Annotated in this window: 118 protein-coding genes (1 of these 118 running past the window's edge); 13 read left to right on the top strand and 105 right to left on the bottom strand. The window is 27.7% G+C overall.

Annotation, left to right across the window (positions count from 1 at the left end; all coding sequences use genetic code 11):
- A partial coding sequence (locus CHL78_RS07995; RefSeq protein ID WP_147295804.1) for a DUF2922 domain-containing protein occupies positions 1–188 on the top strand: 188 nt, incomplete at its 5' end.
- Positions 189–348: 160 nt separating this feature from the next.
- On the opposite strand, the gene CHL78_RS08000 is transcribed toward CHL78_RS07995, so the two are convergent.
- The 14 genes from CHL78_RS08000 to CHL78_RS08060 all read right to left on the bottom strand — a co-directional run bounded on the left by CHL78_RS08000 (position 349) and on the right by CHL78_RS08060 (position 14,612).
- Positions 349–1,290, bottom strand: a complete 942-nt coding sequence (locus CHL78_RS08000; protein ID WP_094367565.1) for an ABC transporter ATP-binding protein — start codon at positions 1,288–1,290, stop codon at positions 349–351.
- Entirely contained in the window at positions 1,277–2,266 is a 990-nt protein-coding gene (locus CHL78_RS08005; RefSeq protein WP_094367564.1) for an ABC transporter ATP-binding protein, read from the bottom strand. The genes CHL78_RS08000 and CHL78_RS08005 overlap by 14 nt, the downstream gene beginning before the upstream one ends.
- Before the next feature lie 32 nt (positions 2,267–2,298).
- Positions 2,299–3,132: a nickel transporter permease gene (gene nikC / locus CHL78_RS08010; protein ID WP_094367563.1), complete on the bottom strand. Its 834-nt coding sequence runs from the start codon at positions 3,130–3,132 to the stop codon at positions 2,299–2,301.
- Between the two features lie 4 nt (positions 3,133–3,136).
- Entirely contained in the window at positions 3,137–4,069 is a 933-nt protein-coding gene (nikB, locus tag CHL78_RS08015) for a nickel ABC transporter permease (protein WP_094367562.1), read from the bottom strand.
- A 106-nt stretch (positions 4,070–4,175) separates the two neighbouring features.
- Positions 4,176–5,780 carry a nickel ABC transporter substrate-binding protein gene (gene nikA / locus CHL78_RS08020; RefSeq protein WP_094367561.1) on the bottom strand — a complete coding sequence of 535 codons (1,605 nt, stop codon included), beginning with the start codon at positions 5,778–5,780 and terminating at the stop codon, positions 4,176–4,178.
- Between the two features lie 173 nt (positions 5,781–5,953).
- On the bottom strand, positions 5,954–6,583 hold the full coding sequence (locus CHL78_RS08025; RefSeq protein WP_094367560.1) for a type 1 glutamine amidotransferase family protein: 630 nt from the start codon (positions 6,581–6,583) through the stop codon (positions 5,954–5,956).
- A gap of 77 nt (positions 6,584–6,660) precedes the next feature.
- Complete coding sequence (locus CHL78_RS08030; RefSeq protein ID WP_094367559.1) at positions 6,661–7,623, bottom strand: helix-turn-helix transcriptional regulator; 963 nt, start codon at positions 7,621–7,623, stop codon at positions 6,661–6,663.
- A 120-nt stretch (positions 7,624–7,743) separates the two neighbouring features.
- A complete protein-coding gene (locus CHL78_RS08035; RefSeq protein WP_094367558.1) occupies positions 7,744–8,943 on the bottom strand; it encodes a cytochrome c biogenesis protein/redoxin in 1,200 nt (399 codons plus the stop codon).
- Between the two features lie 33 nt (positions 8,944–8,976).
- Entirely contained in the window at positions 8,977–10,374 is a 1,398-nt protein-coding gene (locus CHL78_RS08040) for a dihydrolipoyl dehydrogenase family protein (RefSeq protein WP_094367557.1), read from the bottom strand.
- A gap of 163 nt (positions 10,375–10,537) precedes the next feature.
- Positions 10,538–11,431, bottom strand: coding sequence for an NAD(P)/FAD-dependent oxidoreductase (locus tag CHL78_RS08045; RefSeq protein ID WP_094367556.1), 894 nt, complete (start codon positions 11,429–11,431; stop codon positions 10,538–10,540).
- Positions 11,432–11,461: 30 nt separating this feature from the next.
- Positions 11,462–12,352 (bottom strand): DUF2156 domain-containing protein, encoded by an 891-nt coding sequence (locus CHL78_RS08050; protein ID WP_243446397.1) that lies wholly within the window; start codon positions 12,350–12,352, stop codon positions 11,462–11,464.
- 286 nt (positions 12,353–12,638) lie between these two features.
- A complete protein-coding gene (gene trxA, locus CHL78_RS08055; protein WP_094367555.1) occupies positions 12,639–12,956 on the bottom strand; it encodes a thioredoxin in 318 nt (105 codons plus the stop codon).
- A gap of 21 nt (positions 12,957–12,977) precedes the next feature.
- On the bottom strand, positions 12,978–13,130 hold the full coding sequence (locus CHL78_RS20705; RefSeq protein WP_158540658.1) for a hypothetical protein: 153 nt from the start codon (positions 13,128–13,130) through the stop codon (positions 12,978–12,980).
- A gap of 150 nt (positions 13,131–13,280) precedes the next feature.
- On the bottom strand, positions 13,281–14,612 hold the full coding sequence (locus CHL78_RS08060; RefSeq protein WP_094367554.1) for an alpha/beta hydrolase: 1,332 nt from the start codon (positions 14,610–14,612) through the stop codon (positions 13,281–13,283).
- A gap of 1,141 nt (positions 14,613–15,753) precedes the next feature.
- Between CHL78_RS08060 and CHL78_RS08065 the strand changes: the two genes are divergently transcribed.
- The gene (locus CHL78_RS08065; RefSeq protein ID WP_158540659.1) at positions 15,754–17,481 is read left to right on the top strand and encodes a sensor histidine kinase; all 1,728 of its coding nucleotides are present in this window, start codon (positions 15,754–15,756) and stop codon (positions 17,479–17,481) included.
- A 193-nt stretch (positions 17,482–17,674) separates the two neighbouring features.
- On the opposite strand, the gene CHL78_RS08070 is transcribed toward CHL78_RS08065, so the two are convergent.
- The 15 genes from CHL78_RS08070 to lacG all read right to left on the bottom strand — a co-directional run bounded on the left by CHL78_RS08070 (position 17,675) and on the right by lacG (position 29,922).
- Complete coding sequence (locus CHL78_RS08070; RefSeq protein WP_094367552.1) at positions 17,675–18,532, bottom strand: AraC family transcriptional regulator; 858 nt, start codon at positions 18,530–18,532, stop codon at positions 17,675–17,677.
- An 85-nt stretch (positions 18,533–18,617) separates the two neighbouring features.
- Positions 18,618–19,490 (bottom strand): sensor histidine kinase, encoded by an 873-nt coding sequence (locus CHL78_RS08075; protein ID WP_094367551.1) that lies wholly within the window; start codon positions 19,488–19,490, stop codon positions 18,618–18,620.
- 24 nt (positions 19,491–19,514) lie between these two features.
- A complete protein-coding gene (locus CHL78_RS08080) occupies positions 19,515–20,201 on the bottom strand; it encodes an ABC transporter permease subunit (RefSeq protein ID WP_094367550.1) in 687 nt (228 codons plus the stop codon).
- Positions 20,194–21,117 (bottom strand): ABC transporter ATP-binding protein, encoded by a 924-nt coding sequence (locus CHL78_RS08085; protein WP_094367549.1) that lies wholly within the window; start codon positions 21,115–21,117, stop codon positions 20,194–20,196. Before CHL78_RS08085 ends, CHL78_RS08080 begins: the two co-directional genes overlap by 8 nt.
- A gap of 82 nt (positions 21,118–21,199) precedes the next feature.
- Positions 21,200–21,862 (bottom strand): response regulator transcription factor, encoded by a 663-nt coding sequence (locus CHL78_RS08090; protein ID WP_094367548.1) that lies wholly within the window; start codon positions 21,860–21,862, stop codon positions 21,200–21,202.
- 197 nt (positions 21,863–22,059) lie between these two features.
- Positions 22,060–22,569 carry a hypothetical protein gene (locus CHL78_RS08095; protein ID WP_094367547.1) on the bottom strand — a complete coding sequence of 170 codons (510 nt, stop codon included), beginning with the start codon at positions 22,567–22,569 and terminating at the stop codon, positions 22,060–22,062.
- 139 nt (positions 22,570–22,708) lie between these two features.
- Complete coding sequence (locus tag CHL78_RS08100) at positions 22,709–22,972, bottom strand: response regulator transcription factor (protein WP_330408599.1); 264 nt, start codon at positions 22,970–22,972, stop codon at positions 22,709–22,711.
- Positions 22,973–23,314: 342 nt separating this feature from the next.
- Positions 23,315–23,857 carry a hypothetical protein gene (locus tag CHL78_RS08105; RefSeq protein ID WP_094367545.1) on the bottom strand — a complete coding sequence of 181 codons (543 nt, stop codon included), beginning with the start codon at positions 23,855–23,857 and terminating at the stop codon, positions 23,315–23,317.
- A 1-nt stretch (position 23,858) separates the two neighbouring features.
- Entirely contained in the window at positions 23,859–24,074 is a 216-nt protein-coding gene (locus CHL78_RS21580) for an ATP-binding protein (RefSeq protein WP_094367581.1), read from the bottom strand.
- Positions 24,075–24,151: 77 nt separating this feature from the next.
- Positions 24,152–24,340, bottom strand: coding sequence for a hypothetical protein (locus CHL78_RS08115; RefSeq protein ID WP_116041371.1), 189 nt, complete (start codon positions 24,338–24,340; stop codon positions 24,152–24,154).
- Complete coding sequence (locus CHL78_RS20710) at positions 24,312–24,449, bottom strand: hypothetical protein (protein WP_158540660.1); 138 nt, start codon at positions 24,447–24,449, stop codon at positions 24,312–24,314. Before CHL78_RS20710 ends, CHL78_RS08115 begins: the two co-directional genes overlap by 29 nt.
- A 111-nt stretch (positions 24,450–24,560) precedes the next feature.
- Complete coding sequence (locus CHL78_RS08125) at positions 24,561–26,414, bottom strand: beta-galactosidase (protein WP_094367544.1); 1,854 nt, start codon at positions 26,412–26,414, stop codon at positions 24,561–24,563.
- Positions 26,415–26,441: 27 nt separating this feature from the next.
- Entirely contained in the window at positions 26,442–28,139 is a 1,698-nt protein-coding gene (locus tag CHL78_RS08130; RefSeq protein WP_094367543.1) for a lactose-specific PTS transporter subunit EIIC, read from the bottom strand.
- 27 nt (positions 28,140–28,166) lie between these two features.
- Positions 28,167–28,481 carry a PTS lactose/cellobiose transporter subunit IIA gene (locus CHL78_RS08135; protein ID WP_094367542.1) on the bottom strand — a complete coding sequence of 105 codons (315 nt, stop codon included), beginning with the start codon at positions 28,479–28,481 and terminating at the stop codon, positions 28,167–28,169.
- Between the two features lie 37 nt (positions 28,482–28,518).
- Complete coding sequence (lacG, locus tag CHL78_RS08140; protein ID WP_094367541.1) at positions 28,519–29,922, bottom strand: 6-phospho-beta-galactosidase; 1,404 nt, start codon at positions 29,920–29,922, stop codon at positions 28,519–28,521.
- Between the two features lie 333 nt (positions 29,923–30,255).
- Between lacG and CHL78_RS08145 the strand changes: the two genes are divergently transcribed.
- Both CHL78_RS08145 and CHL78_RS08150 read left to right on the top strand, forming a co-directional pair.
- On the top strand, positions 30,256–31,023 hold the full coding sequence (locus CHL78_RS08145) for a DeoR/GlpR family DNA-binding transcription regulator (RefSeq protein WP_094367540.1): 768 nt from the start codon (positions 30,256–30,258) through the stop codon (positions 31,021–31,023).
- 27 nt (positions 31,024–31,050) lie between these two features.
- Positions 31,051–31,746, top strand: a complete 696-nt coding sequence (locus tag CHL78_RS08150) for an HAD family hydrolase (RefSeq protein ID WP_094367539.1) — start codon at positions 31,051–31,053, stop codon at positions 31,744–31,746.
- Positions 31,747–31,915: 169 nt separating this feature from the next.
- Here CHL78_RS08150 and CHL78_RS08155 read toward each other — a convergent pair whose 3' ends face one another.
- The 12 genes from CHL78_RS08155 to CHL78_RS08210 all read right to left on the bottom strand — a co-directional run bounded on the left by CHL78_RS08155 (position 31,916) and on the right by CHL78_RS08210 (position 45,653).
- The gene (locus tag CHL78_RS08155; protein ID WP_094367538.1) at positions 31,916–32,929 is read right to left on the bottom strand and encodes an ABC transporter permease; all 1,014 of its coding nucleotides are present in this window, start codon (positions 32,927–32,929) and stop codon (positions 31,916–31,918) included.
- On the bottom strand, positions 32,929–33,675 hold the full coding sequence (locus CHL78_RS08160; protein WP_094367537.1) for an ABC transporter permease: 747 nt from the start codon (positions 33,673–33,675) through the stop codon (positions 32,929–32,931). The genes CHL78_RS08155 and CHL78_RS08160 overlap by 1 nt, the downstream gene beginning before the upstream one ends.
- Before the next feature lie 11 nt (positions 33,676–33,686).
- Positions 33,687–34,433, bottom strand: coding sequence for an ABC transporter ATP-binding protein (locus CHL78_RS08165; protein WP_094367536.1), 747 nt, complete (start codon positions 34,431–34,433; stop codon positions 33,687–33,689).
- An 85-nt stretch (positions 34,434–34,518) separates the two neighbouring features.
- Positions 34,519–35,235 carry a PadR family transcriptional regulator gene (locus CHL78_RS08170; RefSeq protein WP_094367535.1) on the bottom strand — a complete coding sequence of 239 codons (717 nt, stop codon included), beginning with the start codon at positions 35,233–35,235 and terminating at the stop codon, positions 34,519–34,521.
- 165 nt (positions 35,236–35,400) lie between these two features.
- Positions 35,401–36,627, bottom strand: a complete 1,227-nt coding sequence (locus CHL78_RS21420; protein ID WP_094367534.1) for an N-acetyltransferase — start codon at positions 36,625–36,627, stop codon at positions 35,401–35,403.
- A 147-nt stretch (positions 36,628–36,774) separates the two neighbouring features.
- Entirely contained in the window at positions 36,775–37,044 is a 270-nt protein-coding gene (locus CHL78_RS08180) for a CD3324 family protein (RefSeq protein ID WP_094367533.1), read from the bottom strand.
- A gap of 217 nt (positions 37,045–37,261) precedes the next feature.
- Complete coding sequence (locus CHL78_RS08185; RefSeq protein ID WP_094367532.1) at positions 37,262–38,116, bottom strand: phosphatase PAP2 family protein; 855 nt, start codon at positions 38,114–38,116, stop codon at positions 37,262–37,264.
- Positions 38,117–38,127: 11 nt separating this feature from the next.
- Positions 38,128–39,234, bottom strand: a complete 1,107-nt coding sequence (locus tag CHL78_RS08190; protein WP_094367531.1) for an alpha/beta hydrolase — start codon at positions 39,232–39,234, stop codon at positions 38,128–38,130.
- Between the two features lie 173 nt (positions 39,235–39,407).
- Positions 39,408–40,490, bottom strand: a complete 1,083-nt coding sequence (locus tag CHL78_RS08195; protein ID WP_094367530.1) for an alpha/beta hydrolase — start codon at positions 40,488–40,490, stop codon at positions 39,408–39,410.
- 64 nt (positions 40,491–40,554) lie between these two features.
- Positions 40,555–41,202 carry a beta-phosphoglucomutase gene (gene pgmB, locus CHL78_RS08200; protein ID WP_094367529.1) on the bottom strand — a complete coding sequence of 216 codons (648 nt, stop codon included), beginning with the start codon at positions 41,200–41,202 and terminating at the stop codon, positions 40,555–40,557.
- Positions 41,203–41,223: 21 nt separating this feature from the next.
- Positions 41,224–42,939 carry a glycoside hydrolase family 3 protein gene (locus tag CHL78_RS08205; RefSeq protein WP_094367528.1) on the bottom strand — a complete coding sequence of 572 codons (1,716 nt, stop codon included), beginning with the start codon at positions 42,937–42,939 and terminating at the stop codon, positions 41,224–41,226.
- A gap of 221 nt (positions 42,940–43,160) precedes the next feature.
- Positions 43,161–45,653, bottom strand: a complete 2,493-nt coding sequence (locus CHL78_RS08210) for a GH39 family glycosyl hydrolase (protein ID WP_094367527.1) — start codon at positions 45,651–45,653, stop codon at positions 43,161–43,163.
- A gap of 116 nt (positions 45,654–45,769) precedes the next feature.
- Here CHL78_RS08210 and CHL78_RS21480 point away from each other — a divergent pair, with 116 nt between their 5' ends.
- Positions 45,770–45,829, top strand: a complete 60-nt coding sequence (locus tag CHL78_RS21480; protein WP_334294185.1) for a YvrJ family protein — start codon at positions 45,770–45,772, stop codon at positions 45,827–45,829.
- Positions 45,830–45,854: 25 nt separating this feature from the next.
- On the opposite strand, the gene CHL78_RS08220 is transcribed toward CHL78_RS21480, so the two are convergent.
- The 15 genes from CHL78_RS08220 to CHL78_RS08290 all read right to left on the bottom strand — a co-directional run bounded on the left by CHL78_RS08220 (position 45,855) and on the right by CHL78_RS08290 (position 60,337).
- A complete protein-coding gene (locus tag CHL78_RS08220; RefSeq protein WP_094367526.1) occupies positions 45,855–47,174 on the bottom strand; it encodes an MATE family efflux transporter in 1,320 nt (439 codons plus the stop codon).
- A 307-nt stretch (positions 47,175–47,481) separates the two neighbouring features.
- The gene (locus CHL78_RS08225) at positions 47,482–48,762 is read right to left on the bottom strand and encodes a VanZ family protein (protein WP_094367525.1); all 1,281 of its coding nucleotides are present in this window, start codon (positions 48,760–48,762) and stop codon (positions 47,482–47,484) included.
- Between the two features lie 55 nt (positions 48,763–48,817).
- Entirely contained in the window at positions 48,818–49,972 is a 1,155-nt protein-coding gene (locus CHL78_RS08230; protein WP_094367524.1) for a M56 family metallopeptidase, read from the bottom strand.
- A 4-nt stretch (positions 49,973–49,976) separates the two neighbouring features.
- Positions 49,977–50,342, bottom strand: a complete 366-nt coding sequence (locus tag CHL78_RS08235) for a BlaI/MecI/CopY family transcriptional regulator (protein ID WP_094367523.1) — start codon at positions 50,340–50,342, stop codon at positions 49,977–49,979.
- Positions 50,343–50,561: 219 nt separating this feature from the next.
- Positions 50,562–51,263 (bottom strand): MBL fold metallo-hydrolase, encoded by a 702-nt coding sequence (locus CHL78_RS08240; protein WP_199534015.1) that lies wholly within the window; start codon positions 51,261–51,263, stop codon positions 50,562–50,564.
- A 220-nt stretch (positions 51,264–51,483) separates the two neighbouring features.
- Positions 51,484–52,353: an alpha/beta fold hydrolase gene (locus tag CHL78_RS08245; RefSeq protein ID WP_094367522.1), complete on the bottom strand. Its 870-nt coding sequence runs from the start codon at positions 52,351–52,353 to the stop codon at positions 51,484–51,486.
- Positions 52,354–52,368: 15 nt separating this feature from the next.
- Entirely contained in the window at positions 52,369–52,755 is a 387-nt protein-coding gene (locus CHL78_RS08250) for a DUF4180 domain-containing protein (protein WP_330408596.1), read from the bottom strand.
- On the bottom strand, positions 52,745–53,251 hold the full coding sequence (locus CHL78_RS08255) for a helix-turn-helix domain-containing protein (RefSeq protein WP_330408597.1): 507 nt from the start codon (positions 53,249–53,251) through the stop codon (positions 52,745–52,747). The genes CHL78_RS08250 and CHL78_RS08255 overlap by 11 nt, the downstream gene beginning before the upstream one ends.
- Before the next feature lie 287 nt (positions 53,252–53,538).
- Complete coding sequence (locus CHL78_RS08260; RefSeq protein ID WP_094367519.1) at positions 53,539–54,192, bottom strand: DUF3885 domain-containing protein; 654 nt, start codon at positions 54,190–54,192, stop codon at positions 53,539–53,541.
- A gap of 342 nt (positions 54,193–54,534) precedes the next feature.
- On the bottom strand, positions 54,535–55,353 hold the full coding sequence (locus CHL78_RS08265; RefSeq protein WP_094367518.1) for an alpha/beta fold hydrolase: 819 nt from the start codon (positions 55,351–55,353) through the stop codon (positions 54,535–54,537).
- 14 nt (positions 55,354–55,367) lie between these two features.
- The gene (locus tag CHL78_RS08270) at positions 55,368–55,994 is read right to left on the bottom strand and encodes a TetR/AcrR family transcriptional regulator (protein WP_158540661.1); all 627 of its coding nucleotides are present in this window, start codon (positions 55,992–55,994) and stop codon (positions 55,368–55,370) included.
- 149 nt (positions 55,995–56,143) lie between these two features.
- The gene (locus CHL78_RS08275) at positions 56,144–57,085 is read right to left on the bottom strand and encodes an alpha/beta hydrolase (RefSeq protein WP_116041375.1); all 942 of its coding nucleotides are present in this window, start codon (positions 57,083–57,085) and stop codon (positions 56,144–56,146) included.
- A gap of 23 nt (positions 57,086–57,108) precedes the next feature.
- Positions 57,109–57,699 (bottom strand): Crp/Fnr family transcriptional regulator, encoded by a 591-nt coding sequence (locus tag CHL78_RS08280; protein ID WP_158540662.1) that lies wholly within the window; start codon positions 57,697–57,699, stop codon positions 57,109–57,111.
- 257 nt (positions 57,700–57,956) lie between these two features.
- Complete coding sequence (locus CHL78_RS08285) at positions 57,957–58,601, bottom strand: hypothetical protein (protein WP_094367024.1); 645 nt, start codon at positions 58,599–58,601, stop codon at positions 57,957–57,959.
- 392 nt (positions 58,602–58,993) lie between these two features.
- On the bottom strand, positions 58,994–60,337 hold the full coding sequence (locus CHL78_RS08290) for an MATE family efflux transporter (protein ID WP_094367025.1): 1,344 nt from the start codon (positions 60,335–60,337) through the stop codon (positions 58,994–58,996).
- A gap of 81 nt (positions 60,338–60,418) precedes the next feature.
- Here CHL78_RS08290 and CHL78_RS08295 point away from each other — a divergent pair, with 81 nt between their 5' ends.
- The 3 genes from CHL78_RS08295 (at position 60,419) to CHL78_RS08305 (ending at position 62,371) form a co-directional block, all read left to right on the top strand.
- Positions 60,419–61,258: a MerR family transcriptional regulator gene (locus tag CHL78_RS08295; RefSeq protein WP_243446404.1), complete on the top strand. Its 840-nt coding sequence runs from the start codon at positions 60,419–60,421 to the stop codon at positions 61,256–61,258.
- A gap of 125 nt (positions 61,259–61,383) precedes the next feature.
- Positions 61,384–61,890, top strand: coding sequence for a hypothetical protein (locus CHL78_RS08300; protein ID WP_094367027.1), 507 nt, complete (start codon positions 61,384–61,386; stop codon positions 61,888–61,890).
- A gap of 67 nt (positions 61,891–61,957) precedes the next feature.
- Complete coding sequence (locus CHL78_RS08305; RefSeq protein ID WP_094367028.1) at positions 61,958–62,371, top strand: DUF5301 domain-containing protein; 414 nt, start codon at positions 61,958–61,960, stop codon at positions 62,369–62,371.
- Positions 62,372–62,530: 159 nt separating this feature from the next.
- On the opposite strand, the gene CHL78_RS08310 is transcribed toward CHL78_RS08305, so the two are convergent.
- Positions 62,531–63,034, bottom strand: coding sequence for an RrF2 family transcriptional regulator (locus CHL78_RS08310; protein ID WP_094367029.1), 504 nt, complete (start codon positions 63,032–63,034; stop codon positions 62,531–62,533).
- A gap of 257 nt (positions 63,035–63,291) precedes the next feature.
- Between CHL78_RS08310 and CHL78_RS08315 the strand changes: the two genes are divergently transcribed.
- Positions 63,292–63,663, top strand: a complete 372-nt coding sequence (locus tag CHL78_RS08315) for a pyridoxamine 5'-phosphate oxidase family protein (protein WP_094367030.1) — start codon at positions 63,292–63,294, stop codon at positions 63,661–63,663.
- A gap of 13 nt (positions 63,664–63,676) precedes the next feature.
- Positions 63,677–63,853 carry a 4Fe-4S binding protein gene (locus CHL78_RS08320; RefSeq protein WP_094367031.1) on the top strand — a complete coding sequence of 59 codons (177 nt, stop codon included), beginning with the start codon at positions 63,677–63,679 and terminating at the stop codon, positions 63,851–63,853.
- A 113-nt stretch (positions 63,854–63,966) separates the two neighbouring features.
- Here the strand turns inward: CHL78_RS08320 and CHL78_RS08325 are convergent, their stop codons facing one another.
- The 23 genes from CHL78_RS08325 to CHL78_RS08430 form a co-directional block, all read right to left on the bottom strand.
- Entirely contained in the window at positions 63,967–64,230 is a 264-nt protein-coding gene (locus CHL78_RS08325) for a hypothetical protein (RefSeq protein WP_094367032.1), read from the bottom strand.
- A gap of 63 nt (positions 64,231–64,293) precedes the next feature.
- Positions 64,294–64,422, bottom strand: a complete 129-nt coding sequence (locus tag CHL78_RS21315) for a hypothetical protein (RefSeq protein ID WP_274541844.1) — start codon at positions 64,420–64,422, stop codon at positions 64,294–64,296.
- Positions 64,423–64,485: 63 nt separating this feature from the next.
- Positions 64,486–65,607, bottom strand: a complete 1,122-nt coding sequence (locus tag CHL78_RS08330) for a sensor histidine kinase (protein ID WP_243446398.1) — start codon at positions 65,605–65,607, stop codon at positions 64,486–64,488.
- A complete protein-coding gene (locus CHL78_RS08335; protein ID WP_094367033.1) occupies positions 65,597–66,289 on the bottom strand; it encodes a response regulator transcription factor in 693 nt (230 codons plus the stop codon). The genes CHL78_RS08330 and CHL78_RS08335 overlap by 11 nt, the downstream gene beginning before the upstream one ends.
- A 13-nt stretch (positions 66,290–66,302) precedes the next feature.
- Entirely contained in the window at positions 66,303–67,016 is a 714-nt protein-coding gene (locus tag CHL78_RS08340; RefSeq protein ID WP_094367034.1) for a M15 family metallopeptidase, read from the bottom strand.
- A gap of 224 nt (positions 67,017–67,240) precedes the next feature.
- Positions 67,241–68,386: a serine racemase VanT catalytic subunit gene (gene vanT / locus CHL78_RS08345; protein ID WP_243446399.1), complete on the bottom strand. Its 1,146-nt coding sequence runs from the start codon at positions 68,384–68,386 to the stop codon at positions 67,241–67,243.
- A 14-nt stretch (positions 68,387–68,400) separates the two neighbouring features.
- Positions 68,401–69,432, bottom strand: a complete 1,032-nt coding sequence (locus CHL78_RS08350) for an acyltransferase family protein (protein ID WP_094367036.1) — start codon at positions 69,430–69,432, stop codon at positions 68,401–68,403.
- A 15-nt stretch (positions 69,433–69,447) separates the two neighbouring features.
- Positions 69,448–70,254: a D-alanyl-D-alanine carboxypeptidase family protein gene (locus CHL78_RS08355; RefSeq protein ID WP_094367037.1), complete on the bottom strand. Its 807-nt coding sequence runs from the start codon at positions 70,252–70,254 to the stop codon at positions 69,448–69,450.
- 2 nt (positions 70,255–70,256) lie between these two features.
- A complete protein-coding gene (gene vanG / locus CHL78_RS08360; protein ID WP_094367038.1) occupies positions 70,257–71,324 on the bottom strand; it encodes a D-alanine--D-serine ligase VanG in 1,068 nt (355 codons plus the stop codon).
- Positions 71,325–71,487: 163 nt separating this feature from the next.
- Positions 71,488–72,852, bottom strand: a complete 1,365-nt coding sequence (locus tag CHL78_RS08365) for an MATE family efflux transporter (protein ID WP_094367039.1) — start codon at positions 72,850–72,852, stop codon at positions 71,488–71,490.
- A 294-nt stretch (positions 72,853–73,146) separates the two neighbouring features.
- Positions 73,147–73,815 carry an ABC transporter ATP-binding protein gene (locus CHL78_RS08370; RefSeq protein ID WP_094367040.1) on the bottom strand — a complete coding sequence of 223 codons (669 nt, stop codon included), beginning with the start codon at positions 73,813–73,815 and terminating at the stop codon, positions 73,147–73,149.
- 67 nt (positions 73,816–73,882) lie between these two features.
- Positions 73,883–76,447, bottom strand: a complete 2,565-nt coding sequence (locus CHL78_RS08375; protein ID WP_094367041.1) for an ABC transporter permease — start codon at positions 76,445–76,447, stop codon at positions 73,883–73,885.
- Between the two features lie 23 nt (positions 76,448–76,470).
- On the bottom strand, positions 76,471–76,890 hold the full coding sequence (locus tag CHL78_RS08380; RefSeq protein WP_094367042.1) for a DUF3139 domain-containing protein: 420 nt from the start codon (positions 76,888–76,890) through the stop codon (positions 76,471–76,473).
- 10 nt (positions 76,891–76,900) lie between these two features.
- Positions 76,901–77,482: a hypothetical protein gene (locus tag CHL78_RS08385; protein WP_094367043.1), complete on the bottom strand. Its 582-nt coding sequence runs from the start codon at positions 77,480–77,482 to the stop codon at positions 76,901–76,903.
- 151 nt (positions 77,483–77,633) lie between these two features.
- A complete protein-coding gene (locus CHL78_RS08390; RefSeq protein WP_243446400.1) occupies positions 77,634–78,566 on the bottom strand; it encodes an ATP-binding protein in 933 nt (310 codons plus the stop codon).
- Positions 78,567–79,048: 482 nt separating this feature from the next.
- Complete coding sequence (locus CHL78_RS08395; protein ID WP_094367045.1) at positions 79,049–79,759, bottom strand: LytR/AlgR family response regulator transcription factor; 711 nt, start codon at positions 79,757–79,759, stop codon at positions 79,049–79,051.
- A gap of 271 nt (positions 79,760–80,030) precedes the next feature.
- The gene (locus CHL78_RS08400) at positions 80,031–80,819 is read right to left on the bottom strand and encodes a CPBP family intramembrane glutamic endopeptidase (RefSeq protein WP_094367046.1); all 789 of its coding nucleotides are present in this window, start codon (positions 80,817–80,819) and stop codon (positions 80,031–80,033) included.
- A 100-nt stretch (positions 80,820–80,919) separates the two neighbouring features.
- The gene (locus CHL78_RS08405) at positions 80,920–81,591 is read right to left on the bottom strand and encodes an ABC transporter ATP-binding protein (protein ID WP_094367072.1); all 672 of its coding nucleotides are present in this window, start codon (positions 81,589–81,591) and stop codon (positions 80,920–80,922) included.
- A gap of 13 nt (positions 81,592–81,604) precedes the next feature.
- Positions 81,605–84,178 (bottom strand): ABC transporter permease, encoded by a 2,574-nt coding sequence (locus CHL78_RS08410; protein ID WP_158540663.1) that lies wholly within the window; start codon positions 84,176–84,178, stop codon positions 81,605–81,607.
- Between the two features lie 188 nt (positions 84,179–84,366).
- The gene (locus CHL78_RS21080; RefSeq protein ID WP_243446401.1) at positions 84,367–85,164 is read right to left on the bottom strand and encodes a sensor histidine kinase; all 798 of its coding nucleotides are present in this window, start codon (positions 85,162–85,164) and stop codon (positions 84,367–84,369) included.
- Positions 85,165–85,694: 530 nt separating this feature from the next.
- The gene (locus CHL78_RS08420) at positions 85,695–86,405 is read right to left on the bottom strand and encodes a LytR/AlgR family response regulator transcription factor (RefSeq protein WP_094367049.1); all 711 of its coding nucleotides are present in this window, start codon (positions 86,403–86,405) and stop codon (positions 85,695–85,697) included.
- Positions 86,406–86,620: 215 nt separating this feature from the next.
- A complete protein-coding gene (gene pepI, locus CHL78_RS08425) occupies positions 86,621–87,502 on the bottom strand; it encodes a proline iminopeptidase (protein ID WP_094367050.1) in 882 nt (293 codons plus the stop codon).
- A 177-nt stretch (positions 87,503–87,679) separates the two neighbouring features.
- Positions 87,680–89,572, bottom strand: a complete 1,893-nt coding sequence (locus CHL78_RS08430; RefSeq protein ID WP_094367051.1) for a GGDEF domain-containing protein — start codon at positions 89,570–89,572, stop codon at positions 87,680–87,682.
- 619 nt (positions 89,573–90,191) lie between these two features.
- On the opposite strand from CHL78_RS08430, the gene CHL78_RS08435 reads away from it, so the two are divergent.
- The gene (locus CHL78_RS08435) at positions 90,192–91,178 is read left to right on the top strand and encodes an aromatic acid exporter family protein (protein WP_094367052.1); all 987 of its coding nucleotides are present in this window, start codon (positions 90,192–90,194) and stop codon (positions 91,176–91,178) included.
- Positions 91,179–91,229: 51 nt separating this feature from the next.
- Here the strand turns inward: CHL78_RS08435 and CHL78_RS08440 are convergent, their stop codons facing one another.
- The 19 genes from CHL78_RS08440 to CHL78_RS08530 all read right to left on the bottom strand — a co-directional run bounded on the left by CHL78_RS08440 (position 91,230) and on the right by CHL78_RS08530 (position 109,421).
- Positions 91,230–91,892 carry an ABC transporter ATP-binding protein gene (locus tag CHL78_RS08440; RefSeq protein WP_094367073.1) on the bottom strand — a complete coding sequence of 221 codons (663 nt, stop codon included), beginning with the start codon at positions 91,890–91,892 and terminating at the stop codon, positions 91,230–91,232.
- Between the two features lie 13 nt (positions 91,893–91,905).
- Positions 91,906–94,479, bottom strand: coding sequence for an ABC transporter permease (locus CHL78_RS08445; protein WP_094367053.1), 2,574 nt, complete (start codon positions 94,477–94,479; stop codon positions 91,906–91,908).
- Between the two features lie 146 nt (positions 94,480–94,625).
- The gene (locus tag CHL78_RS08450; RefSeq protein ID WP_094367054.1) at positions 94,626–96,044 is read right to left on the bottom strand and encodes a sensor histidine kinase; all 1,419 of its coding nucleotides are present in this window, start codon (positions 96,042–96,044) and stop codon (positions 94,626–94,628) included.
- Positions 96,038–96,751 (bottom strand): LytR/AlgR family response regulator transcription factor, encoded by a 714-nt coding sequence (locus CHL78_RS08455; RefSeq protein WP_094367055.1) that lies wholly within the window; start codon positions 96,749–96,751, stop codon positions 96,038–96,040. Before CHL78_RS08455 ends, CHL78_RS08450 begins: the two co-directional genes overlap by 7 nt.
- A 186-nt stretch (positions 96,752–96,937) precedes the next feature.
- On the bottom strand, positions 96,938–97,789 hold the full coding sequence (locus CHL78_RS08460; protein WP_094367056.1) for a cation diffusion facilitator family transporter: 852 nt from the start codon (positions 97,787–97,789) through the stop codon (positions 96,938–96,940).
- 12 nt (positions 97,790–97,801) lie between these two features.
- Positions 97,802–98,158, bottom strand: a complete 357-nt coding sequence (locus tag CHL78_RS08465) for an ArsR/SmtB family transcription factor (RefSeq protein WP_094367057.1) — start codon at positions 98,156–98,158, stop codon at positions 97,802–97,804.
- Positions 98,159–98,366: 208 nt separating this feature from the next.
- Positions 98,367–98,705: an SdpI family protein gene (locus CHL78_RS08470; protein WP_094367058.1), complete on the bottom strand. Its 339-nt coding sequence runs from the start codon at positions 98,703–98,705 to the stop codon at positions 98,367–98,369.
- A 73-nt stretch (positions 98,706–98,778) separates the two neighbouring features.
- A complete protein-coding gene (locus tag CHL78_RS08475) occupies positions 98,779–100,134 on the bottom strand; it encodes an MATE family efflux transporter (protein WP_094367059.1) in 1,356 nt (451 codons plus the stop codon).
- Between the two features lie 158 nt (positions 100,135–100,292).
- Positions 100,293–100,607: a DUF3784 domain-containing protein gene (locus CHL78_RS08480; RefSeq protein ID WP_094367060.1), complete on the bottom strand. Its 315-nt coding sequence runs from the start codon at positions 100,605–100,607 to the stop codon at positions 100,293–100,295.
- A 37-nt stretch (positions 100,608–100,644) separates the two neighbouring features.
- Positions 100,645–100,962, bottom strand: a complete 318-nt coding sequence (locus tag CHL78_RS08485; RefSeq protein WP_094367061.1) for a hypothetical protein — start codon at positions 100,960–100,962, stop codon at positions 100,645–100,647.
- A 96-nt stretch (positions 100,963–101,058) separates the two neighbouring features.
- A complete protein-coding gene (locus CHL78_RS08490; protein WP_094367062.1) occupies positions 101,059–101,514 on the bottom strand; it encodes an AraC family transcriptional regulator in 456 nt (151 codons plus the stop codon).
- Between the two features lie 188 nt (positions 101,515–101,702).
- A complete protein-coding gene (locus tag CHL78_RS08495) occupies positions 101,703–102,326 on the bottom strand; it encodes an ABC-2 transporter permease (protein ID WP_094367063.1) in 624 nt (207 codons plus the stop codon).
- Complete coding sequence (locus CHL78_RS08500) at positions 102,326–103,171, bottom strand: ABC transporter ATP-binding protein (protein ID WP_094367064.1); 846 nt, start codon at positions 103,169–103,171, stop codon at positions 102,326–102,328. Before CHL78_RS08500 ends, CHL78_RS08495 begins: the two co-directional genes overlap by 1 nt.
- Before the next feature lie 3 nt (positions 103,172–103,174).
- Entirely contained in the window at positions 103,175–103,549 is a 375-nt protein-coding gene (locus CHL78_RS08505; RefSeq protein WP_094367065.1) for a GntR family transcriptional regulator, read from the bottom strand.
- A 306-nt stretch (positions 103,550–103,855) separates the two neighbouring features.
- A complete protein-coding gene (locus CHL78_RS08510) occupies positions 103,856–104,662 on the bottom strand; it encodes an alpha/beta fold hydrolase (protein ID WP_094367066.1) in 807 nt (268 codons plus the stop codon).
- A 75-nt stretch (positions 104,663–104,737) separates the two neighbouring features.
- Positions 104,738–105,094 carry a hypothetical protein gene (locus tag CHL78_RS08515; RefSeq protein WP_094367067.1) on the bottom strand — a complete coding sequence of 119 codons (357 nt, stop codon included), beginning with the start codon at positions 105,092–105,094 and terminating at the stop codon, positions 104,738–104,740.
- Positions 105,081–106,355, bottom strand: a complete 1,275-nt coding sequence (locus CHL78_RS08520; protein WP_094367068.1) for an MFS transporter — start codon at positions 106,353–106,355, stop codon at positions 105,081–105,083. Before CHL78_RS08520 ends, CHL78_RS08515 begins: the two co-directional genes overlap by 14 nt.
- Positions 106,356–106,504: 149 nt before the next feature.
- A complete protein-coding gene (locus CHL78_RS08525) occupies positions 106,505–107,161 on the bottom strand; it encodes a TetR/AcrR family transcriptional regulator (protein WP_094367069.1) in 657 nt (218 codons plus the stop codon).
- Positions 107,162–107,564: 403 nt separating this feature from the next.
- The gene (locus CHL78_RS08530) at positions 107,565–109,421 is read right to left on the bottom strand and encodes a DNA primase family protein (RefSeq protein WP_094367070.1); all 1,857 of its coding nucleotides are present in this window, start codon (positions 109,419–109,421) and stop codon (positions 107,565–107,567) included.
- A 516-nt stretch (positions 109,422–109,937) separates the two neighbouring features.
- On the opposite strand from CHL78_RS08530, the gene CHL78_RS20715 reads away from it, so the two are divergent.
- Complete coding sequence (locus CHL78_RS20715) at positions 109,938–110,099, top strand: hypothetical protein (protein ID WP_158540664.1); 162 nt, start codon at positions 109,938–109,940, stop codon at positions 110,097–110,099.
- 190 nt (positions 110,100–110,289) lie between these two features.
- Here the strand turns inward: CHL78_RS20715 and CHL78_RS21425 are convergent, their stop codons facing one another.
- Positions 110,290–110,886 carry a (2Fe-2S)-binding protein gene (locus CHL78_RS21425; protein ID WP_330408598.1) on the bottom strand — a complete coding sequence of 199 codons (597 nt, stop codon included), beginning with the start codon at positions 110,884–110,886 and terminating at the stop codon, positions 110,290–110,292.
- Between the two features lie 133 nt (positions 110,887–111,019).
- A complete protein-coding gene (locus CHL78_RS20720; RefSeq protein ID WP_158540665.1) occupies positions 111,020–111,196 on the bottom strand; it encodes an NADPH-dependent FMN reductase family protein in 177 nt (58 codons plus the stop codon).
- Between the two features lie 142 nt (positions 111,197–111,338).
- Here CHL78_RS20720 and CHL78_RS08540 point away from each other — a divergent pair, with 142 nt between their 5' ends.
- Positions 111,339–111,812, top strand: coding sequence for a MarR family winged helix-turn-helix transcriptional regulator (locus tag CHL78_RS08540; RefSeq protein WP_094367578.1), 474 nt, complete (start codon positions 111,339–111,341; stop codon positions 111,810–111,812).
- 395 nt (positions 111,813–112,207) lie between these two features.
- Here the strand turns inward: CHL78_RS08540 and CHL78_RS08545 are convergent, their stop codons facing one another.
- The 4 genes in view from CHL78_RS08545 to CHL78_RS08560 are tightly spaced (at most 14 nt apart) and all read right to left on the bottom strand, a layout consistent with a single transcriptional unit that may run on beyond the window.
- Complete coding sequence (locus CHL78_RS08545; RefSeq protein ID WP_094367577.1) at positions 112,208–113,572, bottom strand: sensor histidine kinase; 1,365 nt, start codon at positions 113,570–113,572, stop codon at positions 112,208–112,210.
- On the bottom strand, positions 113,563–114,228 hold the full coding sequence (locus CHL78_RS08550; protein WP_094367576.1) for a response regulator transcription factor: 666 nt from the start codon (positions 114,226–114,228) through the stop codon (positions 113,563–113,565). Before CHL78_RS08550 ends, CHL78_RS08545 begins: the two co-directional genes overlap by 10 nt.
- Before the next feature lie 14 nt (positions 114,229–114,242).
- Positions 114,243–114,989, bottom strand: coding sequence for a lantibiotic immunity ABC transporter MutG family permease subunit (locus CHL78_RS08555; protein WP_094367575.1), 747 nt, complete (start codon positions 114,987–114,989; stop codon positions 114,243–114,245).
- A 2-nt stretch (positions 114,990–114,991) separates the two neighbouring features.
- On the bottom strand, positions 114,992–115,343 hold the 3' portion of the coding sequence (locus CHL78_RS08560) for a lantibiotic immunity ABC transporter MutE/EpiE family permease subunit (protein ID WP_094367574.1). Its footprint extends 371 nt past the window's final position; the window shows 352 of its 723 coding nt (coding positions 372–723); its start codon lies off the right edge, out of view; it ends in the stop codon at positions 114,992–114,994.

Here is a 115,343-nt window from a genome sequence, read left to right on the forward strand (position 1 = left end):
CTGCTGGAAATAAAGTATCTTTAACTGTTGCTGATCCTAGAAGTGATGTAACTGAGCAGGAAATAAAAGATGCTATGGAGGTTATTGTAACTAATAACGTATTTGCTCCAAATGGATCTGAGTTAGTTGAAGTTCTAGAAGCTAGAGTTGTTAAGACTGACACTACTGATTATGATTTAGAAGTATAGGAGTTATTTTTTTATATAATATGAAGACTTTGATTGCCAACGTTGGCTTTCTCATTCTAAGAAATAGCTTTATAGTCTAGATTTTAATTTAACCCCTTAGATTAGTAAATGGATAAGTTCCATGTTGTGCTAATCTAAGGGGTTATTTTATTGTGTCTTTTTAAGTGCTAACTGTTTCAACTAATTTACAATGACACGCAATTTTGTGCCCCTCAGATACTTCCACAAGTTTTGGAGAATTTTCTTTACAAATATCTCTAGCATCTATGCATCTACTAAAATAAGGACATCCATCTATAGTCTCACAGTTATTAACTTCTTCCATCACATCATCAACTTTACTTCTATATTGATATGATGATGCTAACAGCCTTCTAGTATAAGGATGCTTCATTTCATAAAAATCTTTTATATCTTCTATATGCTCCATAATCTTTCCCTTATACATAACTACTATTGAATCTGATAGATAATACACTGCTTCTAAATCATGAGATATCAAAATATAAGTTAAATCTAAATCTTTCTTAAGATCTGATAATAAATTTAGAATTTGTGCTTGTATTGAAATATCTAGACTGCTTAAAGGTTCATCAAGAACTAATAGACTAGGACTCGATGCCAGTGCCCTTGCTATACATATACGTTGTAACTGACCTCCACTAAACTGGTGTGGAAATTTATTTTTATCACTTCTATTCATTCCAACTTTTTCTAAAAGCTCTTCTACTCTTTTTATTGTATCTTCTTTTGATAATTTATAAAAATTACTTAGTGGTTCTCCTATAATCTCTAGTACTGTACTTCTTCTATTTACTGCTGCTAGACTATCTTGAAAAACCATTTGTAATTCTTTTCTAAGTAAATCTCTTCTTTTAATATCTCGTACTTCTTTACCCTTAAAAACTATACTCCCATCTGTAATATCTTCTATTCCTAATATCATCTTACCTAAAGTACTCTTTCCACATCCACTTTCTCCTACTAATCCTACACACTTACCTTTTTTAATATTTAAACTAACTCCATCAACTGCATATAATTTCTCTTTACTTTTTAGTTTATATACTTTTTTTACTTCATTTATATTAAGCAGTTCCACAACTATATGCCCCTTCCTCAAAATTAATACATCTTACCTCGTGATTTTGATTTACTTTAATAATAGAGATCATATTGTTTTTACATTTTTCATTTTTTCGATTACATCTATTATAAAATTCACATCCATCTCCTCTTTCAAATAAGTTTGGTGGTGTTCCCTCTAATATAGCTAATCTTTCTTTAGAAAAATTAGGTCTAGATAATATTAATCCTTTTGTGTATGGATGTTTTGGACTTATCATAATTTCATTTATGGGTGCTTTTTCTACTATACTTCCGCCATACATTACTAGTACTTCATCTGCTAATTCTGATACTACCCCTAAGTCGTGAGATACTAGAATTATTGAAGTACCTAAATCCTTTTGCATTTTAGAAAGTATTTTTATTATTTCGTATTGAACTGTTAAATCAAGAGCTGTAGTTGGCTCATCAGCAATTAATACCTCTGGCTCAAGTGCAATTGCTATTGCTATCATTATACGCTGTAGCATACCACCACTTAGCTCAAAAGAATAACTATCTAATACATTTTTAGGATTTTGAATTTTCATCTTATTGAGAATATGTATGGCTTTTTTTTCAATATCTTTTTTAGACATATTTTTATGAGTAGTAAGTGTTTCTATAAAATGATATCTTATAGTTCTAAGAGGATCAAAGGCGCTCATTGGATTTTGTGTTATTAGTGCAATATGCTTTCCCCTAAATTTATTCATATCTTTATTACTTCTATAAGGAATTGGTGTTTCTCCAAAGTAAATATCTCCATTTATAATCCATTTTTTGTCTTCTAAAAGTCCTAGTATTGCAGAGCATGTAATAGACTTACCACTACCACTTTCTCCTATAATTCCTATCGTCTTTCCCGGTTCTAAGTCAAAACTTACATCCTTTACTGCTATTAGCTTTTGATTTTTATGAATTAATTCAATTTTTAAATTATCAACTTTTAAAACTGAATTATCTCCCATGTTTAAAATCCCCCCTATAAAATTAATATTTACTAACTAACTACCTCTTCTAAAGTATCTCTTAATTTATCTCCTATTATATTTGTACTTAAAACTACAAGTAAAATCATAATTCCTGGCCAAAACATTAGCATTGGGTTACTATGCATAAATGAACGTCCATCATTTATCATCATCCCCCACTCTGGCAGAGGTGCCTTAACTCCAAGCCCTAAAAAAGAAAATCCTGATACGGCTAATATTGTGTGACCAAAATCAATTGTTATTATAGACAATACTTGCGGAAAAATATTTGGCAAAATAGATTTAATTAAAATTTTTAGGCTTGATGATCCAACTAATTTGCTACAAGCTACATAACTTAGCTCTCTCTCCCTTATTGTCAAATTTCTTGATACTCTTGCATACCAAATCCATTGTACAAAAATCATAGCTATAATAATATTTTTTATACCCGGTCCTAAGAAACTTACTATTACTAATGTTAAAACTAAACTTGGAAAAGAGTATAATACATCACATAATCTCATAATTATCATATCTATTTTCCCACCTTTAAATCCTGATAACATTCCTATAAATATTCCAAAAGTTGATGATACTGCACATGCAATTAAAGAAAATCCAATGGTTGGTCTAATACCATGAACTATTCTAGAAAATATACACCTACCCATATTATCAGTACCCATAGGATATTCTATGGATATAGGCATAAACTTTTTTGTAAGCTCCATTTCCAAAGGATCATGTGGTGCTATAATTGGTGCAAAAATTCCTGTTATTATTACTATAATTATAAAAATAAAACATAATAGTGTTAACTTGTGTTTTAATAGATTCTGTGTAATTTCTTTTATATTCATAAATCTATCCTTCCAATCTTATTCTTGAATCAATGCTTGCACATGCTAAATCAGCCAAAAGATTACTCAAAATAAATATTACTGCCATAAGTATTATGTATCCTTGAATCATAGGATAATCTCTTTGTGAAATTGACCCGACTATTACACGTCCAAGACCTGGCCATGAGAAAACATTCTCAACTATTACACTTCCTGATAACATTCCTCCAAAATTCATTCCTAGAGAAGTTATTATAGGTATCAAAGAATTTCTTAAAACATTATTAAATAATATCTTTCTTTCACTTATTCCTCTTGCCCTAGCATAAGTTACTGATGGTGACTTCATATTTTCTAGTAAGCTATTTCGTAATATTCTGGAGTAAGTTGGAACATATCCAAAAGCTAGTGTTATTGATGGTAATATAATATTTGATAATTTCTCAGCTCCAGCCACTGGTAATATTCCTAATCTTATTGAAAAGAATTGTACCAATAAAAATCCTAGCCAAAATGCAGGCATAGACGAACCGATAAATGCAAATATACGACTTAGATTATCTACTCTTTTACCTGGGTGAGTTGCTGAGTATATACCCAGTGGAATACTAATAACAAATATCCACAATAGTGATGCAGCCGCTAACATCATAGTATATTTTAGACCTGATAATAACTCTTGAGATACTAAGTTTTTAGATATATATGATGTTCCTAAATTAAATTGTATTACGTTTTTTATCCAATCAAGGTATTGAACTATTATTGGTTTGTCTAATCCTAGGTTTGCCATTGCTATTTGTATGTTTTTTTCAGTTACAGGAATATTTGCTGTAGTTAAATATGCTGTTGCTGCATCTCCTGGCATAATCCTAACTAAAAGAAATGCTACTACTGAGATTCCAATCAGTATGGGTACTAATGTAATCAGTCTTTTTAAAACATATTTCTTCATTATAAGTCCTCCTGTCTTATAATTACAATAAACTTAAACTCTAGTATTAATTTGCTATAACTAGAGCTTAAGTTTATTTATACTTTAATCTAACTATGTATTTATCTTATTTAGACTCTCTAGTAACTTCTTCAATTGGTATGTAGTAAAGTGTATTAAACTTTATTCCTTCTAAATCTTTATCACATGCAACCAGTCTTGTAGTCTTAGAAATTGGTAAGTATACTGCTTGATCATGTAATGTTGTTAATATATCAGTATATAGATCTTGTCTAATCTTTTCATCATTTTCAACTATAACTTTACCTATTTTTTCATCTAATTCTTTCTTCATAGGAAGTCCCTTTTGAGCTTGATAATCTGCATACCCCTCATTTTTCATAGAAGCTACTAATGTATGTGGATCATATGGATCTCCCCATGTTTCAGTTATAGTTATGTCAAAATCACCACTCTTAGTCTTATCAATTAAGGCTTGTCTTTCTTGAGATTCTAAGTTTATCTTTACACCCATCTTTTTATATTCACTTTGTAGTACTTCTCCTAAAGATTTGTATATAACATTATCCCCATCATAATAAAAACCTAGTTCTAGCTCTTTTCCATCTTTAGATCTATACTCTTTACCTTCTTCTAATTTCCAGCCCGCTTCATCAAGCATTTTTCCTGCTTCTTCTAGGTCATATTCATATTTTGCTAAATTGATATCACAATAAGGAACATTTTTATCAAATAATGTATCTGCCGGTTCTTGCAATCCATAAAATACATGCTCTGAAATAACTTCTTTATCTACTCCGTGTTGTAATGCTTTTCTCACTTTTAAATCTTTTGTAGCTCCATCAGTAGCATTTACGATTAAAGAAACTGTACTTAAAGGCTGTGAAACCTGAGTTTTAAATCCACTTGATTTCAATTCATTAAATGCATCTGGTGATAGCCTACTTTCAACGTCAAATATCATATTAACTTCTCCAGCTTTTAGAGCATTTACTGCAGTATCACCATCTGGAGTAACTACCATTTTAACTTCCTTAAACTTTGGTTTTTCTCCCCAATAATCTTCATTTCTCTCAAGAATAGCATACTCTCCTGCTTTATGCTCTTTTAGCTTCCACATACCTGTACCTATTGGCTCTTTTATTTTTTCAGATGTATCTCCATCATCTGGAAATGATGCCTCAGCCATTATACGAACTGGTCTAGATAAAGCAAGTTCTTGTAAAACTGGATAATATGACTCTTTATACTTTATTTTTACTGTATGATCATCTACTACCTCTACAGATTCCATTAAATTAACTGACTCCAAGAAAGAATGCGCATCTTTATTCTTTAAAAACGCATCAAAATTCTTCTTAACTACTTTAGCATTAAGTTGTGAACCATCAGTAAATTTTACATTTTTTCGTAAATAGAAAGTGTATTCTTTACCATCTTCTGAAACATCCCATTTTTCTGCTAATGCAGGCTTTACTTCCCCTTCTTCAAAAGTAGTTAAGCCCTCATACAAAAAGTTTTGACCATACATAGGACTATATCCATGTGCATTTAAGTCTCCAATGTCATTAGCCGTTGCTATTACTAGCATATCATTTTTTTTGCCTTCTTTATCTCCCTCACTAGTTGATGAACTGCATCCAATCATGCTCGCTGTCATTAAGCTTACTATTAAAAATAAACTAAGTTTCTTTCTAATACCCCTTATCATTATGTACCCCCTCAATATATTTTTGTATAACAAAAAATACCACAAAGATATCATTCTACTTCATGTAGAAATTTCTACCTTCATGGTATTTTCTGTATATTAACCTATTAATTTAAGTATATTGAATATTCTATAAAAAATCAAGACGTTACGTTAATAGTTTAATTTTAAAATTATTTATTACAATTCATTAGCTTGAAAAAATATTTTGAATCATGAGTTTTATAAAGATTTAACCACGAACTTAATGCTTGTTCTTCAAAAACATCTAGAGATCTTAAAACATCAACAGTAAATTCTAATGGCGCTATTCCTGATGCAGTAATCAAATTTTCATCTCTAACTGATGCTTCTGTTTTATAATATTTTTCTCCCAAATAACTTGGTACTACCATTTTTAGAAAATCTAGATCATTACTTGTATGCTTTCTATTATCTAGCAAACCTTCTTTAGCTAAAGCTAGTGTTGCTCCACATATAGCTGCAACTATACATCCTTCTTCTAAAGCTTCTTTAGCCTTTGATAATACTAATTCATTACCTTTGGATGTCCAAGTCTCCCCTCCTGGCAGAATTAATACATCTCTACTTTTAAGATTACACTCCTCTACTACAATATCAGGTAAAACTGTTAATCCGCCCATTGTAGTAATAGGATTTTTATCATTTCCTACTGTAACTATCTTTAGTGGTTCTATACCTTTTTTAAAGTATCTTCCTGTGTTTAATTCAGCAGTTAAGTACCCTACTTCCCAATCTGACATAGTATCAAATACGTACATATACACTTTTCTATTTTTCATAATTTTGCTCCTTATATGATTAATTAATATACCTAATTATAAAATAACTTAACTGACATATTCAGTCAGTTAAGTTATTAATTTTGATAATGATTAATTAATTCTAATAAAGTATCCACCATTTTTTTCTTAAGACTTAATGGTTCTATTACTTTTATTGACTTCCCATAAGGTAAAATCATATTCGGTATGTATGTACATATTACTTCTTCTTGAAGTGAAAAAACTGCTTTATTTGAACTTTTTTCTTTTAAGTAATTGCCTAAAAACCAATGTTTACATAGTCCATCCAATGCGCTTATGCTTCCTTCTATTACTAATGGAATCTTCTCCTTGCCATTTTTTATTTCAGTTACAATTCCGTTTATAAAGAATTCACTTGCCACAAATTCCTTTGGTCTATTAAATTTATTTGATGTTTGCACAATGCTACTAATTCTATCTACTCTAAAACTACGAATCTCATTTCTCATTTGGCAAAACGCAACTATGTACCAGTTGTTATTCCAATAGACAATACCATATGGGTCTATAGTTCTACATTTTGATTGTTCTTCCTTACCTGTTCGATAGTTGATTTGTACGGATATATTGTTTATTATTCCATAATCTAACTCTCTGAGCACCGATTCTACAGGTGCTTTTCCTATCGGCTTTATTACTTCAAAACCGATTAGATTTTTAGCTAAGTCCTCTTTCTGTTTTTGATTTGAATACATCTTTAATTTTGATGTTGCCTTATCTAATGATTCATCTAAAAAGTACCCTGCATCTTTAGCAAATATAGCTGCATGAAGTAAAGATTTTTGTTCATCAGTATCGAAAAAAAGAGGTGCTTTAGTAAAATTATTTAGAAGTGTGTATCCACCGTTATGGCCAGTGTCTGAAACTATCGGCACCCCACTAGCAGAAAGTGCATCTATATACCTGTAGACTGTTCTTATATTTATTTCTAGTTTTTCTGATATTTGTTGTGCTGTAATCTTCTGATCTGAATTTAACATCCATAATATAGACATCATGTTATCAATTTTAGCCATGTAGTTTCACCTCTTTATATAACTTATATGTATTTATTGTAATTTAACCCCTTAGATTAGTAAATGGATACATTCCATATAGTACTAATCTAAGGGGCTATTTCATTGTATCTTTATTCTTTATTTACCACTTTCTATAACATACTTCATAGTTTCTTTATTCATTGCTCCTGGTATATATTGAGTTATATACCCTTCTTTATCTATTATGAAAGTCGTTGGGAATGCGCTAATCCCATATTGATATACTAAGCTTCCGCCCTCATCAAACACTACAGGGAAGGTATGCCCTTCATCTTTTAAGAACTTTTCTATATGTCCTTGATCACCCTCGTTACCTAAATTAGGTGATGCTACTCCTAGAATTACTACATCATCATTATTTTTATTATATTCTTTATATAACTCCTCCATATGAGGCATTTCCTCTCTACATGGTGGACACCAAGTAGCCCAGAAATTTAAGAATATAGTTTTTCCTTTATAGTCACTTAGCTTGTGTTCTTTTCCGTACTGATCATATAAAGTAAAATCTATAGCTTCAATTTTTTCTCCATCTGCCTGTTCTTCTTCATTATTAGTTATACTTTGATTATTTTCTGTTTTGTTATTGTTATTATTTTGCATCTTAGAAAGCTCTACTCTATTTCCAATCCCATTAACTAACATAACTAAACCAGACACTATAAGAACTATTCCACCAATTTTTTTAATCTTATCCATATAAATTTTTATTTTATCTATACTTTTAATTAGCTTATTATAGAATAATGAAACTAATATAAACGGTAATATAAATCCTATAGTATATACTCCGATTAATAAATAAGATGTTGATGGATTATCTGCACTTGAAGACATAATCATTACAGATGCTAGTATTGGACCTATACATGGAGTCCATCCAAAACTAAATGTAAATCCTAATATAAAAGATGTTACCGGATTCATTGATTTTGATTTTGTTTGGAATCTCTTTTCTTGGTTTAAGATATTTGATTTTATAATACCCATATAGAATAATCCCATAAATATTATAATAATCCCACCTATTATCATTATTAAATCTTTATTAGTATTAAAGAATGAACTTAATACGTTTAATGATGAACCAAGTATAAAGAATGTTGTTGAAATACCTAATGTAAAGAATAGTGTATTTCTAAACAATGAACTTTTAGTAAAGCTACCATTATTTAAGTTTTCTATACTACTATTTGATAACATACTCAAATATATCGGTAGTATTGGCAATATACAAGGCGATAAAAATGATAGTAGACCTTCTATAAATACTACCACTAAGTTTAACTTCTCCATTAAATTATTCCCCTCTAATTAATTTTGGTTATTCTATACTTCTTTTATCATAGCTGGTGATAATACATCATTAAGAGCTTCTGTCATAGTTGGATGAGCATATATTCTATCTCTTAAGTAAGTATATTTTAACTCCATATCTACAGCTAATTGTATTAAATGTATCATTTCGCTAGAGTCTTCACATATCATAGTAGCACCTAGCACTTTCTCACTATCTTTATCTATAACTATTTTTATAAAACCATCAGTTTTTCCTATTTGCTTAGCTCTTGGAATAGCCTCTGTTGCCATTTTTGCAACTAAAACATTATATCCTTTTTCTTTAGCTTCTTTTATATTTAATCCTACTCTAGAAAATGCAGGATCTAAAAATAGTGAATTTACTACATTTTTTCTATCTGTTGTTTTTCTTGATTTGTCTTTAAATAATTGATTTATTACTATACGATAGTCATCTAGTGATATATAAGTAAATTGAGGTCCTCCATTTACATCTCCTAATGCCCATATATTTTTAGTTGTAGTTTCTAATACGTCATTTACTTTAATAAATCCTCTATTATCTAATTCTATATTAGCCTTCTCTAAACCTAATCCTTCAGTATTTGCTTTTCTACCTGTAGCAACTAAAACTATATCACTACTTAATTCTATTTGTTCCTCTTCACCATTTTTCTTATATATTAACTTGGCTGATTTATTTTCCTCTTTTATTTCAACTATTGATACATCATTTAAAAAGCTTACATTTCTCTTTTTAAGTATGTTTACTACTTCTTCAATATCATCATTATCTTCTTTTGGAAGTATAGTACTCTGAGTATTAATAACTGTTACCTCACTACCAAATGAAGCATATATTCCTGCAAATTCAAGACCTATATATCCAGCACCAATTATAGTTAATTTCTTAGGTAATTTTTTTAATTTCATTAAAGTTTCATTTGTATAAACTATGTTTGAGTTTTCTATACCTTTTATAGCTGGTATGTTAGGCTTTGCTCCTGTGTTTATAAATATTTTTTCGCCCTCTAATGTAATTGTTTCTCCATCTATAGTTTTCACTTCTACAGTATTTTCACTTACAAATGAACCTTGTCCTGTAAATATAGTTATATTTTCATTACTGTTTAGCTTATTGTAGTTTGCAGCTCTTAATTTTGTTATTAATCCATCTTTCTTATCTATTGATTCTTCATATTTTGTTGCTTTTTCATTAAATTCACTTATATTTTCTCTTCTTATCATACTTGATTGATTTTCTAATACTTTCGTTGGAATACACGCTTGATTTATACATGTTCCTCCATACATTTGTGAAGACTTTTCTATTAAAGCTACCTTTTGACCTCTATTAGCTAAATCACCAGCTAGTGTTTTTCCACCTTTTCCAAATCCTATTACTATTGCATCAAATTTATTTATCATATTATATACCTTCCTATTCATTTTATTCTATTTTATATCTATAGTATATGGATAATTTAAGATAATTGAAATTAGGCACTTTTTAGTAACCTGGTAATTTTTGAATAAATAAAAGCTGCTACACTATAAATTTTTACAGTATAACAGCTTTTGAGGTTAAAATTTATAAACTTTTTACTTCACTAGACATCATTTTTTCTCTTATTCTTTTCTTATCTAAGTAAGAAATTGCACTAGAAACTGCTATTTGACCTTGTCCTGCTGATTTTAAGTATTGATATGGCTTACCAGCACAATCTCCTGCTACATATAATCCTTCTATATTAGTGTTCATATCTTTATCGCATTTTATATGTGGTCCTTCTACTTCCACTCCTGGAACCATATACTTTGGTGAAACACTATCTTTTATAACGAATATACCTTCTACATATAGCTCTTGATTTTTTAATACTAATTTATTAGCTAATCTATCCCCTTTTATTTCCGTAGGTCTATCTTCAATTATAGTTATATCATCATTAAGCTGACTCTCTAATTTATACATAGGTATATAATAAACCTTACTTGCTATTTCACTTAGGAAGTTTGCTTCTTCTTCTGCTTCATGATTATATCCTATAATTGCAACAATTTTATTTCTATATAGCATAGCATCACATGTTGCACAGTATCCTACACCTTTACCTAAATACTCTTCTTCCCCTTTAAGCATCTTACCATACTCTACACCTGTTGCCATTACTACTGTAGTTGCTTCATACATATCATCACCACTAACGATTGTAAAGTGTTCTCCCATGCTATATACATTATTTACTCTTTTTTCTATGATTTTTATATCCATACTTTCAATATGCGATTTAAATTTATCCTTTAATTCTTTTCCACTTAAACTTTCAATTCCTAAATAGTTATCTATTGATGGTGCTTTTACTAATTTTGAACTCATATCACTACTTCCAAAAACTAGTATATTTTTATTTCTGATTCTAGCATTTATTGAAGCTGCTAATCCTGCTGGTCCACTTCCTATTATAGCTATATCATATCTCATTTTATATTGCCTCTTTCTTTTTATATTTTATTAAAGCTCTTCAACTATATATTTCTCTACAAACTTCACTGGATGATATGATAACTTAGCTTCTCTAAGTCCTTCTATACCCAAGTCATCTTCTCTATTTATAAACTCTACATCTTTAAACTCATTTACTAACAACTGTTGATTTATATATTGATATAGCCCTCTTATATTAAAATTAGCTTTTTCTATGTGTATTACCGCCATATTGTCAGTTAACATTTCACCGATAGAAAATGACTGTAATTTATCATCAACATAAATTCCACCAATTTTAATTTTACTTTTTAAGTGCTTATAATTTTTGAAAACCCTATCTATTGCCGTGTTTTCAACTTTTATATCTTCATCTATTTCTTTATTAGAAGTCCAACTATTCAATAAATCCCTGCATTCATCAAAACTGTCTTCTCCTAATGCCTTGTATCTAAATCTACCTTCATACTCTTTAAAGAAATAATTTAAGTGATTCCTTTTTTTACTATTTTTTCTTCCAGCTAAACTTCTTAAGATTTCACCTTCATATACATAGTCAAAGCTATCTCTATCTTCTATATATTTAAATTTGTCTATATATCTACCTTCTAAATAACTTTTAAATTCTTTTGTTATAGCTCTCATGTTAATTGATTGATTTATAGATTCAAAATAATTAAATATAAATTCCATAGCATAATCTATATTTAAAGTATCTGTTAGAGGTTGTATGAAGAAGTATTTGTCTTCATTTTTTCCTATAATTACAATAAATTTATCATCATGATAATATTTTAAGTTGTATAAATCCTTCCACATATATAAAGTTGTAAAGCTATATTCACAAGCTTCATAATCTACTAATCCTAAATATTCATCTATTAGCTTCTTTGAAGCTACATCTATATCTTTAAACATAATATTCACCTTTCTAAAATCGAAACTTTCCTTAATCTAGGTTGCTACTTGTACTGTTTAATATATCAATACTATGTTCTTAACTCAATTAGGCACTTTTTTGTAACCCTTATTATTTTTTCGTATTAATTTTATTAAAAGACTTAGCAACTACGATAGTAGATGTCATACTTCCATTAACATTAAACATTGTACGTCCCATATCTAATATAGCAAGAAAAAAAGTACCTCAATTAGGCACTTTTTTTGTAGCTTCTATCTACTTTTAACAATATTTAATATTATTTTATAAATATTGTTCTACTTTATCTTTTAAATTCTTCTTAGGTATGAACCCTACTAATCTATCCACTTCTTTTCCATCTTTAAATACGATAACAGTCGGAACTGTATTTACTGCAAACTTTTGAGCTAATTCCATACTTTGATCTATATCAACCTTTAAGAACTCTGTTTTTTCTTTCATCTCTTCGCCCAATGAATTATATACTGGTGATAACATTTTACAAGGTCCACACCATGTTGCAAAGAAATCTACTACAACCGTTCCTTGTTTATTTTCTACTTCACTTATAAATTCATTTGTGTTTACTATTCTTGACATATTTTTAGTCTCCCTTTTATTTTAGTAGTATAATTTTTCTTTACTTATATAGCAGTAATAGCTCTTTTCATTAGTTTCTATTGTTAATGATTCATCATTTATAATTATTTCATTTATACTTGCATCTTCAACTTCACATACTGTATATTCTTCTGAATTTAATATAACATGCATAATTTTCACTCTCAATTAGGCACTTTTTTGTAACCAGCTTAAATACATTTGTGTACAAAAAAAGAGTATAGGGGTTTATTAGATTAAACTCCTATACTCTCTATAAATAATCTTTATACTTATCCGTAAAACCCATTGTATTTTAAATGTTTATTTATTTATCCAACTTGAAATATCTAAAATTACAGCATCATCCACATTTCCTTTAATATCGTACTCTGTTGTATCTCTTTTTCCATTGCTTTTCATAAATAAATGATTTAATTTTGGATATAACTTAAATTCTGCATTATCTTTTCCAGTACACAATTCTTGCCACTGTTTATAGTCAACATCTGCATATACTTGGAAGTCGTCTTCACCTTGCAAGAATAACATTGGTATTGATAACTCTTTTAATATTTCAGAAGTATTTATATTATTTAGACTAATCCAATACTCACTATTCATACCAAGTATAACTTGAGATTTATCTTCTTCTTTTAAATTCTTAACTTTATCAACTTCAGCTTTAACTTGCTTCATAAGTTCTGCCTTTTGAGCATCACTTTTGTCAGTCATTGCATTTACCACGTCGTTATTTTGATCATATATAATATCTTCTAGTTTTCTAGGGCTACCTGCTAAAGATATTATTCCACTAACTTGTTTATTTTCTTTAGCTATCTCTGGAGCAAGCATTCCTCCTAGACTATGACCAAGTAAAAATATTTTTTCATTGTTTAAGCTTAAATTATTATAAGCTAATTCGATTGCTAAACTTGCATCATTTATAACTTCATCCTGAATAGTTGCATCTTTAGACGCTGTTTCTGGATATTGATAGTAACGCTTATTGTATCTTATGGATGCAATTCCATTTTCAGCTAAACCATGTGCTATATCTTTGAAAGGCTTATTAGCTACAGATCCAATAGTTTCATCCATATCACTTTGACCAGAACCTTGAACCATTATTACTACAGGTGGCTTTTCAGTACCCTTAGGTAGTGTTAATATTCCATCTAATTTATTATCACCATTACCTATATGTATCTCTTGTTCTTCGAGTTTTTCATTTGAAGATAATTCTCCTTTTATAGGTGAATAGTTTAATAATAAGCTTGACACATTATTATTTGAATCATACGATAGTGTAAGTTTTAATCCATTTAACTCATATTTAAGAATTACATCTATAGTAGCTATGTTATTTTGTTCATTATAAGATACATCACTAATGCCCTCATATTTACCTATATTTTTTATTACACTATCCCAAGTTTCCTTCATAGTATCTTCGTTAAGCTTCTTTTTAATATCGTTTGAAAAGTTTGAAACAATATTAGAAAATTCACCATTAGCCATTTCCTCTGCATACTGCTTACTTAAATTAGTTAACTTATCTTCATCAAAACTAACTTCAGTAGGTGAGCTACATCCAAACATGAATAAACTAGCCATAACACTCATCATTATAAAAATAAATCTTTTTCTTTTCACAATATCACCTCTTAAACCTCTTTAAATTTATGTACTTTATATGTTTAAAATATCATATTTTATTTTAAAATTCTTAGAGTTGGCATGTAATACAGATTTGATTACATAAGATACAGATTAAGTTTTTAATTTTGACCAGTAATGTATAAAACAAGTACGAGTAAAAGTTAAGAGTAATGCACTTTATATAAATAACTTGAGTCAATGCTATAATAAAATAATTCACCAATCCGTTATATATTAATATTATTTAACGGATATAATATATCAGATTTCTCGCAAAGAAAAAGCACTGATTTGATAGCCTATGCCTTCAAATTCAGTGCTTTTCCAAGGAGTAATGTTAATTACATCCTTATCCTCTTTTGACTTTTATTAAATATAGTTTGCGAGTTAGCTACAACTCTAACCTTTGGGTGTTAGACTAAGGCTAATCGCACTCTAGTAGAATGAGGGAATCTAGTAGATTCATTATATTTAATATGATATCTTTTCAAATATCTAGCCACCATCACTTCCAAAGATTCTACCAAAAGGTAAGATATTATCTAGCTTTTGTGTAGTAAGTGTGGCTTGATAGTTAACCTTGATTAACTATCTGATTATATATTAACCATCCTTATAGAATATATTCATATTTTTAAATTGGAAATATTTATCCATTCTCTACTATCTATTTTTTCATATCATTATTCATTTTATCACCTATGTATCATTTAGTACACACATTCTGAATGAGTCATAATCTTAATAAGCCCATAAATAATTAGAATCTCTTAATAATAAAAATTTAATTATATAAATCCTATTTTTTTACAAATTCCTACATATACAATCTGATATTATCATAAAGGGCTTTATTTTTACTAATTAGGAGGTCATTTTTATGCCACATGATTTTTGTATTTCTGATATGGATTTGATTAAAAAGAAAATAATTAAAATATATTTAAGCATATTTTGTTTTTTTACTATTTATTTTATATTTAAATTGCTAGTTTTTAATATGAACAGTGATTACTTAACTACATCTCTATCGTTTATACGGTCATTTAGTATAATACTATCTATATTAACCTATTTCTGTTGTATATCAATATACAATAAAACAAATAATAGTATAGTTTTTATAATTTCATTAATGTACTTAAGCTTCTCCATTGGTTTAATTCTATGTAATATAGATTATTTCACATTTATAGATGGACAATATAGCACTTCTAATTATATTGCTATATCACCATCTATATTAAGAGTACTTATACTATTTATAACTATAATGCCTAATAGTAAAGTTCATAAGTTTATATATAATCACAAGGTGCATTCTATAGTATTTGTTATTTTATATTCATTTATATTTGGGCTTTTAGAGTATTATGTTTTTGATTATAGAGAAGGGTATAGTATCTCAAGTTTGGCTATATACTATAATTTATTTCTTATTATAAGCTACTTAATAATATCTTTAAGATTAATGGTTGTGTCTATGAAAAAAAATTTAGTATTCCTGGCATTTTTTAGCACAAGCATATTCTTACTGGCAATAAAAGCAATTTATTCAATCTATGGTCTTACATTTGCTAATTTTAACTCAAGAATAACATCTATATTTATTACTTATCTATTTTTGCTTATAATTATAATTGCTATAGGTGTAGAGTTACATATTAGTGTTTTAAGATCGAAGCATTTAAATAAGGAATTAGTAAAGTATTTTAATTTTGTAGATAATAATTATTATAGCTATATGTTTATTTGTGATGAAAATTTGAATATATCTTATATAAATAATAAAATCAGAGATCATTATAATATAGGTGCAAATACTGATATTAATATATTTAAAAGGGAGTTACTTAAAAATAATGACTTAACTACTAATTTAACTAATATTATCAGTGACTTGAAGAAATTTAATAGTTGGAGAGGTATACTAAAAAGTAATGAAACTGGCAACACCTTGGATTGTTCCTTCCAAGTCCTAGGTTCTAATCATAGAGGTTCTGTAGAGATTTTAGTTAGTTATATAGATATATCTGAGCATATACAATTGGAAACTGAAATAGAAATTCAAAAACTAGACTCTATTATGAAAGATGAGTTTATATCTAATGTATCTCATGAACTTAAAACTCCATTAAATATGTTTTCTTCTACAGTACAATTACTTGATAGATTAAATTCAAGTAAGAAAACATCTTTTAACGAGGTATATGCCAGGCATAGTAATTCACTAAATCTAAATTGTAAAAGAATGCTTAGGTTAGTGAATAATCTAGTTGATACATCTAGATTGGATTTAGGTGCATTAAGGCCTGACTATGGAAACTATAATATTGTACAATTAATAGAAAATATATATACATCAATAAGTAAACTTACTAGTACAAAAAATATCCAAGTTTATTTTGATTCAAATGTAAATGAACATTATATAAAATGTGACTCTAGTATGATTGAAAGGGCGTTACTTAATTTAATATCTAATTCTATAAAATATTCAGCAAATAATTCCAACATATATATATCCTTGGTTGTAAAAGATATCAACACATTTATATCTATAAAAGATGAAGGTTTTGGTATCCCTTATAATATCCAAGATAAGATATTTGATAAGTTTATAAGAGGTGATTTATCATTTACTAGATTAAATGAAGGATGCGGCATAGGCTTAAACCTTGTAAAATCTATAGTTAATATGCATGTAGGAGAAATAACTTTAAAAAGTGTCCTAGGTGTAGGCACTACATTTGAGATACAGCTACCTAATGTCTTAGATAAAAAATTACCTCTATCTAATTATTCCTATAGTTCCTATAATACAGAATTAGAATTATCTGATATATATGAGATTGTATTCTAATTACTATATGTTAATAATTAAGTTTCTCTTGTACTTATTAAATTAAAAATAGGTATATACATCATATCAATGTATATGCCTATTTTTAACTTTTTCTAAATGATATAAATTTAAAACAAGTACTAGAAACAAAGAAAAAAAGTACTCATCCATCAAAGATTAGTACTTTTCATTCTTAAATTTATTAAAATAATTACTTTTTCTTCACAGGAATCCACATCTCACAATAGTAGTTTTCGTCTTGATTTCCATCTGGATAATCAGAAATATTGCTATACAACTCTATATTGTATCCTGCTGCTATTTCATAATCCCTGCAGTTTGGCAACCATTCAGAGAAAATTTTTGTGTTAACATCCTGCAATGACTTTGGCATTTTACCTTTGCAAGGAAAAACTGCCCATGTATGTTTTGGAATGATCTTTGTCTCAAAACCATCCGGTATTTCTTTCCAAGGTATATAGTTATCTGCAATAAGATATTCAAACTCATCACAACCCATACTTTCATCGATGCTTATACCATACATTCCGCAAACAACTTCTCCTTTTCCTGTTTGATAATGTTCACCCCAAAACTTAGGAATTTCTTTAAATGCAGAATTATACTTAAACGTTTTTAATGCACCCAAAACTGTAAATGCCTCTTTTTCAATAATTTTATAATCCATAATATAACCACCTTCCAATGTAAGTTTAATTTTAAGAGAAGCAAATGATTTTATTACTGCTCCATCTTTTCGTACTGCAGTAGGAGTTGCACCATGAAAACGAGTGAAAGCTCTAGTAAAACTATCAGGCGAATCATAACCGTATTTTAATGCAATATCAATTATTTTATTGTCTGTCGAAACTAGCTCACTCCCTGCAAGAGTAAGTCTACGTTGTCTAATATATTCACTAACTGAAAATCCACAAAGCATTGCAAATCCTTTTTGAAAATAAAATGGTGATACATATGCCTGTTTTGCAATATCCTCAATAGTTAATTCATTTAGGATATTGTTCTCTATATAACTTATAGCATCACTAATATATTCAATCCATCCCATAGTCATCGCCTCCTCTGTACTTTAAACTTTATCATTGTTTAGATAGTCATTCCCGACTTTTTATGTTTTGTTTTGTCCGAAGATATTATAAATATCTAAATAAAATACTTATACTTAATATATCATCATTTAGACTAACTTCATGCACTTCTCCATCAATCTTATCAAGTAGTACTTTTACAATAAATAATCCCAATCCACTTCCACTACGATTGCGAGATTTATCTACAGTGTAAAATCGGTCAAATAAATATTTTAAGTCATCTTGAGTTAAATCTAAAACACTATTTCTAATAGTAAATATTGCATACTTATCAAACTCTTCAAGTTCTATAGAAACATATCCCGTTGAGTACTTTATTGCATTAGATAGTAGATTTTGAATAATCCTAGCACAAACAGTTTCTTCACCTTGAACTTCTATTGACTTAGATATAAGTCTATTATCAATTTCAATTTCTTTATTTTTTATCAGAGCATAATTAGAAATAACAGTCTCCATTATTACCTCTACAATATCAATTGACTTCATATGTATTTCATAACTATCATTATCAAAAATAGAAAGTTCGTAAAAATTGTTAAGTAAATTACTCAGTTCTTCCGATTTTTTTGAAAGAATACTCGTATATGTATCTCTTTCTTCTTCCGTACAGTTTTCAAGAAGAGTTATATATCCTCTAATTGCTGTAAGTGGTGTCCTTAAATCATGTGATATATCAGAAATAGACTGTTTTAACTTTTCTTCCCTATTTTTTATATCTATCTCTAGTTGTTTTTGTTCTTGCAAAATAATATTAAAAGACTGTGCTATATCTTCTATTTCTTTATCATTTAATATTACATTTATTCTTTCTTTACTAGAAATTAGTTTATTAATTTTTCTTAATTGTTTTTTTACAGATACAAAATGGATTACGATATATGTAATTCCTAAAATTAATAAAATCTGTACCATATCACAATCCACCCTCTCATTCTGCTAAATATCTTTATTATTAAAACAATAGCTACAAGCTAAATATAATATGATCGTTACTAATAAAAATCCTATTATAAAAATTATAGGTAATATCCCCAAAGAAGTATCTTTACTTGCAATGCTATATGCAACAGTATCCCATGGCATCTGTGATAAGCTCAATATAAGACCAATAAAACCACAAGATAGAGCCATTGCTAAGCTAGATGTATTAACCAATATGCAAATAAAAAATGGTATAGATACAATACACAAATCAAAATATATACCAAGCATTATGTATGCAATCAAAAAATATAATTCTTCACTGTTAAACAATTGACCCCATCCATAAAATATACTATACAGTCCTCCCATAAGTATGTAATTCATAATCAAAATAATTGTAGATGCAATCAAAAAGCAACAATACTTGCTTAGTATTACCCTACCTCTAGATTGGCCTGACGTTAATGTATAGCTAATAGTCTTAGTAAGTGAATCTTTTCCAACATATGTAACTGCAAATAAAGTACATGCCATTAATCCAAACATTTCTCTACTTTGACTTGCCAATGTAGACTTTGCACCTTCTATATTTCCATAATAAATATTTATCGCACTTAATACAAATAATCCAACTAAACATATTAACAACTCTTTACTATACTTAAGCTTATATATCTCTGCCTTTAAAAGATTATACATGTGTAGCACCTCCTATTACTTTTGTAAAATAGGATTCTAAAGTATCACCTTTTATACTAATCTCTTCAACAAGTACATTATTTAACACTAGCTTAGAATTTATTTTAGAGCACTCATCAAGGTTACTATATATTTTAATAATCTTATCACTACAAACAATATAATCATATATTGCCAGTTCTTTTTCAAGTACAACAGTAGCAAGCTTACTATCTGAAACATTTAGAAATATATGTTTTTTACATCTATTATCTAATTCATCAGCTGATATTTCTTCTATCAATTTTCCCTTGTGCATAATACCATAACATGTTGATAGCTTATAGAGTTCACTAAGAATATGACTAGATAAAACTATTGTAATGCCTTTTTCTACGTTTAATCTTATTAATAGATGTCTTAACTCTAAGATACCAGTAGGATCAAGTCCATTTAACGGCTCATCTAAAATTAATAATTCTGGTTCATCTAATAATGCCATAGCTAATGCTAATCTTTGCTTCATTCCCATTGAGAAATTTTTTACTTTCTTTTTATCTCTAATATCTAGATTGACAAGTTTTAATACCCTATCAATATCATATGTACCAGGTATTCCTTTTTCCATGCGTATTACCTCAAGATTTTGCCTTGCTGTCATATCCATATAAAGTGCTGGATTTTCAATTGTATATCCAATATTTTTTTGTAGTTTGGACAATTTATTTTCATCTGTACATCCAAATAGTTTTATTTTTCCCTCTGTTGACTTTATTAGCTGAGCAATTATTTTGATTAATGTTGTCTTGCCTGCACCATTTTCTCCTATAAGACCATATATCTCTCCCCTTTTGATATTGACATTAACATTATCAAGTACTAGATTGTCTTTATATTTTTTCGTTAAGTTTATTGTTTGGCAAATAACCTCTGACATATTTATCATCTCCTTTGCCTTTAATAATACTATTTAGAATATAAGTTTTTCTAAACTCAATTCTAAAGAAATTCTAAAATAATTACTTTAATTTATACCCCATGCCCCAAACTGTTTCTATTAGTTCACAATCAATCTTCTTTCTTATATTACTTATATGAGTATTTATTGTATCGTTATCATATGTATACGAATCTCTCCAAACTGTTTCGTAAATATTTTTTTTGGAAAACACCTTATTAGGATACTTTAAAAATAAATATAAAATCTCAAATTCCTTAGATGTTAGTTTGATAATATTATTCTCAAAGAAAACTTCCTTTAGGTCATAGTTTAGTGTTATATTCTTGTATTTATAAAGTACTTGTTGACTTGTTAGTCTTGTATATCTCTTTAGATTCATCTCAATTCTTGCTAAAAGTTCAGACAAATCAAATGGTTTAACTACATAGTCATCCACTCCTATTTTAAATAAATCAACTTTAAACTGTACATTTTCTTTTGCAGATACAACTATTATAGGAATATCAGAAAACTCTCTGACTTCTCTTAAGACCTCATCACCACTCTTATATGGCAACATAATATCTAGGATAATTAAATCAGGTTTCTTTTCTATTACTTGTTTAACACCTGTTACTCCATCTTTAGCTATATAAGCTTCATATCCACTTTTTCTAAGATAATCTGCAATCATATTAGATATTTCATTATCGTCCTCTATAATTAATATTTGATTCTTCATACTTACTCTCCTATACAACATAAGTCTTATTCATAACTTTATTAACATTATCATTTTCATATAATACAAGGCTATTATAGCATATTTAATGTATTATTTTGTAAATGTATATATTATTAAATCTAGTATAAATATCATAATATTTTGCTCAAAAAAAGATACTGACTATATAGCCAATATCTTTTATTAGGTTTAATCTAAAATGCACATTCTATAAAATTAATATTTCTATATTCTACAGCCATTGGTACAAATCTAATTCTACCAGCTTCGCAAGCTATTCTAAATCCTTGAATACTTCTACGATCAGCTCTATCTACTACCATGAAGAAATTAGAAGGGTTAAAGCCTCTTCTCATTTCTATCCTAACTATTGCCATCCTTCTACAGTTATTTATAGTAAACTGCCCTCCACCAGGTGATATGAAAGGTGTCGGAGCTTGCCCACCACCAGGTGACATAGAAGGAGTAGGAATTTGCATAGCTCCAGGAAACATAAAAGGAGCAGGATCGTTATCTGCTTCTAAATAGCTATCCTCATAATTCTCGTAATCTTCAAAAGGCATAGAAGGCGCAAATAAGTTAGCAACTTCCACGTATTCATTTGTAACATCTGCATCAGGATATGCATCTTGTAACTCTCTAAGATATACAGCCATAAACTTGCAATAATTGTCCCAATATTCTTGCCAATAATTTCTTTCCATTGATGATTCCCCTTTTTATGATATAAATATTGTTCTATATATCATATGTAAATGTTAGGAGAAGGTTCTTACTTTATGTGAAGTAGTTTTCTTAGCTCTACTTTTTATATCTACTTGTGACCCTTTGCATTTAATAATATTACTGGGATATCTTTAGTTTTTTAATATATTTACATATGTCATATCCATTTTCATCAGACAAATTTATATCAAGTATTGCTAAATCATAGTCATTATTATTCATCTCATCTTTAGCATCTTCTACAGTAAGTACATGCTTAACAGCATATCCTTCTTCTACCAAAGAAAACTCTGTAGCCATTGCTAATACTTCATCATCTTCAACTAACAGTATTTTTTCATCTGCATCTCCTTTTTTGTATTTAATAAAAGGGAGTGCTATAAAATGATTAAATCATTAGTAGAGCATCTCCCTATCGTTACAATATCAAATATTATTTTATACCTTCTATATATGTTTTTAAATTTTCTAATGATGACATATAACTTAAAACTCCACTTGATTTCAAATAAATTAATACTGCTATCAACAAAATTATTATTAATAGATACAAACTTTTTTTACCTTTTTTTATTTTTAAAAAACCATATTGAATATTTCATCAATATGGTTTTTGTGGTTTTTAATGTTGAAGACGATTCCTAAGAATCATCCATACCATTAAATATTTATATTAAATTCTTTTCCAATTGAGTTATTTAAATCTAGTAATACTTTGTATAATTAACAGCTTAAATATCTAAATTCTACACTAGTTATAGCTACCGGACCCTCAAAGTCATTAGTAGCTGGAATACGAGCAATGCTCAATAATGCAAAATCTTCTTGTCTGATAATATCTTCTAATCTAAACTCTAAAACATAATGATTATATTGCTGATTACCTGGTGAGTTTTGAACTGGAATATTGGTTCTATTAACAGTATTTAAATCAGCTATATCTATTACCCCATTAGCTCTAGTAAATAATGATGAAAATCTAATTGAGAATCTATTTCCTATTGGTGTACTTGAATTATCGCTTATTAAATGAACAAATACTCTAGCATTTCTGCATCCTTTTTCAGCATCTTTTGGAACACTAAAAGTCAATGTATACTCATCTGTATCACCTTGAGGCATAAGCCATCCTAATATAAAAATCCCAGAACCTCCAAGTTGTTCAGTGTCAGATCCAGTGGTATTAGCATCATTCATGTTTCCAGCATTAAATATTAATGATTTAAATTTTGGTTCTTCATGATGACAATTGCAATCACATGACATATTAAGACACCTCCTTCCATAATATAATATATTCCGCATTTCTAATTACGTTACAGATTTTATCTAACTCATCCTTACTTAAAGTAACTCCAAAGTTTTCTATAGAGAATACATACTCATTTTTATATTCTACTAATTCTATTGATACATTTACCTGTCCACCATTTGGAGTGTATTTGATAGCATTAGTTAATAAATTAGTGACTACTTGATTTATTCTTTTTTATCTCCAATTACTATAACTTCATCAAAATCATCATAGTTTATCTCTATACATTTCTCTTTTATCATAGATCAAAGCTTATCTGTTTCTTTTAAAAATATACTTCCTAAATCAAATATTTCTTTCTTTAGTTGAAATGTTGGTGACTCAAGTTTTGATATCTCAAGCATTTCTTTTACAAGGTCATTCGTCTTATTAGTTTCCTCTAAAATATCCTCATACATATCAACGTCATACATTCCATTCCTTATCCATGCCATTAACTCTATCCATATTAACTATAAAATTTTCAGTACCAGCTATCATCGCAATGATAATAACAGGTATACAAACCGTTATAGATGGTTTTTCATGCTGTCCACACCACAAAAAAGAGCCAAGTAAAATTTTACTTAGCTCTTCCTCTTCTATTATCTTTTATAGCCTATCAATTAGAATATCCTGATTTACTTTATCTAGTAGTTGATTCCAGAATATCCTCTATAAATTCTTTTCAGCAGTAATATATACAACATCTAAACCAGTTGTATCAACTGTAAATTCAGCTTCCCCGTTTGCATTTTCAACATTAATATTCTTAACATCAACAGTACCGTCTGTCTTACCTAATGTTACTTTATAATTACCTGACTCTTTGGCAGAAAGTGTTACAGTCACTGTTCTCTTTGCGCTTCCCGCTGAGCCATTTCCGCTATTTGAGTTTCCAGGAAAATGAAGTACTCCAAGAGCATTCTTATCTTGTCCTTCAAGTACATCTAATTTAGGATTTCCTTGACTCTCCTGTCCATTACTTATTTCTTTAATTTCCATAAAAATATTTTTTGTCATATCCGCTGTTACAGGTAATCCTGAATGGATAAGCTCTTCGTTATCTTCAAGTACTTGAAGCATTGTTTTAACAGTTTCAAGTACTGGTTTTGGAGAACTTGTTCCATTATTTTCGAAGTCATTATATAATTCTCCATAACAATATATGCCTATTCCTTGACCACCTCTAGCTATTGTCTGAGCAGTAATCTGTTTTGCAACACTTCCATCATTCATAGTTCCACTTATTTCTGTTGGGAACAATATAGGAAGTCCTGTTGCGTAAGTATCCTTTATATTTCCCTTTTTATAAGTATTGTAGACAGTATCAAGATTTTCATATAATCTATGAGCTTCGCCATAGAACATACTTCCAATCATATCTACACTCTTATAAAGATCTAGAGTCATTCCATCAGGAGCATACTGACCATCTGTAACTCCCCATTTTTCTGTATTTCCAGATTGAGTATTTGTAGTAGTTGGTTTATAAGGATCTCCTTTGTGAAGAGCATTACTGAAACATTTCCATAAATTATTAATTGTTTCTGCACGGAACTTATTATCATCTTTACCTGCATTTTGGGGATCAGACTTATACATTTCTTTCAATTCTTTATAATACGGATTTTTGTCATTTCCATTATCAACATAGTAATTAAATCCTTCTTCATTTCCAATCTGATATCCTATAATATTAGGTGAATTCACAAAGTTTTTACCAAGTGCTTCTAATGCATTTGTAACTCCTTCAAACACTTCAGGATGCCAATATTCCAAGAAATTTTCAATTCCAGCACTAGCATTATTATGCTTATCTCTATGGGCTCTAATATCTGCTGATGATGTAAGACTATTTCCCCACTGCATAGTAAGTGCATACTCTTTACCATCTATAGTCTTACTATCAAATTTGTATCCCCAGAAATCATCCATTTCTCTTGGAATATTATCTGTCTGACTATGGAAGAAAATTATCAATTCTGTTTTTAATCCATTTGCAGCTGCAAGATCTGTTACATGATTTAAAAAAGTAAAATCATATTGTCCTTGTACAGGCTCCCAATCTCTCCAATATGTCATTAGCTGAACCGTGTTAAAACCAATATCTTTCATATCTGAAAAATATGAATTCCACTCTTCATCAGTGATATCTTTGAAGTTATCTCCTACATCATTTGAATTTGAATTTTCCTTACCGTTATCATCTACACGAGTGTCCCACCATCCTGTTTCTATAGCTAGTGGATAATATGGTTCACCATTAACATAATAGCCTACCTTCCCATTTTCCAACTTTACCATAGCAACTGGGAGATTTTTCGCTTTACCTTCAGGTACTATCTTAACATCATGCTTTGTAAGATTTTCATCGAATATTGTGTCATAAACCTTCTGTAATCCGTTCTTGTCAACATACTTGTCTAGCTTATCATATGGCAGCTCTGCAGCATCTACTTTATAAGGTTGTACCATAAGTACTGTAATACATACAAGCATCAGAAAAGATATTATTTTTCTTCCCATATACAATTCCTCTCCCCTTCATTTTTACTATCCTATTTGACTTATTACAAAATCCACGGCCTTTTTGGGAGCTCTTGTTAAATTGATATACTCTGCTCCTTTTGTAGCTACTAATTTAATTCCTAGACGATCAGTATCTTGCTTTATATCATCATAGTAAGAACCAACTTGTGGTGCTAGAATTATCATATCAAAATCTTTCATAATTTCATAATGTGACCCATACGCTCCTGCCGCTGAAGATATAGGTACATCACACTCTTTTGCACCTTCTTCTAAAGCATTTGCTAACATAGCACTAGTTCCTGCTCCTGCGCATAAAACTAATACATTCATACTTTTAGCTACTCTATCCACTAAATCTGAAGCAACTTCTATTTCGCCATCACTAGTGCTTAAAGCAACTTTAGGTTCTGTTAAGGTCTCTTTAGCTTCTTCTTTACTCTCTTCATTTGCTTTTTCTAATTCTACTTCTAATAAACGTGAATCGTAAGCTTTACAAAATGGTAAGTATATTATAAAATCTACAACAATTAAAACTGCTATTAATGCAAATGCCCATAAACTAAATCCTGTACCTAATATTAATCCTAATGGAGCTGGTGTTGCCCATGGTAATACATACATAAAACTATTCATTCCAATTACATCTACAAAGAATTTAAATATACAAACATTTACCATTGGTGTTAATAAAAATGGTACAAAGAAATATGGGTTTAGTATAATTGGAGCTGCGAAAAGTAAAGGTTCATTTACTGCAAAGCATACAGGTACTACTGATGCTTTACCTACTGCTTTTAACTGTTTAGACCTTGCACATAATAAGAATATAAAAGGTACAATTAAAGTAGCTCCTGTTCCTCCCATTGTTCCTACAAAGTTACCTAATCCAACTGTTAAAACATTTGATGCATGTTGTCCTGCATTGAATAATTCTAAATTAGTTGCAACATTTGCATATATAATAGCAGCTATTGCAGGCTCTACTATCGATGGACCGTGAACTCCTACAAACCAGAAAAATGCCATAGCTCCCCATATTATTGAAATTCCTAAATATCCATCTGCTGCTGTAAATAATGGTTGTAACATATTTATAATAGCTTCCGCAAAAGAAGTTCCTGTAATACTTCTAACAGCTAAATCAATACAAACCATTGCTAATACAGAAAATCCAAAAGGAAAAACATCCTTAAATGTTTGAGAAATTGTTCCTGGAACTTCTTTTGGCATTTTTATAGTTATGTCTTTTTTCACGCAAAACTTATAAATATTAACCGTAACAAACGCTGATACAAACGCAGCCATAAGCCCCTTTGTACCCATATAATCAGTAGAAAAACCACCTTCAATTTGATTAACACTTAAAAGTAAAAATCCTACTATCGCCGCTAACATAGTTGATACAGAGTTTATAACCTTATTCTTTGGCATAGTTCTATTCATTGACTCAGTCAAACATCTTGCTGTAGTACCAGCAACTAATAGTCCAACTACCCCCATTGAGTATCCATAAACCTTCCACAGCCAGTTAGAAATATTATCCGGCCAATAAAATCCAAATGAATTTGGAACTGCTGCAATTAATATAAATATACTTGAAAATAAAATAACCGGCATTGCTGTCAAAAATCCATCTCTAATAGCTGATAAATAAATATTTCTAGAAATCTTTTCGAAAAATGGTTTACCCTTTTCAATTTGCTTTATTATAAAATCCATTGAAACATCCCCCTATTAGATTCTTTTTTACTTTGTTTTTTTATAAAGTTCAATAAAATCTTGAACAAGTTCTCTTAATAAAAGAGTTGTCATTAAATGATCTTGACCATGAACAAATATTACACTCAAATCCATGCTTTTTCCTGAAGCTTCTTCTGCTAACATTTTAGTTTGTGCATTATGAGCTAGTGAAAGGTTTTCATCTGCATCTTTTAACTGCGCTTCAACATTATCAAAGTTACCGCTTCTAACTTCTTTTAATAATTTCATTAATGAGCTTCTTGCATCCCCTGCATAAGCAACTATCTCAAATCCAAGCATTTGTAATTCTTCTTTATTCATATCAATTTCCCCCTAATAAGTATTAAATGTAATATTTCTATATTATTGTTTTAGTTTCGCTAACACGCTTATACCAATATGCAGATTCTTTTGGATATCGTATTTGAGTTTCAAAATCTACATAGAATAAACCATAACGTTTGTTGTATCCATTTGTCCATGAGAATAAATCCATTAAAGACCAAAGGAAATATCCCTTTACTTCTACTCCATCAGCTATTGCATCACTGATTGCTTCTAAGTAAACTTTTATATAGTCTATACGCTGTTTATCCATTATTACTCCATTATCAAATTCATCCTTATATCCCATTCCATTTTCTGTTATATAAATTTTATTGTAATTAGGATAGTCACTTTTAATTCTCATAAGAATATCATACATACCTTCAGGATAAATTAGCCAATCCCAATCAGTTCTAGGTAAACCTTCTTTATATACACGTTCTCCTATACCTTTAACTCTATATACTGAACTTCCTTTGTCACCTGTCCCATTATGATGGATCATGCTTTCACCATCATATGCTTTAACAAAATGACATTGATAGTGGTTTATTCCTAGATAATCATTTCTATTAGATGCTTTTTTCATAACCTCAAAATCTTCATCTCTAAATTCATAAGTTGCATTATTATTTTTGCAAATATAATCAATCGCTTCCATAGTTTCCTCTGAATAATATCCAAGGTATGTAGCATCTAACAAGAATCTTATTGATAAAGCATCCTCTAGAAAACAAGCTCTTTTATCTTCTTTCGAATCACTATTTGGGTATTTAGTTTCTAAAGAATGGACAACTCCAATCTCTCCAGGATATTCATTATCCTTAAATAAATTAACTGTCATAGCATGAGCTAACATCATATTATGTAAGCATTGAATAATTTTAGTAAAATCAAATTTTATAGATGGAGGAAACACTCCTAGTAAGTATTGATTTGTAGCTACTGGATAAATTTCATTAAATGTAGCCCAGTATCTTACTTCACTAAACTCTTTAAAACAAAATTCTGCGTAATCTACAAAAGCACTTACAGTATCTCTATTAAGAAAATCCCCATTGTCAAATAGTGTTTTAGGAGTATCAAAGTGATGTAGAGTTACGAATGGAGTTACGTTTCTCTTTTTACACTCTTCAAATATTCTATGATAGTAGTCTACGCCCTCTGTATTTACTTCCCCAGTTCCAGTTGGAAAAATCCTAGTCCAAGCTATAGATATCCTTATACCATTTACACCAAACTTTTCGCATAATTCTATGTCATCTGCAAATTTATTATAAAAGTCACTTGCAGGATCTGGGCTAAATCTTCCTTGCTTTTCTAAGAATTCATCCCACGCAACAGCTCCTTTACCGCCTTCTTTTGTAGCCCCTTCAGCTTGATAAGCTGCTGTAGCACCACCAAATATAAAATCATTAGGTAATTTTTTGAACATAAATCTATCCCCCTATTTTTTAATTAACAACTTAAGAATTTTTCAGCACTGTTCTTTTTTGTTTGTTATGTTTCGTTTTTGTTATCTTTTGTTTTAATTCTAACTCTATATTTTTATTTAGTCAAGCGTTTTCTTGCATTTTATATTTTTATAATATAAGCCATTTTTCAGCTATATAGCTACATTCCTAAGTATTTAAAGTAAATTTAAGTTGTTTGTTTATTTTTTATTCTATTAGTTGTTTTTTGTTTGTTTTTATTGACTTAGTTTTGTTTGTATGATAAATTATGCTTAAAAGGAATGATAAATTATGTTTAAAGTGAGTGATAAATTATGCTAAAAAGAGAGCGATTAGTTAAAATATTAAACAAGATAAATAATCAAGGTATAGTGACAGTTAACGAAATAATAAATGATATAAATGTTTCTGATATGACTGTAAGAAGATATTTAGATGAATTAGATAAAGCAGGTAAAATAATTAGAATACATGGAGGAGCACAAAGCATTTCTTATGCTATAGACCAAGAACTCTCACACTCTGAAAAACTAAAGCTTCAGATGAATGAGAAAGAAGAAATTGCAAAAATTGCAGCTTCCAATATACACGATGGAGATACAGTATTTCTTGGACCTGGAACTACTATTGAATTATTAGCTCGTCATCTGATAAATAAACGTATTCGAATAATTACTAATAACTATCCTGTTTTCGATATATTGAAGCAATCTAATTCAGCTAATATAATACTAACAGGTGGTGACTTTAGAAAAAATACAGGTGCACTTGTAGGTCCTATTGCAAATTCTACATTAAAAAACCTAAACTTCACAAAAGCCTTTATAAGTTCAAATGGCATTCATAACGAAGATATTTCTACTTCTAATGTGGAAGAAGGAGAGGCTCAAAGAATAGCACTTAACAACTCAAGGACAAAATACTTAATTGCAGATAACAAAAAATTAAATAAAGATGATTTTTATGTTTTTTACAATCTACATGATATAGATTATCTAATAACAGATTATACAATCAATAAAGAAGTAAAACAGCACTATGAACAATATGTAGACATAATAGTAGCAGGTGAGCATAATTAAAATTTTAAAATACAAAGGGGAATAGTTATGAAGGGAATAATTTTTGATTTTAATGGTACAATGTTTCAGGATTCACATTTACATGAAGAGGCCTGGATTTACATGGTAAACAAATATGCTAGTGGCTCTATGACAGATGAAGATATTTTAATTAATTTACACGGTAGAACTAACAAAGAAATATTAAGTCACTTTATATCAAGTTCACTAACACCTGATGAAATAAAAAAACTATCTTTTGAGAAGGAAAGCTATTATCGTGAACTTTGCCTAAAACATCCAAAAGACCTTAAACTAACAAATGGTTTAATTAATGTTTTAAATGAACTAAAACATCGAGAAATGCTTATGACTATTGCCACTGCAACAGTTAAAGAAAATGTAGATTTTTACTTTGATGTATTTAATCTAGGAAATTGGTTTGATTTAGAAAAAGTTGTTTTTGACAATGGAAGCTTTCCAGGTAAACCAGAACCAGATATATTCTTAATAGCTTCAGAGAAGCTTAAATTAAAAGCTAAGGATTGTTTAGTTATTGAAGATGCATATTCAGGGCTTTTAGCTGCAAAAAAAGCTGGAATAGGAAAAGTAATAGCAATAGATCCATTTAATAAAAATGCTGGTTTATTCATTGAGAACCAAATGTGTAGAAATGGTATAATCAATGATTTTACAACATTCTTTAAAGTGCTTAATGAATCAAATGTAGATATATCTTGTTAGTAAACAAAGTACTTAACATATTGATAATTTTGATAATATTTTTCATTCTAAAAAGTAGTTTTTATAGTCTGAAATTTTAATTTAACCCCTTAGATTAGTAAATGGATAAATTCCATGTGGTACTAACCTAAGGGGTTATTCCATTGTCCTTTTAAAAAACTTTTTCAACTTATCTAAATTTCTTTTCTCCTACTTTTACAGATACAAATACTGTAATACTTGAAATAAACATTATAAATATAATTATACTTAAATTATTTCCATAACTAATACCATTTTTTATAGAAGAAGTAAGCTCTATAATCCATTTTGTAATTGAAATATTGCTTATAAATTTCAACATATCTGGCATTTTTTCTATTGGTAAAAAAGCTCCTCCAAAAAGTGCCATTACAAGAGCTATTGAAGATGCTAATAAACCTGATTGCAATTCACTATTTGATATTACTGTAACTAATATTGATATACTAGAAGCCACAATAGATATTACAATTCCTATAGTAACAAATTGACTTATGGATATTCCCATATCTATCTTTAGTAAATATATAAATACTGATGATACTAAAATTTGCATGATAGTATTTATAAGATTATAAATGTAAATTCCTAATATATACCCAGATAGCTTATTAGGTGTTGTTAAGTATCTACATAATATTTTCTCATCCTTATCTTTTAACATAACTGAAGCTGACATAGTGCAAGTTATAATCAAAGTAATAAATATAAATCCATTACCTCTTTGGGCCGCACTCAAACTTCCATCATCTAAAATATTTAATAAATCTTTCGTTTTATCAATATTACCATTATTAATAGCATCAGATACAGCTTTTTCAATATTTATTTTCATATTTTTATCTAAGCAATATACTTCAAAGTCATTATTCTTTTTAAATTCAACTACTCCTAGATACTTAGCTAAAATCATATCTGTATTAATAGTGTTTTCATTTGCCTTACTCAAATTCACCCTGTCTACACTATTCATTTTTTCTTCAACTTGTTTATTAGTATATTGATTGTCTATTACTCCTATATTAATAGATGGCTTCATCATATTATTAATTACTATAGCCACAGTTATAGATAGTAATGGTAATAAAAAACTTAGAACTAATTTCTTTTTACTTTTTAAACTTCTTGTGAATTCATTTTTTGCTACTATTAATGATACCATTATATAAATGCCTCCTTCTTAAAGCATTTTACTGCTGCTACTGTAAATATCATACCTAAGCCAAGTATTATAAATAAAGAAATCATATATATATTCATTGTGTTATCATTTAGCATCATAAATATACCCTTGTTTACCCATGTAAGTGGTGATATATAACTTATTATCTCAAATACATTTCCTAAGGACCCTATAGGAAAAAAGCTTCCTCCAAGCATAGCCATTATTAAGATCGGTGTACTTACAATATTTTTTATAGCCATAAAATCTTTGCTACATAATCCAATCAAAGTTCCAAATGCTGATGCCATAAATCCTAAACTTATTAGAAGTATATATACCTCTAATAATCTGCCTCTATAATCTACTTTAAATATTAAACTACATATCAAAAGTAAAATTAAATTATATACAGACATAGCTATTGCTGCTGGAAGGATTTTTGATAAAACTATAGATACCTTGCTAATAGGAGCTATAATAAATCTTTCTCCACACTTGTTTAAACTTTCTTCCCTTGCAACATATATAAGTGTTATTGATGATAAAAAAGTACAAAAAGGAATAGTTACCATTGAGTAATAGTAATATGATGTTATTCCTCCTTCTTTAGAATAATAGTTAGTCGCCATATACCCTAATATAGAAATTAGCATCAATGGAAAAGTAACTCCATAGCCTATTAAAAAGGAGTCCTTTATTCTTTTTTTCATACTAAGCTTAAATAATACTTTAAATTCATTCATTATATCTCCTCCTAATCTCTTAATTCTTTTCCTGTAATGTATAAAAATATTTCTTCTAAATTGTTTAAACCTTTATGCTTATACTTTGTCTTGATTTCTTCTTTATCTCCCGATTCTACTATCTTCCCACTATCTAAAATAATAAGTCTAGTGCATATAGCTTCTACCTCTTCCATATAGTGAGATGTATATATTACCGTAGTTCCTTCATCTCTTAAGCTCTTTGTTACCTCTAAAATATTATTTCTTGATTGAGGGTCTATACCTACTGTTGGTTCATCCATTATCAAAATTTTAGGCTTATGAACTATTGAGCATGCTATGTTAAGCCTTCTTTTCATGCCTCCTGAAAATGAATCTGGGTAATCACTTTTTCTATCATATAATCCTACCAATTCTAAAGTTTCTTTAACTCTATTATTTAAACAGCTTCCTTTTAACCCATAAAGAGCTCCAAAAAACTTAACATTGTCATAAGCAGTTAAATCATTAAATAAAGCTATATCTTGAGGAACATACCCCAATGCTTTTTTAAAATTATTATCATTTGTATCTACTTCTCTACCTTCAAATAGCACCTTGCCTCCATCGGCGTCTAATATAGTTGTAATCATACTTATAGTTGTACTTTTACCTGCTCCATTAGGACCTAAAAATCCTAGTATCTCACCTTTATTCACTTTGAAACTCAATTCATTTACTACTGTTTTTTCTTCAAATACTTTTCTTAGTGATTGTATTTCTAAAATTGTACTCATTGTATAACCTCCATTTTATATAAAATATTTTATATACAACATTGTATATAATCTTTAAATAAAAATGTAGTATATCACTACATTCTTATTTTCCTTGACTCATTAAATTCATTAGCTCTTCAAGAGCTTCTTTTGACTTTTCTGGATTGTTTAAAATTATTTCTCTAAGATCTTCAATTCTCTTTTTATCAGTTTGAACATCACTATTTTTAGGCTCTTGTACTTCTCCAAAGTCAATATTTTTAATCATTACTTCTTGATTTTGACTATATTTTACATATTCATCATATTCATCTATTATAGCTTTGTGCCATCTTATAGAGTCCTTAATTCCATTTACAGTCATTTCAAAAGATATTCTTTCAACTTGTAAAGTTGATTCGTTTATTTTTATATCGTTCCAGTATTCCCAATAATCTAGCGTTTCTTCAAGACTTTTTATATGCTTATTTATTATATCTATAGCTTCACTTTTATCTAATCGATTAAAAGTTATTGGTATTATAAACTTATCTGTACCTATTGGCATAAGTGGCTTGTCTAGTTCTTGCTCTATAGCATGTTTAAGTTCCAGTTTACCTTTTTCAGTTATTTGATATATTTTTCTTACTTTCGATCCAATGGTTTCTTCTTTGTATAGCTCTACTTCTCCATTCTTTTCCATCTTGCTTAGTGCGTAGTATATTGAACCAGATTTAACTTTAGCCCAAACATCAAGTCCTGTAGCTTGAATGAATTTTTGTATTTCATATCCATGCGTTGATTTTATATTTAGGTAATATAAAATAATCAATTTTACCATAGGCCTCTCCTTAGTTTTTTATTAAATATCTCTTATTAATTTCATTATATACACAACGTTGTATATAGTCAACACTTGTTATACAACATTGTATATAATTAAAACCACCTTGAATGGTGGCTTATCTACATAGCATCAGTATTTTTATTTTATTGTATAAGCAAATTATTTTTCTAAGATAATTGCCATAGTCAGACTATCTTCTGTATAATCGTCTCCTGCTATATTTCCAAAAAACTCTACTGATTTAAATCCAATATTCTTTAATTCACTTAATAAGCTATCTTTTGTAAAACAATGGTTCCAAATATAATATATCTTAGTATCATCTTTCGTTATTACTGCAACTTGTTCTAAAATTGTCTTATCTTCATATTTATAGTTACCATTTAAACATAAGTACTCTTCATTGCTCCAAAATCCACCGTCTTTAACAACTTCTCTTGTTTTACATTCTTCAAATATATTGAATTTTTCTGAGGCAAAAACATCTAATATAAACTTGCCTCCAGGCTTTAAGCTATCATAGACTTTCTTAGCTAAGGACATTCTATTCTCACTTGATAGCACTCCATAGTCGCAATATATTAATGTAACTAAATCAAACTCATTTTTGTAATCTAAATCTAAATAATTTTTATATAAAAAATCAATATTTAAATTTTTCTCTTTTGCTACGCTTTGTGCATACTCAATTGAACGCTTAGAGTAATCTATTCCCTTAACTATATAGCCTTTTTCAAAAAATCTTTTTGCATATATACCAGGACCGCATCCTAAATCTAATAATTTCGTATGCTTATTAGGAGGAGCTACCTTGCTTATCCAATCAACTGATTTTTCTATAAATTCTAATTTTCTAGTTGCTCCATCAAAGTCAGGATCCAAATGTGCCTTAAGCATTTGTTTTGATATGTATTCATCATCCCAAAACTTCACTTCTGTCTGCTTATAAACTTGTGGTTTATTTGAATATTTCATAGTATATTCAACATATTTACTATCTTCATTAATTCCTTCACTTATAATTTCAAAGTTCATTTTCTTATAAAACTCTACAGATTTTGTATTATCTTTATACACAGCCAGAGTTAAATTATTATATAAATCACATACATATTGTATTAACTTACTACCTATACCACCGCCTTGATAGTCATTTCCAACAAATAATGCTCCTATAAATTCATTATTTATGATTGAAATAAATCCTTTTATACCTTCTTCATCCTCATAAATAAATGTATCTGACATAGGAATATAAGTGTCTTTTACTAAGTCAAAGTTAGCTTCCCAGTATTCTTTTGGTATAAAATCATGAGCTTTTATAGTACTTTTTAACCATATCTCCATTATTTTATTTGTATCTTTATTTTCTATAGTTCTTATCATTTTACTTATTTCCCCTTATTGTATTATAAATTTAATATTATCACTTATCATTAAACAATAATAAGTACATATATAATTCTGAGTTATTCTTGTACTAAAAAAAGTGCCTTAGGGTAATTTATTAACATTTCTAAGGCACTTAATCTATTATTTATTATGATTTCTGATAATCCTTCTAATACTGTGTTCTGTTAGATAATAATTTTCAGATATTTCTTTTACGGTTTTTCCATTGTTATATTCATTAATTATTTCTATATTTCTATTATTCAACTCTTTTTTAAATCCGCTTTCTTCTCCCCAAGATTTTTTGTTATTATCTTTTTTGGGTATATATAAATATTTACCTTCAATGTATTCTTGTAGTATCTCTACAATATGTGATGGTAAAATATTATTTGCGTTTTCGTACTTCATAACTTTTGCTCCTATCTACTTTTATTGGTACATAGTCGAGCAAAATCTACCATGGCTATATCAGCCGTATTTATGTTAAATACGGCTCCAAACAAGTTTTTATTATAGACTTTGCCCGGAGCCTTATACAATTTCTGAGTGTCTAATTTTTCTCATTATCTTTTCACCTCCATGTATTTATTTTCTACTAATTTTTTATCTATATAAATATATATTATCATACTAATGTTGTAAGCATATGTTTTTGTTCATCTTTATCCCCCACTTTATTTATATATTTGTTTTTTAATAAAGTAAATATTACTAATGTTATAGTTACTCCCATGGTAACGTCTGATGCAAAATGTGCTCCTACAACAATCCTACTAATCGGAACTAATATTGTCCATAGTCCTGCAAATCCTATAAACAAATTCTTCTTATCCTTTAAACTAGTAACAAATGTTGGTATTAAAGTAATCCAAACCATAATTGCAGAATTTGCACTATGACCTGATGGGAATGACATAAATTCATTTCCTGATGCAAAACCTTGTGGTATAAACCACATTGAATATCCAGCAAAAGATCCAACCTCTATCATATGTCTATAGCGTTCTCTCCCCCATAGGAATTTGATTGAATTAAATGCAATTATTACAAATACAAATGTTAATACGCCTACAATCGCCGCTCTTCGTAACTCTTCTTTGTGTGTAGATGCATATTTCTTAGCTATCATATATGATGCTAAAATATAGATAACCATAAGTACAGGTATTAGAGCCTTAGATCCATGCAAATATTTCACTGGTAGCATAGCAGCCATAAATGAGAAGAAAATTAGCAAAACAATATATCCAACTGTACCTAAGTTATATTTTATTGACTTATCTTTGTCTCTAGTCAACATTAAGCTAACTGTACAAAATGTTGCAATAATTGCAGCAGGAAACTCACCAATTGCTTCAAATATTAATCCAAATTTACTTTCAGGATTATAAATAGCATTAGATATATTCATATCTGTAAATGCAAATACTAATAATATTATTCCAACAATAGATAAACAAAATTTATACCCCTTTTTCATATTATCTCCCCTTAGCTACTGTATTTTAATATGAAATTACCCATTTCAATTGCACAATCTTCACTTTGTGGATAAACACCTATATTGTCTCCATATGCATGACCAAAACCTTTATATAATACAGTTGTTGTATCAACTCCCGCTTTAGTTAACTTTGAAGCATAAGCTAAACATTCTACCTTTAAGAAGTCGTGTTCTCCTACTGTAATAAACGTAGGTGGTAGACCTTTCCCATCTCCAATATATGGAGTTAAATATACGTTTTTAACATCAGCAGTTCCTAAGATACTTTCTAGTTCCCCTGACATTCCACTAAACATATCTAACATCATTTCTAGTCCTTTTCTATGTTTAGGATGCATTTCATATTCATCTTTGCTCCATCTAAATAATTCATCTTCTACGTTTGCCATATTTACAGTAGGATAAAGTAACAATTGTCCTTTAACCATTCCTAAATTTTCTTCCATATCTCTTGTTGTACAGTATTGTGTTAAGTTTCCTCCAGCACTATCCCCTGCTACAAATAAATTTTTCTTATTTGCACCTAGTCTCTCTACATTAGCGTATACCCATTTTAATACAGAATAACAATCCTCATGTCCAGTTGGATATGGATTTTCTGGTGCTAAACGGTAATCAACAGAGAAAGCAAGTATATCTGTTTTTTCAACAATCAATTTTATTAATTCCTCAACTACATCAGGAGAGCCTCCAAAGAATCCTCCACCATGTATAAAGTAAAGAATAGGTGCATTTTCTTTCATAGTTTCAGACTTATAAATACGTACTGGTATTTTATATCCATCCTTTGCTTTTACATGTTCAGTTACAATATCGATCTTCTTTTCTACTATAGGTACACTCTTAACTTCACCAAACATATTTCTTAGCTTTTCAACAGATTTTGGAGAAGCATCCATCTTCATCATGCTCTTAGGCATAAGTTTCATTATTGTTAATTGCTTTTTCATATCATTATAAAGACGAGGATCCATTGCTCCTATTTCGTCACTATCAGGTAACTTTTTAACCAAAACATTCGTTCCCTTTATGTTGACCATTTCTTGTCTTTGAACTATCTTATCTAGTAATTCTTGTGAATATTTTCTACTCAATTTTACTTCCCCCTTTGATTTCTTTATTTGCTCAAACTTAAAATAATTTACTAAAGCTATAAACAATTTGCTAATTTTATGAACAATTCCAATCCCGAAAACATTTTCCCGCAGTGTGAAAATAAACGCATACTTATTTAATTTTAAATATGCGTTTATTTTTTAGCTTATTATTAAAGAGATTTTAAATCATTAGCGATTTCATTCATACAATCTTCTGCTTGTGGATATAATCCTAGCTTATCTATAAATGCATGGTCCATCCCTCTATATCTTATAGTTCTACAATCAATATTTGATTCTTTTAGTCTTTTTGAATATGCCTCCCCTTGAGTTCTTATAAAGTCATATTCTCCAACTACCATTAAAGTTTTTGGAAGATTGCTTAAGTCTTCAACTAAAAGAGGTGATACATATCTATCTTCTGCTAGTGAGCTATCTGTCATATATAAACTTAGCATTCCTGTTGAATCCTTAAGTCCGCAAACAGCCTTTTTAATAAGTTCTTCATTAGAATTCATTTCATAATCATCTAGACTCCAATTGTAGTATGGAGTTTCTTTCTCTGATATTATTGTTGCAGGATATATTAATGCTTGGTATTTTATCATATTAGTTCCTAAGTCTCTGTCTTTTAAAGTACAAACTGCAGATAAATTCCCTCCAGCACTATCTCCTGATACCCCTATTTTGTTTGAATCTACGTTTATTTCTTCTCCATTATTGTATACCCATTTGATAACATCAAAGCAATCGTCAAATCCTTTTGGGAATTGATGCTCTGGTGCTAATCTATAATCAACAGATATAACTACTGCATTAGCTTTTTTAGCTATAAATTTGCAAGGATTTTCAACTACATCTACACTACCAGCTATAAATCCTCCGCCATGTATAAATACTAATGCTGGCATTTTTTCATCTGATTTTGGTGAGTATATCCTAACAGGTATATCTCCATTTATTCCTTTTATTATTTTATGAGTTGTTTCAATTTCTCCATTAGTTAAATCCTCATTATCCCATCCAAAGATACTACGAAACATACCTACTGGAAAATTGTTATATGTGTAAGTTTTATCTGCTTTTTTATTTTCATATGGATACTTCTCTGGATTTAACATTACATCCATTACTCTAGGGTCTAGAGTTCCTTGTTCTTTAACCTCTGGAATGTCTTTTATTATTATTTCTTGACCATTTATTATTTCTACCTTGCTATTTTCCCCTAAACGTTTTACTAGCTCTTTATACATACTCCACCTCTTAGTTTTTTTTATGTTAGTTATTTTTGTTAGGTATTTCAGTCTATTGTATAGTTTAATTATTTTTCTTAACTATATCAGTTAATTTTATTAGTTTATCTAAGTTGAAAGTTGCTTTATTACACTTTATAGCATCTCCTACTGCTGCTACTTTCATATTTCCATTAAGTGCAGCTTCTACTCCAGCTTCTGCATCTTCAACTACTAAGCAATCTTTTTCAGATACGCCTAGTTTATTTGCTGCTAATATGAAAACTTGTGGGTCTGGCTTAGATTTTGTTATCATTGTTCCATCTGCTATTTCATCAAAAGTATTTGATAATCCTATCTTTTCAAGTATTAATGAAGTATTTTTACTTGAAGAACCTATCGCAACTTTTATGTTATTAGATTTTAAATAATCTATAACCTCATTAACTCCTTCTAGTATTTCTGAAGATGAAAGATTTGTTAAAAGTTTCTTATATACATTATTTTTCTCTTCTAATAAAACTTCTTTTTCCTCTTGAGTGTATTCTTTATTAGCTTTTTCTAATATTATCTCTAAGCTTTCTGCTCTACTTACGCCTCTTAATCTATTATTTATAGTCCTATCAAAATTTATATTCTCTTTATCTGATATACTTTTCCATGCCTTATAATGGTATTCGTCAGTAGAAACTATAACTCCATCTAAGTCAAAAATTACTGCTTTTATTCCCATGCTATTCTCCTTAAATTAAGTTTATAATCTTGTGTCCCACATACCACAGAATGGATCTACTGGGTTTTGACCTTTAAATTCACTTCTTCCCATTAACTTTTCAAATAATTCATCTAATACTATATCTGAACTATGGTAAGTGTTTATGAATGTTTTTACACGAGGTACATCTATTAAGTGGTATGGATTTTCTACTGATATAAATATTGTAGGTACTTTTTCCATATATATTGGTACGTTAGCTCCCATAGGCTCATCCCACTCTATTCTTACTATAGTTTGGTTACTCTTAGTCGCTAAGTTTGATACATATATTATTAAGTCATATTTTCCAACTACTGATGAAAACGGAGCAACCATTCCTTCAAACCCTTCACCAGGGTTAAATATATCTACTTCAAATCCTTCTTTTTCTAACTTATCTTTTGCTATTTCACATACACCCTGTCTTGCTCCATAGAATTCACTTGCTCCAGCTCCTATATAATATAAAAGAACCTTCTTGTATTTTTCAGGAGATATAGGTAATACATCTATTTCTTCTTTTACTAAAGTTATAGACTTATCTGCACATTCTTTTGACCACTCTAAGTGTTTTTCTTTTCCTACTACTATTTTTGCATTTTCAATAGTTGGTAAAATAGTATTTTCTTCTTTTTTAGTGTGAAGTTTTAATGATGCCTTAAGTCCAAGAACTTTTGTTACAGCGTCATCTAAACGCTCAGCTGTTATTATTCCATTTTCAACACCTTTTTTCATAAACTCATAATCCTCTTCTAAGTTACGAGTAAATAAGAACATATCGCATCCTGCTGCTATTGCCTTAGGCACAGCTTCTTCTCTTGGCATTGGGATTATCATACCAGCCATAGTAGATGCATCTATAACTACTAAACCGTTGAAGTTTAATTGTTCTTTTAATAATCCTGTAACTAATTCTGGTGCTAAAGATGCTGGTAATATATCTCTATCTTCTAATTCTGGATTTAACTTTTTAGAATATGAAGGTTGCATTATATGACCTACCATTACAGTCTTAGCTCCTGCTTCTATTGATGCTTTATAAGCTTCTCCGTAAGTATTATCCCAGTCATCACAGCTCATGCTGTTTATTGAAGTTACTAAATGTTGATCTCTTTCATCCATTCCATCTCCTGGGAAGTGCTTTATAGATGCTGCCATATCATATTTTTGAACCGCTTTAACATATTCAGCACCCATATTTTTTACTATTTCAGGATTTGAACCAAATGTTCTAGTATTTGTTATTGGATTTCTAAAGTTATAATCTATATCTATTATTGGTGCAAATGCCCAGTTAATCCCCGCTGATGAACCTTCTGCCCCACAAATGTCTCCTAGTCTATACCCTTGAGTGTAGTCATTAGTAGCACCAACTTCCATCGGAGAACCAAAGCTTGTTCCTTCTAACACTGCTCCATTTCCACCTTTTTCTAAGTTTGCAGCTATTAGCATTGGATTTTTAGAATTTTCTTGTAAAAATCTATTAGCTTCTACAACTTGCTCTAGAGGCATAGGTCTACACATTATTCCACCAGGTTTAACTGTATCTAATAAACCTTTAAGATATTCTTTATCATCTGAGTAAGCTATTAAGCAAAATATTTGCCCTATCTTTTCTTCTAAAGTCATATTGTTTAATGTGCTCTCTACCCAAGCAACATCCTTATCATTTAAGAAAAACGGTTTCTTTCTTAATCTACTTAATCTATTCATCAAAACTCCTCCTAGTTATTATCTATTTCTTAATTTAATTTTAAGTGTTTTAGAAATTAATTACCTTCAACTTTTTTATCTAAATACTGTAAATTTTTGTCCTGTTACCTTTTTTATTAATAGTAAAAAAACTATCTCCGAATATAATTTGCTAATAATCTCTTTGATTTTATTAGTAAATTTATTTATTCTGAGATAGTTTTTTAATTAAGTATCTTATTCTAATTTAACTTTTTATTTATTTCAAGTAATAGGATCTCATGAGGTTGTAGTGTTTTATTTATTTCATATGAATCTTTTATATTTTCATTTTTTCTTATATAACTTGGATATGATTTGCTCTTTAAATACTCTACTTCTTCTATTTCTAAATATTTTTGAGCCCCCATTTCAATCCAAGCATCAAAAGAGCTTCCATGGTTTCTATTTACCCTGTGTTCCTTTATTTCGTAATTTCCACTATCTATGTTTTCTAGTATAAAATTAAATTCTTTAGAATTATCATTTTTAAATACACCGTATCTATCTTCTTGTGTCATTTTGGATGTATCCATAGATAAGTATAATTTATCAAAATGACAATAGTTGTACAGGATTATTTGGTAGCCTTTACTACTTCTAGTTATATAATATCCGTCTCCTTTATCTACCAAAGCACTCCCTAGCTTTGCTAATAAGTAAAAAGCATTATACGCCGCCTTTTTTATTGAATTTAGTGTTATTAATCCTACACCACCATGATACTCATCATCTGGTAGTGGCAACTCTTCTATAAAATCACTAACAGCCCAGTATGCCAAAGACTTTGTACTATCCATATTCTCTACTATATTCTTTACTATAAATGCAGATTTGTAGCAGGTATCATGAGTCAATTCTCTATGGCTAGGTGAAGAATTCCACTCTGTTATATATATTTCTTTATCTTTTTTATTTATCTCTCTTACCTCGTCATTTAGTTTTTCTATATAATTGTGTAAAAAATTCTCATCTTCAGGAAGTATCCCCTTTTCGCTCAGGGAATTAATATCGATTTCTTTTACATCTTTATCAACAATATATGTATAACTATGACTATATATAAAGTCAGGATCTATGTTTTTACTAGAGTAAAAATCATAAAAACCTTGATACCATTCATAACTTCCATCACATATAAAGTTTATACCTGGAGCACCCACTTTTATATCTTTAGATATAGATTTTATAGTATTATAGGTATTTTCAAATAAATTGTAGTAATCACTTACATCTTTAAAGCCAAAAAGATTAACTATTTCAGGCTCATTCCATACTTCAAAATACCAAGTTTTAACTTCTTCTAATCCATATCTAACTATACAATGATTTATAAATGATGCTATAAGAATATTCCACTTATTCATATCTTTAGGAGGACTTATTATTGCCTCTCTATCAAATATTTTCTTTTCTTCTTTAGCTAATTTACTAGGCATAAATCCTAGTTCAATAAATGGCTTAAGGTTAATACTATCTAAAAAATTAAATAGTTTATCTATTTCTGAAAAATTAAGTATTATATTTCCTCTATCATCTTCATCATAAACCTTCATTTCATCATCAAATATTCCATGGAACCTTATATACTTATATCCGATTTCTCTTTGAATCATTTTTAATTGATTTTGAATATCTTTATTTAGTCCATCTTTAGCCCTACCTATTGTAGTTAGTAGTTTCCAATTATGATTTATATTTTCTGTCTTCTGATTTAAATCAATCTTTACATTACTTTTACTGCTTACCCTCTTATCACTACCATCTTCTTTTGCATCTAAGTATTTAAATAATGAAGTATACTTTTTATCTTCATCTATTTTTACATAATTAAAACTTTCATCATTTACTTTCATTTCTTTTAAATTAGTTTTTATTTTTTTTCTATAGGAATTAGGAGTTTGTGCATAGTTTTCTTTGAATAAATTAAAGAAGGTTTTCTCATTATTAAATCCATTATTAAGAGCTACTTCTGTTATTGATAAATCACTATAAATTAAATCTTTTACAGCATGCTCTAATCTAATACTACTCAAATAGGAGTGAAAGTTTTTACCTATGTATTTTCTAAAAAACTTAGACAAATATGCGTTAGAAAGATATTCTTTTTCTGCCAAGGTACTAAGGCTTATATCTTCTTTGTAATTTAAATCTATATATTGTATAATTCGTTTTAATCTTTCTGAATACTTATTTCCGCTTTTGTTATATACATCATCTTTCTCTTTAAAGTTTCTGCACAATATGTAGATTAATTCAAATGCCAAAGATTGTATCTTAATCTCACAATCTTCTTCATCTTTGCTATAAGTCCACATAGTCTTAGCTAGTATTTTTCTAATTTCATCTATAATATATTTATCTTCATCTTTTAGTAATACTGACTTGCAATTAAATTTTATATTTTCTATATCTTCATAATAAGGTTTTATAAAATCTATAGGAATTTGAAGTGCTAAAATTATATTGTCATCATTAGAACTTATTGTGTGTACTTCATTTGCATTGATTACTATAACATCTTCTTGGCTTAAATAGTATGCACTTTCATCTATAACAATATTTACATTTCCTTTTAAAACAAATAAACTCTCTAGACTCTCATGCCAGTGATTTTGTACATAGTTAACGCTATGAATAAATATATTCATCTGCATTTTACTACTAAATTTAATAGTTTCATAAATAGAACTCATATAAAGTCTCCCCTGCTATTGTGTATACTTTTATATACTCATTTCTTATGTCTATTTTCAAGATTATAATATACTTTATTATTATATATATTATACTAGTCTATTTATAAATTTCAATAAATAATGTTAGCTTTCCCATTGCTCTGTCAATGTATTTATTGATTAAAATTGAATGAAAACTATCTAGCATAGATAGTTTTCTTATAGTATTTCTGACTTAGATTTTAATTTAGCTAAAAACATTATTGCAGTTATTGTTGTTATAATCTCAGCAAATGTAAATGATAGCCATACACCATTCATTCCCAAAAATGCTGTAAGAATGAATAAAATAGGTATAATAGCTATGCACCCACGCATTATGGAAACAACAAAGGCACTCTTCATTTTTGTGGTTGCACTTAAAAATGCAGCTATAATAATGTTAGCTCCAGCAAAGAAAAATCCAGTAAAGTATAATCTTAACCCATTTGTAGCAATAGGAATTAGCTTAGTATTATTTTCACTGTTAAAAACAGCAATGATATTTTCCGATAAAACAAAAGTTAATATATATATAACAGTTGCTAGACCCAAAGATAAAATAATAGCATATTTCAATACTTTCTTCATCAATATAGCATCATTTTTTCCATATCCTTCGCTTAATAGTGGCTGTATTCCTTGTGCAATCCCTGTAAATATTGCAATTACTACAAGTGCTACATTTGCAACTATTCCATATGCCGCCACTCCTACAATTCCTGTAATATTCAATATTACAAGATTAAATATAATAAGAACAATCCCCGATGAGATTTCCGTAATAAATGCCGACAAACCAAGTCCTAAAATATTTATTATGGTCTTTATATTTACTTTACATTTTATAAATTTAAAATTATTGTTTTGTTTTATAAAATGTGTAGATAAAATACAAAGACTTATAATCGGTGCAAGTCCTGTAGCAAAAGCAGCTCCAAACATTCCCATTGAAAATGGAAAAATAAAGATATAATCAAGAACAATATTTGAAAAACTTCCTATAAGCATAGCTGTCATAGACAGTTTTGGATTTCCATCATTTCGTATAAATGCAAGCATTATATTATTTAGGATAAAAAATGGTGAAAAGCAAAGTATTGTTGTTAAGTAATTACTTGCCATTGTTAATGTAATCCCATCTGCACCAAGCAACTTTGCAATTGGTGTTGATAGAAATATTCCTACAATAAGAAAAATAATGCCTACAACTATTCCTATAATCACAGTATTAGAAAAAATTGAGTTGGCTTTTTCATCTTCATTTTGCGACTTCAAAATACTGTATTTTGTTGACCCTCCAATACCAATCATTAATCCAGCCCCATTGATGATGCAATAAATTGAAATAGCAAAGTTTAGTGCAGCTAGTCCATTTGAGCCAAGAGCATTGGAAACAAAAAAGGTGTCTGCAAGTATATAACAAGACAGCCCTATCATTCCTATAACATTAAGGCTAACGTATTTAAAAAAGTTTTTTAGTACATAGTTGTTATTCATATAAAACCTCCCATAAAAAAATGCCCAGACAACATTCCTTCTAAGACCTAACGGAATGTGTTTGAGCACTTTGATTTGTTTTACTCGGTAGCAAAACAAAAGTATTTATTGATTTATTTAATTTATTAATTTAAATAGTAGCATGTATCTTCTAGTTTTTCAATAATTTTTATCTGGATGACATATCCATTTATATACATATTCGTTTAAGCCTCATTTATTTATGAAACGCTTCTTCATAATTTTTTATTTAATGTATTTTACGTGTTCAAATTTCAAGGTTTTACTTTTTAGTTTTAATACTTGATTATTCAACTACCCTAGTTATTTCAATATCATCTGCAATAAATACCTCGCCATTTTTAGTTCCCTTCAAAGCTACAGTATCTTTAGTTTGTATATCTTCTTTTTTGCAATCTTTTCTTTCAATAATATCACCATTTGCTTTACCTATATTTAAAGTGAATTTTGCATCACTACTAAACTCTACTTTTATCAAGTTAGCATGTTCATCTTTTCCTACTACAGAAATTGAGCTACCATTTTCAGATTCTTGAACAGTTATTAAGTTTATAACAACTCCTCTATTGTTTACTTCTTCAACATCTCCATGTATTTCCTTTTTCTCATTGCTCTCGATTGTTACAGCTGAACCTGAAGTAGGTATCTTTTTAGATACTTCTATTGTATCAACAATACCATTATCACTTTCATCGTACCATACTTTTAAAATAGAATAAGACTCATACTTTAAAAACTCTTCCTTGCTTAATTCTTTATACGTAATAATAGATTCATTTTTTAATTCATCTATCTCTGTACAATAAAATTTAGTTTTATCATTTATTTCTACATTCAACTTTTCTGAAAAGTCTATGTCACTTGAATTTTCTGCCACCATACCTTTGTACATATAGATTTTTTCATTCTTAGTATTTAAATAAGTTCCCATAATATCCGGTTCTCTTTGTGGAAGATTTTCTTGACCTATAGTTGTAACCTCATGGTTAGTTAATCCTAATAAGCTTCCAAATTGTTCTCTTGCAATTGTAAATGCACCAATACATGCAATAGCACTTAATATTATAGTTACTTGATTTAATTTTTTATCATTACTTGTAAGTTTTTTTATACCTACATATACTAAGTAACCACTTACCCCACCTAATGTATTTAATATTAAGTCATCAATATCTAAGCTTCCTAAGTATCCAAAATATTGACTAAGTTCAAAGAACATACTCACTGCTAAAGCTACTATAACTATATTTTTTAGACTTCTAAACTTTTCAAAAAACAAAGGTAATAAATATCCTAAAGGCATAAATATGCATACATTCCCAAATATATTAGAAAAAGCCCATAGCAAACTATTATCTTTCATACCAATACTAAAAAAATCTAGTATTGTTTTAAAAGGTATTAGATTAGCACTTCTAAAATCCGCACCTATATCACCTTTTATAATATCTGCTAATGGTTCATATTTAAATAATACTATTTTAAACAATACGACTAGGTACGTTATAAAAATTATGTATAATATGTATCTACCTTTACTATTTTTCTTTTCAACTTTATTTTCCATAAATAACCCCTGCCCCCTTTTAAACTCACGCTGATTTAATAAATTTATGTATTTGTCATTTACTTTCTTTTTCAAAAGATTTACTTATAGAAAAATATTTACTCTCTCCTACAGAAATAATGGGATAATTATCTTCATCTCTTACAATCTTTACTTGCCTTTTTTCCTCCTCTGTTAATCTGCTCATAATATGATTTACAAACTCTTCTTCTATAGATTGAAAATCGTTAGATACCACACTCTCACTAGCATAGGATATATTTTGATTAGTTATTGTACTAATTGAAAACATAGAAATCACAGCTATCATAGCTATAAATATAGATATACTAGTTCCATTTTTATATTTATTAGAATCTAATATTTTTTCTACTCTACTTTTAATCAACTTTATCTCATCATTATAAAACTGAGATGAACAAAATGTACTTTTAAGTGTATTTTTATATCTTAATGAATTTACTAACACAAAAGCATAATTTTTTACTTCATCTATACTAAATTTATCAACTACTTCTTCATCACAAGAAAGCTCACATTGCTCTTTAAAGTATTTATTTAGTATTTTTACTAATGGATTAAACCAATGAATTGCACTAGCAATCATTAATAATAACTTTAATAAATTATCTTTTCTTTTAAAATGAATAAGCTCATGTCTAAGTATCCACTTTATCTCTTCTTGGTTATAGTCTTTATTAGGTATTATTATTTTATGTTTTATAAAACCTATTAACGCCGGTGATGAAAGCCCATTTACCTTAAATATATTAATATTTCTTTTAATATTTAAAGCTTGCTTTTCTTTTTCTAAAGCGTCAATTATATACTCATCCTCAATCTTATATTTTATATTTTTCATTTTTTTATAAAACATAATTTGCTTATATATATTGCTCATAAGTATAAATATTGTACCTAATATCCAAGCATAAAATATTAAACTTAAAAAAATTTCTAGATTAGTGCTATTTTCAGATATGTAAGCTACACTATTTAATTTATTGCTTTTTTTATTTAAAACTTCAACAGGTAAATATATCTCTATACTAGATACAAAGAGCATTCTTAATGTTATTAAAATACAAATCATGTAATTTAGTTTATGTGTATATTTACTTAAGATTTTATTTTTTAATAAATGTATTAATATGATTGGTACACTTATATATATACTTGTTTTAAATACCTCCATAACTATATAGCTCATACTATCACCTACTTTTTATCCAGTCTTCTAAAGCCTTAATATCCTCTTCTGAAATATCCTTAGAATCATCCAATGCTGATACCATACTAGATAAAGAGTTGTTATGCATAAAACTAAAGAATTCTTTAGTTTCAAATTTTAAATACTCATCACCATCAACTAATGTGTAATAAAAAGTTTGTCTTCCTTCTTTTTCTGATTTTAAAAACTCTTTTTCAACTAATCTTATAAGTGTTTTTGATGTAGTTCCCTTTGACCAATTATAGTTTTCACTCATAAATTTTGTAATATCTACAGATGCTACTCTTATATTTTCTTGTTCCCATATGAATTTCATAACTTGTAGTTCTGTTTTTGGGATCTTTTTCATTTTTAACACCTTCCTTTTACGACATTCGCCTACCTATTAACCTAAGTATATTACGGCATCTGTCTACTGTCAATTATAATTTAGCTTTTTTTGTATATAAAGCAAATAAAAAAAGTACCTATCCAATTAAGATTAGTACTTTTATTCTTAAGATTATCACTTAAATTTTATTTTAATCCATCTTTTGATAATTGTATTTTTCATAGAATATAACCTATATTAAATAACCTCAACTACATTAAATCCTCGTTTTTCAGCCTCTTCTACAAAGTTGTCTCCATCAATATGGATACAGTAAATTTGATGTCTATATTCCTTTGGAATAATTTCACTTAGCACTCTTAGTGAAGTATGTACATTTCCATTATCATCATTAAGACATGCATCATGATAGATTAAGTTTCCTGATTTCAAATAAGGAATTGCATCAAAATTTGTTTCATATGTATCTCCACTATAAAAAATATCATTTCCATTATCAAATTCTATTTTATAAGAGTAAGTATTTATTGCCTTAACATGCTTAGTTATTAATCCTGTGAATGTCAATCCTAATGAATTAATTCGCTTATTCTCAGCATTCTCTACAATAAAGCTTTCATTTTCTCTTAACCCAAGAAGCTCTAAAAACATACTTATTTTTTCTTTTTCATTAAAATAAATCTTAGTTACTATTTTATATTTCCAGTAGCAAAATCCTATAAATCCTCCTAATGAGCCTATATGATCTGAATGCATATGTGTTATTAATACATTTATTTCTTTAACTCCCTCTACTAATTGTTTTTCTAAAATACTTTTAAATACAGTTTCTCCACAATCAATAAGTAATAATGTTTCATTTTTCTTTATATATGCAGCTGTATTTTGTTCTCCAGTGTGATATCCCGACCCTCTACCTAAAAATACTAGATTATTCATAATATTCGCCCCTTTAATTGTCATAATTATACTTTATTTATTATATCATACTTTCATTATCTAATATTACACACATTAATCTCTATACTTAATAACAAAACCGCATCACTCACTTGTGATACGGTTCTTTATATATTACTCTATAAAACTTATTTAAGCTACACCTTTTGTTATCTCTTATCGTACAAATCTCAACTACTTATTATAAGTTTATATGTTTTTAATTTAAGAATTCCCTTATTTCATCTCCTTGATTAACAAGAGAGTGCCCTTCATCATGAATAAGATTTATATTAGCATGATCCAATAGCGACTCTAATCGCTTTGCCGTCTTTTCAGAATAAAGCATTACATCTTTCCCTCCTACAAATAGTGCAACTGGCATTGTTAATTTCATCAATTCATCATCTGAGAATATAGGAATAATCTCTCTTCTAAAGTTAAAGTGTTTTGCAATTAACTTTTGATAATTTAACATTACCTCAGGTATAGGTTTGTCACCATTAATCTTATAATATAGCTTATCTATCCCTTTTTCTCCTAATAACATATAAAATAAAGATTTAAAAAGAAAAGACTTTTTTTGAGGACCTATACCTGCTGGACAAAGTAAAACAAGTTTATTTACCTTTTGTGGATATTTTATAGAAAACTTAGTTCCTAGCCATGCACCCAATGAAATTCCAACAATACTTGCTTTTTCTATTGATAGAGCTTCAAAAACATCACTTAGCCAATTTGTAAAATCGTCACCTGAGAATGGTATTTGATTTTCATTGCTTTTTCCTGGTTCTCCTGGCATATCCACTGCATATACTCTATGACATTGTGAATACTTCTCCATCTCCTGTATCCACATAACGGAATTCATACCACTACCATGAAGTAATATAAGTGGTGGTAATTCTTCTTTTCCACTAGCCATAATAAATGTTTTTCCATAATTTGTATCAATATTAATTTCTTCATGTGAAAAATAATTTTTTTCAACTAATGATTCATAGTATTTTAAAACTTCATTTTTCCCTTCTTCAGATTTAAATGCAATTTGCACCTTCTTACTATATATTTTACTACTACTTTTTTTCATAATTGTACATCCTTATTATTTAATATCTAAAACCCAATTTTCAGCATCTCTAGTATTATTAAATACTCTGAAGTTATTTGATTTGTTTAACTCACTAACTAATTCTTTAAATCTTCCTTCGATTTTATTTTTATCTTCTATGGTAGCCGAAACTTTTATATGATAATTCATGAATTTTTGTAAAGCTATACCTGCTAAACCTAGCTTAAGATTAGTAAAGTTTTCAGTAAATACTTCTTCTCTAAGTACTAATAATTTAATATCATTTGAAATACAAATACCAATAATATCTAATACATCAGATTCACAAGCTAATGGGTGTTTAATTTCAATATATTTCTTATTTGCTTTTTCTACTATTTTATAATCCATTTCATCACCTAATTTCCATTTACATATCATTATTTTGTGTAAGCATAGATATAAAATCCAACATTTCTTTAGTAAAGTTAGTATCTCCCCACAGCATTACTTTTAAATTTCTTTCATTTTGATAATGTTTGATATTGATAGTTGAATTGCTCATTTTAGAATTTTTGCTATTCATTACTGCTAAAAGCATATTTGATATTCTTCTATATTCATCAATATCTACTTCATTAACGTCTACAACAGTAGATATATTTATCTTATTAACTCTGTTATTGCTATCTACATTTCTAGTACTAAATTCAATTTTTTCATTTTCTACTTCTGTTTTATTGCTAATTTTAACATTATTATTTTCCATGAATATACTTAAATCATGTCCTGATATTCTCCACTGCTTTCCAACTTTATTTGCTCTAAGCTTACCTTCTGTTATAAATTTTCTTATAGTTTTATGGTGCATACCTAATATTTCTGCGATTTGATCAATCGTATAAAATTTTTCTTCCATTAAACTCAATCCTTTCATATTTAATTTATATACCCATTATATTGCACTTTTTGTATATTGTAAATACATTTCGTTAGATTTTATTGTAGTTTGTTGCTATTTATTCAACCTTATTGATTTTCTAACCTAATCACATTTTATTATTCGATCAAGTATCAGCTAAATTATTATTTTATTTTGTAGGCAATAAAAAAGTATGTATCGACTTTTACATCGACACATACTTATCTAATATTTATGATATTTGTACTTCTATTTATTTGCGATACGGTTCTCCATTATATCTCCAATGAAAGTCATTTTTACTAATCTATATGTTTACTATACTTCTCTTTAAATTTTTCCAAATCTTTATCTTTGTTAAATGATAAATCTATCCATTCATCATTACACAAATGGTAAACATACTCTTTTTCCTTATGGACTATGTAGTAATCTGCAATTCCTTTGAAGTTATCAACTAATTCATCCTCAATTAATTCTCTTATTAACCTTCTATATCTTATATCTTTTACTTTACAATTTGTATAAAAACTATGTACGTTTTTAATTCCTGCAGTATTTATTTTTCCCAAATCTGTAACTATGCAGTTTAGTTTTTTTAGTGAATCTTTGTTATGTATGTATGGATTTATTCTTATATGTTTTTGTGTATATGTAGTCTCATCATACAAATCTTTACGATCATATGATCCATCTTCACTTTGTATAATCTCCCATTGATACTCATCATATTTATTTATTACAAATAGTATATCATCTTCATTATCAAATAAATCATTGAAAATCTGTAATGATCTTGAATATATTAAGTCTAAAATTTTCTTGTCATTTGAAATTAATCCATCAATATCTTTTTTTAAATCTAAAGATATTACATTTTTATTAATACTGCAAAAAGGTTTATACAGCTTTAAATTTATATATAAATTGCTTGTGTAGTTTTTTAATTCACTCATATACGCTTTATCTCCCTAATACTATTTTCAAATTTATTATATTACAAGTTTCAAAGTAGTACAATTAAACATATAAATATAAAAAAGGAAGAGTTTTAATATTCTTAAGATACCCCTTCCTTTACTAAAATATATTATTAAGTCTTACTTTAGCTCAGCTAGGATAAACTTGAATGTATCATATCTTCATTTAACTATTTTGTCTAGTCAATGCTCCATTATTTCTTACTTCAAAACCTCATCACTCACTTGTGATACGGTTCTCCGTACCGTACTCTACGGAACGTGTTTTATTTAAGTTTTTAATATTATACTATCATAAGGTCCACTAAAATAATATTTTTATAAATTACAATTTGTTCCATTTAGCATACTATAGATTAACTTGTTTACCAAATCCGGATTATCTTGGTTTGAATTATGACCTGCCTTATCTATTATATGTAATACACAATTATCATCATCTTTACTATATTTCTCTAAAGCTTTTTTAATATTTCCTAATTTATCATCTGATCCACATATTAATAATACGGGTTGCCTAAATCTAAAACCTTCATCTTCATGCAAACAGTTTGTCACTTCCATCATAACCTCAATGAATGTCCCTTTATCTATCTTTCTATAACACTTTTTTACATAATCTCTTATCTCTTTTTTATTAGAGCAAGCCCTAGCACTTTGATTAACTAGAATATCCCATGGATAACAATTAAACATAAACTTTGAATATTTAAGTATGTAATTCTCAATAAAAGTTAATTTTCCTGTATTTATGCTACAATCAATTAATACTATTTTATCTACTAAATCTGGATAATAATAGGCTATTTCCTGCGCTATGTTTCCTCCCATTGATTGACCTATAATAGTAGCTTTTTCTATATTATAAATTTCGTATATTTTTTTACAATCACTTATCATACCCTCAAACTCAAATTTTTTTCCTGATTCTAATTTAGATAAACCATGACCTCTAGCATCCCAAGCAATTATATTATACGTTTCATCAAATATCTTAAATTGCTCTTTAAACATTTCATGATCAACTCCAGCTCCATGAAAAAATAAAACCCATTTATCTTCACTACCCGCTCTATACCAATAGTTTATTGTACAGCCTAGATTATAAAATTTTAAATGTTCCATGTCATTTTTCATGATATAAAATCCCCCTACTTATTTAATAAATATTCTTCTTTATAATAATTCTTTTTCAAAGATTCCATCATATTTTTAAAATCTATTATAATTTCATTTATTTGTGTAATATTTAGTTCTTCTCTTCCTCTCATACATCCGTCTGCTATATAAAATATCATATTAATCAGATTTTTCATATCACATGGATTTTTTAATCTATCATATTCAACAATATCTAATATTTCATCTTTACCAATATGAATCATTTTATTTTTACGTATGCTTAATTCATCATCTAACTCACTGTAAATCTCATAATATGCTTTTGTAATAAATCTATATGCGTATGGAAATGAATATAACATCTCCATCCTAAATTCTATAGTATTGTTAACTAGATCAAATAAATCTTGTTTTTTATCAGATGCATATTGTTTTTTATGATTCTTAATAAATTGAATAGCATTATCAAATAAAAATAAATAGTATTCTTTTTTATTTTTAAAATAATAAAATAATAATGATTTTGAAATATTAGCTTCATCTGCAATGTAAGACATAGATGCTTTTTTATAAGAATATAAAGCAAATGCCTTATATCCTGCATTAATTATTTTATTTTGTTTTTCTAATGTTAACTTATAATATGATTCATTCACAATTTCCCCTCCATAAATAAAACGGTCAGTAAGTTAATTTTATACTTACTGACCGTTTTGTAGAAGACCCCAATATTATAATATTCATATGAAACCATGCTCCCTTACTTGTGATACGGTTCTTTGTGCCTTACTCTACGGAGCTATTATTATTTTATAACATCATTTATAAAATCAACAATTGCATCATGCATTTGATCTAATGCAGGTTGCTCTACTGGATAGTGACCTCCATTTTCAAGGTTTACGATTTTAACGTCTACCTTCTTGATTCTATTTAAAAATGGTGTACTTAGATGTAGCGGGGTCCAATGGTCCTTGTCTGGTTGTGTTAAAAGGATTGGACATACATCAAAGTCCTCAGGCTCTATATAAGTTTTAGGATAGCAGTATGAGTATAAAAATTTCATTGTAGCACTATTACCAGCTGATGTTTTATCTTTCATAAACACCTTCATAGCATCAGGATTATTACATAATGCGCTCATTTTAGAAGCAATACTCATCTTCATTTTAAACTTACTTAATCCCATTTCACATGATATCTTTGTCATTGGAACTGCTACACGACTCATAACTATATTATTTGTAGTTTCATCACGTACTTGCGTAGAAGCTTGATCTAAAAAAGTCATTCCTACTATTCCTTTTACTTTCTTATTTTTGCAGGCAACATGATAGGTTTCCATACCTCCAGCACTTAAGCCATATAAAACAATAGGTCTATCATCTAGACTTAATTCATAATTGATATAATCATTGGCTAAATCTACCCAATCATCATATGTTACTAAACTTCCTTTTCTTACTTCAGTCAATCCATATGTTGGCATATCAATTGCAATTGTCTCAAATCCGTCTTGTGAGAGTGGTCCACCTATAATCATAGATATTTGTCTTCCATTTGTACCAACACCGTGTAATAAAATCACCTTAACTTTTGCATCTTTATTTCTAAAACAATCTAAATGTACATTGTGACCTTTCCAATTCCACCACTCTTCTGTAGGATGGTACTCTTTTGTAAAATGGAACTTTTGTGGTAAAAATTCTTGTAGTTCTCTCCATGCATTTTGTTCACTATAATTCATCCTAATCCTCCTAATTCACTTTACTATTCTTCTCTAATTGTCCTTCTTATTCTACTAAGAGATACTGGTGATACACCTAAATATGAAGCAATACAACTTTGATTTACACGATTTTCTATCTCATAATAACTTCTTTTAAATTCTAGATACCGTTCTGTTGCACTCTTTATTTGAAATCCATTTTCACGATTCATCTTATAAATAATAGTTTCCTCTAGTTTCTTTATATATATATCAGTAAGTACCTTTTCACTTAATAAATACTCCTTTATTTTTTTTGCATCAAACTCTAGTGCAACTATATCCTCTAATGCCTCAAATCCTTCTTCACTTATTTTATTTGTAAAAAGACTTTCTCCTATGCAAAAGTCATATTCTTTGATAAAACTTTTTGTTACATCATTTCCTTGCATATCTATATAATAACTTCGAGCAATTCCTTTTATTATAAAGTACATTTTTGACATAGGTTCGCCCATTCTAAGGATTAATTCTCCTTTTTTGAATACTTTCTTTTTTGAGAATTCTATTATATTTTTTAATAAATCTTCAGTTATATTTTCATTAAATTCACTTCTTACTCTATCTATAATGTCTTTACACTCTTTATTCATCTCATACCTCCTTACATTGATTATTTTACGTACTTTTTTATTAAATTTCATTAACATATGTTAATAGTTAAAATTATTATTCAACACAATTATTAAATTATACTTTTCCTAAATTTCTAAGTTTTTATAGTAATATAAAAAACCGTATCACTTACTTGTGATACGGTTCATGGCTGATAATTATAATAAATTAAAAATTCCACTTCAAACTTACCTAAATAATATTAAAATTCTAACTTATAACTTCAAGTACAATTCTATTTTTTATACTTCTGTATCAACGCATAAGCTTGTAAATCACTTATACCATATTCTTTACTTTCTAATAATAACTTTTTTATTAATTCATTCTCAGATAACGAAGAATTATTTTTTACAATCATAGCAAGCTTTCCACAGTCCGATAAATAATCAAAATATAATGATATTGCTTGATTCATAATGGTATCATCAAACTGTGATAACTTCTTATGTAATATTGTATTATCATATAATTCTTTATATCCAATAAGTGAAGCAGATGTCTTCTCGCGAACAATATCACAACTTTCATCATTAATTATTACAGTAAATACACTACCCTCATATTTTTGAGTTTCAAGAAAGCTAAGGATCGTTAGTAAATTCAGCTGACAAAACGTATCTGTACCAAACCATAAAACAATTTCTTCATGGCTTTTTAAATCTTTTATTAACTCAAAAAAACTATGTAATTTCTGATAATATTCTTCTACAGAAACTTTAAGTTCATATGCACGTTTTATACAAAAATTATCAGAAAATATATCAGTTGTCGAATTTCCGACCATTATTGCCTCATTAAACGGTATTCCTTTTTCCTGGTATGTATCTTCAAAGTATTGATTAAAATACTCTCCATTTGTTATATTAGCTCTTTTCATAAAGTATATTTCCCCTTTCATACCTTCTATAATCAATCTTTCATTCACAATATAAAGCAATTGCTAACTATATTATAACTTAGATTTCATAGTCATATATATTCCTACAGAAACAATATTTCATTAAAGATATATATATCAAAATAAATTTAATACTAGCAAATAAAAAAAGTATATGTCATGCATATACTTTTTCATTAATCATTATTTTTTTATAATAGATACTTCTTCTAATATAATAGAACCTGTATCCAAATCTATTTTACCTTTTAAATCTATACCATAATCTACATTCTCACCGTCATTAGCTTCCTTTAATATATCCCTTTTTTCATTTTCATAGGATTTTCTCCTCTTTATGCTTTTAAAGATTTGTATAGCTTATAATATTTTTAATTTAGCGCCTTTTCCATATATCCATACTGTAGGGTATCTTTGCACTTAGATAAAATATTTCTAGAAATTACAAGCACAATAAGTTCTGATATAAGAGTTGATATCCATATTCCTAAGCCTCCAAATAAAAGTACCATAACTATTAAAGTAAGTGTTATTACGACTATACCTCTTCCTAAAGATACTATTCCTGCTTGGACTGGTTTATCTATAGCTACACAAAATCCTGATGTTATTACATTATATCCCATAACTAAAAATGCAAATGAAAATATTCTCAAAATATTTACTGTATAGCTAAATAACTCTTTCTCTGTATTGCTAATAAACAATGATACTATCTGATTTGTAAATACAAAAACTATTAAAAATGATACCACTGATGAGATTTTTATTGTTTTTAATCCCATTTTTAAAATTGATAACACTACGTCATTATCTTTCTTACCATGGTAATAACTACACATAGGTTGTATTCCTTGTGATATTCCCATCATAGTTGTAAGTACCAATGTGTTTACATAACAAACTACACTGTAACTTACCAGTGCATCTTCTCCTATTATTCTTAATATGCATTGATTAAAAATCAAAATAATAACAGCTATACTTATTTCTGTTGTACAATCTGGAATTCCTATTAATATTACTCTTTTTATAATACTAAAATCAAATTTGAATTTTACAAATCTAAGCTTACCTCTTTTTCTTAAAAAGTGTATAAGGAAAAATGAGAATGAAAATATTCTTGCTATTCCTGTTGCAAATGCAGCTCCTTGAACTCCATACCCTAGTTTTAGTACAAATATATAATCTAGCACTATATTAGTTATAGCAGATATAATTACACCTACTGTTGCAAGGTGAGGATAACCATCACTTTTTATTAATACTTCTAAATAATACGATCCTAAATAAAAGAAAACAAATAGCATAATTGTTCCTAGATATTCTTTTACATACTCTATAGTACTGCTAGTCGATCCTAAAAATACAGCTATTTTATCTAAGTTTAATAAACTAAATAACATTATAATTGCCGATATAATCGATATTGTAACTAAATTTAATGTGAAGTATTCATTTGCCTTTTTACTTTCTGAGTTTCCTAGTTTAATAGAAACCACTGTACTTGCACCTGTTGCAAATAAAATGGATAATGCAAATAACGTATTTATATATGGTGTAGATATATTTACAGCCGCTAGTGCATTGCTACCTACCCCCTTGCTTACAAATATACCATCTACCATTGAATACAATGAAAATACCCACATTGCTGCTACTGAAGGTATTACATATTTTTTAAATTGTGTTTTTAAGTCTAATGCGTCTTCCATATTTTACATCTCCTTTCTCCTTAGAAAACTATAAACTGTGGTATAATACACATGTCAATAACTATTTTAATTTTGTTTGGAGTGATTTATTTGAAGAGAAAATATTATAAAACTGGTGAACTTTCAAAAATATATAAATTGGGTAGAGATTCTATAAAATACTATGAAAAATTAGGTCTTCTAAATCCTACTAGAGACACTAACTCTTATAGAATGTACACAATTAAAGATATATGCAATTTAAATCTTATTCGTGAACTTAGAACATTAGATTTTTCTATGCAAAAGATTAAGGAGTATATAGAAAATAGAAATATCAAAACTACAAAGAAAATGCTTAAAGAAGAAATTGAATTAATAGAAAAAAAAGTAGAAGATCTAAACTCTCATAAAAATTCTTTGAAAAAAAGATTATCTTCTATTGATAAATGTCTAGAACATACTACTTTTAATAGAATTGAACTTTTATATATGTATAAAAGAAAGGCTCTTACTGTTGATTCTAATGTATCTATTTATGAAAATGTAGATTATTTAGTACAAAGATTGAGTGAAAAATTCGAAGATAAGTTTTATATTTTAGGTAATAGTAATTTTGGAGCAATGTTTGATTCTAATAGCCTTTCTGATGGTATTTATAATATCTATAAACATACATTTTGCTTGTTAGATGATGATGCTACTGATTACAACTTTATTTTGGATGAGGGATACTATGTTACATATACTTACAAAGGCAATTATAATCAGTATAACCAGGTATTTGAAATGCTTTACAAGTTCATTGAGATTAATAAATACACTATTTCAGGTGATCCTATAGAGATTTATAAAATAGATGTTTATGAAACGTCTATAGAAGATGAGTATGTTACTCAAGTTCAAATCCCAGTTAAACTTTTAAGCGATGTTTCTTTGTAATCCTTTATATATTGGTTATGTTAGCTAAATAAAATAACCTTAGAAACTTTATTTAAATATCAAAAGAAGGCTTAAATATATAATGCACATTAATGATAAATAAAAAATACAGGAGAATAGAGACAATGGATAAAAACAATAAAAAGAAATATATATTTGTGGTAATAATAATTACTTTTCTAATAATAGGAGCCTTTAAAGTAAGAGAGTATTATATTTTAAAAGATTGCTTTGTATTTTCTAAAGATAATATAGTTTCAGTGTGGACTTCTAAAAAAGGTACATATTCTCATAAATATAATTCTCATATATCTGAAGAAGATATGTCTCATTTAAGTAAACTATTAACAAGTGCAAAATTAGAAAAATCTAGTATTAAAGAAGCTCCCCCTAGCAGTGTGTTAATATATTTGGATGGTTATATTAAAGATGACAAAGATGATGGCTTTTCAATTGAGTACAAAAGAAGTCTATACCTAGGCAAAATAAATAATGAGAAAATGTATGTTATTTTAGAAGTAAACAAACTTAGAGATGATAATAGTTTCAATATGAAAAACATTGCACAAAAATTTTACACTATTAATTCGAAAGAATTAGTAAAACTTATAGAAAAGATAGATAGTAAGTAATCAAATATATATATAATAAAGTTCTGTTAGATAATTTTATGATTAGTTAAACAAAGGAGGATAAGTAGTGAAAAAACATAAAATATTTATATTTAGTTTTGTTTTGTCAGCCTTATTTTTAATTGGCTGTGATAAAGTAATATATAAAGATATAGATTTACCATCATTGGAAGACATAGAAAGTATTGAAATAACTGGTGGAGAATCAAAATTTGCAAGTGATGATAAAAATATAATTTTAAAATTAATCGAAAATATGAGTAATGCAACAATTACAAATAAAGAAAGCGTACAAGATGTACCTAATCAAGAGAAATATATAAAAATCAACTTAATTACTAAAGAATATACAAGTACCTTTTTTGTGTATTGGGAGGATAGCAAATTATATTTAGAACAACCATATGTTGGTATTTATTTAGCTGATACTAGCTTAAATGAAGTAATAAATGGAATATACGATTTTAAATTTAAAGATTAATAAACGTAGAATAAAAGATATTTTCATATAATGTTCACAACTTAGGTAAACTGAAAAAAGTTATAACTATTAGTGGTAATTAAAAAAGATGGCTAGATATTGATATGTTTTCAATACTTCTAGCCATTTTTTTAGTATTTATCATAAAGTAAAATAACATTATTTCTTTGTATTTTTAAACCATTCAATCGTTGCTTCTTCCATCTCTTTTGGAAGTATATTATTATACACTTGATTATGTAACCACTGTAATGTCTTGCTATTTAAATATTTTTTCATTTCATTTTCAGCTTCTAACATTACTACCTTTATTAAACAAGGACACTTAGTATGTGTCTCTGGTAAATTATTTTTATCTAGTAATACATTATTTTGTCTTATCTCTGCACATTGGAAAAAATCTTCACTTCCCTCTACAGCTTCTACAACATCCCAAAATGTAATCTCATCTGCACTACGAGCAAGTGTATATCCACCTTTTACTCCTGGTACAGATTTTATTATTTTAGCTTTACTTAATCTTGCATATACCTTAGACAAATAGCTTTCTGATATCCCTTGAAATGTTGCTAAATCTCTAATTCCAATCGATTTTCCCTCTTCTACATTAACCATATATAGTAAACAATGTAGTGCATATTCTACTCCTACTGAAAATTTCATTTAATTTTACGCTCCTTAAAAAAATAATATCTTTATCATACATTATTATTAAATTTGATTCAAGACACCTTACTTACATTAAGCTTAAAATGATATGTTTAGCAACAGGCAGATCCATTTTGTCCACATGTTGGCGAACTACTTAAACAACATAAAGCGAATTTTTTTGTTGACACATGAAAAAAATTATTATAATATAATTAGAGACAATATCTATCGACGATACTAAGTATCTATAATTCAAGGAGGAATATAAAATGTTTACAGAAAAATTTTTAGAAGTTTTAAATAATGAGGGAGTTGTTTCTATTGTTACTTGTGCAAATAATGAGGCTCATGTGTCAAATACATGGAATAGCTATCTAGTTATTGTAGAAGGAAATAAAATATTAATTCCAGCTGCTGCAATGATAAACACAGAAAGTAATATAAATATTAATCCTAATGTTAAATTAACGCTAGGTAGCCATGAAGTAATGGGATATAGATATATGGGAACTGGATTTTTACTTGAAGGAACTGCTAGGTTCTTAAAAGATGGGGATAACTTCAAAATGATGATAGATAAGTTTCCTTTCTTAACAAGAGTTTTAGAAATCACAGTTGACTCTTGTAAACAAACTTTATAAGGGAGATTATACTATGCCTAGAATAATTGATAAATCTAAATGTGTAGCTTGCGGAACCTGTGAAAGAGTATGTAAGGTCGGATGTATAACACAATTAGAAGATAAAAAAAGAACAATAAATCCATCAGCTTGTGTGGATTGTGGAGCATGCCAACTTGCTTGCCCTAAGAAATGCATATCTCAAAACTAGTTTAATAATATAGTTACTAATTAAACCATAGATATAACTGTAACTAAAAAAATAAAAAGATAGCTACCCTAATTCACTTAAAGGTAACTATCTTTGTTTTATATAATTTAAATTTATTTTCTCTTTTTAGTCTTATTTTTCTTTTTACCTCTATTTTGAGCCTTCTTTTCCGCTCTAGCTTGCATCTTAGCTTCTTCTTCTTCCTTAGCTTCTTCTTTTATTTTTTCATTTTCTCTATAAGCTATAAAGAAATCAATCATACTGACTAGAAGTGTTAACCATGCTGAATCACTTTTATTAATGAAACTAGTTATAGAAGCAACTAAAAATACTATACCTGTTATAAACCAAAAGTTTCTACTATTTTTTCCTTTCATATTGTCCTCCTCTGTATATGATGTCAAAATATCAATCATGATTCTTCTATTATAACCTATATACTAGCTATTTTTTAAATTAACTTGTGATTCTAAAATTTTTATTTTTTCTTCCCATTTTATATCCATATGTATTATGTTTATTATTTTGTTTACTCTATTTTCTATTGTTTGTTCTTTTATAAAATCCATAACCTCAACTCCTTTACTTTGAGTATATCCAAGTTATGGATTTTTAATATTTTACCTAACTTTTTATTTATTTTTTACTAAAGGAATTTTTGTTTCAAAAATAACTTCACTTCCATTACTTTCAACTGAAATATCTCCACCATGAATTTCTATAATATTTTTTGCTATAGCTAGACCTAGTCCTGAACCTCCATCATCCCTACTTCTAGATTTCTCCACTCTATAAAATCTATCAAATATAAATGGTATTTCTGATTTTGGTATAGATTTTCCGTAATTTATAACCTGTACTATTGCAAAATTATTTTCTTTTTTAGTTACTATATCTATATATATACCTTCATTTCCATATTTCACTGCGTTACTTATTAAATTCTCAAATACTCTAACCAACTTATTTGGATCTCCATTTATAATAAGCTTGTCATCAGAAAATTTTAATCTTATTTTCATATTAGCTTCTCTTACTTGATATTCTAAGTAAGACACTACTTGTCCTATTAATTCCACCAAGTTAATCTCCATCTTATCTAGTGGTAGTGTATTGTTTTGTAATTTTGTTAGTTCAAATAAATCATTTATAAGTATGTCTAAGCTCTTTGATTTTTCATAAGCTATTTTTGTATAATATCTAAGATGTACTTCATCTTTGTATTTATCATGTTCTATAAGATCCAAATACCCAATGATTGATGTTAGAGGTGTTCTTAAATCATGAGATACATTAGTAATAAGATCTGTTTTAGTTTGTTGAGCATATCTTTCTTCTATTGTTATATTTTTTAATCTTTCTACAATATGATTTATATCACTTGCTAATTTTCCAACATCACCACGTGAATTTATATCAACCCTTTTATCTAAATCTCCATCAGACATTATTTCTACACTTTCCATCAGTGAGGCTATATCTTTACTTTTTCTATAAGTTAATAATGTATAAATCATTACAACAAGTATAGCTCCCATCATAATGTACATAAAATCACCTAAAAAATTATTTTTAAGTATTAATAAAGGTCTTATAATCCATCTAATGAAAGATGATGTATTATAAAAATCATTTGCAAAGGTAAATAGGCTAAGAAATATTATAAATCCCACCAAAATGCTTACTGCCACATATAAAAGTTGGCTTATATTATGCTTATATACTTTTAATATATATCTTGTTTTATCTTTCAATTTTATATCCTACCCCCCATACAGTATGAATCACTTTGCATCCATTCATAGGCTTTTCTATTTTTTCTCTTATTCTACTCATATGGACCATTACTGTATTATTCGATTGGTAGTACTGTTCTTTCCACACCTTAGAAAATATATCTTCTGTACTAAATACCTTTCCTCTATTGCTTGCTAGCAAGTATAAAATATCAAACTCTCTAGATGTTAATGATATTTCTGCATCATCTACTGTTACAACATGATTTATTTTATCTATTTTCAATGAGTCAATAGCTATAATATCATCTCTAGTATCTTGTTCTCTGTTAAAATAATACGCTCTTCTTAACAAAGCCTTTACTCTAACAGTTAGTTCAAGCGGATTAAATGGCTTTGTTATATAGTCATCTGCACCAGTCATAATCCCTTGTATCTTGTCCATATCTTCCGACTTTGCACTTAGCATTAGTATTGGTATACTCATTTTTTCTCTTATTCTTTTACAAGTTTCTATTCCATCCATTTTAGGCATCATCACATCAAGTATTATAAGTTGTACCTTTTCATTTTCAATTATTTTTAAAGCTTCTTCTCCATCACCTGCTTTTATTACTTTATATCCTTCGTTCATTAAATATATTTCAAGCAAGTTTCTTATTTCTTCTTCATCATCTACCACAAGAACTTTATTTTGCAATTTAAGTACCTCCTTAAGCTTCTATCATTATTTTATTTTTTATATATTCTTCTAAAGTTATTCCCTTATTAAAGATATTTCTAGCTACCTCTTTTCCTACATATCTAACATGCCAAGGCTCATAAGATATTCCGGTTATATACTCCTTACCTTCAGGATATCTAAGTATAAACCCAAACCTATGAGCATTATTTGCTAGCCAAATAGCTTCCTTACAAGTTTTTACAAATCTTCGCTTTCTATTTGTTACATCTATAGATAACCCTGTTTGATGTTCACTTTTTCCAGGATGAGCTACATATTTATCAGCCTCTTCTTTTCCCTTAGCCTCAACTCTTCTTGTATATATTGCTAATTGCTCTTCATATGACCTATATGCTGAGGTTGCTAGAAATTCTATTCCCTCATTTCTTGCTACTAAGAATAATTCTTCTATAGCATCTGCCGCCATACTTTCCATATACCTTTCGTCATCTGTTGAATCTTTTACAAAGCTTATATTAGGAACTTTAAGATTAGAAGGTATGTACTCTCTATCTAGTGAATTATCCTTATTTACTAATATTAAGTTTTCCTCAAGTCCAATATTAGAGTAATTCTTTTTTATATAGTTTTTAGTCTTTAATTTTTTATAATATATATTTTTATTTACAACTACAGCTTCTTGTGTAAAATTAGCAGTATTCATTGGTGTCATAATTGATATAAATAATTTTTTTAATTTCATATCTATTCTCTCCTTTTGTTTTAATACCTTCATTTTAGAGAATAGACCTTACGTAATTTATAAATAAATATTAAGTTTCCTTAAGTTTTGATTAAAATCTATTTATAAGTACTTTCTTTAATAATATAAAGAGGATATATATTGGCTTTTTTTACCTATACATATCCTCTTTATTATATTAAAATCTAAAAAGTTTGTAAAACTTTATATAATTCTATAACTCATTAATAAGTATAGATCTTTTCTACTCTTGTTCCTAGAGCTGTAAGGGTCTCATTATTTATAGTGTTATTAATTTTACTTATATCATCAATTGAAACATACTTGCCACAATCTTCACCTATTAAAGTCACTATATCTTCAGCTTTTGCATTATCAATATTAGTTACATCTACCATAAGTTGATCCATACATATATTGCCAACTATATTACCTTCTTCTCCATTTATTAAAACCCTCATATTTTTTTTAGAAAGCCCACGTGGATATCCGTCTGCATATCCTATGGTTACTGTTGCTATTTTAGTTTGTTTTGCTGTAGTAAAATTATTACCATAACCAACTGTCTCACTTTTTTTTACATCTTTAACTAAAGCAATCTTTGACTTAAGAGACAATACAGGCTTAAGATATATATCTTTAATAGTATCATCCATAGGACTACTTGATACACCATATAGAATTATTCCTGGTCGCACAAAGTCACATTTTAAGTGTCCATAATTCAATATTGCATAGCTACTTTGGATGTGTATCTTACCTACATCTATATTTTCACTTTTTAGCTTATCTATTATTTCATAAAATCTCTCAATCTGATTATTAGTAAAAGCAACATCTTCTTCTAATAAGCTATCGGCTCTAGATAAATGACTAAAAGTACCTTCAATTTGTAGATTTTTACTCTTATAAATAGATACAATATTCTCTAGGTCTTTACAGTTTGCTCCTAATCTATTCATTCCTGTATCAATTTTAACATGAGCTTTTACCCTTCCTTCAGTTTCACTAAGCTTATTTGCATAATCATTATCAACTATTGTTTGAGTAATATTAAAATTTATTAAATCATTTTTACGACTTGTTGGAGTATATCCTAAGACAAGTATTTCTCCATATATTTTAGATTTTCTTAGCTCTATTGCTTCATCTATACTTGCAACTGCAAAGTTACCAACACCTAGTTTTTGTAAATGCCTTGATACTTCTACTCCACCATGACCATAAGCATCTGCTTTTACAACTGCCATTACCTTGCAATTATCATCTATTATATTTTCTATTTCACGTAAGTTATGCTCTAAGTTTGATAAATTTATTTCTCTATAGGATCTTAAATCTTTATAATTTATATCTATTTTATCATTCATAATAACCCCTCTAATTATTTTCTTTTGACTTTGATTTTATTTATATTCATAAATACTAATGATGCAAAAATAGATAATATAACTACCACTAAGTAATTAATAACACTATTGTTTACTAATACATCACTAGTTTTTGTAAGCTTTCCAATCATTCTAACTACAACTATTATCATTGGATGAATAATATAGATATATAAACTCATATCTCTTAAATTCTTCATCTTTGTATTTTTTAGTTGTAAACATATCTTAAATAAGAAATACACTGTCGGCACTAAAAATACAGTCATACTATCATGTCTTGCTATATTGTTAGTTTTAAGTAATATAAACTCTACTAAAAATAATAGGAAACATAGTGTAAATCTACTCAAATCTTTTCTCATTACTTTATCTTCTTTTTCTAAGTTATAAAGTTTAGATAACTTAAATCCTAAAAGTATAAAAATTGGCGCGAAAAATATACCATTTCTTGTATAATCAAATACCGTAAACAAATGGTCATATATCATTTTTATTGAATCTATATTTTGAGTAATACCAAAGTAACTATCACCTAATAATCCAATAATATATAAAGCTATACTTATAAATAAAGTAATCTTAAATGAAAATTTACACCTTAGTATATACACTATACATACACCTATTATTGAGGCAGGCAAGTACCATAAATGATATAGTGTGCCATCAAAGAATAAATCCTTTAATATTTTTCCTATATTTAAACTTTCACTAAAGTATCCATTGTATATATTAAGTGGAATGTAAATCAATATTGAAATTAAATATATACTCAAAATTTTATTTATATATTTAACAGTAATTTTATTATTGTATTTTCTATTATCAATAAACCGTATAGATAATAAATATCCTGAGGCTACAAAGAAAAATGGAACTGCCAATCTGGCAATTATTCTAGTTAGAATAAAATTACCAGATTCGCTATATGTCAAAAGTGGATCTGTGTGAATAGCTACCACAAGTAGTGATGCAATAAATTTAAATAAATCAATTTGTCCAAAACTTATTTTTTCATTCATTTATCAACATCCTCTCTATAACCACACTGTAACAATAAATCCATTTATATTGTTTCCAGATACAGAGTATTTCTTATTACTATCTATCTTGATTTCAGTGTTATCACCTTTGCCTTCAATATAATACACTTGTACTTTTTCTTGCTTATCAGTTGTAAATAAATATCTGTTATCAAACGTAAAGTCAACTATAAAGTCCATATACTCTTCTAAACAAAAATTATATTTATCCATAATCTCAGCATGAGGTCTTCCAACATATCTAAAGTGCCACTTTTCCTCAGATATCCCCGTTATATCTTCTTTATCATAGCTATATCTCATAACAAACCCATAGCTTTTTGCTAAATCTTTAAATTCCTTACAAATACCTATATCAGGAAATGATGGGCATATAAAATCTATATTTTCAACTACTTCTCCTAGGTCTATTGCAAGACCTGTTTGATGCTCACTTTCCATAGGTCTTGCTACGTATTTTCTAGTAAATTCTATACCATTTTCAAATATAGATTTATCATAGATTTCTCTTTGCTCGTCTTTACTTCTATATCCACTTACTGCCACCATTTTTTGTTGTCCATTTATAGCATCTATTAATTCTTTTAATGAATTATCCATAAGTTTACTAACATACATAGGCGATTGATCATATTTATATAAATATGTATCGTCTACTTCTATTAAATCTAGATTGCTTCCTAAAAATTTATGATTTTTATTAACTAATATTAAGCTTCCATTATAAATATCTTCTTTTCTTAACTTTACTATCTTGAAATCTTTTTCATCACATATAACCCTATCCATTAATTCAATCATGACTAAGCTTCCTCTAATACAAGCACTTCTGATAAAGTAACTTCTATTAATTTGTCTATTAATTTTGTGTAACTTAATCCAATCAAATCCATCATTCTTGGGTATCTACTACTATCTGTAAAACCTGGTATAGTATTTACTTCATTGAAGAATACATCTCCCTTTTTATCTATAAACATATCAACCCTTGCTAGACCTTCACAAGAAAGTGCCTTGTAAATTTTAGTTGCTATTTCTTTAATTTCTTCAGCTTTAAAATCTGTAATTCTTGCTGGTGTGTGAATTCTTGAAGTTTCTAAAGTATACTTTTCATTAAAATCAAAGAATCCTCTTGATAACTCTATCTCATCAACTCCACCTACAATAAGTTCATCTTTTCCTAAAATAGCACACCCTACTTCAAATCCATCTATAGCTTCTTCTATTACTACCTTATCATCTTGTAGTAAAGCTTCATCTATAGCATAATCTAATTCTTCAAAGCTAGATATCCTAGTAATACCTATTGATGAACCTGATTTGGCTGGCTTAACATACATTGGTAATTTCATAGCTTTCTCATTTAACATATTTATTGCATCTTCTTTATCATATAAAGTTATAGATTTTGCAACTTTTATTCCCTCTTTAGCTACCAACGTATGTGCTATTGCCTTGTCCATACATATAGCTGATGACAATGTTTTACATCCTACAAATGGTATTTCTGAAAGCTCTAACAATCCTTGTAATGTTCCATCTTCAGCATACTTTCCATGTAGTACAGGGAATATTACATCTACTGGTACTATATTTGCTTTATTATTTTCTATTTCAATAAATCCTTTATGACTTTGGCATGGTGATAAAAATGCCTCCTTACAGCTCACATGCTTATACCATGTATTATTTCTTATATTATTTGTACTTCCTTCATATCTAAGCCATTTTCCTTCTTTTGTAATTCCAATAGTCATTATATTGTATTTATCTTTGTCAATATTATCTATTACAGCTGATGCTGACTTTAAAGAAACTTCATATTCATTAGATTTTCCACCAAATATTATAAGTACATTATTTTTATTCATTTATTAAATCTCCTCTATTCTTAAGTTTTATATTATTTTTGTTTTCTAATTTAACTTTATACACTTATTCTAAGATACAAAACTTAAGCAATTTATAAATAAACCTTAAGCTTTCTTAAGTTTTTCTTATAGATTTATTACTTTACAACAAAAAAAGATATTGCTATATAGCAATATCTTCATATTCAACATCTTTATTTTCATCCATTATTTTATTTATTTTTTTATAGTAAGCTATCATAAGAGGCACAGCTGCTGCTACCCAAGCAACTGGATCTGATAGACATATCCCTGCAAATCCTATAAACTTCGGTAGTGTAAAAGCTACTGCTGCTCTTGCTAGTAATTCCGCGACTCCAGCCATCATTGGTACAAATGAATCTCCCATACCTTGAAGTACACTTCTATATACAAGTATAAATCCTAGAGGTATAAAGAATACCGCAGAATAATTAAATACTTGTTGTGCATAGCTAAATATTTCTGGAGTTGGATTTTCTATAAATAGCATTACAAAATATTTACCTAAGAATACAAGTACAGCACCTGCTATTAAACTTGATATAATAGATACTTTATTCATTATTTTAATACCATTTTTTATACGATCAAATCTTTTAGCTCCTAAGTTTTGTCCTGCATAAGTTGCAATAGTAACCCCAAATGAAATAGCTGGCTGCATAACAAGTTGTAAAACTTTAGAAGATGCTGTATAAGCCGCTATTACAGTTGAACCAAATACATTTATAGCACTTTGAACTATTATTATACCTATTGCAGTCACTGAAAACTGTAGCCCCATTGGTATACCTATCTTTAAATGTGTTTTGTAGTATTCTTTTTCAGCTTTAAAATCTTCTTTTTTAAGCCTTAATATTTTAAATTTTTTATAGCTATATATTATACATAGCACTGCTGCAAACCCTTGAGCTATATTAGTTGCGTAAGCTGCTCCTGCTACACCCATGTTAAATTTAGCTATAAATACTAAATCTAATATAATATTAAGAACTGAAGCTATTATTAAGAAGTATAATGGTGTTTTACTATCCCCTAAAGCTCTAAGTATTCCTGCTGCCATATTATAAAGTGATTGAGTTATTATTCCTGCAAAAATTATTGTAATATATGTGTTTGCATCTTTAAATATATTATCTGGGGTATTCATAAGTCTAAGTAGAGGCGTTTTCACTAATAAAGCTATTACTGTAATTATTACCGTTGATATTATTGTCAAAATAATATTACTTGCCGCAGCTTTTTTGATTCCAGCTTCATCTTTAGCTCCAAATTTCTGTGATACTAATACTCCAAATCCACTTGTAAGTCCAAGTATCATTCCATTTACTAAAAAGAACATTGATCCCGTAGTACCTACTGCTGCTAGAGCATCTACTCCTACAAATCTTCCTACTATTATAGTATCGACCATACTATATAATTGCTGAAATATATTTCCGATAAGTAATGGTATCGAGAAAAATATAAAAATCTTCAAAGGGCTTCCTTTGGTCATGTCGTTGGTCATATATTCATTCCTCCTGTTATTTAATTTATTTTATATAAGCTAATTAAGTTCAAATTAAAAGGCACTACTCAGCGTAATGCCTGGTTTAAATGTTTTAATCTTATAAATGATACCAAATAAGAAAGCATTGGTCAATAGAATGTTGAAATAGCAACGTTTTCATAATATATAAAGCCTATCAAATTATTCAATCAATGCTAATTCAGCTATACTTTCACATATTATCTACTACGAGCTATATTATTACCAATAAAAAGACCATATTGAGTATTATTCAACATGGTCTATACACAACTAATTGGCTATAATTTTACCGTCACTAATAGTTATAACATTTTCCGCACTCTTAGCTATTTCCTCATTATGAGTTATCATAACTAATGTCTGTTTATATTCATCTACGCAAAACTTTAGTAGATTCATTACTTCATCAGTTGTTTTACTGTCTAAGTTTCCAGTTGGCTCATCTGCAAATATTATTGAGGGTTTATTTGCAAGTGCTCTAGCTATTGCAACTCTCTGCTGTTGTCCACCTGATAATTCATTTGGAAATTTATTGATTTGAGATTTAAGACCTAACTTAACTATCAAATCTTCTATGTACTCTTTATCTACTTTTTTACCACTAAGTGAAACAGGTAGCACTATATTCTCATATACATTTATGACTGGTATCAGATTAAAACTTTGAAATATAAATCCAAATTCTTCTCTTCTTATCTTAGACAGTTTATCGTCATTTAAAGTATATAAATCTAAATTATCCATAAATACTTTACCAGAAGTTGGTTTATCAAGCCCTGCCATACTATGAAGCAAGGTACTCTTTCCTGAACCACTTTGCCCAATTATAGCTGTGAATTTATGAGGCTGTATCTCCAAATTTATCCCATCAATCGCTCTAACTTCACTATCACCCTTACCGTACATTTTTCTTAAATCTATAGTTTTTAAAGTTTTCATCAACTAACCTCCAAGTACAATAAATATTTTTAAATCCTTAATGTAAAAATTACTTATCTCATAATAACTAATCGTTATCTTTTATTCCCTCAATAATGCTCATATTTTTTAAATCTCTACTGCTCGTAGCTACTGCGATTAAGCATACAGTTACAGATATTACAAAGAATATTATTGATTCTTCAACTGGGAATATAAAAGACATAAAGTTTTCTATTCCATAATTTTTATAAGCACCATTGTTCCAGTTTACAAATTTAGTTAAATTCATAATTGATGGAATTAAAGTGATTATAAAACTTAATATTGCATATGCTAGCGCTTCATAAATGACCATTTTCTTCATATTTTTCACACTCAATCCTATTGCTCTAAGTGTTGCAATTTCTTTTTTCCTTATAAGTAAATTAGTTTTTATTGTACAGAAGATATTAATTCCTGCTATTATTAAGACTAATACTACTATAGATAACTGACTCTTAGTATGCTCTTTTGCTGAGCTATCCATCATCTCATTGAAACTCAACTTACTTTCAAATTGTGATAAATGAATATTATTAGAAACTTTTCTTACTTTTTCATTTACAGTTTTATCATATGTATCTTCTAAGTTTATACCTAATTTATTGTATTTTTTTTCACCAACAATATGTTTAGAAAGGCTATTCGCTGTTACAATCTCAAAATTACGAGCTAAATCTCCATCTCCCTTAGACATCCAATCAGGTTTTAATATTGCACATACCCTTACTTTACTTTCTTTATATTCAGTGTTTCCATCTTCTGTAGTTGGCACTTTTATTGTTATAGTGTCTCCTATCTTTAAATCAGGGAAGACTTTTTTAAACTCATTTGTTTTAGATTCATCGTAAAAATAGTTATATACTGCTACATTTGGCATTCCTTTGCTTAAACTTCCAATCTCATATATATGCCCTTCTTGTAAGAAGTTTTTTAATGTATGTTTTATATAGTCAGGTCCAAATAATTTTACATCCATATTATATTCCATTTTCTCTTGTTCTTGTATTCCTTTGCTCTTTGCAAAGTCTTTATCCATTTCATTCTTTTTATAATCTAATAATCCACTTTCTATTTGTAGCGGAATCACACTCTTTACACCATCTATATTTTTTAATTTATTTACATCACTATCTGTGTACACGACATTATCTATATCTGAATTTACTCCAAATTGTATTGTTATGTCATACCTTTTTTGCATATTCTCAATTTTATCACTCACTTCCTCTTTCATACTTGAGAATGTAGTTAAAAATACATATCCTCCTAGTGCAATTGATATCATAGATATTAGTGCTCTACTTTTATTCCTTCCAATATTTTTAAATCCCATATATCCATAAAATCCAAATATCTTACTTAAAAATTTCCCAACTCTGTAGCTTCCCCTATAACCCTTAAACTTATCGGTTTTCTTTGTGGCTTCAATGGATGATACATTACCAACCTTGAAAATAGGTATAATACAAGAAGCAAAAACAGAAAATACACCTGTTATTATAGCTTTCATAATATTTTCATTACTTACATATAACTTTGGCTTTATTACTGCCTCTTGATATATAAAAGGATTAGATGTATTGACTACTATGTACGAAGATATAACACCAAGTACCAATCCTACGGCTATACCTAAAGCCATTATAATTAATGCCTGATATATTATCATACATCTAACTTTTTTCTTACTTGCACCTATTAATCTAAGTAATCCCATTTCTTTTATTGTTTCGTTTAATGTTATATTAAAAATATTGAATACGAAAATTGCTGCTGTAATTATAATTAAAACTTCCCTTTTATAAGCCTCTGGATTTTCTCTATCTATTTTTTTATCCATTAACTGTCTTACAAGAGGCATATTTGGTGAATAACTAGCTTCACCTAAATTGTGTTTTGCCATAATTTTATGAGCTTGTCCATCAGGATTTTGTGAACCACTTTTTAGACTTAATAAATTGTCATAGGTAATTATATCTGGTGGTATTATATTATTTTTTTCATCATTACCGTATGTAAATGCTTCAAAAGGAATATTTATATCATAAAAATCATAAAATCCTTCTGGCTTTTTTATAACTCCTACAAGTTTAAATTTTTTGTCTACAGTATAGACTTTGTTATTTCCTTCGTCATCTTTATATTTCTTTTTAATTGTAAAATCTAAGGTAGTATTTAATTTATCAGATATATCCATTGCTTCTAAAGTATTTTCTTCCATTACTATTTCATTATTATTATTTGGAAGTCTACCTTTTGTTAATTTTCCTGACTTATTGGCCACGTAATCTTTATTTGCTGATCTTAGTGGAAATGAATTTCCCTTTTCATCTACAATATTACCTAAGTTTTGTACTGTAGTAGTTTTTGATACATCCTTATCATTTTTTAACTTTTCATTTCCATCTGAATTTAAATCCTTAAATTCTAAATGATATCCACCATAAAGTTTGTTTATTGCTTCTACATCATTTTTGTATTTGGATTTGTTTATAACACTAGTTCCAAATATTAATACTACACCTAATGCAACACCTAATATTAACAATGATGTTCTAAGCTTCTTTTTCCTCAAATATGCTAGTGACATTTTTAAATATATTCCCATAAAATCACTCTCCTTTTATAATTTTATTTATCTAAGTAAAGTGGAGGATATTTTACATTTTTAAGATCCTCACCTCTTACACGTTTATTACCATTACTTAAGTCATAAATTAGTAATGCAACTTTATACAACTTTGTATCATGCATATCATCTACATAAAAGTATTGATATTCATATTTAGGGTCATCTTTGTATGTTATAGTATAGATAATGCCTTTCAAGTTTGACTTTTTTAGGTTTTCTTCCCTTAAAGCTGTATCTTTTAATTTTGTAATTTCACTTATATTCTCTTTTGAAACTCCTTGTTCTTTAATATATCTACTAATGTTTTCTTCAGCCTTTTCCCATTTATAAGGTTTAAAGTAATTGTCATATACAAAAATTCCTGTAAATCCTACAATCACTATAATTAGTACTGATAAAATAACTTTATGTTTTTTCATATAGCTCTCCTTATTTTAGTATAAATTCCTTATTCAACCTTAGTTCTAAAATCTTAGTTGACTTATCAATCTTGCTCACCTGAACACATATCTCACCCATACTAGGAAGTTCTACATTACCCTCACCTTTCTCAAATACTTTCTCAACTTCATCAAAAAAATCTTTCTCAGTCAATTTAGTATCAGTCAATGACTTAAATATGTTATAAATAGCTTTAATAAATTTATCACTCTCCGATAACTTTTCATCATCAAAATAGTCTTTGACACAATGGATAGCTAGTGTTTCCTTACTTTTTTTATCGTCTGTTGTCATAGAGTAATTTAATACTTGCTTAGGTTGCTCTTTAGAGTATTCTAGATTTCCTAGAGATAACACGAAGCTACCGTCCGGTAAGGCTTCCGCTACCCTAAGACCACTATCTTCTATCGATTCTGAAATTTTCTCTGATAAATCTTTTTTAATCTCAGAAACTCTTTCCTCCGTATAAATTATTACATCTGTGCTGGATGCAGAGGGTGCACATCCCACAACTAAACCTGTACTTATACTTGAAACTACCATAGCTAGTATAATTTTTTTTACTTTCATATAACTTTTTCCTCCACTTTATTTATACCTCTCATTTATCTATTAATTGACTTCATGATTCTTCTAATAAAAAAATAAGGACATTACCTTTTTCTATTAAAAGATAACATCCTTATTTTTTAGTATCAATATATATGACCCCACTAGTAACTTAATCGACCCAACTGTCAGTATTTTGATTAAGTGGTATGTATATGTTTAGTATAAATTTATCTTTATCATCTTCAAATAATAATTCTCCATCATATTTCTGTAAAGATGATTTAATACTTTGAACCCCTATTCCATGTATAAATTTATCCCTTTTGTCTGTTAATAATCTATTTTTATTAATTATAATATTATTCACTTTACTGTTCTCACATTTAAGTACAAAATAGGATTTTGTTATAGTTCCTTTGATCCTAATATATTTATTAATATCTTCATCATATATTTTGTCACACGCTTCTATCGCATTATCTAAAATATTAGCAAATATACTAGATACATCTATTGGTTTCATAAAATCAACTTTTGAAAAGTTTATATCACAAATAAATTTAATTCCTTTTTTTGTACATAATGTATTTTTTTCATTAATTATAATATCTAAAATCATGTTTCCTGTATTATGAATAGATTTAAATTCTTTAATTTCATCTTTTAAATTATTTACATACTCATTAATTTCTTTACTATTATTTTTAATATTTTCTATAGTACAAATATGATTATTTATATCATGATAAAGATTTTTAACCTTCATATGAGATTCTTGTATACTTAAGTAATGAGCGTATTGCATATCTAATTTATTTTTCATTAATTCATTCTGAGACTTTATTTTATTCTCTTTAATTATTCTTCTAAATAATAATATAATAATTATGATACTTGCCCCTACCAGCTTTGGAACTACAATCTGATCAAAAAAGCCCCATTCGTCATATAAATATGGTACTGACTTCCTCCACTTATGTACAATCATATTTATAGTCAAGTTCTCAGTTATATTATAAATTGACAGTGTATATCTTCCAATTATATTGATTACATTTAATAGTAAAGCCATCATCAAGTATATATAAGTCCTTTTTTCCATATTAAATAACTGTAAACGATTATTAATATATACAAGTATTACATATATAAGTATTATTAATATATAAGTATATATCCCTATTTTTGCTTTTTCGAAGTTAGATACTAAAAGTGACCCTTCAGATGATTGAGAATAACCTGTAATCCAAATATATAAAGCCCTTTCCAAAACTTGACTAAATAAGTCATAATATACATTAAATAAACAAATTGAAATTATATATTTAATATACCCTATCTTATAAAAATATATATAGTATATACCCCACACACTAAATACTATGATATCAAGCAAATTATTACTATTATCACCTCTAATTTCATCTATATCATACAATCGAGCTATGATATAAATTAATAACAATAAAATATAAAATACAATTTTATGATTTTGCCTACCATCTTTTTTATAAGTTAATATCCCTTTTAATATAGTAAAACGTATAAGTACTGATAAAATCAATTTTAGCTCATTCATAAAATTTAGCATATTGTATCACCAAGAAGTTTTAAAAATTTCTCCTTAATATCCTTATATCTATATCTACTTACAGGTACTTCTTCTCCGCTTTCTAATATTATTGTATTTGTCTTTATATTTTCCACATAGCTTAAATTAACTAGAAAGCTTTTATGGCATCTTACAAATTTATCTTGGTTTATGTCTTTTTCTATTTTTTCTAGACTATACTTCACATCAAAAGTCTTATTTATTGTATGTATTAACATATCCTTTTTTTGAACTTCTACATACGTTACTTCACTTGAGTAAATTTTGTAAGTATTAGACTTGTTCTTTATTAAAATATAATCATTTTTGTTTTCAATCTCTTTGATACAAGTTGTTATATGTTTTTCTAATTCCTCTGATTCTATAGGTTTTAACAAATATCTATAAGCTCTTACCTCATATCCTTCTTGTACATAATCTATTAAAGAAGTTATAAATATTATTTCCATTTTATTATCTACTTCCCTAATCTTTCTTGCAGTATCCATTCCATTTATTTGACCCATTTGTATATCAAGAAGTAATATATCTATATCTTTTAAGTTGCCTTCTAGTAGCTCTTCTCCCAAGCTATACTTTTGTATTTCATATGCTATATTTATATTTTTTAATATATTATCAAGATAATCTTCTATTAAGCGTTGCGTCTCTTTTTCATCTTCACAAATTGCTATATTAATCATAATATCCCCCTTATCCACTCTTGAAGTCTTTTGCTTTATACCTTCAAATATTATTATATATATCCGATACTTTAGGATAACATTTTTAAATTATTTTTAGCAATACTCAAATCTAAATAGTTATTATGCAGTTGGTATTATAAAAAGGTATTGCTTTTTAACAATACCTTTTCGTTGAATTAAATAATTAATATGAATCGCAGTAATAATGCCCACGATTATTTTTCAGCATAAGTTTTCTTATTTTGAGTTGGTCTTATAACTTGCAACTCTACTTACTACAAGTAATTTTTGCAAAGTTTATACTTCTATTATTAGACTTATGCTCTCTTATAACAATTATCCCCAATATTACTCCTATCGCTATATTTGTAGGATTTTCTAACAGATAGTATTTAGATATCTCTATATTAACTATATTAGATCCTATTAATATAAAATTCCATAATATATGATAGATTATAGCTGGTACTATATTATTTATTTTTATAGTCAATACTACTAATGCAAATCCTATTAAACACGAACTAATTACACCTGCTAACGCATCAATCAGTGGCATCCCTAAAAGTACTGTAGCTATATGAACTACACCAAATCCTAAAGACCCCATAATCATTGGTTTTGCTATTGATTTCTTATTTTGAAAACTATTTAGCATTATTCCTCTAAACAATATCTCTTCAGATGCTCCGGCTAGCACGCACCCTATAAAATTCATAAATAATATTATCCATATCTCGTTATTAAGTGATGGTGCTTTTAAATATACTCCTTTCACAAAAGTATACATCATTACTAGTATAATAGACATATGAGGCACAAACCAAATCAATGCTTTTATATTTATTTTTTTAAATCCAATATTCTTCCATCCATAAAACCTATTTATAATATATATAAGATATATACTACATACAGCTTGAAGTATTATTTGTAATGTTTGTTGTACCAAACTTCCATTGACAAGTTTCGTAATATTATTCAATATAAGTGCACTTATCATCATAAGTACTAGATATCCTACTAATGATCTAATCGCTATTTTTTCACTTTTCATATTTCAATCTCCTTAATTTTACATATTATCACAATTTTTCTATAAAAACCTTAATATGTAAATGATATAAAAAAAATTGAAATAAGTCTATAATATTTAACTATTTAGATTCAACTATATTTCCATCAGCTATAGTTATAATTCTATCAGCCATTTTTGCAATTTTATCATTATGAGTTATCATAACCAACGTTTGTTTATACTCATCTACACAAAACTTTAGCAGCCTCATAACTTCATCAGTGGTTTTACTATCTAGGTTTCCTGTAGGCTCATCCGCAAATATTATCTCTGGCTTATTTGCAAGGGCGCGAGCTATCGCTACCCTTTGCTGCTGACCACCACTTAATTGATTTGGAAACTTATTAATCTTGTCTTTAAGTCCTAAGATATCAATTATACTATTAATATATTTTTTATCTACTTTTTTATTATCTATATCTACTGGAAGTACTATATTATCGTACACACTTATAACTGGTATTAAATTGAAACTTTGAAATATGAATCCAAATTTTCTACTTCTAAGCTTCGATAATTTATCCTCTGATAACTTAGATATATCATCTCCATCTAGTATAACTTCTCCACTTGTTATACTATCAAGTCCAGCTATACAATGAAGTAGAGTACTTTTACCACTACCACTAGGGCCTATTATTGCTGTAAATTTTTCTTTTTCAATAGATAAGTTAATATTTTTTAGAGCTTCTACTTTATTTTCGCCTTCTCCATAAGTCTTACTTAAATTCATTGTATCTAATATGTTCATCCAAACCCCACCTTTACTCTTCATTTTTAAGACCTTCTACTATACTTAATTTTGAAACTTTGTTTTTTGCTAAATATCCAGCAATTACACATATAAGTATTGCCGCTACTCCAAACTGAAGTATTTCTACTACGGGTATCTTAAATTCATATGCTTGTTGAATTCCTAATCCTTTTGAAAAAATTTCATTTGATCTTTGCATACTTTTATAAACATTATAACTAGAAAATATTCCAGCTATTATTGAACTTAAAACCCCATATATAATGCTCTCTCTTAGTATCATTTTCTTAATATTTTTCATACTCATTCCAATAGCTCTTAGAGTGGATATTTCCTTAACTCTAATCATTATATTTGTTATAACTATACAAGCTATATTTATAGATGATATAACCATTGTAAGTACTACACTCACTAATACCTCTTTTTTAAGTTTTTCATTTCCCTCAGTAGACAACTTTCTATTATCATATTTACTTTCCATTTCCTTAAAGCCATCTTTATCTATTATTTCTTTTACCTTTGAAACTACTGCTTCTTCTTTATCCTTTTGCAATCTTATAGATATATTGTTAAAACCTTTTTTGCCTGTTAGATTTTCAAAATTATTTTCATCTAATATTACTTGGAAACGTGAATCCTTTCCACCTTCAGCATTTAAAACATAGTCAGGGTTTAATAGCCCCGCTACTTTAATTTTTTGGTTAACATATTTTACTTCTTTATCATTAGTTACTGGAATTTTAACTTCAATAATATCCCCTACTTTTAAGTCTTTTAATGTGCTTGCATTACTTGATACTTCTGTACCCGAATAAAAGTGGTTAGATACTACCCCACTTATTATATCGCCTTCTTCTTTTAAGTCATCTAGGTTTCCATCTTCTAGATATTTTTCTAGCTCTTTAATAGTACTTTTATCGTATCCTTTTATCGCTGTTCCTATTTCTAAGCTTGATTCATCGCTATCTAGAGGAATATATTGTTTATAATAGTCGCTTATATTTTCTTTATTTGAGTTTAGATATCCTGTAACATTCATACTCTTAGTTAATTCACTAACTCCATCTATTTTGGATATCTGACTTACTTCATCGTCTGTGTATTCATTAAAATATTCACTTGAGTTATTAGAATTATGGCTAAGTATTATGTCGCTTTCTCCCATAGCCATAATCATCATGCTAAGACGGTCGACATTTTTATCATATTGATTGAATCCAACCATATTAGTTATAAACAAAGAACCTGCCATACTTATTGAAAGTATTGATAAAATTGTCCTTGTTTTATATCTCCATATATTTTTGTATGCCATATATCCTGTAAGACCAAATACTTTCCTTATTAACTTGTGATAAAATCTATCTTTTTTTATTGACTTTGAACTATTAGTGCTTCTAATAGCTTCTATTGGAGATATTTTTCCACACTTATAAATAGTAAAAATACTAGCTATAGCTACTGAAACTACTGCCATACTTATAGGTTCTATTAAACTTTCTTTACTTATATAAAGGCTTCTATGTTCATTGTATATACTTATAAGACCTATATATGATGCTAATGCTCCCAATAAAAATCCTACTGCTAGTCCAATAAGTAGCACTATAAAGCTTTGGATAAATACCATATACCTTACATTTTTCTTAGTCATACCTATTGCTCTTGCCATTCCTATTTGTTTTGTCATATCTATTAATATAATATTAAATATGTTATATATAACTAGCGCAGCGGCGACCATTGGAATCAACTTATTAGTAATCTTAATCTCTCCACCTTTAGTCATCTCATAATTTTGTATAGCTTCATTTAGTTGTACATTTATCATAAATTTACTGTCATCTAATTTATATTTGCCTATTACTTTATTTGCCATAGACATACTAGGTGTGCTAGTCGTAAACTTAAGTAATCCTGAATGACTTAATAATTCTTTAGGTAAAATACTTTGATTTTCTGTATATTTAGTAAATGCTTTGACTTTATAGTATAAATTATCCTCATAAAATCCATCTGGCTTTTTTACTATTCCAACTAACTTAAATGATTTTTCTTTGCTATAAATCTGATTTTGATTATTTTCATCCGTATACTTTTTAACAATATTAAAATCAATACTTTGACCTAGCTTATCACTTAAGCCCATCTCTTTAAGAGCTTTTTCTTCTATTACTATTTCATTTTCATTTTTAGGTTCATTACCTTTTGTCAGCTCATAACCGTAAGGACCTCTATTATAACCATAAGAATCTATAAAATCTTCACTATAAGAGTTTAAACTTATCGATACTCCTTTATTACTTACCGCATCACCCAGGTTTATAACATCATTGATAACTTTTATAGTCTTATCATTTTTTAATTGCTCTACAATTTCTAAGTTAATATCACTGTATTCTACATGATAATCACTAAAGTTTTCATAAGCTTTTTTTATATCATGTTTATTCTTAGACTCTGGCACTACATTAAGTGTAAATACTAATATAACAGCTAATGCAATACTTGTTATTAATGATAAAGTTCTTCCCTTTTGTTTTTTTAAGTATGCTATAGCTAATCTAAAACTTACTCTCATCATTTCCCTCCTATTTTTCGTATAAAATTGTCTTAAAGGCATAAAAAAATGCTACCTTCTTTGTATAAAAGGTAACATTCGTAAGTTTTTGTTTCAATATAATACCGACAAGTGGTATGTTTTTACCGATAACTAGCATCCAAAAGACTTAGATAAGTATTTTTATAAGTAAATAATTATGTAGTATTTTATTCAACTGGTATATGAATAGTAGCTACAAATTTATATTCACTATCCTTAATTTTTAATTCTCCGTTATATCTTTTTATTGAAGATTTTATACTATCAATCCCTATACCATGAATGAATTTATCTTTTTTAGAAGTAAAAATCTTATTATTTTTAATTATTACTTTATTGTTCTTACTGTTTTCACACCTAACTACATAATACCCCTTTATAAAAGTACTTTTTATAGTTATATATTTTTCTATATTATTATCATCAATCTTATTACATGCTTCTATTGCATTATCTATTAAATTTGAAAATATACTACTTATATCAATCATCTCTATAAAATCACATTTACTAAAATCTATACCTACATTAAACTCTATGTTGTTTTCCAAGCATACTTTACTTTTTTCATATAATATAATATCTAGTAGCACATTTCCTGTATTATAAATATTTTTAGTTCCTTTTACTTCATTCTCTATATTGTTAATGTATTTATCTACATCTTCACTACTACTTTTTAATGATTTTATATTATTCATATGGTTGTTCATATCATGATATACTCGTTTCATTTTTTCTTGTGATTCCTTAACCATTAAGTAGTATTTATATTGCATATCTAGTTTTTCATTTACAAACTCTGCTTTAGCTTTTTCCTTTGCTGACTTTATAGAATTTAAAAATATAGATATTAGTAATATATTTACTATAAGTAAAAGATATGGAAATGTCTCTTGAATAGTTGATGAAAATATAAGCATGTCTGAAACATCATAAAAATGAACATTATTTTTAACTGCCATACTATATAAATTACTTATATCTGTATATGACTTATTTATAAAAAATATTGTTAATAAGTTAATTGTAGTAGTTAATATGATATATAAATAATATTTCTTATTTTTATAAATATTTTGAAGTATATTGAAAAAAGATATAACTACAAAAAAAATAATAAAATTAATTATAAGAGTTATTTCAAGTAGATAACCTCGTGAATAAGGTGAAAATGTTAAAAACCAAAAAATACTACTCTCTACTAAAATATAAATTAAAGTATATATTACTGAGCTAATAATAGATTTTCTTCTATTAATTTTATAAAAATTTTTACAAATCAAATATGTGATTAAAAACATCTTTAACATAAATTGTAAGGGTATTGCTCCAAAGCCTAATCCCATTATAATTGTTAAAATTAAGAATATACTTGTCAGTATAAACTGAACATCAAATTTATATTGATAAACATAACCTTTTTTATTCATTAACATAAAAAATAAAACTATAAACATTAACATATTTAAAACAGCTAAAATATATGTACTAACTAACATAATTTCTCCTCTATTAAATCGAAAAATCTATCTTTTGTCTCCTTAAATCTATACCTACTAACAGGTACTTCTTCACTATTTTCAAGTATTGCAACATACTGTTTTATACTTTTTATATGCTCTATATTAACTAAAAAACTCTTATGACATCTAAAAAATCTACTACAATCTATCTCCTTTTCAAAATTACTCATTGTCCCCTTTGTTTTATAAACTTCATTTAAAGTATGTATAGTTATATTTTCTTTTTGCACTTCTACATAAGTTATTTCATTTATATCTAATTTAATTTGATTACCTTGTTCTTTTACCATAATATATTTATTTTTTATATCTACTTCTTTTATGCAATTTATTATATTTTCTTTTAAATTCTCATATTTTACTGGCTTTATTAAATATCTATAAGCCCTTACTTCATAACCTTCTAGTGCATACTCTATCAAAGATGTAATAAAAATAATTTCGACTTTATCATCTAAAAGTCTAATTTTTCTAGCCGTATCCATTCCATTAATTTCACTTAATTGTATATCTAGCAAAACTATATCAATATCTTTAGTATAATTTTCAAGTAATTCCTCCCCTGAATTAAATACATTTAGGCTATATTTAATAGATAACCCTTTAAAGGTTTGCTCAATATGAGCTTCTAGTAACTCTTGTTGGTCTTTTTCATCTTCGCAAATTGCTATTTTTATCATAAGTCTCCCTCTTATGTACTTTTTATTATTCTATTTTTCATCTCTAATCTTTAGCATATCATTTTTTCATTATTCTTATCAAGATATTAAGTATAGATGAATGTTATTTTTATGAGGTATTTATATAATCTTCAAATAAAAAAATATCTCCTTATAATTAAAAAAAGATTAAACATATATCGTTTAATCTCTCTTTTATATAAATTTATATAATTTTAATCATTCGCATCTAACCATTTAGTTAGAACTTCTATATATTTATCATTTTCTTCTACAAACGGCATGTGTCTTGAATATTCAAATAGCTCCCATTTACTGTTAGGTATTCTATCATACATAGTCTTTGCAATATATGGTGAGCATAAATCTATCGCTCCACTAGTTATTAAACAAGGATTAGTTATTTCATGTAGCCTATCTGTAAACTCATATCCAGAAAGAGTACCTGTAGGAGAAAATTCATTTTGTCCCCATCCTACAATATATGCCTCAGAACCTGATTTTTTAGGTCTTCTTAAACATTCTGGAGATTCTTCTGTTACCTCACCTGCACAGTACATTTTCATAAACTTATCTAATGCATCATTATATTCTTTACTTGAATAATCTCCTGTATCTACTGCATCCAGTAAAGCCTTTTGATCAGCTTCATTCATATATGATATTCTTCTTTTTTGCTCTTTTTCCCAAAGCTTTGCAGATGATAGAGTAGATGAAAGAATATATGACTTAATTCCCTTTGGCTTATACTCAATAGCATACCAAATAGCCTGCATACCTCCCCAAGACTGACCTAATAAATGAATTTCTTCAAGTCCTAGATGTTTTCTTAGTTCAATAAGTTCTTTTATCCAAGTGTCAGCATTGAATAACTCAGGATGACCTTCTACAAATGAATTTCCACATCCAATTTGGTCATACATTATTACTTGTCTACCACTTTCTGCTATCTTATCTAATACTTCAAAATAGTTGTGTGTAGAACCTGGTCCTCCGTGAAGTAGTACTAATGGTTTCTTTCCTTCTGTTGCTTCGCCTACTATACGGTAATAAGTTTTAAAACCTTCAAAAGGCATGTATCCTTCAGTAATTTTCATGTTTACCTCCTCCAACTAGTCATAAGAAACAATAATTAGTTCCTTAATAAGACTGTTTAAAACTTCCTATTCATATTCTCTATGTATTTTAATCTTTATATTTGCTTTCATAAATATTATAGCATAAAAGAGTAAGACCTCCACGCTGAACTATCAGTTAAATTCCATTACCTAGATCTAGTTATATGTAACCTTATTTTTCCCAGTTTTCTTAGATATATATAAATTTTTATCTGCATTTTCTAATACATTTGTCGTACTATCACTGTAGCTACTTACACCTATACTTACAGTGACCTTAATATCAGATTTCCATGTCATTGACTCTATTTCTTTTCTTATACTTTCTGCCATATCAAGTACATCTTCATTATTTTGGCTTTTAGATATAATTACAAATTCTTCTCCACCATATCTAAAAAGTTGATAATGTCTACTTATTGTACTTCTAATAACCTCACATGTATCTACTAAAACCGTATCCCCAAATTGATGCCCGTATGTATCATTTATATTTTTGAAATTGTCCAAATCAAGAATCATTATGTAGAATTTTTTACCGTTATCTAATGCCATCTTATACTTTTTATCAAAAATTCTTCTGTTATATGCATTTATTAAAACATCATGAGTATTTCTACGCTTTAGTTCTAGCAATTTTTTATTAAATAACACTAACCCTAGGATAAATATAAATATAATTTTATATATTAACAATTTAAAATTATTACTTTCTATTAACTCATTTTCATATTTAATCTTGTCTAGTATATTATAAGAGTAGTCTCCATATCTTTTATCTTGCTCATACTCTACTAAATCACTTAAATCCATAAGGTACTCATTTTTTAAAATAATATTATCTTCTATCTGGATTAATAATTTTAATACTTTCTCATATAAATAATAGTTTTTATCAGATTTAGCCCTTGATAAAAGATCCTTATATATAGATTTAGATTTACTAGGTTCACCAGTCTCCTCATAAAACTTTCCTAAGGCTAATGCATATGATATATCTTTTTCATAATAAGACTCATTTTTATCTTTCTTCTGTAGTTCCAAAGATTTATCAAGAGATTCTTTTGCAGATTTTAAATCATTTTTATGTACATATATCTCAGAGTCCATATTATTCTTCAAAATTTCTATGTCTCTGTAATCTTCTTCTGATAAATTATCTTTATAATCAGGTATTTTATCTGAAAATTTTTCTGCATTTTCATAATCTCCAATAGTTAAATATAATTCACATAAGTTTATAAATGCATATACTTCAACTTCTGCACGCGTACGCTCATCTGCTATTTCTATATCTAAAGATTCTTGAATTACTTTAATACCGGTTTCATAACCTTTTAATCTACTAAATAATAAGGCCAACTCTATCATTGATTCCGCTTGGCTCTGTTTATCATTAAGCTTTTTAGATAAGTGTACTGACTTTATAGATGCTTCAGATGCTTTGGCGTAGTTATTAGTCAATATATACCAAGTTCTAATTTTATCAAGGATTTTTAAATTTATCTTTTCTGATAAGTTATAGTATCTAGGTACTCCATGTTCTATCAACTCTATTGCTAAATTAGCATCTGTCATATCTATTACATCATCCATAAATTCTAGTATAATATCCACATTATATTTGTAATCCTTAGATCTTAAGTTAGAGAAATTATCTTTTATTAAGTTGATAGCTTTGTCCTCTTCACCTTGATTTAAATATATTTTTGCTAGCACTTCAATAGATGTTAGCCTTGTTTTTATATTTGTATATTTATTGAAATTAGATATATTTTTAGATAGTATTGCTTCAGCCTGAGATATTTTATTATCATTAATCTTTGTATATGCAATTAATATATTTTCCTCAGGTGCTTTATTAATTTTTTTCATAAAATCTATATATTCTTCTAATTTAGCGTTTGTAATTTTATTTTTTTCAAAGCGATATATTGATTCAACTATTCCTTCATATTCTTTATCTATTTTGAATTTAATTCCTAATATTGATATAACTATTAATATTCCAATTATCCTTAGAGCGTATTTTTTTTCAGATTTATTCATTTAAATGCACCAAAATATTTTTCCCTTCTTTATTAAGATTACTTTATAAGGTATTATGCTTGTTCATACCTCATACTTTTTTATTTTTTATATACTCATTTTGTTATTTTCAATATATTTTTCTATTTTTTACCTTTTTTCTACAATTCACATTATATTTATACCTTTTGAGCATCTTTCTAATCCTTTTTAAATTATATTTTGATTTTATATTAAGTTTTCATATCAAAATTGTATATTTTCCAATAAAAAAGACTGCCATTACTGCAGTCTTTTTTTTGTCTATATATTAAGTGTTATTTTACTTAGTCAATTCCTACTGAATATAATCGAAAGCTGTCACTTCTTGTTGAATCCTTATATAAGTTATCATAAAAATTTTGTATTGTATATACTAAAGTTATTTTTTTATATAAAAATTTATTTTTATAGTTAGTAAGTATGGTTTATTAAAACATAATAAAATTCATCATCCTGTATAAACATTTATCAGTTATTTCTTGTCGTATATTTTATACTATCTACATCAACCCACTTATTAATTTTTAGCAACCCCCTTCTAACTACATAAATTTTATGGTAGTATTATCCTTATTATATATCTGAAGGAGGTCTATACTTGGACAAAATTAATGCACTTAAAGTAATAAAATTATCCCTTGGATGTTCTCTTGCTATATTTATTGCTTGGTTATTAAACTTAGAATATTCAACAGTTGCTGGAGTCATAGTCTTACTTACAGTAAAAAATACTAAAAAAGAAACTCTTAAAGGTACTATTGGGAAAATTTATGGTTTCCTTCTATGTACTATTTTCTCATACTTATGTTTTAATATTTTAGGATATCATTTGACTTCATTTTCAATATTTATATTTATAATTATAACTCTTTGTTTTTTGTTCAAAATCCAAGATGTTATTGCCATGTGTGTAGTTATCGGATCTCATTACTACCTTCAAGGAGAGGTGTCTCTTAGTTGGATTTTAAATGAGGCTGGGATATTTGTAATAGGTTCTGGAATAGGTGTAATAATAAATATGTATATTCCAACAAATATACATAAAATCTATGAAGGTCAAAAAAAACTACAAGAAGAAGTAAGCACCGTACTTATAGATATTGCTGATCTTATTGTCGCTCCTAAAGTAGAAAATATGTATGATAATGATTTACATACCTTAAATTCACTTATTGATAGTAGTATTTCTGAAGCTTATGACAATATCAATAATAGCTTATTAAGTGACACTAGATTTTTCTTAGACCATATGGAAATTATAAAAAGCCAAAGAGATATTTTAGAAAACTTGTATAGTAATGTATCCCAATTAAGTTGCACACCACCACAAGCTCATATTATATCTGCCTTTATACATAAAATAGGTCATACTGAATTTGAAGCAGAAACTGGAAATCTACTTCTTGAAGAATTAAATAGACTAATATTAAGTATGAAAAATCAACCTCTTCCTGTAAATCGAATGGAATTTGAAAATAGAGCTATTTTGTTTTTATGCTTAACTGAATTGAAGCAGTTTTTAATTAATCGTAAACATGCTCAAATACTTAGGGATGATAATTTTTATAATAAATTATCAATATAAATTCAATTTAATAAAAAATACTCATATCCTTAAGATATGAGTATTTTGAATCTAGCTTGCTTTCCCATCTTTTATAGTTATTACCTTATCAGCCATAGCTGCTATCTCATTGTTATGAGTTATCATAATCAAAGTTTGTCCAAACTCATTTACACATTTCTTTAATAAATCCATTACCTCATAAGTAGTCTTTGTATCTAGATTTCCAGTAGGCTCATCAGCAAATATTATCTCTGGTTTATTTGCAAGTGCCCTAGCTATAGCAACCCTTTGCTGTTGACCTCCACTTAGCTCATTGGGAAATTTATCAACCTTATCCTTTAGCCCTAGTATGCTTATAAGATTATTTATATATTTTTTATCTACTTTTTTATTATCTATATTTACTGGAAGTACTATATTTTCATATACATTAACTACTGGTATTAAATTAAAACTTTGAAATATAAATCCAAATTTTTCTCTTCTTAGTTTTGATAGTTCATCCTCTGATAATTTAGATATATCTTTATCATTAAGAAGCACCTTACCATTTGTAATACTATCTAGACCTGCAATACAATGAAGAAGAGTACTTTTTCCACTTCCACTTGGACCTATAATTGATGTGAATCTTCCTTTTTCAAAAGATAAATTAATATCTGTTAAAGCTTTTACTGTACTTAAACCTTTTCCATAAGTTTTATTTAAATCTATTGCCGTTAATATACTCATTTTATTATCTCCCCTATTCATTTATTCTCAGTCCTTCTACTATACTTAGCTTCACTAATTTATTTTTAGATAAATAAGTTGCTAGTAAGCACATTATTATTGTAACTACTCCAAATTGAAGTATTTCATATATTGGTATAGTGTAAGCCATCTTATTGTCTATTCCTAATCCTTGAGACATTGTACTATTTACCATATATACAAATTTGAAGTGACTTAATGTGGCTACTACTGATGATACTAATATACTAAATATTGCGTATATAATACTTTCCTTAATTATCATCCCTTTAATATTTGTCATACTCATACCAATAGCTCTAAGTGTTGATATTTCTTTTATTCTAAGTATAATATTAGTTTTAATTATGCAAATTATATTTATAGAAGATATTATAAGAGTAAGAATTACAGATATTAGTACTTCCCTTTTACTCTTTTCTGAGTGTTTTGCAAAATAATTTAGATAATTATACTTACTTTCTGCTTCTTTAAATGAACTATTTTCAACTATTTTATTTAACTCTTCATTTGCTACTTCATCTTTTTCATTATTTAATTTTATTGATATTTTGTTGTAGTTTTTTATATTAGTCATATTTCTAAAGTCATTTTCATTTAATATAACTTGAAATAAAGAATCCATTCCTCCATCTTGTGTTACAATATAATCTTTATTTAGTAAACCACTAACTCTAACCGATACATTTTTGTATTCTAAATTACCATTGTTATTTACAGGGGCCTTAATTTCTATTATGTCTCCTACCTTTACTTCCTTCAAAGCTTTAGCATCATTTGAACTTTTTTGTCGAGAGTAAAAATAGTTTGAAATTAATACATTTGGATAGTTTTCACCACTTAAATCATTACTTTTACCTTCTTTATCATAAATATTACTTCCATCTTCTATGTACTTATCAAGACTCTGTATAAAATCTTTGTTATATCCTTTTACACTAATATCCATTTCTAGATTGCTTTCATTTCCTTTACCAAGTACTAGAGGCTTAATATCATCTGTAATACGATTTATGTCAGTTTTTAAATACCCGCTAATATCCATACTGGGCGTAACTTCTTTAATATTATTAATCATTGATATATCATCAATAATATTTTGATCGTAATTAGCATAAAACTCATTGGTATTACTCTTATTGTGCCTTAAAATGACATCAGTATCTCCCATTGACATAACTGCCAAACTATTACTTGATGAACTATCTTTATCTTCGTTATACGCTACCATCTTACTTATAAAAAGTGTTCCTGCAAGGCTTATTGAAAGTATTGATAAAATAGTTCTACTCTTATTCCTCCATACATTCTTGTAAGCCATCTCCCCAGTTAACCCAAATACTTTTCTAATTAATTTATGGTAAAATCTTTCCTTTTGATTTTTTAAATTATTATTAGTACTTCTAATAGCCTCCATAGGCGATATTTTTGATGCTTTAAAAATACAAAAAATACTAGATACTAAGACTACAATCACAGCTAATATCAAGGGCTCCATTATACTTTCTTTACTTATGTAAATGCTTTGATAATTATCATATACACTATTTATTCCTAATAAAGATAAGACATATCCAACTCCAAAACCTGTTATAAGCCCCATTATAAGAACAATTAAGCTCTGAATCGAAATCATAAGCCTTATATTTTTCTTTTTCATACCAATAGCTCTAAGTACTCCTATTTGATTTGTCATATCAATCAATATAATATTAAATATATTGTATATAACCAGACCTGCCGATATCATTGGAATTAATTTATTATTTCTGCTAAATTTAGTATTTTTAGTCATGTCATAATCCTCTATAGCATTACTAAGTTGTATATTTAACATAAAATCCATATTATTTAATCCATATTTTCCTGTAAGCTTATTAAGCTTAGACCAGCTTGGAGTCTTTGTATTAAGCTTTATTACTCCACTATGTGATAGAAATTCACTTGGGATTATATCTTGATTATTTGAAAAATGTGTAAATCCTTTTACTTTGTAATATTCATTTCCCTCATAATATCCACTGGGCTTTTGAACTATACCTACTAGCTTAAATTTCTTAGCTTTACTATAGATTTGATTTTCATCTTTATCGTCTATATATTTTTTAATAACATTAAAGTCAATCTCTTCATTTAACTTACTGTCTAAATTCATTTCTTTCAATGCTTTTTCTTCTAAAACTATTTCATTTTCATTTTTAGGATAAGTTCCTTTTATAATCTTGTATCCATAAGCATCTATAAACTCTTTATTATAAGAATTTAAATCTATAGATACTCCATTTTTATCTACAATATTTCCTAGATTGATTACATCATGTATCTCTGTTACTTCTTTATCACCTTTTAGCTTATTAATTACATCATCACTTAAATTACTATATTCAACATGATAATCGCTAAAGTTTTTATAAGCTTCATCAATGTTTACCTTACTTTGAGTTTCTGGTATAACATTTAATGTAAATATCAGCATTACTGCTAGAGATATACTTGTTATGAGTGCTAAACTTTTACCCCTTTGACTTATTAAATATGATACTGCTAACTTAAAACTACTTTTCATACCTACCTCCCAGTTGTTTCTTGTATAATTAAAGGGTGCTACCTTTTATATTTAAAAAGATAACACCCTTTAATTTTTCACTCAATATTTATAACACAACTGGTATTTTAACCGATACAACTGTCATGTTTTGAACAAAGTTAATTTTATTTAAGTGGTATGTATATAGTAGCTACAAATTTATTTTCTTCAACTTGAATATCTATCTCTCCATCATACTTTTTAATTGATGATTTTATACTGTCAATACCAATTCCATGAATATACTTGTCCTTTTTGCTAGTTAGTATCTTATTGTTTTTTGATATAACTTTATTAGTTTTACTGTTTTCGCATTTTATAATATAATAGGATTTTACAATTGTCCCTCTTATACTTATATACCTTTTATGCTCTTTATTCTCTATTTTTTCACATGCCTCTATTGCATTATCAAGTAAATTTGTAAATACACTTGATACATCTATCATCTCTACAAAATCACATTTTGAAAAATCTATATTGCATAAAAACTCTATATTTTTTAACTTACACAGCTTATTTTTTTCACTTAAAATGATATCCAATATAACATTTCCTGTATTGTATGTACTTTCAAAATCTTTCAATTCATCATTGATACTAGCTACGTATTTATCTACTTCATCATTTTTATTTTGAATCACTTTAATATTTGTCATATGATTATTTATATCGTGATAAAGCCTTTTGACTTTTTCTTGAGACTCTTTTATATTTAAATAATAATTATACTGCATATCAAGCTTCTTATTAATAACCTCAAGCTTTGCTTTTTCTTGAGTAGATTTTAAAAGTTTTATAAGTGCAAATATAAAAACTATATTACTTGCAATTATTATATAAGGCAGTACTTGTTCTGCAAAATTTACAAATGGTATAATTTCAAATGATTGACTAAGTTTTATCTTTTTATCACTTATTATATTATAAAGGTTATATAAACTGCTTGATGCTTTATTTAAGAAAAATATTACTAACGTATTCATAACTATTGTAAATCCAATATACAAATAATACTTCTTATTAAGAGATAGATTTTTCAATTTATCAGAATAATATGCAGTTAAAATAATACACAAGCTAATTATTAGCGTCCGTAAAATATCAAAATATATACCCCAATTAAGATTTAATTTATTCTTAGTAATAATATATATATACAATATAATATACCCAAGTGTAAGCTCTATTCCTCTGTATATAAATATATAAAGTACAGAATAAACCAAAGCTTTCTTTAAATCAAGAGAATATGAAACTTTACAAATTAAAAATAATAAAATTATTGAAATTATTAGAACTACTCCCGAAAAATAAACTCTAGTTCTGATTATTATTAATAAAAATATTAAAAATACATTTACTATATTATAAATATTAAAAAATTTGATTCGATAATGTATCCACCTACTTTGTCCACTTCTCAACATATTATCTTTTACTTTGTAGACATAGCCTATTTTTTTCATCATTACAAAAAATGCTACTATAAATACTATGCTACTTACTATTTCTCTAATAATGTAAAAATCAATGTTTAACATAATTTATCTCCCATTGAACGAAGAAATTCAACCTTAAAATCCTTAAATCTATGTCTACTTATAGATACTTCATCTTTATTTTCAAGTATTGCCACATACTGTTTTATATTGTCTACATATTCCATATTTACTAAAAAACTTTTATGGCATCTATAAAAATTATGATTATCTAAATCTTTTTCTACTTTATCCATAGTGCTTTTAAGTTTATAATCACCTTTTATTGTGTGTATAGTCATATCTCTTTTTTGTATTTCTATGTAAGTTATATCACTTACTTTTATCCTCAAGCTCTCACTTTTTCCATCTACAAGTATGTATTTATTTTTCTCACGTATCTCATTTATACAACTTATCATATGTTTTTTTAAATCTTCATACCTTAAAGGTTTTAATAAATATCTATAAGCTCTTACTTCATATCCTTCTTGAATATAATCAACTAATGATGTTGTAAATATTATTTCTACATTTTTATCATCTATTTCTCTGATTTTTCTTGCAGTATCCATCCCACTTAACTTGTCCATTAAGATATCTAGTAATAATATGTCTATATCATTAGAATAATTATTAAGAAGCTCTTCCCCTGAGTTAAATGTAAGTATTTCATATAATAAACTAGTTTCATCTAGTATTTTTTTTAAGTACTCTTTTATTAATTCTCTTTGTTCTTTTTCATCTTCACATACAACTATTTTTAGCATTTACATCCTCCCAATTTATTACCTTTTTCCCTATCAACATTATATATCAAAGATATAATATAATGATAGTTTCATATAGCAATAAATTATAATTTTGGTAAATTAATACTAATTATACAATTGAATTTAATCATTGTAACTATTAAAAGCACTTATACCCAATGGATACAAGTGCTTTTAATAAAATTATAGTACTTCAATAGTTGATTCTTTTATTCCTTCATTATTAAGCATTTTTTTAATTTTATTTAATACATCGACTTTATTAGTATTTTCTAATGCTTTTATAGATGCTGTTACTACATGCATTTCACCATCCATAGTCCACATGTTTATTTTTTCAATATTTTCTATTTCGTCCATTTCTATTAAATGCTCTTTTATTTCTTCATAAAGATCTTCGTCAGGTACCCTTTGCATTATAATCATAAGAGCAGTTTTTAGATTAAAGTATATATTTCTCCCTATAACAAAACATATTCCAAGTGAAAGAATAGGGTCTAGTATATACCAATTTGTAAAGTATATTACTACACTTACAACTAATACAGCTACCCATCCTAGTAAATCTTCCATTAAATGCATCATTACTGTTTTATCTAGTATTTTTTTAGAACCCTTCATCCTAAATACTGATGCTCCATTTATAACGATACCTATAACAGCTAAAAATAACATTCCCTCTGCTTTTACAGCCGTTGGATTTCTTAATGCTTGTAAAGCTTGATTAAATACAAATATTGTACCTACTGAAAGCACTGTAATATTAATAAACGCTCCAATAAGTGAAAGTCTCTTATATCCATAAGTATATTTTTCATTTGATTCTTTTTTGCCTACCTTTTCAAATATAAAAGATAGTGCTAACGCTAAACTGTCTCCAAAATCATGTACTGCATCAGATAGTATCGCTGTACTACCTGTAATAATACCACCAAATAATTCTAATATTGAAAATCCGAAGTTTAGTAAAAATGCCATTGTTACATTACTTACACCTTCAGAATGATTATGTGAATGATTATGACTATGTTTCATACTATCATCTCCTTATTTATGTTTTATATGTTCTAACGCTCTACTTACAATGTCTACAATGTGCTTATCATCTAATGAATAGTAAACATTTTTTCCTTCTTTTCTACTTTTAACTTGTCTTTCATCCTTTAATTTTTTTAATTGATGACTTACAGCTGACTTAGTCATATTAAGAACTACTGCTAAGTCACAAACACATAACTCTTCTTGCGCTAGTGCAGTAATTATTCTCATACGAGTATTATCCCCTAGCACCTTAAACAGGTTCGATAATTTTGTTATATCCTCATTTGGTAATGTATTTGCTTTAACCTTTTCTACCTTATCATTATCTATTGCAACGCAATCACATATATTATTTTGCTCCATATTTTCCTCCTCTTTAGTTGAGTAATTATTCAACTGTTAAGTATATTATAGTTGAACATCTATTCAACTGTCAATTAGTTTTTATAATTAATATAATTATTATGTAATATCACTATTAAATTTATCCAGTTATTCAAGAATAAATATACTTATAAATAAAAACAGCTAGAACTGTTGAATTATCAAAAGCCTAGCTGTTTTTAAATAACTAATTATTTACATCTCTATATTTATTAAACTTATATAAATGAATTTCAGTTGAAACTATCGGTCCCAAAAAAATTAATATTTGTGTTGTGAAATAAACTACACTTGAAAGTTTCAAATTCATTAATTTAGTTAATCCGATAAAAATAATAGCAAATATTAAAGATATTATACAAGCCTTATAAAAATAAGTATTGGCTTCTTCCCAAGTTTCCTTATCTTTCATCCCAAGACGAGTTTTATAGCCCACATGTATATTAGGGTATTGCTTGTAATCATCATGTAGATATTTACAGATTAGCCCCACAAAATACATAATCATTCCCGTAATTAGTACCATTTCCAATTCTCCCTAAATAAGATCTTATTTAATTATAATTAATATCACAATTGCCTAACATAGTCTAAATTAATTATGCCAAATTTAAATCAGTATCCTTTTTACCATACATATAAGTATGTTTATATTTATTTATAAATATCATAGAAACTATCAAAGTGGTAAATTCAGCAAATGGAACAACTAGCCATACACCCTCTACACCTAAGTATTGTGGTAATATTATAATACCTATAGTAAATAATATAAATGTTCTAAGAATAGAAAGAGTTGCAGAAATCTTACCATTTGAAAATGCTGTAAACATTCCAGATGTAAAAATATTCATACCAACAACTAAGAAATTAAATGAAAATATCATAAATCCATTTAAAGTTATATCATATAAGCTAGTTCCTTTTGGAGAAAACATACTTATTATAATATCTGAAAAATATCTAGATGATACAAAAATAAAAATTGCAAATGCAGATATAATTGTGAAACTGTATTTTACTAATTTTCTTATCTGCTCCTCATCTTTACTACCATAATTATAGCTTATACGAGGTGATACACCTGAAGTAAATCCTATATAAGCTGAGTTTAATAAAAACTGTACATAAAGTATTATTGTTATAGATGCTACTCCATCTTCACCTAAAAACTTTAACATAGCCGCATTATATAAAAATGTAGTAACTGCACCTGACATTTGAGTTACCATCTCTGAAGATCCATTCATACAGCTATCTAAAATCAATTTCATGTTAAATTTAGGCTTTACAAAACATAAGACATTACTTTTTCTTGAAAAATAAACAATTCCAACGACGGCAGGAAGTGCATAACTTATACAAGTAGCAAGCGCTGCTCCTAATGCTCCCATTTTAAATTCTACTATGAATATATAGTCTAAAATAATATTTATTATACCGCCAGATACTGAACTTATTAGACCTAATTTTGGTACTCCTGCTGTAACTAAAAAATAATCAAAAAATAGTTTTGCTATCATAACTGGTGCAAAAACTAAAAATACAATCAGATAATCAAAAGAATTTTTATATAGACTATCTGTTGCCCCTAAAGCGTATATTATATCCTTTATAAATATAATGGATAATACAGCCACTATTAATCCAGTTACTATTGCACTTAATGTAATAAGAGTAAAAGTCTCTTTAGCTTCTTGATCTTTACCTTCTCCCATATATTTGGCTACAATAGCATTTCCTCCAGTTGCAAACATTATACTTATACCTATTAGAATATTTATTACAGGGTAAACAATATTAGTTGCAGATAATGCGTTTGACCCAACATATCTAGATACAAATACCCCATCTATAATTGTACTCAACGAGAAAAATACCATCATAATAACAGTTGGTAAAGTATACTTAATTAAAGATATTAAATTTATTTTACTTTCTAGTGATTTACTCATAATGACCTCCTTAATAGATTTATTCCTTTGTCTATAATAAAGTATCCTGCTACAGGATAGTCAATAAAAACAATTGTAAAAATCTATATAAGTAAAAAAAGATATCAATATTTGATTATATTAATATCTTTTCATAAATTTAAATCATCTCATTTTCATCATTTTTTAATAGAATCTTTTATTGATACTACAATTACATATACTACAAGTACCAATAAAATAGCCATTGTAACCTTATAAGCCCATGCAATATTAAATATTTCCCCAAGCCCTGCTATTCCTGTTGCTACTGCTATTGTTATAAATACGGTCGCAACAAATCTATATTCTTTTCTATTTTTCATTTTTTCACGCTCTTTAGGACTTGCTACGAAATACGTAGTCATCAGCAGTGGTCCTTTTTCTTGAAATGCAAACAACGAATAAACTAAGCAAGCAACTGAAATAACCAAGTATATAATCCCTGATAACATAACATCCTCCCCCTTTTTATAATCTAGTTAAGAGTATTTATATTTTTTCTAATTTTGCGTACTTATTTATTCTAGAATATATAGCTATTTCTATAGCAACTCCAGTAATAATCATTGTAGCTACAATGATATTTTCAACATTACTTCCCATAGTAACATAGCTAATACCTGCTAAGAAAATTACTACAAAACCGTATACCATTATATGACTACCAGCAATATTAGCGACTTTGTCGTTATCATATTTCTTAATATTTATAAAGCTTACTAAGTACCCTAATTTATATTTCATAATAACAAATCCTAAGACTACCCCCAGTAACCCTACCATTAAGTATATATATACAATTGCCATAATTCTCACCCCTTTTACTCAAGTATACCAATTATTATAGATAATAAAATAAGATTTGGATAAGATACAGAAAAACTTACCTAAAGTAAGGTATTATTAAGCACTATATTTCTTTATAGGAACACAGATTTCACAGAATTCATTATCAATCATCTCTTTTGAATATCTCTCAATTGTTGGCTTATTATCAATAATGTATCCTTTTTGTTGTAGATCATTAAATATCTCGCCCCATGCTTTTTTTACATCTTCTGTTGTATGATTAATTTTGTAAACAGCATACTCTCCACCTTCTAGTTCCATTTCTTCAACTAAATTATTAACTTCATATTCATTTGGTATTACTATACAAACATCATACCTACAACTTTCTAAAGGTGTAATTTCTGGGTTATCCTGAGCTATACCATAAATTACAGCGTCTTCAGTAAATAAATTATTGTCTGATGCCCATTTTTTTAAATTTCTCATTAATTGAAAATTCTCTACTCCATAAGCACCTACTCTTCTCATATATGCAACTCTACATTTTTCTAATTTTTCAACTCTCATTTTGTTCTCCTTTAATATTTATTTTGCTACAATTCAAAGTTAACATGATTTAAAATGTTTTTCACTAAAACTTTTAAAATATTTTAATTTTTCATTATAATCATTTTTCTAATAAAAAAAGAGTAATAGCTTCGATTCTATTACTCTAATCAATTCATAATATATTATAATTTAGTATTAAACGCTTTTTAAAACTCTTTATTTTTATAAATTTTTAGGCAAATACAAAGAGATATACTAAAAGATACAATTGCAATAAGTATCCCTAAAATAGGTCCAAATTTAATTACAAAGTTAACCAAGCCTTCTATTTTATTTACATCTACAATCCCTGTATTAGCCAATATTCCAGCTAAAACTGAAGGTGTAATTATTAATATCATTAAAAGTAACCTACCTTTTTCTGGTCCTATAATTAATGAAATTGGAATAACTACAGATAAAAATATAGCTGAAAAAGCAAATATTACTGTTGGTATAGTTATTGAACTTACAGATATACCACTAACAATAAAACTTAAAATTATACTTATTATATATCCTATAAAAGAACATATTATGCCTAGTGCATATTTACTTATTACTATGTCATTACGGCTTATAGGCATTGAAATTGCATAGCTATCCCATTCTACTTTCTCATCAGAAGTAAAAGTAATTGTAGGTAGCATAGTACATAATAAACATATTACCCCTATTAGAAAATCTAAATTTTGGGTACCTATTAAAACAAAATACATTGCAAAAACCAATAAAAATGATTTTGACTCTTTCTTTATATTAATAAAATCCTTTAGTATTAAACCTTTCATTATACACCCTCCCTTACATGATAAAGCATTATATCTTCAACAGTAGCATTATCTATAATAAGTTCCTTTGGAATTTTATCTTTAATCACTAAAGCTTCAACACTAAATTGGTTTCTTCGATAGCTTATAATATCTTGTTTATCTAAGTACTTTAAATCTTCTTCGCTACATTTTAATAATCCATATTTTTCACTTAGTATTTCTTTACTTTCACAAAAAATCAATTTACCTTTGTGTATGAATGAAATATAGTCACATATTTTTTCAAGGTCGCTTAAAATATGTGAAGAAATTAATACAGAATGATTCTCATCTTGAACAAAATCCCAAAATACATCTAAAATTTCATCTCTGACAACCGGATCTAATCCTCCAGTAGCTTCATCTAAAATTAACAACGTTGGGTTATGAGAAAGTGCTATTGCAATAGAAAGTTTCATTTTCATACCCTTAGAATATTCTTGGATAATCTTTTTACCTGGTAGTGAAAACTTATTGATGTAAGTGTCAAATATTTCATCATCCCAAGTTCTATATATATTTTTCATGACACTTTTTATTTCTTTTAAGTTCAATTTTTCAGGAAGATGACTTCCATCTAAAACAACTCCTATTTCTTCTTTTTCTATTTTAGTAATTGATTTATAATCTTTTCCAAATATTTTAATACTACCAGAATCTTTGTGTATAAGATCTAAAATTAATTTAATTGTAGTACTTTTCCCAGCACCATTCTCTCCAATAACCCCCATAATACATCCGTATGGTAGATTTAAGTTTAAATTATCAAGCTTAAATCCATCATATGATTTAGAAACATTTGAAATCTCTAATATATTTTTCATATTCTACCCCTCTTCATAAATTAGTTTTAGCATTTCTGTCAATTCTTCAAGATTAATATTGCATATATTCGCTGATTCACAAATTTTTTGCATATAATCTTCAATATTTCTTAAATGTTCTTCTTTTATAAAGTCCATGTTTTTAGTAGCAACGAAGCTTCCTTTACCTGTTATAGATACAATAAATCCTTCTTTTTCTAATTCTTCATAAGCTCGTTTTGTAGTGATTAAACTAACTCGCAACTCTTTTGCTAATAATCTCATTGATGGCAAAGAATCACCTTCATTAAGAATACCTGTCAAAATCATATTCTTTATTTGAGAAGAAATCTGTTCATATATAGGCTGTTTGCTTGCATTACTTATTATTATATTCAAACCTAATCACCTCTCATCTTAAAACGTATATATTGTATATATTAATTATATACAATATATACGTTTTAAGTCAATAATATTATTTTAGAAAGTTTATTTGAAATATTTATTTACTAGTGCTTATATTGATATTAGTACTATTTATATATAAAATAATTTTATTTGGTATAAAAAAGGTGATAAGTTAAGATTTAATTAAATCCTAATTTATCACCTTTCACTATAGCTAAATACAGTATCCATCTATTTTACTTTCATAGTCTGCCAAACTCTCTTTTAGATATTTGAATATCAATATTAAACTTATTATGAGTTAAGAAAATTCAAAACCTGAGTATTAAAATCTTTTGCTTCTTCATATGCCATATGCCCAAGTCCATTAAGTATTACTAACTTACTATTAGGTATTCTTTCAGCAATTTCCTCTGATGAGTTTTTCCCAACTACTTTATCATTGTCCCCACCTATAACTAAGGTCTTAGAGTTTATCTTATCCAGTTCATCATATACATTATGGTTAATACAAGCGTTAGCCTGTATAATAAATCTATTGAAATTCTTTGGTTTACCCACTCTTGTAATTATTGGATATAATAGTCTATATTTTTTAATAGCCTTTTCACTATATGACTTTTCAGCTGTATCAATCATAATACCCTTGTAGTCTTCAGCTATAGCTCTATCTATCCAATTACCAACAACGTTATTTACTGTTTCATTCGCTATAGATACAGTTACAGCTAAAACAAGCTTATCAACTAACTCTGGATAATTAATAGCTAAGTGTTGAGCAATCATTCCCCCTTGTGAAATTCCCATTATCGAGGACTTATGAATTCCTATTTTTTTCATTACTTCTGCTAAATCAGTTGCCATATCTTTAGTAGAATATCCGTTTTCCATTTTGTTTTTTCTACTAAAAACATATACCTTATAATCTTTGGCAAATTCTCTATACATAACTGCAAAAGGTATTGCAGTTCCTTTAACTGTTTTTAATCCATCACCTAAGCCAGGAATCATAATTAAGTTTTTTTGACCTTTTCCAAAGCATATATAATCCATATCGGTGTTACCTATTTTAACATTTCCATTTACTGCATTATAAAACATTTTACCTCCCCCCTTACTTCTATCTTTTAAATTTCTTAAAATAATAAAATATCTTTGTATACTACTTAAACTTCCCTAAAAAAACATAAAGCTTTTTTTCATATAATCCCCTAAAAAACCTAGGTATCCTGGAACACACCAGTGTAAAAATTGATATAGATAATAACCTAATATAGCTATTATACATACAATTAGAAGCTTCACTATAATATTATTTGCTCCAACATTTACTGGTAATGCAAAATTTATTGGTAAAATAGGAATAAATATTTTTAAAGCTCCTAATAAAAAAGCGATGCATAAAGTTATATTTACTAAGCATAACGCTAAAATTACAAGCCCAACGGATAATACTAAAGGCATTATTATCATTATGTTTAGCATCCTCATTATAAAATTTATAATTGTATATATAAGTTTATTCTCTATCATTACAAACCTCTATATAAACCTCATTATTTCTCATACTACTAAAAACTTTTTTAGACATAAGTGCTATTACACCAGAAGCTAAAGCAGCTATAAATACTATTATGTGAGCATCATTTTTAAGAACTTCAAATAAATATCCGTATATAATTTGACCAATAGGTGGCGAACACATTGTCATAGCTAAACAGAATGAAATAACTTTTCCTGTAAGATGACCAGGTGTTTCACTTTGAATAAAAGTCAATATCTGAATACTAAATAAAGTAGATAGCGCCATTATTAAGAAGCAACATGCTGTCACAACAATATAAGAAATCATATTAGATACATTAAACATAAGTACAAGACCCATAGGGATTAAACATAATATAGCAAGTGATAAGATTATATGACTGTGGTAAATCTTAATCTTCTTTACTAAAATACCAGTCATAATTCCACCACACAGTCCACCAAAAGCTAACATACCTTGAGTAACTCCATATGCTTGACTAGACATATTTAATATTTGAGTAATAATAACCGGAATACCAATCATTATCAATGAGCTTAAGAATAAATTAAAACAAGATATTAAAGTAATAGTTTTGAAAAGTACTGGCTTTTCTTTAAATATAAAATTTATACTAGTTGCAAAATCTTCTTTAACAATCGCAAATGCACTAGATGTAGTTTCTTGTTTTGTATAAGGTATTTTGATAAATATTTCCATAACAGCAGATACAAAGAAACAGATTATACTTGCTATTAATATAGGTGTTAACCCATAAAATCCATATAATATCCCACCAATTATAGGTCCTAGTAAACCTGCAAGTGAACTAACTTGATTTATAACTGCATTTCCTGGTAATAAATTATCTCTATCTACTAAAAGTGGTATGCTGGCTTGAACTGAAGGTTGATAAGCACCTTGTATTCCATATAAAGCCATCGATGTAACTATTAGCATAAATATTAAGTTAAATTTTCCTATAGAAAATGCAAAAACAGTTATTAGTAAAGCAGTTAAAAAATCTAGAAATACCATAATATTTCTTTTATTAGCTCTATCTGCAATAATCCCTCCAAAAGGAGTTACTGTTATCATAGGAATTAGAGAACATGCAGATACAGCGCCAAATAAAGCTGCAGAGTTTGTAGTATCTAAAAGATACAGTGGTAATGCAAATCTTAAGATTGAATTTCCAAATAATGAAATTATTTGACCAATTACCATTAAGGTAAAATCTTTGTTAAAAAGTTTTGTTGTATTCTTCAATTGAACACCCTCCATTTATTAATATTATATTTTTTAATTTATATACATTCGTTCGGTATGTATAAATTCAAAATTAAACTGCCACTATGGGCAGTATTTTTTAATATATTCTATACTTATGCATAACTCACATAAATGATACTATATTTTTACTTTCTTTCTTTTTCTATAATAGCTCTATATCCTTCTAATACTTCAAGCATACTATCATCTAATATAGGAATTCCTAAATCTGCCACCAATTTTCTAAAGAACATAAACTTATTCTTATATTCTTCTTCTGTAGAATAAAAAATAGCTGGGTTTATCCATATGTTCATTAAGATCATAAATGTCTCTGCAACCTCTTTAGGGTTATCAGTTACTATTGATCCATCTTTTACACCATCTCTGATAATAGGCTCTACAAGGTTAGGTACAATACTTTCCACTGTATTGTAAAGCTGTTGAGTTAAAAACCTAGGATTTTTCATTAAATTAGGTGCTGCAGTAGCTAGTTTTTCTTGACCAGGATTTTTTAAAGAAATAAGTAATATCTTCTTAAGCTTTTCTAGTCCTGTATAAGAAGTAGATGTTTTTATTTCTAAAAGCTGACTATCTGATGAATCATAAAGTCTAGGTATAACAGCTTCTATTATTTCTTCTTTAGACTTAAAGTGATGATAAATAGCTCCCTTACTTAAGTCTCCCAAATAATCTACTATATCTTGAATAGTAGTGTTATCATATCCTTTTTGTAAAAATAAATCCATTGCTGCATCTAGAATACGGTTTATAGTAATCTCAGGATTTTTGTTTCTTGCCATTTTCATTCTCCTTTACATACTTTCGTTCGGTATGTTTAAAGAATATCAGTTAAATTTTGTTGTGTCAAGTATCAAATAGCATATGTATAGTTGATAAATCCAAGCAAATGTAATCAGAAATACAACCATTTTCAAATAGTTTTGATTACACTAAAAAACCATGTAATTTCAATATTTCAACCACCCTAAATCTCCCTAAAAACTATAACTATAATATATAATTTCTTTATATTAATCGAATTATTTTTTTTATTTTTTTTTATTTTACCCTATAAGGAAATTTCTTTTAGTTTTTCAGTTACAAGACATCCACAATATTTGCTATTACTGGGTTTAAAGATGTAAAAAAATTTTAAAACTTTAGTTACATCTAGTTCCCCCCCAAAAAAACTATTGAAAACACTTAATTTACAGTATAAATTTTAGTTACTTTACCATTTATTCTTACTATTTTATTACTACTAAAACCTTGTTTTCGCACTTCTTTACCAAAGATAATCTTAGATAGTGGCTTAAGACCTGACTCCACACACCACAGTTGGTACCTTCTATAAATATCATTTACTGATTCATTTTCTATCTTTACATCCTTTGTAAATAACGTCACTGGATTATTAATCTCCTCATACTCACACCAAATTTCATTACAAGCCTTACAATTAGTAATACTCTTGTTAGTAAGTATCCTATAAAGCCCATCAATTGAAATTTTCAGCAAATACTCCATGGCATCTTTACTTGTAAGCTTGTCCTTTATAAAAGGCTCGTAGTCATCATCTCTTTTACTAAATACAGCATTGAAAGGAACAAACACCAGACGCCTCTTAAGACCAGCACTCAAGTCATTAATACGTGGCAACTCATTAGCACTAAATATCAGCTTAGAATAATTTTTAAAATCATATGGATCCATTCCTTTTTTCTCAACATTGACTTTATCCCCAGTTACCAATTTTTTAAAAGTACTGTCATCTTGAATATATTCACTACTTATATCGTCCCCTATATTTGCCAATCTCCCATCTAATTGGAAAGTCTTAAACCTATCTGATAATTCTTTAAGTGACACTGCACTAATATTTTCCTCCCCAAGCAATTCATTTATAAGATGTAGTAATGTTGATTTACCATTTGAGCCGTTGCCTGTAAGTATGAAGCTCTTCCCTATCTCATTACGCCTAAGTAGGGTATATCCTATCATCTCTTCTACTACTAAGCGTAAATCCTTGTCATTACAGCATATTTTGTCTATTGTCTTATCAAGTAATTCATGATAAGCAGATGGATTATAATCGTGCATGATTTTATTTTTTATAATGTATTTAGGAGAGTACTCAAGTAGCTCTTTGCTTTCTAAATCAAATACACCGTTTTTTAATACTATATACTTAGTATCAGATAAATCTTTATCCTCACAAATTAGTTCTAAGTACTTTAATACTTCACCTCTTGGTGTTTTTGTTGAGTTTTTGATGTACTTTAGCATTACTTTTTCTATATCTAACAAATCACCTGAGTAATAACCATCTTTGTAAATATTAAGTTGATCATTGATTTTTACTATGTTTTCATTTTCTATTAAGTATTTTGTTAATTTTTTGTATTGAAGCTTTTTATCTATATAAAAAGATTCTTTTAAAAATTCCTCATCCCTTAAAATTGTATCTATTTCATTGTCACTTAGCGGTTCTTTTAAGATGTATTTGTTTATTATATTTATAGTTTCCTTTATCTCCTCTTTAGATAAACCTGCTGACTGAAGTCTTAAGATATAGTTATACAAAGTTTGATTTCTCCCATCTCCTTCTTCCATATTGAGAAAATCAACACAAGTTTTGTCTAGTGGTACTAACCAAGAAGGTAAGTAGTCAATTTCATCAAATTTTTGTAGCCAATTACGCATCCTACCATCTATTTTCATAGGTATTACTGCATTTTGAGAACCTAGTCCAACATCTACTTTTACTCCTATAGCTACCCAGTAACCCTGCTTTCTCCTGTCTATATTTCTGTTTAAAAAGTAAAAATGCTTGCCCCTTGAGGTTTCAAGTACATTGCATTTGATATTTTGCTCCTTTACTATTTTGAAAACAATATCTGACTGTTCTTTGTCATCAATATCTATTTGAATAATATTATTTTTGAGTACTGCTCCATAGCTATTTAGATTTTCAACATGATTTATACTATAAAACTCAGTCCTATTTTTATATGCTTCAATTGGCTTCTTTCCTTTAGTTGGTATATATCCTTTAAACATATTAATTTCCCCCTATAAAATCTCTTATTCTTTTATTTGCAACCTCAATATAATACTTCCTATCAACCTTAAGATGAGTTTTTACATTATTTAAGCATGTCATGCAAGTTTTAATAAAAAAATATCAGTCTTTTCATCAACATATAAATTAAGCATAATTGCTAATTTATAAATTCCGTCTAGATAAAACCTACTATTGCCGTTTATATTGTTGGTTAAAGTTGGCATACTTATAGATATGATAACTTTCTCTTAGCTTACCTTTAAGCTTCTCCTTTTTCATTACCTCCATCCACTTTCCACATATCCTTGTATGTAGCGCAAGTTATTATTGATATAAATATAGCACACCTAAAAAATCCTTGTCAATAATATTATGCAAGTTTTTCGTATAACGTTTTTATTTTTCTTGCATACTATAAAAACTTAATTTACCTTCTAGGCGGATCCTTCGCTCCAGATCATTCAACAATTGCAAGGTTTCGTAGTATTCATTTTGCACCAATAAGTGAAGATTTGGTAGCGCAATTTACAAACTTTCTTGGAGATAATAATGAAATTTCAAAAGATACATTGTTTATTGATGGTACAAAAATAGAATCATCAGCTAAATTGAAGGTAGAACTAAAAATTTACAAGTATCTAAGTTATTTCATGAAAAAAGAAAAGACAATTTAAATAGCGTCTAAAAAATGGTATTTTTTATACATTTATTTGTTATGCATACTTTTAAACCAAAATGTAAAACCCATATAAAATGATTAGATATTTAGTTATAAGATAAGTAAAAAGGAGATATCACAGAACAAATTTTAATTGTTCATGCGACATCCCCTTTAGTTAAATCTATAATAAAATTATAAACTAATTATCTTTTATTTTCTATTATATTTGATATAATACCTTTGCATCTTCCACATCCTGCACCTGCTGTAGTAACTTCTCTAACTTTTTCAAAAGTATCGGCTCCATTTTTTACTGCTTCTACAACTGTCTCTATTGATACATTTTTACATCCACATGCATTTTTTAGAAGATCTTCTACTGCCTTAAGCTCTTCTTCACTTTCAATAACTATATCTGGTATTTTTTTTAGCTCATCTATAGTTCTAGCTCCCTGTGCTTGAGCCTTTCTAATTTGTACGTATTTATTTCTATCTAATGTAAATATTTCTACTCCTAATATATTTGATATAATAGTTGCACATCTTCCACAACCTGCACCAGCTTCAGTAACTTCTTTAACTTTTTCAAAAGTATCGGCTCCATTTTTTACTGCTTCTTCAACTGTTTCTATTGATACATTTTTACATCTACATGCATTTTTTATAAGAACTTCTACTTCCTTAAATTCTTCTTCATTTTCAATAACTATATCTGATATTTTTTTAAGCTCATCTATAGTTCTAGCTCCTTGTGCTTGAGCCTTTCTAACTTGTAAATATTTATCCATTGCTAATGCCATATGTTTTTCTCCTAATATTTTAATTTATTGTCTAATATCTTAATTCTATAATCTTATTATGTAATATAGATATATTTTAAAATTAGATATCTATATAACTAATGTTTAATTTAATAAAACGTCATATAGTAGCTTATACCCTTGTACATTTTATTAAAACTTCTTTATTGTGAACTTCAATCACTACTTTCTCTATATCTTTTACACCGAAGAATCTCATCATGCTTTCTAAATATTTAACTGCAATTTCTATTTCAGCTTCTGGCGTATATTTAAATATTTTGCCTGTACGGTTTAAGTAATCTTCCATAACAGAAAACCAAATACAACTTTATCAGCACTATGTCTTCATATTTTTATAATATAGTCAACTTGATTGACTTCATTGTATATAGTACAATATAATTCACATAAAGTCAACTTGATTGACTTTATTTAAGGAGGTTTTATATATGAATCATCAAATATTTAGTGAATTTAATCTTACATCACTTTTGTCATTATCCCTTAGTTCATTGATTGATGAGCTAAACGACAGAATGAGTGAGCTAGGATATGGAGATATTAAACCTTCACATGGTTTTATGTTCAAATTTATAACACCTGATGGAGCAACAGGTATAGAAATCGCTGAATACTTAGGAATTACAAAGCAAGCTGTGAGTAAAATGGTGGATTATCTTGAGAAAAGTGGTTATGTAATGCGTAAAAATCATCCCACTGATAGGAGAGGTAAAATTATTGTTTTGACTGAAAAAGGTTTGCTAGTAACTAAGTTAAAAGACGAGATACTAATTGAGATTGAACAACGTTGGATTGAAAGTATAGGAGCTGAACGAATACAAATGCTAAAAGAAGATTTAGCAAAATTATCTTATGAAGCAAATAAAGGGAAATTATCACCCAAATCAAGACCTATCTTATAAATATAGGTTTAAAATAAAGTGTGTACTATCCAAGAAAATAGTGATACTTAGTATATTGAATCTCATTATTGAATTTTTTACTATTAATCTTATACATAGTGTAAAGTATGTAGATAAAAATTATAACTTTATTTTTTAATAATATTTCATCTATTTATTTATAATACTATATTTTTAAAGTTATACATAAAAAATCCACGACAATTCTATCGTGGATTTCAATGGTGGAGGCGATTCACAAGAATAATACCCACAATTAACTTATACTCAACTTTATAATAAATGCCTAATAAAACTTCACATTCATTTATAGCTTATTTAAAATACTATACATATAGAATTACAATAAATATACTCCAGCTATACTAAGTATATTTATAATCTATCTGAATATATCACACTTTAGTATTAATCATTAACGAAACCTCTGCACCAACTTCGTCTTCTCTATTTTTTAAAATTACAAAACCACCATGCTTTTTAGCTACAGATTCTACAATATACAATCCCATACCATAATGTTCTCCAACTTTTCTTTCATTTGCTTCCATATAAAATTGACTTGTGGCATTTTTGAGTCCACTCTCATTAAATCCTCTACCAGAATCCCTTATAGTAAATATAAACATATCTTCCTTCTCACTTACTACAAACTCAATCTCACTTTTTGTAGGTGAATAGTCAACTGCATTTGACATTATGTTTACAATAGCTCTCATTAAGAGTTCTTTATTCCCTATAATTATTTTTGTTTTATAACTCATCTTATTAGAAAGTGCTATGCTTTTTAATGAACACAAAGCGTAAAGTTCACGTTTTAATTCTTCTACAAATTTATCTATGTCAATAGCTTCTTTAGTTTCATTTTTTTCTAAAGATGATTTTGATATATCAATTAATATTGATATATATTTTTCAACTTTATCTGCATTATTAATAATGTAGTCTGTAAACTCTCTATCCTCTTGACATAGTTGACTTTCCTTTAAAAGTTCTGCGTTTCCTTTTATTATGGTTATTGGTGTTTTTATATCATGAGCTAGCGCACATATTTGATTTTTCTTTTCCTTTTCCATATACCACTGCATCATTAACGATTCTTTTAAGGCTATTTTCATATTTGAAATTGAAATTAATACTTCATTAAATTCTTTTACGTCACTATTTTTCACTTCAAAATCTAAGTCTTGATTCATTATTTTCTCCGTTGATAATTTAAGAGGATGCAATTCTTTTTTTAATTTTTCACCAAATTTTATTGCTATGATAAGTGCTATAAATATAAATCCAGTTAAAAATACAACTATTAATAGTTTTTCTGGGTATGGTATTAAGTCATGCAGTATCTTTGATGTAAAGTGTGCTTTAATATCAGATCCTATTATACAAGTTCCATCTTTAAAAATTATTTTATTGTAAACATATTTACTGCTAAATTTTTCTCCATATAAGTATTTGTTTATGTTCTTTGTTTCCTCTTCATCGGTATTTGCTTTAACCACTTTATTTTTATTATCAAAAAAAATGTATTTACTTGAATAAGGTATTTTACTTGAATCAAACTCTAACCCCTGCTTCGCTTCTAGTTTTAATTTTTCTACTTGATTTTCCATATAGTTGGCAGGTTTTATTATATCCTTATTAACAGAAATATTAATAAATGCTACTAATGAAAAAATCCATATTATACTTAAAATACAGAAACTAATCAAGTATCCTAAAAATATCAGGTACAGACTTTTTCCTCTTTTTATATCCATTTATATCCTATCCCCCAAACTGTTGTGATGGGGCTTTCTATATACTTAGTAAGCTTAGCACGTATATTTTTTATATGTTCTCTAATACAGCTACTGTCACTATCTTTGTCAAATCCATAAACTTCTATAAAAATTTGTTCTAGTGTAAAAACTTGTCCCTTGTGTCTTGCTAAATACTCACAAATTTTATATTCACCTTTTGTAAGTAGTATTTTTTCATCATTGAAATATATTTCTTTTGATTTTAAGTTAAATTTTAATTCATTTGTTAATAAAACTTGTTGTTTTTCTCTATGTTCTCTTCTGAGATGAGCCTCTACTCTTGCCCTTAATTCCAAAATACTAAAAGGCTTTTTTATATAATCATCTGCACCTATAGAAAATCCTTCTAATATATCTTCCTCCATAGTTTTGGCAGTTATGAAAATTATTGGACAATCAACTTCATCTCGAATATCTCTACATAAAGTAAATCCATCTACTGTTGGCATCATTACATCTAATAGTATTAAATCAAATTTATTAAGTTCTTCTTTACTAATATCTATTGCATTATTTCTTATAGTAACTGCGTATCCCTGCTTTTTCAATGCATTTTTTATTAAATTGCAGATCTCAATCTCATCATCAACTACTAAAATATTTATATTATTCATAAATACTCCTTACTCTAATAATTTTCTCTTTTCCCTTCCCAATGATTACTAAATATTAATTGTGAAATAAAAGTTATAGCTATAAATATTATCATTATAAATATACCTTGTATTATCTCACTATTTTGAATTAATATATTTTCCTTGTACATTATAAAGTAAGAAGATAATCTCATTGAATATGCCCAAGGTATCACTTGCCATATTCCATCTCCTAAGCCAGTTAACATAAGTGCTGAAATAAGGCTTCCAATTATTCCAATTCCAATTGATGCACCTTTGCCAAAAGAAAATACTACTAAATATTGTATCATATATAAAAGTATGTTACTTGAGAATACTATCAAAGTTTCTTTATAATAAAAACTTATCTTTATAGATTCATTTCCCATAATATAAAACATAATTCCAAAACTTAGTATTGCTATAAACGTTGATATTAATCCTAAAATAATTATTGATATTAACTTGCTAAAATGGGGAAGGTATTTTTTATTAGGAGTAGTTAAAAAGTATTGAAACCCTCCACATTCTTCTTGTTCATATACCATATTCAATATAATAGATATTATTAAAGGGAATGACATTGAAATAATTTGAATATAGGAAATAACTTTATCTAATTCATTCCATGGAGAAACTGAGTAGTACACTAAAAAAGGTATCATAGCTAACACTGGAATAATAAAATGTACTTTAATTATTTTTGAATGATAGAATTTATAAAAATCTATCTTTATATAATTTATAAAACTTGGCATAATTAAACCTCCTGTTTTTCAAACCATTTTGCAGTTAGATACGACATTACAATATAAAGCGGAACAGTTACTACTACACCTATTAATATAACTTTTATATCAAATGGATACGCTCCAGCCTCAACAGATAAACCATTTGGCATAACTCTTATTACATAACACATAAGTTTTGATGGTATCGCAAATGGTATCCACCAGATTGGTGTTAACGCTAATAGTATGCCACCAAGAAAATTGCATAAAATGCTAATAATTATAGTAAATCCAGTGCTAAATTTCATGGCTAAGTACATCAGCACCGGTATTTGCCACGAGAACGTTATAAATAATATTGTAGATGCTAATAAACTATTT

It is taken from the genome of Romboutsia weinsteinii, assembly GCF_002250835.2.
Taxonomy (GTDB): domain Bacteria; phylum Bacillota; class Clostridia; order Peptostreptococcales; family Peptostreptococcaceae; genus Romboutsia_A; species Romboutsia_A weinsteinii.

Coding starts and splice junctions, on each gene's coding strand:
- CHL78_RS08375 (WP_094367041.1), bottom strand. CDS start 76,447: ATGGGAATATATTTAAAAATGTCACTAGCATATTTGAGGAAAAAGAAG.
- CHL78_RS08290 (WP_094367025.1), bottom strand. CDS start 60,337: ATGGAAGACGCATTAGACTTAAAAACACAATTTAAAAAATATGTAATA.
- CHL78_RS08510 (WP_094367066.1), bottom strand. CDS start 104,662: ATGTTTTATAATGCAGTAAATGGAAATGTTAAAATAGGTAACACCGAT.
- CHL78_RS08050 (WP_243446397.1), bottom strand. CDS start 12,352: ATGTTTAAAGATATAGATGTAGCTTCAAAGAAGCTAATAGATGAATAT.
- CHL78_RS08490 (WP_094367062.1), bottom strand. CDS start 101,514: ATGAGAGTTGAAAAATTAGAAAAATGTAGAGTTGCATATATGAGAAGA.
- CHL78_RS08180 (WP_094367533.1), bottom strand. CDS start 37,044: ATGAAGTACGAAAACGCAAATAATATTTTACCATCACATATTGTAGAG.
- CHL78_RS08315 (WP_094367030.1), top strand. CDS start 63,292: ATGTTTACAGAAAAATTTTTAGAAGTTTTAAATAATGAGGGAGTTGTT.
- CHL78_RS08265 (WP_094367518.1), bottom strand. CDS start 55,353: ATGAAAAATGACATGGAACATTTAAAATTTTATAATCTAGGCTGTACA.
- CHL78_RS08370 (WP_094367040.1), bottom strand. CDS start 73,815: ATGAAAACTTTAAAAACTATAGATTTAAGAAAAATGTACGGTAAGGGT.
- CHL78_RS08075 (WP_094367551.1), bottom strand. CDS start 19,490: ATGGTACAGATTTTATTAATTTTAGGAATTACATATATCGTAATCCAT.
- CHL78_RS08325 (WP_094367032.1), bottom strand. CDS start 64,230: ATGAAAGGAAAAAATAGTAGAAACTTTTGGTTTATAACAGGTATAGTA.
- CHL78_RS08445 (WP_094367053.1), bottom strand. CDS start 94,479: ATGAAAAGTAGTTTTAAGTTAGCAGTATCATATTTAATAAGTCAAAGG.
- CHL78_RS08485 (WP_094367061.1), bottom strand. CDS start 100,962: ATGGCAATTGTATATATATACTTAATGGTAGGGTTACTGGGGGTAGTC.
- CHL78_RS08405 (WP_094367072.1), bottom strand. CDS start 81,591: ATGAACATATTAGATACAATGAATTTAAGTAAGACTTATGGAGAAGGC.
- CHL78_RS08160 (WP_094367537.1), bottom strand. CDS start 33,675: ATGAATGAATTTAAAGTATTATTTAAGCTTAGTATGAAAAAAAGAATA.
- CHL78_RS08250 (WP_330408596.1), bottom strand. CDS start 52,755: ATGATATGTAAATGGAAATTAGGTGATGAAATGGATTATAAAATAGTA.
- CHL78_RS08500 (WP_094367064.1), bottom strand. CDS start 103,171: ATGAAAAATATATTAGAGATTTCAAATGTTTCTAAATCATATGATGGA.
- CHL78_RS08515 (WP_094367067.1), bottom strand. CDS start 105,094: ATGATAGAGAATAAACTTATATATACAATTATAAATTTTATAATGAGG.
- CHL78_RS08045 (WP_094367556.1), bottom strand. CDS start 11,431: ATGAGATATGATATAGCTATAATAGGAAGTGGACCAGCAGGATTAGCA.
- CHL78_RS08130 (WP_094367543.1), bottom strand. CDS start 28,139: ATGGATTTTATAATAAAGCAAATTGAAAAGGGTAAACCATTTTTCGAA.
- CHL78_RS08230 (WP_094367524.1), bottom strand. CDS start 49,972: ATGAGCTATATAGTTATGGAGGTATTTAAAACAAGTATATATATAAGT.
- CHL78_RS08280 (WP_158540662.1), bottom strand. CDS start 57,699: ATGAATAAAGAGTGTAAAGACATTATAGATAGAGTAAGAAGTGAATTT.
- CHL78_RS08070 (WP_094367552.1), bottom strand. CDS start 18,532: ATGGGATGGATTGAATATATTAGTGATGCTATAAGTTATATAGAGAAC.
- vanT (WP_243446399.1), bottom strand. CDS start 68,386: ATGAATGATAAAATAGATATAAATTATAAAGATTTAAGATCCTATAGA.
- CHL78_RS08225 (WP_094367525.1), bottom strand. CDS start 48,762: ATGGAAAATAAAGTTGAAAAGAAAAATAGTAAAGGTAGATACATATTA.
- pgmB (WP_094367529.1), bottom strand. CDS start 41,202: ATGGGAATAAAAGCAGTAATTTTTGACTTAGATGGAGTTATAGTTTCT.
- CHL78_RS08030 (WP_094367559.1), bottom strand. CDS start 7,623: ATGGCTAAAATTGATAACATGATGTCTATATTATGGATGTTAAATTCA.
- CHL78_RS08155 (WP_094367538.1), bottom strand. CDS start 32,929: ATGGTATCATTAATAGTAGCAAAAAATGAATTCACAAGAAGTTTAAAA.
- CHL78_RS08450 (WP_094367054.1), bottom strand. CDS start 96,044: ATGTTAAACATTGATTTTTACATTATTAGAGAAATAGTAAGTAGCATA.
- CHL78_RS08480 (WP_094367060.1), bottom strand. CDS start 100,607: ATGTTATCAGGGATTATATACTTGGTTATTTCAGTTGCTTGCTTAGTT.
- CHL78_RS08105 (WP_094367545.1), bottom strand. CDS start 23,857: ATGTCATGTGATTGCAATTGTCATCATGAAGAACCAAAATTTAAATCA.
- CHL78_RS08395 (WP_094367045.1), bottom strand. CDS start 79,759: ATGATTAATATAGCAATTTGTGAAGATGAAAAAGAGACGCAACGCTTA.
- nikB (WP_094367562.1), bottom strand. CDS start 4,069: ATGAAGAAATATGTTTTAAAAAGACTGATTACATTAGTACCCATACTG.
- CHL78_RS08115 (WP_116041371.1), bottom strand. CDS start 24,340: ATGGCATGGATAAGGAATGGAATGTATGACGTTGATATGTATGAGGAT.
- CHL78_RS08065 (WP_158540659.1), top strand. CDS start 15,754: ATGTACTTAAGCTTCTCCATTGGTTTAATTCTATGTAATATAGATTAT.
- CHL78_RS08095 (WP_094367547.1), bottom strand. CDS start 22,569: ATGGAAAGAAATTATTGGCAAGAATATTGGGACAATTATTGCAAGTTT.
- CHL78_RS08090 (WP_094367548.1), bottom strand. CDS start 21,862: ATGAAGAATCAAATATTAATTATAGAGGACGATAATGAAATATCTAAT.
- CHL78_RS08390 (WP_243446400.1), bottom strand. CDS start 78,566: ATGGAAAAAAGGACTTATATATACTTGATGATGGCTTTACTATTAAAT.
- CHL78_RS08530 (WP_094367070.1), bottom strand. CDS start 109,421: ATGTTTAAAGGATATATACCAACTAAAGGAAAGAAGCCAATTGAAGCA.
- CHL78_RS08275 (WP_116041375.1), bottom strand. CDS start 57,085: ATGAATTATAGTGAACAAAATGCATGGAGAGAACTACAAGAATTTTTA.
- CHL78_RS08300 (WP_094367027.1), top strand. CDS start 61,384: ATGGATAAAAACAATAAAAAGAAATATATATTTGTGGTAATAATAATT.
- CHL78_RS20720 (WP_158540665.1), bottom strand. CDS start 111,196: ATGGAAGATTACTTAAACCGTACAGGCAAAATATTTAAATATACGCCA.
- CHL78_RS20705 (WP_158540658.1), bottom strand. CDS start 13,130: ATGCATGTTATATTAAATTCAGAAGAATATACAGTATGTGAAGTTGAA.
- CHL78_RS08355 (WP_094367037.1), bottom strand. CDS start 70,254: ATGATTGAATTAATGGATAGGGTTATATGTGATGAAAAAGATTTCAAG.
- CHL78_RS08170 (WP_094367535.1), bottom strand. CDS start 35,235: ATGGTAAAATTGATTATTTTATATTACCTAAATATAAAATCAACGCAT.
- CHL78_RS08135 (WP_094367542.1), bottom strand. CDS start 28,481: ATGAATAAAGAAGAATTACAAATGCTTGGATTTGAGATAGTTGCTTAT.
- CHL78_RS08400 (WP_094367046.1), bottom strand. CDS start 80,819: ATGAAAAGTGAAAAAATAGCGATTAGATCATTAGTAGGATATCTAGTA.
- CHL78_RS08220 (WP_094367526.1), bottom strand. CDS start 47,174: ATGAATAACAACTATGTACTAAAAAACTTTTTTAAATACGTTAGCCTT.
- CHL78_RS08210 (WP_094367527.1), bottom strand. CDS start 45,653: ATGAGTTCTATTTATGAAACTATTAAATTTAGTAGTAAAATGCAGATG.
- CHL78_RS08470 (WP_094367058.1), bottom strand. CDS start 98,705: ATGGTACTAATTACGGGAATGATTATGTATTTTGTGGGGCTAATCTGT.
- CHL78_RS08195 (WP_094367530.1), bottom strand. CDS start 40,490: ATGTATAAAGAGCTAGTAAAACGTTTAGGGGAAAATAGCAAGGTAGAA.
- CHL78_RS08240 (WP_199534015.1), bottom strand. CDS start 51,263: ATGAATAATCTAGTATTTTTAGGTAGAGGGTCGGGATATCACACTGGA.
- CHL78_RS08285 (WP_094367024.1), bottom strand. CDS start 58,601: ATGAAAAGAGCTAATATAACAAATGGAGAGTATTTTAATCAATACTTT.
- CHL78_RS08310 (WP_094367029.1), bottom strand. CDS start 63,034: ATGAAATTTTCAGTAGGAGTAGAATATGCACTACATTGTTTACTATAT.
- CHL78_RS08145 (WP_094367540.1), top strand. CDS start 30,256: ATGCTAAAAAGAGAGCGATTAGTTAAAATATTAAACAAGATAAATAAT.
- CHL78_RS08410 (WP_158540663.1), bottom strand. CDS start 84,178: ATGAGAGTAAGTTTTAGATTAGCTATAGCATACTTAAAAAAACAAAAG.
- CHL78_RS08165 (WP_094367536.1), bottom strand. CDS start 34,433: ATGAGTACAATTTTAGAAATACAATCACTAAGAAAAGTATTTGAAGAA.
- CHL78_RS08185 (WP_094367532.1), bottom strand. CDS start 38,116: ATGAAAAAGGGGTATAAATTTTGTTTATCTATTGTTGGAATAATATTA.
- CHL78_RS08005 (WP_094367564.1), bottom strand. CDS start 2,266: ATGGGAGATAATTCAGTTTTAAAAGTTGATAATTTAAAAATTGAATTA.
- CHL78_RS08350 (WP_094367036.1), bottom strand. CDS start 69,432: ATGAATGAAAAAATAAGTTTTGGACAAATTGATTTATTTAAATTTATT.
- CHL78_RS08125 (WP_094367544.1), bottom strand. CDS start 26,414: ATGGGAAGAAAAATAATATCTTTTCTGATGCTTGTATGTATTACAGTA.
- vanG (WP_094367038.1), bottom strand. CDS start 71,324: ATGAATAAAAATAATGTACTTATAATATTTGGTGGAAAATCTAATGAA.
- CHL78_RS08085 (WP_094367549.1), bottom strand. CDS start 21,117: ATGTCAGAGGTTATTTGCCAAACAATAAACTTAACGAAAAAATATAAA.
- CHL78_RS21315 (WP_274541844.1), bottom strand. CDS start 64,422: ATGGATTTTATAAAAGAACAAACAATAGAAAATAGAGTAAACAAAATA.
- pepI (WP_094367050.1), bottom strand. CDS start 87,502: ATGAAAATTACTGAAGGATACATGCCTTTTGAAGGTTTTAAAACTTAT.
- CHL78_RS08205 (WP_094367528.1), bottom strand. CDS start 42,939: ATGAATAGATTAAGTAGATTAAGAAAGAAACCGTTTTTCTTAAATGAT.
- CHL78_RS08150 (WP_094367539.1), top strand. CDS start 31,051: ATGAAGGGAATAATTTTTGATTTTAATGGTACAATGTTTCAGGATTCA.
- CHL78_RS21420 (WP_094367534.1), bottom strand. CDS start 36,627: ATGATAAGAACTATAGAAAATAAAGATACAAATAAAATAATGGAGATA.
- CHL78_RS08080 (WP_094367550.1), bottom strand. CDS start 20,201: ATGTATAATCTTTTAAAGGCAGAGATATATAAGCTTAAGTATAGTAAA.
- nikA (WP_094367561.1), bottom strand. CDS start 5,780: ATGATAAGGGGTATTAGAAAGAAACTTAGTTTATTTTTAATAGTAAGC.
- CHL78_RS08035 (WP_094367558.1), bottom strand. CDS start 8,943: ATGGAGAAGTTAAACTTAGTGGTAGTATTTATAGAAGGTCTACTATCA.
- CHL78_RS08555 (WP_094367575.1), bottom strand. CDS start 114,989: ATGCCAAGTTTTATAAATTATATAAAGATAGATTTTTATAAATTCTAT.
- CHL78_RS08245 (WP_094367522.1), bottom strand. CDS start 52,353: ATGAAAAAAAGTAGTAGTAAAATATATAGTAAGAAGGTGCAAATTGCA.
- CHL78_RS08380 (WP_094367042.1), bottom strand. CDS start 76,890: ATGAAAAAACATAAAGTTATTTTATCAGTACTAATTATAGTGATTGTA.
- CHL78_RS08460 (WP_094367056.1), bottom strand. CDS start 97,789: ATGAAACATAGTCATAATCATTCACATAATCATTCTGAAGGTGTAAGT.
- CHL78_RS08340 (WP_094367034.1), bottom strand. CDS start 67,016: ATGAAATTAAAAAAATTATTTATATCAATTATGACACCAATGAATACT.
- CHL78_RS08420 (WP_094367049.1), bottom strand. CDS start 86,405: ATGATAAAAATAGCAATTTGCGAAGATGAAAAAGACCAACAAGAGTTA.
- CHL78_RS08025 (WP_094367560.1), bottom strand. CDS start 6,583: ATGAAAAATAGAAAAGTGTATATGTACGTATTTGATACTATGTCAGAT.
- CHL78_RS08040 (WP_094367557.1), bottom strand. CDS start 10,374: ATGATAAATAAATTTGATGCAATAGTAATAGGATTTGGAAAAGGTGGA.
- CHL78_RS08465 (WP_094367057.1), bottom strand. CDS start 98,158: ATGGAGCAAAATAATATATGTGATTGCGTTGCAATAGATAATGATAAG.
- CHL78_RS08550 (WP_094367576.1), bottom strand. CDS start 114,228: ATGAATAATATAAATATTTTAGTAGTTGATGATGAGATTGAGATCTGC.
- CHL78_RS08255 (WP_330408597.1), bottom strand. CDS start 53,251: ATGAAAGGATTGAGTTTAATGGAAGAAAAATTTTATACGATTGATCAA.
- CHL78_RS21080 (WP_243446401.1), bottom strand. CDS start 85,164: ATGGCAGTTAAAAATAATGTTCATTTTTATGATGTTTCAGACATGCTT.
- CHL78_RS08365 (WP_094367039.1), bottom strand. CDS start 72,852: ATGACCAACGACATGACCAAAGGAAGCCCTTTGAAGATTTTTATATTT.
- CHL78_RS08545 (WP_094367577.1), bottom strand. CDS start 113,572: ATGGATATAAAAAGAGGAAAAAGTCTGTACCTGATATTTTTAGGATAC.
- CHL78_RS08260 (WP_094367519.1), bottom strand. CDS start 54,192: ATGAGTGAATTAAAAAACTACACAAGCAATTTATATATAAATTTAAAG.
- lacG (WP_094367541.1), bottom strand. CDS start 29,922: ATGTTCAAAAAATTACCTAATGATTTTATATTTGGTGGTGCTACAGCA.
- CHL78_RS08440 (WP_094367073.1), bottom strand. CDS start 91,892: ATGAGTATATTAACGGCAATAGATTTAAATAAAACTTATGGAAAAGGT.
- CHL78_RS08455 (WP_094367055.1), bottom strand. CDS start 96,751: ATGCTAAAAATAGTTGTATGTGAAGATGAAAAAGAACAAAGAGAATTA.
- CHL78_RS08495 (WP_094367063.1), bottom strand. CDS start 102,326: ATGAAAGGTTTAATACTAAAGGATTTTATTAATATAAAGAAAGAGTCA.
- CHL78_RS08525 (WP_094367069.1), bottom strand. CDS start 107,161: ATGGCAAGAAACAAAAATCCTGAGATTACTATAAACCGTATTCTAGAT.
- CHL78_RS21425 (WP_330408598.1), bottom strand. CDS start 110,886: ATGGCATTAGCAATGGATAAATATTTACAAGTTAGAAAGGCTCAAGCA.
- CHL78_RS08430 (WP_094367051.1), bottom strand. CDS start 89,572: ATGAATAAATCTGAAAAAAAATACGCTCTAAGGATAATTGGAATATTA.
- CHL78_RS08385 (WP_094367043.1), bottom strand. CDS start 77,482: ATGAAAGTAAAAAAAATTATACTAGCTATGGTAGTTTCAAGTATAAGT.
- nikC (WP_094367563.1), bottom strand. CDS start 3,132: ATGAATATAAAAGAAATTACACAGAATCTATTAAAACACAAGTTAACA.
- CHL78_RS08475 (WP_094367059.1), bottom strand. CDS start 100,134: ATGAGTAAATCACTAGAAAGTAAAATAAATTTAATATCTTTAATTAAG.
- CHL78_RS08320 (WP_094367031.1), top strand. CDS start 63,677: ATGCCTAGAATAATTGATAAATCTAAATGTGTAGCTTGCGGAACCTGT.
- CHL78_RS08540 (WP_094367578.1), top strand. CDS start 111,339: ATGAATCATCAAATATTTAGTGAATTTAATCTTACATCACTTTTGTCA.
- CHL78_RS08235 (WP_094367523.1), bottom strand. CDS start 50,342: ATGAAAAAGATCCCAAAAACAGAACTACAAGTTATGAAATTCATATGG.
- trxA (WP_094367555.1), bottom strand. CDS start 12,956: ATGTCAAGAATAGTAAACACAAATGAATTTATAAGTGAAGTAGAAAAT.